Genomic DNA, 110,712 nt, shown 5'->3' with positions numbered 1-110,712 from the left:
GCCGAGTTGGTTCCTGCGAAGTGGCGCTCCACCGCGGCCACCCTCATGATGTCCGGAGTTCCCCTTGGCGGCTCTATCGCAGCCCTGGTGGGCATTCCGATGATTCCGGCCTTCGGCTGGCCATCCATGTTCCTCGTGGCTGTGCTTGCTTTGGTGATCGTCGTTCCGCTGGGTATCAAGTACATTCCCGAAACCCTCGCGCCGACGAACTCCAAGGCCGCCGGCAAAGAAGCGATCGGTTTCTCGTCGCTCCTGCGCGCCCCCTACCTGGGCGTCAGCGTACTGTTTGCCGTCGCCACCATTGCCACACTCTTCGCCTGGTACGGCCTGGGTACCTGGCTGCCGAACCTCATGCAGATCGCCGGCTACAACCTCGGTTCTGCACTCACCTTCGCCCTTGCGTTGAACCTCGGCGCGGTTGCCGGTTCGGTCATTACGGCATGGGCGGGAACACGCTTTGGACCGATTCCGACGGCGGTCGCAGCGGCCGCCGTCGCCGCCGTCGGGCTGTTGGTCCTGTTGGCGGGACCGCCGGTGACGGTGGTCTACCTCGCCCTGGTGCTGGCCGGCGTCGGGACCCATGGGACGCAGTGCCTGATCATCGCCGCCGTGGCAAGCCATTACCCGGACCATCTGCGTGGTACCGCCCTGGGTTGGGCGCTCGGCACCGGCCGGATCGGTGCAGTGGTTGCCCCGCAGGTGGGCGGCCTCCTCCTGGCAGCCGGGCTGGGCGTCGGCTCCAACTTCCTCACGTTCGCCGGCGCCGCAGCCGCAGCCGCAATCCTGCTGGCCGCCGTCGGATTCACCATCAAAGCAAAGCAAGGAGCAACACATGACTGAGCACGCCAATTCCACCGATGTCCTGGTAGTCGGAGGCGGCATGGCAGGGCTTGCGGGGGCACTGGCCCTGCGCGAAAACGGAGCCAACGTGACCCTCGTGGAACGTGCGCCGGAATTCGGGGAAGTGGGCGCGGGCCTCCAGATGGCTCCGAACGCCTCCCGGGTTCTCCAGCGCTGGGGACTCCTTGAGAAGGCCCTGGAAATCGGGGTACAGCCAAAGCACTTGGTGTTCCGGGATGCCGTGACCGGGGAAGAATTGACCCGGCAGAGCCTCAAGGGTGAGTTCGAGGAGCGCTACGGCGCACCGTATGTAGTGATCCACCGCAGCGACCTGCACCGCGTGCTGCTTGAAGGATGCGAAGCTGCCGGCGTGAAACTGGTCAACGACGTCCTGGTGGAACGCGTCGACACCGTGGGCGGCAGGGCAATCGCCCGTACAGCCTCCGGTCAGGACTATGAAGCTGACGTGGTGATCGGTGCCGATGGGCTCAAATCAACGCTTCGCCCGCAGGTGGCACAGGACCAGCCTGTGTCCTCCGCCTACGTCGCCTACCGCGGCACCGTTCCCATCACGGCGGAGACTCCCGCTGCCGACCTTGAGGACGTTGTGGTCTACCTCGGCCCGGACTGCCACCTGGTCCAGTACCCGCTCCGCAAGGGCGAATTGCTCAACACGGTGGCAGTGTTCAAGTCACCGTCCTTCGAGCGCGGCGAAGAGCAATACGGCGGAGTGGACGAACTGCAGGCGGCCTACAAAGACTGTGTTCCGGCGGTACAGGCCGCGCTGGCCAACCTCGGTACCAGCATCCGTTGGCCGATGTATGACCGCGACCCGATCGAAAACTGGGTCGCCGGGCGCATGGTCCTGATGGGCGACGCTGCCCACCCCATGCTTCAGTACCTCGCGCAGGGTGCCTGCCAGGCGCTCGAAGACGCGGCGGTGCTGCAGGACGTCAGCGCCGGCACGGTCTTCAGAGAGGACGGCATCAACCCGACCGGCTGGGACGAGGCCATCCGGACTTTCAATGCCGCCCGGACAGAACGCACGGCCCGCGTCCAGCGCACGGCCCGTGTCTGGGGTGAGTCCTGGCATGTCGCCGGTGTGGCACGGACGCTCCGGAACCTCCTCTTCAAGAGTCGGAAGGACAACGACTTCCAGTACAACGATTGGCTCTACGGCCAGACGGGCGAGGGTCGGCCGGCGGCTGAGGCACCGGGGACCCAGTTGGCCAGCCGGGCTTCTGTTTGAGCTCCGGCAAATTCCTTGGACAAACATACCCACCTTCGCGCCGAGGTGGGCTATCTTGACAGGTATGCGGCCCGAACCGTAATTCCTTGGGGGATCCGGATTCACCGGTTGCGTGGTTAATGTTCTGCAGCACGTTTGCACTTGTTCCGTATCGATGAAAGGAAATGCCTTGGCTGTTTCTGTTGAATTGGGCAAAGCACTCGATAAAGCCTACGAAAATGCCAGCCTGGACGAGGTCCTGGCCGCTCCGCCGTCAGCGTTGGCCGGATTGACGGACAAGCATGATGAATTGCTTGCCGGTCTGGGCATCAAGACGGTGCGCGATCTGGGAAGCAACAAGTATTTTGCCACTGCCGGCGTCTTGGTTGCACTGGCCGGAAAAGCCGATTGATCCACTAAAGCGGGCGGGCGGCGTTGGGTGATTCCCGGCGTCGTCCGCTTTTTAGGCATATAAGGCGGCCAACAAAGCAATAACGGCTTCGCGTTCCGGCGGCGGGTCGCTCCGCAGCCATGCCGCGTACACCGGAACCATGGGAGCATCGCGAACGGGGCGGTACGTGACGCCCCGGCGGCGGTATTGGTGCGCGGTTGATGCAGCCGTGATGCCCCGCGCGGCTCCGCTGCCTATCTCGGTCAGCCAATCGTCAATGTCGTTGATGGGGATCACGCCCTGGGGCCGCCCCTGCTCCGGCCAAAGGTCCAGCGTGGTGCTGCCGGTCCGCAGGTCCATCGCCACCGGCATCGCGGCAATCTGCGCCAACGTCACGGAACGCCGCGAGGCCAAGGGATCGTCCGCGGACATGGCACAGTAGCGCTTCTCCTCACCGATCAGGACATGCTCGACGGCGGCGCCTTGGGGGAGGCGGCGAAGGATCGCGAAGTCTGTGGTTCCGTCCAGCAGGCCTCCGCTGGGTGTGTTGGACCGGACCAGGTGCAGTTCCGTGTGCGGGAAGCGGCTCTTCCATTGCCGTTGGAACTCCGTGGTGTGCTCGCCGAGTGCCGACCAGGCGTAGCCAATGCGGACCTGGCCGGTTCCGGCGCGGGCATCGCGTTCAAGGTCAGCCATCAGTGCGACGATCCGCCGTGCCTTGGCGACGGCCCGCTCGCCCGCAGGTGTGAGCGCAGCGCTGCGCGTGGTCCGTTGCACGAGCTTCACGCCCAAAGCGCCTTCCAGGGCTGCGATGTTCCGCGAGACCGCGGCCTGGGATATCCGCAGCTCGATGGCGGCGTCCGTGAAGGTGCCCTCGTCCACCACCGCGAGCAGGCAGCGCAGTTGCCGCAAGTCCACGTCCATGCGGCCTATTCTATTCATGCGTTCAGCGTATAAATAGCGTCATTCATGCATTTAGTGGATGGACGCCACAAGCGCAGAATCTCCTCATGAACCAGACCCCTGCCGCTTCAGGAAAAGCCGGTGGCGCCGCTACCCTCGTGGCCAGCGCACTCTCCAACCAGCTCGGAGCAGCGAGTGGTTCGCTGGCCTTTCCGGTGCTGGGACCCGTAGGCGTTGTGGCCGTTCGGCAGCTCGTTGCCGCGGCCGTCCTCCTTCCCGTCGTGCGGCCGCGGCTGCGGGACCTGCGGTGGCATCAGTGGTGGCCTGTTCTGTTGCTGGCCGTGTCCTTCGGAACCATGAACCTTGGCCTGTATGCCGCCATCCAGCGGATCGGCCTGGGCCTCGCCGTGACCTTGGAGTTCCTTGGGCCGCTGGCGGTGGCATTGATCAGCTCCGGACGCCAGGCCGGCTCCCATCGGAAGGGCAACGTCCTGTGCGCCGTGGCTGCGGCCGGCGGGGTAGTGGCCATCACCCGGCCCGAAGCCTCTACCGATTTCGCAGGGATTGCCCTGGGCCTCATGGCAGCGTGCAGTTGGGCCGCCTACATTCTCCTGAACCGCGTGGTCGGCCAAAGAATCCAGGGTGTCCAAGGGACTGCGGCGGCCACGGGGGTGTCCGCCACGCTCTTCCTGCCGGTTGCCGTCGTGGTTTTCCTGAGCAGGCCCATGGACGGTCTTGCCGTCCTGTGTGCCGTGGGCGCTGGGATCCTGGCCTCGGTGCTGCCGTACGTGGCGGACCTGATTGCCCTGCGGCGGGTCCCTGCCAGTCTGTTCGGCATCCTGATGAGCATCAACCCGGTGTTCGCCGCCATCATCGGCGCGCTCGTGCTGCACCAGGACCTGGCCGCGCTGCAGTGGGCCGGGATAGGCCTGATCGTTGCCGCCAATGCGGGCGTGCTGCTCCTGGGTCGGCGCTGAGTCAGCCCCGGGCCGGCACGTCCCCCGACGAGCCCCGGACCTGCAACTGCGACGGTACTTGGTGCAACCTTGCCGGGAGGTCCGGGGCGGTGAGCCGTTCCAGGATGAACTTCCCGGCTTCCACGCCCACGGCAAGGTTTCCGTTGTCCACGGAGGTCAGCGAGAGGTGGCGGATCTTGGCCAGGTAGGTGTTGTCGTAACCCACCAAAGACAGGTCCTGGGGTACGGACAGGCCAAGATCGTCGGCGGCGGACAGGGCGCCGATGCAGGCGATGTCGTTGTACGCGAAGATCGCGGTGGGCCTCTTCGCGGAAGAGAGCAGCCGGCCCGCCGCCGCATAGGCGCTCTCCTCGCTCACGCCACCGGCGACCACTACGGGCTCCAGCCCGGAACCGCGCATGGTTCGCTCAAAGGACAGTCGCCGCAGCTTGCCCACTTCGCCCGGGCCCTGCAAGTGTGCGATGCGCTCATGGCCCAGGGAGATGAGGTGTTCGGTGGCCTGCCGTGCGCCGGCGTCGTCGTCGTTGACCACAATGTCGACGCCGGGAAGGTGCGGTTCGCGGGTGCCGGCCAGGACCACCGGGATGCTCTCCGCAGCCCTTTCAATGGCAGCCGATTCCACCGTGGTTCCGACCACCACCAGTCCGTCGATCCGCTGCTCCAAGAGGGTCTCCACCGAGCTGCGCCCCACGCGGTTGTCCGTGTAGGAATCGGCGAGGACCGGCGAAACACCCGCCGAGTGAAGGGACGCAGTGAGCCCTTCAAGCAGTTCGACGAACCACGGGTTCCGGATGTCGTTGAGCATCACGCCGATGGTCCCGCTGCGCGGTCCGGACAAGCGTTGCGCCAGTCTGTTGGGCCGGTAGCCCAGTTGCTCCATGGCGTCCAGGACGGCACGACGGCGGGGCTCACTGACGTTGGCAGAGCCCTGGAGGACCAGGGAGACCAAGGATTTTGAGACTCCGGCGGTACTCGCTACGTCGCGGATGGTGGGCTTGGCGGCCATGCAGTGCCTCCTGTCGTGTGTCGTCCGGGTTCAAGCTTAGGGGCTTGACGGCTGTGACCTCCCACAGTCATTATGGACCGGTCCAAGTAAATTCCAAAGAGTCAATGAGGATCTTTCATGAGTGCACCGAATTCGCGGCAACTGGTCGCTGGGATGGTTGGCGGTGGGCCGGGCGCCGACATCGGCAAGACCCACCGCTACGCCATGCGGTTGGACGGTCACTACGATCTCCAAGCCGGAATCTTCGGTCGGGATCCACGTACGTCCAGCGACATTGCGGCCCACCTCGGCGTGCCCGGGGAACGCAATTACGGCAGCGTCGAACAGATGGCCGCCGCCGAGGCGCAACGCGAAGGTGGGGTGGACCTCGTGGTGGTCGCAACTCCCAATGACAGCCACTTCGAGATCGCCCGGGCCTTCCTGGAAAAGGGCATCTCCGTGGTGTGCGAGAAGCCGCTGACCCAGGATTCCGCCACCGCGGCGGAACTGGTCCGCATCGCCGAAGAGAACGACGCAATCCTCGCTGTCCCGCACTGCTATTCCGCCTACGCGATGGTGCGCCAGGCCGCCCGCATGGTACGCAACGGCGAGCTGGGCGCCATCCGGTTTGTCGACGTCGAACATGCCTCCGGCTGGGCCGCGACGCCTCTGGAGGACACAGGCCACAAGCAGGCGAAGTGGCGCACCAACCCGGACATCGCCGGTTTCCCGAGCGTCGTGGGCGACCTCGGCACCCACGCTTTCCACCTGCTCCGCTACATCACGGGGCTCGAGGCGCAGCGCCTGTCCGGCCGGCTCCAGGCGTTCGTCCCGGGGAGGCGGGTTTTCGACAACGCCACCGTGGAACTGGAGCTGACCGGCAACGTCCCGGCGCGCCTTTGGGCGAGCATGGCCGCCACCGGCCACAACCACGGACTCCGCATCCGCATCTTCGGCGAAAAGGGCAGCCTCGAATGGCAGCATGAGGATCCGCACCACCTCACAGTCCAGGACCTGGCCGGCGCCACCACCATCCTCACGCATGGGCTCGGCACCCTGCACGACGACGCGTCCCGGCTCACGCGCGTCGGCCTGGGCCACCCGGAGGGCTTCCTTGAGGCCTTCGCCAACTTCTACTCGGACCTCGCCGAAGTCCTCCGCGCCCGCCGCGACTCTTCGCCGCTCCCGGAGCGGGACCTGTCCTTCCCTACGGGGATCGACGGCCTGATCGGCGTCCAGTTCGTCGAGGCCGTCGCGGCCTCGCACCACGACGATTCCGCATGGAAAGTCCCCGCATCCGCCCTACAGAAAGCAGCAGTCTGACATGCCCCGTTTCGCCCTCCTGGGAGCCGGCTTCATCGGTTCCGTCCACGCAGCAAACCTCGCCGCGCATCCCGGCATCGACTTCCGCTTGGTCTATGACGTGGACCAGCAGCGCGCGCAGTCCCTCGCCGCCGCCCACGGCGCCACCGCCGCGACCTCGATCGAGGACGTGTTCAACCCCGGGGAAATCGACGCAGTCTTCATCGCGTCCTCCACCGATACGCACGCCGAACACCTTCGGCGGGCTGCCGCCGTCGGAATTGCCGCCCTGTGCGAGAAGCCGATCGACCTGGATCTGGACCGCGCCCGCGAGACTGCTGCCTTCGCGCAGGAAGCCGGCGTCCCGGTGATGGTGGACTTCAACCGACGCTTCGACCGCGACTACGCCGAACTCAAGCGCGTGGTGGACTCGGGTGGGATCGGCACCGTGGAGCTCATCCAGCTCACCTCCCGTGGGCCGTCCATGCCGCCACTGTCCTACGTGGCGGTTTCCGGTGGCCAGATGCGGGACCAGACCGTTCACTTCTTCGACCTCGCACGCTGGCTTTCCGGTCTCGATCCCGTGGAAGTTTTCGCTGCCGGCTCGGCTTTGGCGGAGCCCGGGATTGTGGAGTACGACGACGTCGACACCTCCGCGGTCACGTTGCGGCTCCCCGGTGGGGCGTTGGTCCAGATCGATTCCGTGCGCCGCACAGGATACGGCTACGACGAACGCATCGAGATCATGGGCTCCGAGGGAATGGTGGAAGCCCGCCGCCACCGCAACGGAGCCGTGTCCCGCTACTCCGGCACATCCGTGGTGGACGACGGGCTGCACCCGGGTTGGTTCGAGCGGGTGCAGCCGACGTACGCGGCAGCGCTTGCGGCCTTCGTTGCGTCCCTCGACGGCGGCACGGCCCCAACCCCTTCCTTGGAAGACGGCCTGAAAGCCCAAGCCATCGCCGAGGCCGCCGTCCTCTCCCTTCGCTCCGGTCGCATGGAACCCATCAAGTACTGAACCCAACTAAGTCGCATTAGTGCGCGTTTTGACGGTTCAAAACGCGCACAACTGCGACTCAGTTGGGGGAGAAGGCGGCGCGGAAGGCGGCCAGGGCTGCGTCGCCCGCTTCGATGCCCTGGCCGCCGATGGCGCCCGCTTCCATCCCGATCACACCCGTGTACCCGGCCTCGCGGAGTGCCCTGGCTATGGCCGGGTAGTTGATCTCGCCCGTGCCGGGCTCGAAGCGTCCGGGAACATCTGCCACTTGGATTTCGCCGGTGAACGGCTGGGATGCCCGGACCAGCTCGATCAGGTTCCCCTCGCCGATTTGGGCATGGTACAGATCCAGCATCATCTTCACCTTGGGGTGGTCCACGGCCTGGACCAGCGCCAAGGTGTCCTTGGCCCGGGCGAGCGGGATGCCGGGATGGTCGAGGATGGTGTTGAGGTTCTCCAGGGCGAACGTGATGCCGTGCTGTTCGCCCAGCTCACCGAGCTTCTCCAGCGTGCGCAGTCCTGTCAGCCACATCTCTCCCGTGGAGCGGTGCGTTGGCCGGACAGCGCGGCCGCCCTCACCCAGTTCAGCGGGGTGCACCACCATCCGTTCCACACCCAGTTCCAATGCCGTTGGAATGAGCTTCTCCGCGGAGGCCAAGACCTCGTGGGCGTTGGTGGGGTCGATGACGCTCCCGCCAAAGTAGCCGCTCATCGAAGAGAACCGGGCTCCCGTGCCAGCGAGGGCCGTGATGTCCTGGCCCCGGGTGTCCCACAGTTCCACCTCGAAGCCTTGGTCATGGATCCGGCGGACGCGATCAATGAGCGGCAGCTCACCGTAGACCATCTCGGCGCAGACAGCCAGGCGGAAGCTCATGCCCCGGCTCCCTGCAGGACGCGGGCCGCCTCTGCAGCCTGGAGCTCCGCGATGTCCGAGACCTCAACCGGCAGCCCGGTCTGCGCGGACTTGAACGCAGCCAGGGCAATGGCCAACGCATTGCGCGCATCCACCCCACCCGGCGCTGCGACCGAGGAAGCCGCCACGGCGGCAGGGGAGGCGCCCGCCGTCGTACGTCCTCCCGCGTAACCGCGGCGCGCGGCGACATCGTCCGCGAAGTGCACCAGTTCGTCGGTGTAGGCATCGTGGAACAGGTGGATATTGAGGCGCGAGGTGTCCGAGGCGATGCCGGCGGCGGTGTAGCTGGTGGCATTCGTGGCTTGCGGCGTGCCGGCAGTGACCATGCCCGCGGAGCCGAACACTTCGCCGCGGACGTCGTAGCCGTAAAGCGCGTTGAAGTTCGCTTCCGCCACCGCGATGGCGCCGTTGCTGTACGTGACCGTCACGGCGGCGGTGTCCAGCAGGCCGCCGGCCTTCGCCTCGGGTGCCACCAGGGCATCGGCGACGGCATGGACCCTGACCGGAACGGCGCCCGGGTTCAACCAGTTCAGTGTGTCGAAGTCGTGGATGAGGGTTTCCAGGAAGATGGTGCCGGGCGCGATCCGTTCGGGGTTGCTGAGGCCTGTTTCCGTGCCTGGATCGCGGGTGAGGGAGCGGAGCAGTTGCGGAACGCCCACGGCGCCGTCGTCGATAAGCTTCCGGGCTGCCGCGAAATCGCTTGAGTAGCGCCGGTTGAACCCGAAGCGAAGTACGACGCCGGCACTCGCCGCTGCGTCGATGGCGGCGTCAAGTTCCTCGATGGTCCGTCCGCCGGGCTTTTCGCAGAAGATGTCCTTCCCCGAGCGGGCGGCGGCAGCGATGAGGTCCGAATGGAAGCGCATGGGCGAGGCGATGAGGACGGCGTCCACGTCCGGATCAGCCAGGACATCGGCTGTGTCTGTGCTGATCTTTGTGACGCCCAGCGTCGTGGCAAGTTCCTGGACGGCCGGAAGGACGGGGTCGGCAATGGCCTCCAGCCGGGCATTCGGGATGCGCCGGGCAATGGATTCTCCGTGGAATCTTCCGATCCATCCGGCGCCGATCAGGGCGATGCGAACGGGCCGGTCTTCCGCGACCGGGTGCTGGAGGTACGTCATTGATGGCTCCTCGTCGATGGTGACTAGATCGTTCTAGTTTCCACCATGGTGACACGGCGCCGGAAGGGTTGTCTAGATCGTTCTAGTAGGTTTCTTGGATCGTCGCTCTTCGGGTATCGATGCTTGCCCCAGGGCAACGTGCAGCACGGGGGCAAGGAGCAGGAGGAGCAGCATGCACACTCCAGCCCCCACGCCGGTCAGAACCACCGACCCTGCCATCAAGAGAAATCGGACGTCCAAACCTTCAAAGAACTCCACAACGCACTCCTGAATCCCTGGTTTCCACTGAGGGATGAGTGCGCCGGGAGCGTCGAACGTGTCGGCGATTCAGCTACTGCTTAGAGGTAATCTCCGGCGCGCTCGCGGGCGATTTCAAGGAGGGTGGACTGGAAGGCGACCTCCGCGGGCGCATAAACCTTGTCCTGGCGCTGGGCCAGCAGAATGCGGCGGAGGGGTGCAGCATCGCCGATGCTGATGACTTTCACCTCGGGATGCAGCAGGGCAACCGCTGTTTTAGGCGCAAGTGCCACACCCATGCCCACACTGACCATGGCCTGGGCCTCTTGGTAGTCGTTGGCCAGAAAGCCGATGGAAGGCTCGAACCCCGCATTGTGTGCCGCACGTTGGAGCACCTCAACCACGGGATGCGCTTCGGCCCTGACGATCCAGGATTCCTTCTTCAACTCCTCCATCCGGATCTCTTCGCGGTCGGCCAACGGGTGGCTGCGGGAGACGAGGAGCACGGTGCTCTCCTGGAAGACTTCGGTCAAGCGGATGCTGTCGTCGTGGAACCTGTTCCACGGGTAGTCCCACAGCAGGCATATACCGGTGATGCCGGACTGGAGGTCGCTGACCAATTGGTCGAACCGTGCGCTGCGGACGGAGAGGCCAATCGCCGGGTAGCGCTTTTTGAAAGCCCGGATCACTACAGGAAGAAAGGATCCTGCGAGGGTAGGGAAGGTACCAACAGCCAAGGAGCCCCGGTTGAGGCCAGCAATCTGGTCGAGGTCGGACTGGGCGGCCTTCATTTGGCCGACGATCTTCCGTGCATGGGCTGCCAGCACCTGACCGGCTTCGGTGGGCACCACGCCACGGGAGCGGCGGTTCAGCAGGGGCTGCCCCACCTCCTGTTCGAGCTTGCGCAATTGCTGTGAGACGGCGGACGGCGTATACATCATCAGGTCCGCCGCCGACGTGATGGATCCCTGCTCCACCACCTCGACCAGGAGTGCGAGTCGCCGGATATCGAAAAGACCCTGGTACTCATCGTTAAGCAACGCTTTACCCTTCCCCACAGATGGTTAATTCCATGCATTCTCACGCTGAATATAGGCACTCTTGATCCCTATCCGCCACCTCGCGGAGCATTTCATGGGCCGCATCGTTGACCTACCGCAATGAGTGAAGCATCTCTACATCCCCCCGCACTTATCCAACATTGTCTTCATTTGTGAGCTGGCTCATTCTCGAAGTATCCCCTTCAACTCCGGGGCGTCGAAGAGCAAGGAAATGACCATGAAGATCGAAGCGGAATGGATGCGCGGTGGCACCAGCAAGTGCTGGGTGTTCGAATCAGCGGATCTGGCGGAGACCCAAACCAGCGTGGACGTCCTGCTCCCGCGGCTCTTTGGCAGCCCCGACCACCGGCAGATCGACGGAGTCGGCGGGGCAACGTCTACAACCAGCAAGGCGATGATCCTCCATCGGCCACTGGACGGCGACGTGGATGTCGAGTTCACCTTCGCCCAGGTGGGCATCGAAGAAGCAGCCGTGGATTGGGGCAGCAACTGTGGCAACTGCTCGGCAGTGGTTGGCCTCTACGCGATCGAAAAGGGTTGGGTCAGCGCCCGTGACGATGTCACCCGGATCGTGACGCGCAATACCAACACCGGCCAGATCATCATCCAGCAGGTCGCCACACCGGCCGGAGCCTTGCCCACCATGCCCGAGGCCCGGATGCCCGGTGTGCCGTTCCCGGGTTACCAGGTGGGATTGGGCTTCCAGGACCCTGCGGGCAAAACGACCGGCAGGCTCCTGCCCACCGGCTCCGCCCGTGACGTGGTGCTTGCCGGCGAAACACGCTGGGACGTTTCCATGGTGGACGCGGGTGCTCCGGTGGTGATTCTCCGGGCACAGGATCTTGGCCTCGAACCCGAGCACTACGACACGTGGTTCGGTGGCGTTGAACTCCAACTGCAGACCCTGGAGCGAATCCGCCGCCAGGCAGCCGTTCTTATGGGCCTCGCAGCCACGCCGGGGGAAGCCGCCCGCGCCGTTCCCAAAGTGGCGATAGTTGCTCCTCCATCCATCAACGACCCCGACGCCGATGCCAGCGTCATGATGCTCTCCATGGGCAAGCCCCACCCGGCACTGGCCATTACGGGAAGCATCGCGTTGACACTCGCCGCACGAACCCCCGGCACCGTCATGAACGAATTCATGGGCGCTGCCGTGCACCCCAGGCTCCGGTTGCGCACACCGGCCGGAGTCATCGAAACCTGGAGCGAGGAACGGGACGGATCCCAGCTCGTCGGCGTGGACCGCACAGCCCGCACCATCGCTTCCACCACCATCCACCTCCCTGAGGCCATCGACACCATGGTCGATGCCTCACTCGCCGGCGCTACTCGATGAAGAGAGAGCATCATGACAACTAAGACTCCAGAAAAGACTGCCCCCAGCACCGTCAGTGAACACCAGTCCGCACCACCCAAGCGACGCCGTCGTATCCTTCTGGTGACGGCAGTTGCCATCACCGTGCTGGGCCTTGCGGCCCTCCTGCTTGGCGGTGTCATGGGCAATCCCTCGGCTGCCTCGGGATCGGAGCCGACCATGACCGCCACCCAGATCATTCCCCTGGTCATCCTGGTGGTGATGTTCGTTGTGGCAACCAAGTGGCCGCTGAACATCGGCGTGATGGGCCTGGTGGCCTCGTTCGGCGTGGGTTACTTCGTCCTGGGCATGACGGATAAGCAAATCCTCGAAGAGTTCCCGGCCAGTATTGTCCTGACGATCATCGGCGTCACCTACTTCTTCAGCATGGCCCAGCGAAACGGCTCGATCGACATCATTGTGCAAAGCTGCGTGCGGATGGTCAGGGGCAAGACGATGCTCCTGCCGTGGGTCTTCTTCCTCATGGCTGCCGCCCTGACCGCCCTCGGTACCTTCAGCCCGGCCGCGGTTGCCCTCCTGGCTCCGGCAGCCTTGGGCCTGGCTTACGAATCCAGGATCCACCCGGTCCTCATGGGTGCCTTCGTGATCAACGGAGCCCATGCCGGCGGTTTTTCCCCTCTGTCCGTAGCCGGCGTCCTCGTCCACGACATCGCCCACAAGAACGATTTCCCCATTGACCAAGGCGCCCTGTTCCTGGCCAGCTTCGCCCTGAACTTCATCCTGTCGGCGCTGACCATCGTGTTGTTCGCCCTCCTTGGCAAGCTCCGCGACAAGAACTCCAATGAATACGCCGAGCTCGACACCCCGCCCGCGGGCCGTGCCAGTGGACAGCAAATCCTCACGCTGGTCCTGATCCTGGCGATCCTGGTATGCACCCTTGGCTTCCACATGCCGATTGGCTTCGTTGCACTGTCCGCCGGGCTTCTCCTGGCATTCGTCAACATCAAGGAACACAAGACCTTCATTGGCGGCATCTCCTGGTCCACCGTCCTGCTCGTGGCAGGCATGATCACGTACGTCTCCCTGCTCCAGCACGTGGGCGTGATTGACACCCTCGCGGAGATGGCGCTGGCGCTCGGTGCGCCCCTGCTGATCGCCTTGGTCCTTTGCTACGTCATTGGCGTCGGTTCCGCCTTTGCGTCTTCCACCGCGCTGCTCACAGCGTTCATTCCCATGGCAGGTCCGCTGCTCGCCACCAGCTCGCTCAGTGCTTCCGGAACCGTAGCTGCCTTGGCCATCGCCGCGACCGTGGTGGACGTTTCGCCGTTCTCTACCGATGGCGCCCTGGTGGTTGCCAATGCACGCGACTCAGACAGGCAGCGTGTCTACAAGCAGCTCATGATGTACGCAGGAGGAGTGGTCCTGGTGGCCCCCGCACTGGCCTGGGCGCTGCTGGTACCCACCGGCATCATGTAGCAGGCAGAGACCGCCGGACCCGAGTCCGGCAAGCGCAAAGGGAAACTGCACTCCATCGCAACAGGAGACCCGAAAGACGGGCGCAGGAACAACCCGAACGCTGGCAAGGGCGGGGCAGCTCAGAAGAGGTGCCCCGCCCTTGGCGTGCTGCGGCAAAGGCAAACGCGCGCACCTAGGCGCGCAGCCGCCGTCGGAATTCCCTGGGCGTTTGGCCCGTGTCGCGCAGGAAGTGCCGGTTGAAGTTGGAGAGGTTGGTGAAGCCAACCTCGTAGCAGATATCCGATACTGCTTTGTCAGTCCGCTCCAGGAGCCGGCGGGCGTGGGCGAGCCGCAGCTTCCTGACCAGGTCGCTGAAGTTCTGCCCGGTTGCCCGCTTGAAGTACTTGGAGAAGGCGGGCTCACCCATGCCCACCAAGGCGGCGGCTTCGCCCATGGAGAGGGGGCCGGCATGATGCGCGAAAACGTACTCCAGGACGATTTCCACCACGGCGGCGGCCTTGCCGTCGAGTTGCGGTTGAAACCACTCCGACGCGAGATGGCGCCGTTCACCCGCAGGAGCCGCACTGAGGATGCCGAACAGGTCCACCAGGTGCTGCAGGCGTCGCAGGCCCGTGGATGTTCCCATCGCCTCGATGGCCCGGGCCGCATCAACGGCCGCAGCTCCCAGGAACTCGATCCCGCGGGCGGACTCCTCCAGCAAGGGCTTGATCTGCGCCAATTCAGGCACCACGAGTGACGCCTGGGCAACCCACGCGCCCTCGAACTGGATCACGGCGTCGCGGTTCATCTGGACCTGGCCGGCTTCCAGGTCGCTCACCCAGTCGTGGGGGAGGCCCGGTCCGACCAGCACCACATTGCCGGGCTCGAACGTGCCCACATAGTCGCCCACGATGAACTTGCCGGGACCCGCCCTCGTCAGGTGTATCTCGTACTCGGGGTGGTAATTCCAACGCGCCAATGGGCTCGGGCAATCATGCTGGTGCCAGCGCACGGAGTGGTGCGGGTCTGCGGGCACCACTTCGCGCACCGCTTGCCGTCCCACCAGACTGCCGGCGAGCAGCGCGGGCATCCGAGCGGACATGGCAATCCTTCCGGTCCGTGGCAAATAAGTATCAGTATGGCGTACTTCCGGCGCTAGTTGTCCCCGCCCCGGCTGCCTAGCCTTGAGGAAAATCCAACGCGCCAAAGGAACTCCCGAAATGACAAGTGCACTGACGCCCTTGCTGGAACATCCCCACATGCCTGCCACCATGCGTGCCGCGATCCTGCAGCGCCAGGGAGCGATGAGCCAGGCGACACTCCCCGTACCGCAGCTGCAGCCGGACCAGGTCCTGGTCCAGGTGGCCGCTGTGGGCGTCTGCGGCAGCGACGTCCACTATTTCGAGCACGGCCGGATCGGTGATTTCGTGGTGGAGCATCCGCTGATCCTCGGCCACGAACTGTCTGGGCGGATTGCCGCCGTCGGAACCGCTGTGGATCCCGTCCGCATCGGTGAGAGGGTCGCCGTCGAGCCCCAACGGCCATGCCGGAGCTGCACGCTGTGCAAGGCCGGCAGGTACAACCTGTGCCCCGATATGGAGTTCTACGCCACCCCGCCGGTGGACGGTGCGTTCGCCGAGTACGTCGCCATCCAAAGCGACTTCGCGTACGCCATCCCGGACTCGGTGAGCGACGACGCCGCGGCCTTGATCGAGCCGCTGTCCGTGGGTTTGTGGGCCTGCCAGCGCGCGGAGGTCAGGCCGGGCAGCAGGGTCCTGATCGCGGGTGCCGGGCCTATCGGCATCATCGCAGCGCAGGCGGCGCGGGCGTTCGGGGCCACCGAAATCCACATCACGGACGTCGCGGAGGATCGCCTGGCCTTCGCCTTGGAGCATGGTGCCACCCACGCCCTGAACGCAAAGACGGACAGCGTGGAAGGGCTCGACGTCGATGCCTTCATTGACGCTTCCGGCGCACCTGCCGCTGTCCGTGCCGGGATCAAGGCAGTGGGACCCGCGGGCCGTGTCATCCTGGTGGGTCTTGGCGCCGACGACGTGGAACTTCCCGTGTCGCATATCCAGAACCGGGAGATCTGGCTGTCCGGCGTGTTCCGGTACACCAATACGTGGCCCCTGGCGATCCAGCTCCTTGCTGACGGCAAGGTGGACCTGGACATCCTTGTTACCGGGAAATTCGGGCTCGTTGAAGCCGAGGCGGCACTGCGCGCAGGCAAGGAAGCGGGGCAGCTCAAGGCCATGGTCTACCCGGGCCGCTGACCGTAATCCGCTGCCGAAAACTTTTTTCGAAACCACCCGTCACGTTTCAGGAGGGGTCTGCACATATCCAGTGCCTATGTCGTTGCATCGCAATCTGTGTTGTCGCCCTTTTCGACGCAGTTCCGCGGGCAACGTTGCGTTAGCAGTGATGGATGTGGCGGGTTCTGGGGCCCGCCCGGGGCGCCGTCACTGCGGATAACCGGGCTAAGTGCGGTCGGTCGTCTGAGTCGCGACCGGCCGCACGTTCAAAGTCCGCAAGGGGCTGTCTTGGATCGTTCTATAGACTGGCTCCGGCGGAGGAGGGACATGGCAGGCAAACGCCCCACACTGATGGACGTCGCTGAAGCGGCCGGGGTTTCCCGCGCGCTCGTGTCCATCGTGATGCGCGATGCTCCCGGTGCGTCAGAGGCCACCCGGCTCAAGGTCCAGGAAGCCGCCCGGCACCTCGGATACCGCCCGGACAGCCGTGCCAGGCTCCTTCGCAGCAGCCGGACCAGGCTCCTGGGCATCAGCTTCTCCACGGCGCACGCCTTCCATGCCGAAATCGTGGACGCGGCCTACGCCGGCGCCACCGAACGCGGTTATGACATTGCCCTCAGCGCTGTGGCCAACGGCCGCCCGGAACAACGGGCCGTCGAATCACTCCTTGACCTCGGCTGCGAGGCCCTGATCCTGATTTCGCCGTTGCTCGGAGAGGCCGAACTGGCGGGCTATGCCGCGCGGGTGCCCGTGGTCAGCCTGCTCCGGGACGATGTTGGCGAGGCCTTGGATTCCGTCAGCAGCGACGATTTCGAGGGAATCCGTATCGCGATCGAACACCTCACCTCGCTGGGACACGAACGGATAGTCCACGTCGACGGCGGCAGTACCGTATCCGGTCCGCAGCGCCGCGAGGCTTTCCGCGCAGAAATGCTCAGGCGGGGTCTGGAGCCCCGGACCGTGGCCGGTGGACCCACGGAAGAGGACGGGCTGCGCGCAGGGCATGAGCTCCGTGCGGACCCGCCCACGGCCATCATCGCCTTCAACGACCGCTGCGCACTCGGCGTACTCGAAAGCCTCAGGGCCGCCGGACTCTGCGTTCCGGAGGACGTCTCGGTCCTCGGCTATGACGACAGTCAGTTCGCGCGGCTCAGCTACGTCCAGTTGTCGTCGATCAGCCAGGACGCGCCGCTCTTGGCGCGTGCCGCCGTCGAACGCGCCATTGACCGCCTGGAAAGCCCGACGCCGGCGGCGCACCAGGTGCGGACCCCGCACCTGGTGGTTCGCAGCACCACCGGCCCAGCTCGGGCGTAGGCCAGCCGCGGAGTCCGGGGGCGCACCCGTTCCCGCCGATCGCGCCCGTGGCCCCGCTCGCCAGTGCGGGGCGCACCCGTTTACGCCGATCGCCCCCGTGGTCCTGCCCGCCAGTCCGGGGGCGCGCCCGTTTCCGCCGTTCGCGCCCATTCTTGCGGGTGCGTGGAGCGGCTATGGGTGCGATGGACGTTCCCTGGGGGTGCGCAGGGCGGGTGCGGGTGCGTGGAGCGGCTATGGGTGCGATGGATGTTCCCTGGGGGTGCGGGTGCGTGGGGGGCGCACCCGTTCACGCCGATCGCGCCCGTGGTCCCGCTCGCCAATCCGGGGGCGCACCCGTTCCCGCCGATCGCGCCCGTGGTCCCGCTCGCCAATCCGGGGGCGCACCCGTTCCCGCCGATCGCGCCCATTCTTGCGGGTGCGTGGAGCGGCTATGGGTGCGATGGGTGTTCCGTGTGGGTGCGCAGGGCGGGTGCGGGTGCATGGGGCGGGAACGGTCGCGGAGAGTGTGCCGTGGGGTTGGTAGGGCGGGTGCGGGTGCGTAGGAAGCGCCCCTACACCGCGTCCGGCTGGCTGTCCGGCGATTCGGCCGAGACCGTGTCCGAGGTCAGCGGATGGGCGATCTCGTCGCTGGTCATGCGGGCTGCGAAGAGCGCCAGGAATGCCATGAGCGGGCAAACCAAACCGCCCACGAAGAAGATCAGCCAGATCGGCACCACCTCGGCAACCGGACCGGCCAAGGCCATGGACACGGGCATCAAAGCCAGCGAGACGAAGAAATCCAGGCTGGAAATCCGGCCCAGCAGATGCGGTGGTACGCGTCGCTGCAACAGCGTCCCCCAGATGACCACGCCGATCCCCTCGGTCACGCCGAACACCACCATCGCCGCGCCCAACCACCAGAACTCGGTAATGAAGCCAATCGCAGCAACGGGAAGGCTTCCCAGTCCCCACGTCACTACCATCACCGTCAAATAGCGCCGTGGCAGGGGGAACGAAGCCGTGGTCAGCGAAGCGACAGCGCTGCCAACGCCCATGATGGCCAGCAGGAACCCGAACATCCTCGAGTCGCCACCCAACTGGTCCCGGACCACGAACGGCAACAGCACCTCGATGGGACCGATCAGGAACAGCACGGACAGGCACGCCCAAATGAGTGTCCACAACAGCCACGGGGTTCGCAGGGTGTAGGTGAACCCTTCTTTGAGATCGAAGAAGAAGGATGACTCGGTGGGGCCCTCAGCCGGGGCCACCCCGCGGGCGTCCAAGGTTTGCCGGCTCAGGAAATTAAGGATGCCGAACGCCAGGAAGTGGCACACGGCAACCCCGGCCACGGCAAACGCGGGCGACAAAGATGCCACAATGATGCCGGCCAGGGCTGGGCCAGCTGCCTGCTGGAGGATGGGCCGGACGGTCCCTTCCATCCCGTTCGCCGCCAACAGGTCCTCGGCGGGCAGTATTCGGGGCAGGATGGCCGAATAGGCAGGAAAGAAGAACGCCTGGCCAACGCCCAGCACGAAGGCTCCCAAAGCCAGGTGCCACAACTGCAGGACGTTGAGCATGGCCAACAGGGAGACTGTGGCGATGACGGCGAGGTTGGCACCCTCCACCGCGATGATCAGCAGGCGCTGCGGAAAACGGTCGGCCGCGATCCCGCCCAACAGCACAAAGGCCACCAGGCCGATGCTCGCTGCCGTTGCCACCAAGGACAGTTCCAGCGGACCTCCACCAAGGTGGATCACCTCGTAGACCATGGCGACGGCCCACATGCCGGAGCCGAAAATCGAGATGGACAACGCGGAAATCAGCACACGGAATTCCCGGTGTGCGAAAGGACGCAGCGCCCTCAGAGCCACCATCACTCCAGCCTAGACCTGGGAAAGCCGGCGGGGGAGGGGCGCCCGCGCAGGCGCGGGAGGGGTGTCAGTTATGAAGCGCCCGACGGCGGGGCGTCGCCGTCGTCAATATCCGGACCTTCGGCAGGATCCTGGCTGTGGAGACCGACGTCGTGCGCCACCCACCCGTCCGTCTCGCCTTCGGCCGGGGCGTCTGTATGGTGCCTGATGACGTGCTCTGGCTTGTCGGTTGCGCTCATGACGGATACTCCCTGTCCGTGGGTGGACCTGCTTCCGTGAATGCCCTCAGTCTACGCCGGGGCCCTGTCTTGTGGCATAGGCTGTGAACATGCCGAAGCGACCCAACCCGGCGGTACGAATCGCCCAGGAAACAGCCCACAACGCAGTGTTCGACGCCCAAGGCAACACCAAGCCAGGCGTCCACAACGTGCTGCTGAAAGCCGTGGAAGTACAGCGCCCGCTGGTCCTCGCGAATCTCAAAAGGATGCAGCGAAGGCACCCCCATGCGACGCCCGACCAACTGGCCGCCAAGCTGGAACGCGACTACCTGACCGCAGTGGCAGGTGGGGGAGCCGGGGTAGGTGCCATCGCCGTCGTTCCCGGACTGGGAACCGCGGCGTCGCTGGGTCTTTCCGCCCTGGCCACCGTGGGATTCCTGGAAACCACTGCACTGTACGCGTCGTCTCTGGCCGAACTGCACGGCATCCGGCTGACCGATCCCGAACGCGCGCGCACCATGGTCATGGCCATCATGCTCGGCGAGGAAGGGACGTCGCTGCTGGGCGCGCTAAGCGGGCAATCGCTGGGTCGCGGCAAAGGCGTGACCCACGCGTGGGGACGGACGCTGACCAAGAAGATTCCGGGCAGCGGATTCGGTGTCATCCGGGACGCGATCCAACGGGCATTCCTGAAGAACCTTGTGAAGAAGCAGGGCTCGGCGTTCCTGGGTCGTGCGCTGCCCTTCGGGGTTGGCGCCGTGGTGGGCGGTGCCGGCAACCTCATGATGGGCCGGGCAGTCGTCGCCACGGCCAAGGAAGCGTTCGGCGCCCTGCCTGCAACCGTTCCCGGCGAGTTGCTGCCGACCAATGCGAAAAACCAAATCCTGGAAGGCGGTACCAGTGGACCTCAACGCTGACCTCGGAGAGTCGTTCGGCTCCTGGACCATGGGCGACGACGCGTCGATGTTCCGCATCGTCAGCAGCGCCAACGTAGCCTGCGGATTCCATGCCGGAGACCCGCTGACCATGCTGGACAGTTGCCGGGCCGCGTTCGACCTGGACGTCCGGGTGGGCGCGCATGTCGGCTACCGTGACCTCGCGGGCTTCGGCAGGCGCTCGCTGGATATGAGCTTTGATGAACTCTTCGGCGATGTCCTCTACCAACTTGGTGCGCTGGATGGGGTGGCCCACGCCGTCGGCGCTTCCGTGGATTACGTGAAGCCGCACGGTGCCCTTTACAACCGGATCGTCCACGATCCGGAGCAGGCGGAAGCAGTGGTTGCCGCTGTCCACGCTTATGATCCCGGGCTCCCCGTGCTCGGCCTGCCGGACTCCGTTTGGCTGAATCGCGCCGAAGAGTCGGGGCACCCCGTTTTCCGGGAGGCCTTTGTGGACCGGGCCTACCTTGCTGACGGGACGCTCGTGCCGCGCTCACAGGAGGGTGCCGTGTTGCACAACCCCGCCGACGTAGTGGCCCAAGCCGTGCGGATCGCCACCCGCGGCGAAGTGGTGGCCCAGGACGGAACGGTGGTCTCCGTGAAGGCCGATTCCCTCTGCATCCATGGAGATACGCCTGGCGCCGTCGAGATGGCCGCCGCCGTCCGCAACGGCCTCGAAAAGGCGGGTGTGGAGATCCAGGCGTTCGCCTAGTCTGGTGTTCGGACTGCAGCCAAAGGAGGCCCGATGAGTGCCATAGTGATGGATCCCGGCGCGTTGACCCTGGTTGTGCCTCCTGACAAGGCCTTGGACCGGGCGTCCCTCGCCTTGGCCAACGCCTTGCTGGGGAATCCCGATTCGGCTCCCGGCCTTGAAGCGCTGGTGGGTGGGCTCCGGCTGCGTTTTGTCACCGGCACGGCCATCGTCGTGACGGGCGCAGAGGGCTTGGTCAGGCTCAACGGTTCCGAGCTGGCCATGAACAAAGCCGTGCGGGTGGCTCCAGGTGCCGTGCTGGAGTTCGGACGCGCACTGTTCGGGATCCGCTACTACCTTGCCGTCCAGGGCGGGATCGAACCCCAGCCGGATGCCCTCCATACCGGCCGCACCCTTGCGTTCGGCCGCCCCCACGGACACGGCTTCCCCGCCGTGAACCAGCCCGCCCGGCGTGCCCTGGATGCGGAACGGCCCGTGGTGGCCAGGGTATCGCCCGGACCGGACGCGCAATCGTACGACGCCGGCACCTGGCTTCGGTTGACCACGGAACCGTGGACTCTCTCGCCGGAGTCGGACCGCGTGGGCGCCCGGCTGGGAGGACGGCCACTGTCCTTTGAGGGGTCTCCGGCACCCGGCACCCAACCGCTGGTGGCCGGCTCAGTCCTGCTGCCGCCGTCGGGCCTTCCCGTCATCGCCCTCGCAGACCATCCGGCGACGAGCGACTCGCCGGTGATCGCCGTGGTGCGGGACGAGGACCTGGATTCCCTGGGGCAGGCCCGGCCCGGGCAGATGGTGCATCTGCTGGGGTGAGAATGGCGGTGCGGGATTTTCTCAAAAATGGGCCTTGGTGAGAAAATCCGCTGGTCCTACCCGAAAATCAGATGCGCCACCGTGAAGATCAGCAGTCCGGCCAGGGCACCCACCACGGTGCCGTTGATCCGGATGTATTGGAGGTCCTTGCCCACTTGCAGTTCGATCTTCTGTGAGGTTTCCTCGGCGTCCCAGCGGGCAACCGTGTCCGAGATGACCCCGGCAATGTCTGAGCGGTAGGTGTTCACCAGATAACCGGCAGCATCCCCGATCCACGCGTTGACCTTCCCGGCCAGTTCGGCGTCGTTGACCAGCCGGGCGCCGAAGTCGCGCACGGCGCCCTTGAACCGTTGGCTGAGTTCGCTGTTGGGATCGTCGACGGCGGTCAGCAAGGCGTTCTTGACGGTTCCCCACGTGCGGGACGCCAGTTCGCGGACCTCGGGGTCTCCAAGGATCTGGGCCTTGATGGCCTCGGCCCGCTCGATCATGGCGGGGTCGTGCTGCAGGTCCTGGGCAAGGTCGGTCAGGTACGTGTCAATGGATTGGCGGACCTGGTGGTTGGGGTCGTTCTGCACTGCGCGGACGAACTTCAGAAGCTCCACGTACACCTTGTCGCCCACCAGCCCGTCCACGAACGTGGGCACCCAGACCGGCGAGCGGTCCGAGACGAGCCGGTTGACCGTGTTGTGGTTGGCATCCACCCAGTCCGCGGCCCGGTCCACCAGCAGGTCCACGAGCTTATGGTGGTGCCCGTCGGCGAAGATCCGCTCAGCCATGCGTCCGACGGGCGGACCCCACGGCGGGGTGAGCAGGTGCTTGCGGACCAGTCCCTCAATGACTGCCTGGACATCGTCGTCATTAAGGACGGTGAACGCACCGCGGATGAGGGCGCCGCCTTCCTTGGCCACGCGCTCCGGGCCGCCGGGGCGGGACAACCAGGTGCCGGCCTTTCGTGCGATGTCGATGCTGGCGAGCTTGTCCTGGACCACTTCCTGCGAGAGGAAGTTGCTCTCCACGAAATCGCTGAGGGATTCACCGATCTGGTCCTTGCGGCGGGGAATGATGGCGGTGTGGGGGATCTTGAGTCCCATGGGGTATTTGAACAGCGCCGTGACCGCGAACCAGTCGGCCAACGCACCCACCATGCCGCCCTCGGCCGCGGCCCGGACGTACTCGAGCCACGGATACTGCTTCTGCAGCGCAAACGCGAACAGGAAGATCACGGCCATGACCAGCAGCAGGGACAACGCCAGCCGTTTCATGCGGCGCAGCGCGGCCGCCTTCTCCAAGTCACCATCGGAAAGACCGACGACGGCGGAACGCGCTTTGGGGGTAGCCGTACCTGTGGTGGGGGCTGGTTGGGGCTGGTTGGTGACGTCTTCGGCTGGGATTTGTTCAGAGTTCACCTGCATTAGCCCAGACTAGCGCTGTGCGTGCAGGCGCGTGGGCTACCGTGGCTGCATGACCAGTGAATCCTTCGACTCCCCGCGCCCCAGGGTCTACGCGCACCGCGGTGCCAGTGCTGCCTTCGCCGAGCACACCCGTGCCGCATATTTGAAGGCCATCGCCGACGGCGCCGACGGAGTGGAGTGCGATGTCCACCTCACCCGTGACCAGCACGTGGTGTTGCTGCACGACGCCACTCTGGACCGCACCTCGAACGGCACAGGCACCGTGGCGGACAAGACCTTGGAGGAACTCCGTGCACTGGACTTCTCGTCATGGAAGGGTGCCAGGATTCCCGAGGCCTACGGTGGGATCTCGGACCAGTTCCTGACGTTGCCGGAGCTCCTGGACATCCTTCGCGGAGCCGACCGTGAGATTGGCTTGGCCATCGAGCTCAAGCACCCCAGTCCTTACCAGCTGAAGCTTGAGGAGCGGGTGCTGGATCTGTTGGCGGCTGAGGGCTGGACCCCCATGGATTCACGCGTGGACAACATCCAGGTCTCCTTCATGAGTTTCGACACGGATTCCGTGCAGCGCCTGCTGGAAGACGTACCTGCCGGGCATGTCTGCCAGTTGGTGGACAACTTCACGGTCCAGGAACTGCGCGACGAGCTGGGACTGGGCCCCATCACGGCCGGCGCCGTAGCCAACGTCTTGAAGGCAGCCCAGCAGGAAGCCGAACGCGTTTTGGACGAAGGCGAGGCGGGCATCGCTGGTCCTGGCATCGACTATGTGCGGGAACATGCCCGGAACGTGCAGCGGTGGTTGGATGCCGGGCGTATTTTCCGGGTGTGGACAGTGGACTCCGAGAAAGACGTTGCACTGTGCCAGGGCTTGGGCATCCACGAGATCACCACCAACCGGCCAGCACAGGTCCTGGCACAGTTAAGCGTGCCCAGCAGATAGACGAAACTTTGGCGGGCCTCGCGGCCGTTGTGATTGAGTGGTCTCATGTCACTTCGCTGGTCACCCAAGGCAACTCATACCCTCTCAGCCATAGGTTTGAGCGCGCTCCTGATGGCCAGCGCCATGAAGCACTTCCGGACACCCTCCTTCTACAACCCCGTTGTGCCGGAATACTTGTGCCGGAATGACGAGCCGGGCGGTGCACCGAATGGCCCCTTGGCAGTTATGTCCCGCGAGGAATGGATCGCCTCCTCCGGGTTGCTGGAGGCGGCTGCCGCCGTCGGCCTGTTGATTCCGGCTACCCGCAAGGCTGCCGCGGACGGCACCACTGCGATGTTCGCAGCATTCCTGGCCGGGCATATTGACGCGTTGCGACGTGCCTATGGTCCGTACGGCTCACAGAAGGAGCGACGGATCCACACCCTGCGCCTGCCGTTGCAGATTCCGCTGATCCTGTGGTCGTGGAGCCTGCGGAAGTGAAGCTCAGGGATTCACCGGCCTTCAAGATCGCTCTATCACTGAGCATTGCGACGGGCCTGTACGGAGTTTCTTTCGGAGCCTTGTCCGTGGCTTCGGGCTTCGATTTCTGGCAGACCATGGTGCTGAGCCTGCTGCTGTTCAGCGGCGGTTCGCAGTTCGCGTTCATCGGTTTGGTGGCCGGCGGCGGTTCCGGCGTGGCAGCGATGACGGCCAGCGCCCTGCTCGGTCTCAGGAACGGCATCTACGGCATGCAGATCAACGCGATGCTGCGTCCTGGCGGATGGAAGCGCTACGTCTCAGCGCACATCACCATCGACGAGTCCACGGCCACGGCGTCCGGCCAATCGGACGTGGACGAGCAGCGCAGGGGGTTTTGGACCGCTGGCATTGGAATATTCGTCTTGTGGAATATCTTCACCGCGATCGGAGCGCTTGCAGGCGATGCCATGGGCGATCCAAAGCAGTGGGGCCTCGATGGAGCGGCGGTTGCCGCTTTCCTCGCCCTCCTTTGGCCCCGGCTGAAGGGCCGTGAACCATGGGCGATTGCGGCTGCCTGCGCACTGGCCACCATCCTGGCCGTCCCGTTCGTCCCCTCCGGCGTTCCTATCCTGGTGGCCGCGCTGGTGGCCGGGGTCATCGGCTGGTTCAGCCACGCCCGCATGGATGAGGGCCTGGAACCGGACATCGATCCGTACCCGGAAAACAGGCAGAACCACAAAAGAGCAGATGGCCGGGCACAGCGGGAAGGCGGCATGGAATGAATCTTTGGCTGTGGATCGCCATCGCCTGTGCGCTGGCCTACCTGACCAAGCTGGTGGGCTACTTTGTCCCCGCAAAGCTGTTGAAGAGCCCGCGGATCATGCACATCGCGGGAACCATGACCATTGGCCTGCTGGCGTCGCTGACGGTGGTTAATGCCGTCGCTTCCGGTCAGGGTTTGGTGCTCGACGCCCGCATGGGCGCCTTGGTGGCTGCCGCCGTCGCGCTTTTGCTCCGGGCGCCGTTCCTGGTGGTGGTGATCTCCGGCGCGGCCGCGGCGGCCTTGCTGAGGCTGATCGGCTGGGGCTAGGCGCTCCGGGTCCTAAACAGCTTCGAAGGAAACGCCCGGAATGTCCGACTGCTCCGGCAGAGGGCGTGAAGGGCGCTCGGTGCGGATGGCGTCTTCCATCAGCGCCAGCGGACGCTTCCACGCTTCGGAGCCAGGTTCCATGGTGTCCACCGAACCGATGAGCATGGCCACGAGCCGCACCATGTCTTCGATGGTGATGTCACGGCGCAGGGAACCCTGTCCCTGTCCGCGTTCCAGCAGCGTGGCCATGGTGTCGATGAGCCCTCGGGTGATGCCCACCAGGAGCCCGCGGCGGCCGGCGACGGCGCTGAGCAGGTTGGCTTCATCGCTTGCCACGCGCATCACGGCGTCGATGAGTTTCATGAGCCCCTCGGCGGCGTCCATGCCGTCCAGGGCCTCCTGGGCCACCGGATCCGCGTGCTGGCGAAGCTCGCGGGACAGGGCGGAAAGCACCAGTTGTTCTTTGTCGGAGAAGTTACGGAAAAGGGTTGCGGGACCTACCCCGGCCGTCGCGGCAATGGTCTGCAAGGGCACTTCGGGGCCGTGTTCACGGAAACACTGACGTGCCGCGGTGATGATTTTGTCCACATTGCGTGCAGCGTCGGCCCTGAGGGGCTTGCGTTCGGAGGGCAGTTCCATGCTGCCCAGACTAGCAATGGAGCGCTGATCACCAGTGGTTACGCGGGAGTAGGCTGTTATATGACAAACCGGTACGTGAAACACTGGTTTTCATGTTGCTTGCATTCTCAGTAGCCCCTTCGGGCCAGCCCGCTTCCGCTCCCAACGATTCACCCAACGCAGACGCCTCCGTCCACGACGCCGTGGCTGCCGCGGTGAAGATCGTCAGGGAGTCCGGACTTCCCAATCAGACCGACTCCATGTTCACCACCATCGAGGGTGAATGGGACGAAGTTTTCGACGTCGTGAAACGCGCCACGGAGGCGGTGGGGCGCTATGGCAGCCGTGTTTCCCTGGTCATCAAGGCAGATATCCGCCCCGGCTACTCGGGTGAACTGACCGGCAAGGTGGAACGGCTCGAGGGCGCGCTCAAGAACCAGGAGTAGTTCCTTCCGCACGGCTGCGCCGGGTGCAAGACTGGGGCGCATGATTGAACACGTGACCGAGCCCGGCTGGGTTGAGGTGGAGCGTTACTTGACTGACGTCGTGGTGCGTCCCGATCCTGCCCACGAACGGGCTTTGACGTCCGCCGTCGAGGCGGGCATGCCGGCCATCGAAGTTGCTCCCAATGCGGGGAAGCTGCTGAAGATGCTGGTCCAGGTGTCCGGCGCCCGCCGGGTCCTTGAGATCGGTACGCTGGCGGGCTTCAGCAGTATGTGGATGGCCCAGGGGCTGCCCGACGGCGGCCGCCTGGTCACGTGCGAATACCTCCAGAAGCACGCCGACGTGGCACGCGCCAACCTCGACGCAGCCGGGGTTGGGGACAAGGTGGAAATCAAGGTGGGGGCTGCCCTGGATACGCTGCCCACGTTGGAAGCCGAAGAACCGTTCGACTTCGTCTTCATCGACGCGGACAAGGAAAACGATTCGAACTACCTCGATTGGGCCATCCGGCTGGGACATCCCGGCACGGTGATCGTGATCGACAACGTCATTTGGGACGGGTCCATCCTGGAGCCGGAACGCGACGAAGCGAACGCACCGGGCATCATCCGTGTGCTGGACATGCTGGGCCAGGATCCACGGCTGGACTCCACCGCCATCCAGACGGTGGGCAGCAAGGGTTGGGACGGCTTCGCGATCGCGCGGGTGCGCTGATGGATTTCAGCCTCCGCGCTGCAGTGGTTGATGACGCCGAAGACATGGCGGTCATGCACGTCCAGGCCTGGCGGGAGAGTTACGGCCACTTGCTGCCGCCGGAGTTTTTCGCCAAGCAGGAAGCTGCCCTGCCGGACAGGATCATGCGGTACCGGGAATATATTGCCGCGGGGCACCGGAGGATGCTGGCCCACGGGCCGGACGGGGAGCTCGTAGGCATCGCGGCGTCGGGGCCAGGCAGGGACGAGGACAGTCCCTGCGAGGTGGAACTCTTCATGCTGTACACCCTGCAATACGTCCACGGCCGGGGTGTGGGCCAGGCGCTGGTGGATGCCCTGCTCGGCAACGGGCCCGCGTACCTGTGGGTCCTTGACGACAATCCGCGGGCCCAGGCCTTCTACCGGCGCAACGGCTTCGTCCCCGACGGTATGCGGCAAGTGTGCGATCCGTCCTGGTACTCCTTGCCTGAACACAGGATGGTTCGCGGCTAGCCGCCTGCCGCCATGCGCTCCACTAGGCTGGGACCATGACTGACGCAGGACGGATCCAGTGACCAAATCCAGGAAAGGCAAGTCCGGCAGGTCCGGCAGTTTCGGCGCTCAAAGGTCGACGGCGGCAGTCATCGAGGTGCCCGAGGGTACCCGCCCCGATGGTCCGGTCGCTGGCGTGTATTACATCGACACCGGCGACTGCGAGCTCCTGCCGGATCCGGACAACGGCAATGGCTGGCTCCTGAAGATCAATGGCGTGCTGAGCTCGCATATCGACCTCGCTGATCCGTTGTTCCTCGACTTCGAGTACATGCGCTGGATCGCTGCCCTCGTGGAGTCCCGGTGGCCACGGGAAACCAAGCCCAAGCTCCGGGCCCTGCACTTGGGCGGGGGAGCGTGCTCCATGGCCAGGTATTTCAACGCCGCGTACCCCGATGCCCGCCAAGTAGTTGTGGAACTCGACGGAAAGCTGGCCGAGTATGTCCGCGGCTGGTTCGACCTTCCCAAGGCCCCACTGTTGCGGATCCGGGTGGGGGAGGCCCGCCAGGTGACAGAGCGGCTCACTCCGGACACCCGCGACCTCATCATCCGTGACGTCTTCGCCGGAGCGTTCACGCCGCGCGCCCTGACAACCCGCGAGTTCAATGCCCACGCCGACGCCGTCCTGGCGCCGGACGGGCTGTACGTGGTGAACTCCGGCGACGCCCCGGACCTGAAGAATGCCCGGGCCGACGCCGCCACCATCGCTGACACGTTCGAACACGCGCTGATCATTGCCGATCCGCCCATGCTCAAGGGCAGGCGCTACGGCAACATGATCATGGCGGGCAGCCACGTTCCTTTCGGTGACGATCCCAGCCTGGCCCGCAGGCTCCTTGGCGGCGCGGTTCCCGCGCATATTTGGAACGATGCCCAGGTCCGCGCGTTCGCGGCGGGAACCCCCGTGCGGCACGATCCCGCCGCGACGCCGGATCCCGCCGCGACGCCGGATCCCGCCGCGACGCCCGAAACGTAAACGCAGCGCTGGGCTTCCCAGCGCTGCGCTGACCTGTACTGCCCCCGAGCCCTAGGCCCGGCTCAAGGACGTGTTCCAGGCTTCCCAAAGCCGGGCGTACCTGCCGCCGTTGGCCAGCAATTCCTGGTGCGAGCCCGATTCGACGATCCGCCCCTGGTCCATGACCACCACCGTGTGGGCCGTTGCCGCTTGGGAGAGCCTGTGTGCGATCACCACCGACGTGCGCCCGGCCAGTGCGGCGTCGGCTGCCTGGTCCAACATGGTTGCCGAGCCAGTGCCCGCTTCCGCCGTGGCTTCATCGAGGACCGCGATGGGCGGATCCTTGAGCATCAGCCGCGCCAGGGCCAGTTGCTGGGCCTGTTCCGGCGTGAGTTGGTGGCCGCCGGCACCTACGAAAGTCTCCAACCCGTCGTCGAGCATTTCATGCCAGGCGGCGCCGACGTCCCGCAGGACGCGCCGCAGCTCGTCAGAAGTGGCGCCGGGCTTGGCAAGCCGAAGGTCCTCCGCGAGCGTTCCGGAGAACACATGGACTTCCTGGCTGACCATGGCGATCCGCTGGTGCAGTTCCGCCGCGGAAGCAGCGGCCGCATCCAGTCCGCCCACCAGCACCCGCCCGTCGTCGGGCTTTTCGAGTCCCATGACGACCTTGGCGAGCGTGGTTTTGCCGGCACCGGATGTCCCTACGATCGCCACCCTTTCACCTGCGGCGACCCGCAGGGACACGGCGTTCAGCGCCGGCCGCTGTCCGGGGTAGCTGAAAGTCAGGTTGTCCAGGACCACGGCGTCCGACGCCGGTCCGCCCGCCGGAGGTTCGACGGCGGTCCGCTCGGCTTCCCCGGAGGCGGTGCCCCGCGTCAGCCCGAACATCCGCCCGAGTCCGGCAGCGGCCTTTTGCAGTTCATCGAACTGTCCCAGCACCAGTCCGATCGGATCGAACAGGCGGTAGAAGTAGAGGGCTGCCGCCGTGGCCGCTCCGATGGTCACCACACCTTCGGCATGGAGCCAGAAGCCGACCACCAGCACGGCGGACAGGCCAAGGAGTTCGGCGAGGTTGAGGCGGTTGTAGAACCGGGTAAGGTACCCGATACCGCGCAGGGAGTGGCCGATGGTTTCCCGCGAAGCCGACGCCACCAAGTCCGCATGTTTGCCACCCAGGCCGAGTGCCAGGACAGACTGCGAGCCGTGGACAGTCTCAATGATCTGTTCGGTCCGGTTGGCTTCAGTGATCCGGACGGTCCGGTAAATGGGCGCAGTCCGCTTCAGGAACCAACGGAGCGTGAAGATCTGCAGCGGGGCGGCGATCAGGACGGCCACGGCGAAGCGCCAATCGATCACGCCCAGGCCCAGCAGCGTGACCACGATGGTGAACGCGGCGCTGGTGAAAGCCGGAAGCACGCCGGAAATTGCTTCACTGACGGCCTCAACGTCACCGGATACACGGGCCACGACATCCCCGATTCCTGCCTTCTCCAATTGCGCGAGCGGCTTGCGGACGGCTGCGGCGAACACCTCCTCCCGTAGTCCGGCCAAGGCTTCCTCGCAGATCCTGGCCAACAGGTTCTGCCCCAGGATGCCGAGCAGCGCACCCGCGCCACCGGCCGCCAGGAGTCCGATGGCGAGCCACAACAGGGACACCACCTCGCCGCCGCTGGCGGCGATGTTGACCATGATGCCCAGGATCGCCGGTGCGGCCAGCCCGCAGCAGGAAGCGGCCAACAATACCAGCACGGTCAGCGCCAGCCGGCCGGGCCGCTGGGCCAGCAACTTCCACATGGCCCGGCGGGTTTCACGCGGTGTCGCGATGGGCAGGATGCCTGCATTCATGGATGCGTCGGTGCTCATGAACCCACCACCGCACGGTAGCTTGCCGACGTCGCCAGCAGTTCCCGGTGGGACCCCGTCTCGGGCGGCCCGTCCGCGGTGCCCAGCACCACCCGGTGGCATGCGGCAAGCAGCGTAGGACTCGTGGTTACGAGGACCAGCGCCTTATCCGGAAAGTTCCGCAGGCCATCCGCAATGACGGCTTCGGTAGCGGTATCGACGGCGGTGGTGGGGTCATGGAGCACCAGCACCGGTTGCGGCTGATGCAGCGAACGGCCCAGCACCAAGCGCTGCCGTTGCCCGCCGGAGAGGCTTTGCCCGTGTCCGGTCAGCATGGTTTCGGTTCCTTCCGGCAGTTGCGAGACAAAATCGACGACGGCGGCAGCCGCGAAGGCGCGATCGTCCAGTTCAGCGTCGGCTACCGCGACGTTCTGCCGCACCGTGCCGCGGAACAGGACACCCTCATGGCTGTCGGCAAATACCCGCGACCGCGCGTGCGACGGATCCACGTCCGCGGCGTCAGAACCGTCTATCGTCATGAGGCCCGCGGGCGCAGGAACCCGGAAGCCGAGGATATCCACCAGCAGCCTGGCCTGCACGCCATCCGGAAGGACAACACCCACAACATCCCCCGCGGACGCGGAGAACGGGGGAAAGTGTGACCCGGGCGAAGGACGAACCTCGAGCAGGGGAGTAGCTCCACGCCGGGTTGCGCCAGCAGCCGGCGCAGCCGCAACACCCGGTGACCCAACCCCGCGCTCGGTTGCGCCAGCAACCGGCGATGCCGCAGCAACCGGCGCAGCCGCAACACCCGGCGATGCCGCAGCAACCGGCGCAGCAGCGACATCCGGTGCCACCGGCACACCCAACGCAACGCCCACTTCCGGCACCGCCTCAGCCTCACCAAGCAGCACAGCAATCCGCGCCGCCGACGCCCGCTTCCGAGCCAGTTCCACGCTCAGGAATCCTAGGGCCGCCATGGGACCCTGGACGAACTGGGCCACGCCCACCACGGCCACCAGTTGCCCCACCGTAATGCTGCCCTGCACGGCGAACCATGCGGCAAAGAACGCGATGCCCGCCAGGAAAGCCGCGGACATGGCCGTGCTCGCCCCCGTGAACGCACTCTTCGCGCGGATGGCCTTCAACGCCGATACCAACGAGCTCTGGCTCGCCGCCCGGTACCTGGCAATGGCAGCATCTTCGGCCCCCAGTCCCTTCAGCGGACGCGACCCCGTGATGAAGTCTGTGGCCAAGGCTCCGGCGCGGGCCGCCGTCGACTGTTCCGCGTCGCTGCGGTCTTCCAGCGGCTTGGTGAGCCGGTGCATGACCAACAGCATCAGGGGTGTGGCCAGCAGTACAGCCAATCCCAGGGGCACGGAAATGAGCAAGAGGGTCACTGCCGAGGTGACCACGCCCGCGGTGGACGCGAGGCCGCCGCCGATGAGCCAGGCCAATCCAGCAACCCTGTCCGCATCCGAAGAGGCAATGGCCACGATTTCACCCGGCGCACGACGAGCCGCCATTCCCCGCGGATGCAGCGTCCGTTCCACCACGAGTTGGCGGAGGTCGTGCGAGCCGTAGGAGAAGGAGCGCATGGTGGCGAGCGTTCCGATGCGCCAGGACAGGGCCAGCACGATGAACACCGCGGCCAGTGCACCGAGCCACCACAGGAGGGCGCCGCCGTCGTGCGGTGTAATCGCGTTGTCCACTACGGCGCCGATGGTGGTTGGCACCAGAGCCTCGCTGATTTGGTGCAGCGTCAGGCCTGCGCAACCAACCACCACATACTTCCAGCGGCGGTTTCCGAAGAGGGAGTAACTGAAGAGGCGGGAGGCCTTCCATGGAGTTTGCTTGTTACGCCCGGGCGGGCAGGACGGCATGGCGGTACTGGAAGGCATGCTTACCATGGTAAGGCTCACCTAACTTCAAGAAGGCCCCATGACCCGCCAAGCTCTATCGCATTCCGGACAGCCGACGGTCCGTGGTGTGTACACCGCGTACTTTGAATGCGCCACACCGGCCACGTGGACGGAACACGTGCACCCCACCCATGAACTGTTGTGGGGTGCCCGTGGCGTGCTCACGGTCGAAGCTGACGCGGCGTTCTTTGCGGTCCCTGCCACGCTGGGCCTGTGGATTCCGGCGGGAGTCCCGCACGCGGTGAAATCGACCGAAGGTACGGGCTTCTTCTGTTCGCATATAGACGCGGACGTCGCGGCGCCGCTGGACAGCCGGACTGTGGCAGTGACGGTCCCGACGGCGGCCCAGGAACTTTTGCGCCACATGCGGACTTTCGATATGGAGCCGGAGTTGCGCGAACGTTCGGAGCAGTTGGCCATAGCGCTGTTGGATGTGGTGGACGCCCGGCCCATGCTGCTGCCCATGCCCTCGGACCCCCGGTTGGAACGGATTGCGCGGGCCCTCCTGGATGATCCCGCGCTGGACCGTTCCCTTGAGGAGTGGGGTGCGGAAGTGGCCATCAGTGTCCGCAACTTGTCCCGGCTGTTCCATAAGGAGACCGGCATGACGTTTGCCCAGTGGCGGATCCACGCGCGCGTCCGCGTGGCTTTGGGTCTGTTGGCTGCCGGGTACCCCGTTTCCTCGGTCAGCCGGCGCGTGGGCTACAACAATCCGAGCGCCTTCGTGCAGGTGTTCCGGAAAGTGATGGGGCACACTCCAGGGTGGTACGTGGCCTCGCTTAAGGCCGGAAACCATCAGTCCTTGGCCGGTTCCGAATAGAAATCGCGGGTCCAATGCGGAAAGCCGTTGTTAGGGTAGGTATACCTAACTTCGACAGTCCGATGACAGCACCCTCATTGCGTCTCGACTGCCAACGGGAGACCTCCAACCTCCCCTGAGCATCAAGAGGACCACAGTGATTTCACGCCCTAGAACCATGTCCGCTGCCCTCGCGGCGCTTGCCTCGGCGGCCCTTCTGCTGAGCAGCTGCGCGAGCCCGGTGGCGAACGCCAATGACTCAGCTGCTGCGCAAACCCGCACGGTTACCAGCGAGGTCAAGGAGCTGACCATTCCGGCGGAGCCGAAGAAGGCCCTGGGCATGTACACCACGGACCTGGACATGCTTATTACGCTCGGCATTCCCTTGGCCAGCCAGCAGCCCATCCGCGACAGCGGCTACAAGGGTTTTCCGTACTTCTTCGACCAGAAGGCGCTTGAAGGGATCACCCCCTTCACCAACTACCCGGAGTTCAACTTCGAGGCCATCCTCAAGGCCCAGCCGGACGTCATCCTGAACGGCCTCGGCTACGAGAAGGACCTGGACGGCAAGCTCTCCGATATCGCCCCCACCTATACCTTCAACGGCTTTGACGGCAGCGACTGGCGCACCAAGTTCAAGACCGTCGCCGAGGCCTTCGGCAAGACCGGGCAGTACCAGGCTTGGATGGACAAGTACCAGGCCAAGGTGGATGACGTGAAGAAGCGCCTGGCCGAGGCCGGCAAGAGCGATCTGGTGATCGGCCCGGTTGACTACTACGAGGACCAAGTCTCCGTCAGTTGCTACGGAACCCCCTGCCTGGTGATCAAGGACCTGGGCTTGAAGATCTCCCCGCTGGCAGACGGCGAAGGCGCCAAACTCAGTGTCGAACAGCTTGAGCAGTTGAAGGGCATTGACGCCGTCATCACCACCGAAGTCCCCGAAAAGGACGGTGCCAACCCGGACGCGTTCGCTCCGCTGGCCAACAACAAGCTCTGGACCTCGCTGCCGTTCGTTGCCAACAAGCAGATCTTCACCTACGACCTTGAGATGATCTACGGCTCCCCAAGCGGCCAGTTTGCACTGCTGGAGAAGATCGAGAAGGCGCTCCTGCCATGATGAGCATCTACCGCGCGGAGGTGCTGGCTACCCGGGCTTTGACGCCCGGAATGGTCCGCATCACCTTCGGCGGACCCGGCCTGGCCGGGTTCGAGACCACCGGTGTGGGCGACGAGTACCTCCGCGTTTTCCTGCCGGATGCAGGTGAACACGAGGCCCGGTTGCCCATTTCCACGGGTGAATCCTGGGACTGGGAATCCGGGGTCAAGCCCTCAGCCATGCGGACCTACACGGTCAGGACCGTGGACCCGGCCGCGGGCACCGTGGACATCGACTTCGTCGTTCACGACGGCGGCGTGGCAGCAGCCTGGGCGCAGCGCGCCGAGGTGGGTGACGTCGTCGGGCTCAACTCGCCTACGGGACTGTACGAACCACCGGCAGAACTGCAGTGGCAGATCCTGCTGGCAGACGCGACGGGACTTCCCGCCGTCGCCCGCTTGCTGGAAAAGACTCCGCCGGGTGTCCGGACCCGCGTCCTGATCGAGGTGGAAGACCCCTCGCACCAACAGGACCTGGTCATCGGCGCGGGCACTGAAGTCGCTTGGATCCACGGCGGCAACGGGCACAGCCAATCGCGCTTGGACGAGGCTTTGAAAAGCATGGAACTCCCTGGCGGAACGGGCTACATCTGGGTGGCCGGGGAAGCAAAGGTACTGCGCGGGATCCGCAAGTACCTGCGCCACGAGAAGAAGCTCACCCCTGAGTCCTACAAGCTGATCGGCTACTGGACGGACAAGAGCGAGGCGTGGACGGAGCGTTGGGAGAACCTCGACGCCGAAACCCGCCGCTGGTTCGACGAACTGTGGTCCGACGAGAAGCGCGACCGCGAAGAACTCGAGGACCTGCAGGATGCCAAGTTCGAACTGCTGGGACTGTAATGACCAGCGGAACCATGGCGGGGACGGAGGCCGGGGCTGGGCGGGCGGATGCGCCGGCCTCCGCACCTGCCCCGGCCCCCGCATCCGCAGCGCCCTCCGCAACCGCACGCCAGGGCAGCGCCGGCCTTGCCACCGTCAACCGCTACCGCCTGCTCGGACTGATCGCGTCCATCGCGGCCTTGGCTTTGGCCCTTCTGCTCAGCATGGTCATCGGCTCCAAGGACGTGGACCCGGCCTCACTTTGGCCCGCGATCACGGCCTACGACGGCTCGCCGGAACATGTGATCATCCATGACCTGCGCTTTCCGCGGACCGTCGTCGGCGTGCTCGTGGGCGTTGCACTGGGACTCTCCGGAGCCCTCATCCAAGCCATGACCCGCAACCCCTTGGCGGACCCAGGCATCCTGGGCGTCAACGCGGGTGCTGGCTTCTTCGTGGTCCTCGGCGTCGCGCTGTTCGGGGTAACCAGCATCCAGGAATACATCTGGTTCTCCTTTGCCGGGGCCGTGATCGCCACCGTGATCGTCTACCTGATTGGATCCATGGGCAGGGGAGGGGCAACCCCGCTGCGTCTGACCTTGGCAGGGGTTGCCCTGGGGGCGGTCCTTGGCGGGGTCTCTTCCGGGATCACGCTCCTCCGGCCCGCCGTGTTCGACAGCATGCGCAACTGGACCGCCGGTACGCTCAGCAACCGTTCGTGGGACATCGTGGCCACCGTCGCGCCGTTCATCGTGGTGGGCACCATCATCGCCCTGGCCTTGGCGCGGCCACTCAACGCCGTGGCCATGGGTGACGACACCGCCACGTCACTCGGCGCCAACATCTTCCGCACCCGCACGTGGACCATCATCGCCGTCACCCTGCTGTGTGGCGCCGCAACTGCAGCGGCAGGTCCCATCGGCTTTGTGGGACTCATGGTCCCGCACGTGGCCCGCTGGATCGTCGGGCCGGACCAGCGCTGGATCCTGGCCTACACGCTGGTGCTGTCACCGGTCTTGCTGCTGGTGTCAGATGTCCTCGGCAGGCTGGTGCTCAGGCCCGGCGAAATGCAGGTAGGCATCATCACCGCGTTCGTCGGGGCACCAGTACTGATCTGGCTGATCCGCCGCCGGAAAGTGAGCACCCTGTGAGCACCCTTGATTTTGGCCGGCGAACACTCGCGGTCCGTCCGCTGGGTGGCCGGGTTTCGGCCCGCCTCGACGTCCGCTCGATGATTGTCACCGCCGTCCTCGTCGGCGCCGCCCTGGCGCTCGCCGTCGTCGCCCTTGGCCTGGGCGAGTTCAGTATTCCGGTGCCGGACGTGGTCTCGGCGCTGTTCGGTCGCTCCACCGGCGCCATCCACATGGTGGTAGTGGAGTGGAGGTTGCCCCGCGTCCTCCTGGCCCTGTTGTTGGGGGCGGCCATGGGGGTCAGCGGGGCCATCTTCCAATCGCTGACCCGCAACGCGCTGGGCAGCCCCGACGTCATCGGTTTCAACACCGGCGCCTACTCGGGTGCCTTGGTGGTGATCCTGTTGATGGGTGGCGGATACTACGCCGTGTCCGCGGGGGCGCTGGTGGGTGGTTTGGTGACCGCGGTCCTGGTGTACCTGTTTGCCTACAAGAAGGGCATCCAAGGCTTCCGGCTCATTATCGCGGGCATCGCGGTGAGCGCCATGCTGGCGTCAGTGAACACCTACATGATCCTCAAGGCGTCCCTCGAGCAGGCCATGTCCGCCGCTGTATGGGGTGCAGGATCGCTGAACAAGGTGTCTTGGGAGCAGGTGCTGCCGGTGGTGCTGATCTTCGCCGGGCTGCTGGCGGTGCTGGCCTTTTTTGGTCGCCGGCTGGGGCTTTTGGAGATGGGCGACGACGCCGCCCGCGCCTTGGGCGTTCGGCTGGAAGGTTCGCGGGTGGTTCTCGCGGCTGTTGGCGTGGCGTTGACGGCGATGGTCACTGCGGCTGCGGGACCCATCGCGTTTGTTTCGCTCGCTGCTCCGCAACTCGCCCGCCGGCTGACCCGCTCGGCGTCAGTGGGCTTGGTCCCCTCCGCTGCCATGGGTGCTCTTTTGCTCGTGGCCAGCGACATCGTGGCGCAGAACCTCTTCGCGCCGATTCAATTGCCGGTGGGAGTGGTGACCGTGAGCATCGGTGGCTGCTACCTCGTCTGGCTGCTGGCGCGCGAGGTGCGGCGGCAATGACTGTGAAGGAGACTGCTTTGACTGACGTGCTGGCTGCCCCGGCGGTGCCGCTCGTGTCCACGGATGCCCGGTTGCGAGCTGACGGCGTGAGCCTGGGCTATGCGGGCCGGACGGTGTCTTCCGCCTTGGATGTCCGGATTCCCGATGGCGAATTCACGGTGATCGTGGGTCCGAATGCCTGCGGAAAGTCCACATTGCTACGGGCCTTGTCGCGGCTGCTGCAGCCGACGTCCGGCACGGTCTTCCTGGACGGGAAGGACATCTCCTCCTACGGCGCCAAGGACGTGGCCCGGAGGCTGGGCCTGTTGCCGCAGACCTCCCTTGCCCCCGACGGCATCACTGTTGCGGACCTCGTGGCCCGTGGCCGCTACCCGCACCAGAAGTTGCTGCGCCAATGGTCTGAAGAGGACGAGGCCGCCGTCGTCAGCGCCTTGGAGGCGACCAACGTGACCGGGCTGTCCGGACGGCTGGTGGACGAACTCTCCGGAGGCCAGCGGCAGCGCGTCTGGGTGGCCATGGTCCTCGCGCAGCAAACGCCGTTGTTGCTGCTGGACGAGCCCACGACGTTCCTGGACATCGCCCACCAGATCGAATTGCTGGAGCTGTTCAAGCGCCTGAACGGCGAGGGCAACACTTTGGTGGCCGTGCTTCACGACCTCAACCATGCTTGCCGCTACGCCTCGCACCTGATCGCCATGAAGGATGGTGCGGTGGTGGCCGAGGGTCGGCCTGCGGACGTCATCACCGCGGAGTTGGTGGAGCACGTGTTCGGTCTGCCCTGCATGGTGATCGACGATCCCGTGAGCCACACGCCTTTGGTCATTCCGCTCTAGGCTCCCGGGAACTCCCCGGCGACCGCCTCAGCCCAGCAGCTCAGCCCGGCGGTTCTCCGTCTCCTCCCGCAAAGCATGCACGACGGCGGCTACCGCGGGGCGGCGCATCGAGTCGGGGCGGAGGACCAGCCAGTAGGGGAGCAGTTCGGCGAAGTCTTCGGGCAGCAGCCGAACCAGGTCCGGGTGGCGATCCGCCATAAAGCACGGCAGGAATCCCACCCCCGCGCCGGCCCGCGTCGCTTCCACATGGACGAACACGTTGGTTGACGTGAGCCCGTCCCGCATGCTCGGAACCAGCCTGCGGGGCGCGTCCAGGTCGTCCACCTGCAGCATGGAATCCACGAAGTACACCAACTGGTGCTGGGTCAGTTCTTCTGCGTTGGCCGGAGTTCCGTTGTCCTCGAGGTAACTGCGTGAGGCATACATCCCCAGCCGGTACTCGCCCAGTTTGATGGCTTCGGCCCGGTGTACCTGTGGCGTCCCCACCACCACTTCGATGTCCAGGCCCGAGCGTTGCTGCAATGCCCGGCGGGTTACGGTAACGATCTCCAGGCTGAGGCCCGGGTGGTCCCTCCTGATGCGCGCGGCGGCCGGTGCCGCGATATAGGCACTGAAGCCGTCGGTAGCCGTCATGCGTACGACGCCGGTAATGGGGTCGGGTGCACGGTCGCTGGGTCCCAGCGAACCCACCGCCGCTTCCACCCGCTCGGCCACCTGGACGGCGGCCGCCCCCAGCTCGGTCAGTTCCCAGCCGCCTGCCGCACGCGCAAGGGCGCGGCCACCAAGCGCCTTTTCCAGCGCGGCGATCCTGCGCGAAACGGTGGTGTGGTTCAGTCCCAAGGCTTGTGCCGCCGTCGTGAATTTACCCGACCGTGAGACGGCGAGGAGGATGAGGAGGTCGTCAGGGTTCGGGTTCATATCTGCAATTCTGCACATACGGGGTGCCTCTTTGGTTATTGAGGCACGCCGAATCTGCAGCAATACTCAGTGAAGCTATTCGTGTTGTGGATCACAACGCGCATGAAAAAGGGCATTGTCAAAGAAGACACTGAGGAGATGGATATGAGCGTAGAGCAACGCTCCACACCCGCTGCCGGAAACACCGGCAAGGGATCAGGCCTGAAGAAGATCGTCGCCGCGTCCATGGTGGGAACCGTGGTGGAGTGGTACGAGTTCTTCCTGTACGCCACGGCCGCCACATTGGTATTCGGCAAGTACTTCTTCCCGAGCACCGGTAACGAACTCGACGGAATCATCCAGGCCTTCATTACCTATGCCGTCGGCTTCATCGCCCGGCCCCTGGGCGGCATAGTGTTCGGCCAGATCGGCGACAAGCTCGGCCGCAAGCCTACGCTGCAGCTGACCATCGTGATCGTCGGCGTCTCCACGTTCCTTATGGGCTGCCTCCCCGGCTTCATGGACATTGGCTACTGGGCGCCCGCCATGTTGGTTGCCCTCCGCTTCATCCAGGGCTTCGCGCTCGGTGGTGAATGGGGTGGCGCAGTGCTGCTGGTCGCCGAGCACAGCCCCAATAAGTCGCGTGCGTTCTGGTCATCCTGGCCGCAGGCTGCCGTTCCCGTGGGTAACCTCCTGGCCACCCTGGTCCTGTTCGTCATGTCCACCACCCTGAGCAGCGAAGCCTTCCTCGGCTGGGGTTGGCGGGTCGCATTCTGGCTGTCCGCCGTGATCGTCTTCGTCGGCTACTACATCCGCACCCACGTCAGCGAAGCCCCGATCTTCCTCGAAGCCAAAGCCCAGGTGGAGGAGTCCAAGGCCATCAGCTACGGCGTGGGCGAGGTCATCCGCAAGTACCCCAAGGGCATCCTGCAGGCCATGGGCCTCCGCTTCGCCGAGAACATCATGTACTACCTGGTGGTCAGCTTTGCGATCGTCTACCTCAAGAGCGTCCACAAGTACGACACGTCCTCGCTCCTCCTGGCACTCCTGATCGCCCACGTGATCCACTTCCTGGTCATTCCGCAGGTGGGCCGCTTGGTGGATTCCTGGGGACGAAAGCCCGTGTACCTGGTGGGCGCTGTCACCGGCGCGGTATGGCCGTTCTTCGCCTTCCCCATGTTCGACACCAAGAACGCCGTGATCATTGTGCTCGCCGTGACCATCGGCCTCTGCCTGCACGCGTTCATGTACGCAGGACAGCCGGCCATCATGTCCGAACTCTTCCCCACCCGCATGCGGTATTCCGGTGTTTCGCTCGGCTCGCAGGTCACCTCGATTTTCGCCGGCTCCCTGGCACCCCTGCTGGCCACCCAGTGGCTGAAGGACACCGGTTCGTGGGTGCCGACCGCGATCTACCTCGTCGTTGCGTGCGCCATTACCGCCGTCGCCGTCGTCTCCCTGAAGGAGACCAAGGGCATCGCGCTGCAAGACGTCGACGCCGCCGACGCCGAGCGGCACGGACTGGCTACCGCTTCCGTTACTTCGAAGGGCTGATGATGGACAACTCCTTGAATGGGCGCAAAGCCCTGGTGACCGGAGGTGCCAGCGGAATCGGGGCGGCCTGTGCGCGGGCGCTCGCGGCACGTGGCGCGAAAGTAGTAGTGGCCGACGTCGACGCCTCCGGAGCCGCGGCCCTCGCCGACGAGCTGGGTGGTACCGCCTGGACCGTGGACCTGCTGGATGTGGATTCCCTCGCTGCCTTGAGCCTGGATTGCGACATCCTGATCAACAACGCCGGCATCCAGAAGGTTGCGCCCATTGAGGAGTTCGACCCCGCTGAGTTCCGGCGGATCCTGGCGTTGATGCTTGAGGCGCCGTTCCTGCTGGTTCGCGCTGCACTCCCGCACATGTACGCCAACGGCTTTGGCCGGATCATCAACGTCTCGTCGGTGCATGGGCTGCGGGCCTCGGCGTACAAGAGTGCTTATGTGTCCGCGAAGCACGGCCTTGAAGGACTCAGTAAAGTCACGGCTTTGGAGGGTGGCGAGCATGGCGTCACTTCCAACTGCATCAACCCCGGCTATGTCCGTACCCCCTTGGTGGAGCGCCAGATCGCCGACCAAGCCCGGCTCCACGGTATCCCCGAGGCCGAGGTGCTCGCCAAGGTGATGCTGACTGAGTCTGCGGTGAAGCGGTTGGTGGAGCCGTCCGAGGTGGCGTCCCTGGCGGCCTGGCTGGCCTCGGACGACGCCGGCATGGTCACCGGCGCGAGCTACACCATGGACGGCGGCTGGTCGGCGAGGTAGGACTTGCCTGCGAGGCACCCGGCGCGCCCGTTTCCGCCCGGCGCCCCCAGTAGCACGGGTGCGTCAGGCGGAAAAGGGTGCGCGAGTGCGGCCGAAGGGGTGCGGCAACCGTTGCCTGGAGGCCCTACGGTACCTTCACCACGGGAATCGACGCAGTCTCGTCCACCAACTCGGCCCGGCGAAGACCACCGCCACGCACCCACAGCTTGTAGGCCACGAACAGCAGCACCAACCAGGTTGCACCAACATAGAGGGCCACGCGGATGTCCTCGAAGACGCCCAGGATCACGATCACCAACGCCATGAACGCCATGGTCAGGATGGACGCGAGAGGCCACAAGGGCGATCCGAACTCAGACGCAGGCAGCCCCTTGGCCTTGATCTCGCGCTTCATGGCTACGTGCGAGGCGAGGATCATCACCCAGACCCACACGGTGGCGAACGTGGCGATGGAGGCGATGACCACGAACACGTCCTCGGGAATGACGGCGTTCAGCACCACACCGACCAGGAGGATGCCACCCATCATCACCACGGTCATCCACGGAACGCCATGGCGGGAGACCTTGCCGAAGCTCTTGGGCGCATGGCCTTGCTGGGCCAGGCCAAAGAGGATGCGGCCGGCCCCAAAGATGTCGCTGTTGATGGCGGACAACGCGGCCGTGATCACCACGGCGTTCAGGATGTGCGGCGCTGCGGGAATGCCCAGGCCAGCGAAAATCTGCACGAACGGGCTGCCGTTACTGCCGATGTCGTTCCAGGGGAAGATGCTCATCAGCACGCCAAGGGTCAGCACATAGAACAGCAGGACACGGACCGGGACGGTGTTCACGGCCTGCGGGATGACCTTCTTGGGATCGGCGGCCTCGCCTGCCGTGATGCCAATCGTTTCGATCCCGCCGAACGCAAACATCACGACGGCGAACGCGGCCAAGAGGCCCTCGAAGCCGTTCGGGAACAATCCACCGTGGTTGACGAGGTTCCCCAGTCCCGGTGCCACGCCACCGCCGTCGTTCCCTGTTTGGAAGCCGAATACGACGATCGCCGCGCCGCCAATGATCATGGCGATGATAGCCACAACCTTGATGAGGGAGAACCAGAACTCAAGTTCCCCGAAGACTTTGACGCTCAGCAGGTTCATCGCGCCGAGGAAGAGGATGATCGCCAGGACCCAGATCCAGCGATCCACCTGGGGGAACCAGAAGCCCATGTAGATGCTGAAGGCCGTGACGTCGGCGATGGCCACGATGGCCATTTCGAACACGTACGTCCAACCGGTAACGAAGCCTGCGAACGGTCCCAGGTAGCGGCTGGCGTATTGTCCGAACGAGCCGGAGACCGGGTGGCGCACCGCCATTTCGCCGAGTGCCCGCATCACCATGAAGACGGCGGCGCCGCCGATGATGTAGGCCAGGAGGACGGCGGGGCCCGCCTTTTGGATGGCCGAGGCCGAACCGTAGAAGAGCCCCGTGCCGATGGCGGATCCAAGTGCCATGAAGCGGATGTGGCGGACGTTGAGGCCACGGCTGAGCGCCGATCCGGCGGACTGGAGGACTGTGTCCTTTTCGGCCAGCGTGGTGTGTTGCATGGTAAAACCTTCTCGTCTTTGGGAGGGGATCGCTAACCAGCAGACCATTTTTGGAGACCTTGTGATCGGTCTCACGGGGCATTGCTGTCTTTGATCGCAGACAATCGGGTTTTGCGGTGGCTTGGGGCGGCGACCCCCAGGGCCTTCCTATTCTCCGTGCAGCAGGCCGGCGAGGAAGGCGTCGAGTTCCTGGCCCAAGGAGGCTTCCGGCTCAAGATACAGGCCTTCCCAGGGGGCGCAGCTGACACTTCCCTGGTTGGCGTCCTGTTCCGGAGCGTGCACGGGAGCAGGCTGGCGGTAGGTGGTGGTCCGGCGGCCGAAGGCATTGGCGAGGACTCGGTGGGTGATGGAGATGGACATGGTCCCGTCCCTTCTTTCCGGTGGCGGATACGGCGATGTATCGGCCCGACGGGAGTAATTTTTGAACGTGACGTTCATTTTATGAACGTTAGTCCATTGTGTCACGCCTCACCTTTTGCGCGCAATGGTTTTAGTCGTGCAGCCAAGGGGCTTTCTGGGTTGCGGCACTCTTGACCACCTGTGGCCGGTCGCCGCGGCAGACCATGAGGCGCCCTTGGCCGTCATCCTGGATGAGCCAGAATACGCTGCGGTCTACCGCGATCATCTCGATCAGCCCGGAGGTCACGCGGCCGTCGCGGTGAAACACCTGGACGCGGTCGTTGCGGGAGAGCTTCGACCAGTTCGGGACGGGCCGGGCTGGGAAGGCGTTGCGGGTTGGGGTATGGAGGCTCATGGAGGCACCTTGGAAGAGATTGGAAAGTGTTCGTTGAATGAACGTTTCGTTCAAGGTATGCGCACATGGGTGAGTGCGTCAAGAGATTCGGACCTTGTTCAGGCGCGCGGATAGTACGACGACGGCGCGGAGCCACCGCCGGTGGGACGGCCGCCGCAGGTGCGGAACCGGCGTCGTGCCCCGGCAGGTTGCCGCTAGGACAGGGCTTTGGTGATTTCCTCAGCTGCCTTGCGCAGTTGGTCGATGGTGCCCGGCAATTGCTCAGACTTCAGCCGCTGGACCGGGCCGTTCACTGACACGATGCCCATGAGGGTTCCGTCCACCTCGCGAACCGGGTAGGCCGCCACGAAGAGGCCCTCCTCCAGTTCGTTGTCCATGATGGAGTAGCCCTGCTCGCGGATCCGTCGAAGATCCTTGACCAATCCCTCCCGGCTGGTGATGGTGTGGGAGGTATAAGACGCAAGCTTCTTGGGCAGCGCTGCGGACACTGCTTCGTCGCTTAGTTCGGAGAGCATCAATTTGCCCGTCGCGCTGGCGTGCAGCGGATAGGTCTCGCCAACGTAGAAGGATACGTTCAGGTACCTGGAAGCGGACGCTTCGGCGATGACATCGTAGGCCAGTTCGCCGCGCACCATGGCAAAGCTTACGGTCTCCTTGAGCTTGCCGGCATAGTCATCCAGGATTGGTTGGATTCGGGCCACGGCTCCGGCGTAAGGATCCGCGAGCCGGCCCAAGCGGGACATTTCCCACCCGAGCCGGTAGCGGTTGTCCACGCGGTCAACAAAGCCGGTTTGCTCCAGGCTCAAGAGGAGGCGGAACGCAGTGGGGCGCGTCATGCCAACGGCCTGGGCCAGTTCGGTCACCGTGATGCCCTGGCGGTGCCGGCCGAGTTCGGAAAGGAGGATGGTGGCCTTGATGACGGACTTGTTGGTCAGGTCCGCGGCCTCGTCCGGCGCTGATGTTCCGCCGTCGACGTCTGCCTGTTCTGCTTCCGATGCCATGCCGCTCCCGGTCTTCGTGGCCAAGGCTGGGTGCCCTCGTGCTCAATGTCCCACCCATCCTATGCCGGGGCTACGCGCGTTCGAGGGTTGTGCCTGACGGAACCGGGGTCAGCAGCATGGTGCCGGTATCCAGCCGCTCGTTGCTGTCCTGTCCAGCGGCCAGTTCCACGGCTTCCTGCCGGCTGCTGACCACGGGCACCGAGCCAAGGAGGGGATGGGCTGCCGATTCCCGCATCTTGAAGACGGCGAAGAGCGCCACTGCGGAGAAGAACATGATGTAGAAAGCCGGTGCAAACGGGTTTCCTGTGACTTCAACAAGGATCTGGCTGACCAAGGGCGTGGTGCCGCCGAAGATGGAGATGGACAGGTTGTGCGTGACGCCCACGCAGCCGTAGCGGGAAGCGGTGGGGAACAGCTCGGACATCACGGCGCCCGTGAGTGCCAGGAAGAACGCGCTGGGCACCATCACCAGGAACATTGCCAGGTAGAGGGACCACAGGGTGCCGACGTGCATGAGGGCGAACGCGGGTATCAAAAGCACCAGGTTGCCGATGGTGGCCATGGTGTAGATGGGCTTGCGGCCAATGCGGTCCGACCAGCGCGCGACGAGCGGGATGAGGACGGCCTGGAGCACCAGGACCACGACGGCGGCTACCGCGGTGTGGACGGCGGGGGAGCCCACCTCCGTCTCGATGTACGTGGGCATGTAGCTGGTGAGCATGTAGGACGAGGTTCCGTCGGCTGCGATGAGGGCTATGCCGATGAGGATTTGCGGCCAGTAGAACCGAAGGATGTTGGGCAGGTTGTGCCGCACGAAGAGCGGGTTGACGTCCTGGTTGGTGGTCTTTTCGTGGGCAACTTCGAAGGCCGGCGATTCGGGTATGCGGCTTCGGAGCGAGATTGCAAGGATGCCCAGCGGAAGGGCGAGCAGGAACGGAAGCCGCCAGCCGCCGTCGTGCATTGCCTGGGCACCCCACGCGGAGGTGGTCAGCGCCGTGGTTGCGGCCACCACGCCCGCGCCGACGGCGAAGCCCAGCATGGAGCCGGAGTTCAGGAGGGCCGTCATGAAGCCGCGGTTGCGGTCCGGGGAGAATTCGGCGATGTAGGTGGCGGCCCCGGAGTACTCGCCACCGGTGGAGAAGCCCTGCAGCATCTTGAGCAGGTAAAGGGGGATGATCACCCAGAGGCCCACCTGTCCCGCCGAAGGCAGCAGCCCGATGGTGGTGGTGGCCGCGGCCATGAGTGCCATGGTGAAGAAGAGGACCTTGCGGCGGCCGATCTTGTCCCCCAGGGGTCCCAGGATCATGCCGCCGAGAGGGCGGACCACAAAGGAGACCGCGAAGCCCAACAGGGTGACCAGCAGTCCCATGCGCTCGTCCATGCCTTCGGTGAAGACGGACGTCATGGTCACGGCCAGGTAGCCGTAGATGCCAATGTCGTACCACTCGATGAAGTTGCCCACGCCGGCGCCCACTTGCGCCTTACGCAGCTCGCGGTTGTCCACAATGATGCAGTCTTCTGCCCGTAACCGCCGGGTGGCGCCTTGAGGCGCGCCACGTTGTGCTCTGGACTGATCGAACATCGTTGTCCTTCTTTCCTTTGGAGGTACGCCACACGTCTCGCATCCACGCTTGAGCCGTGCTGGGGATCGCTGGGAACTGTGGCCGGAATCTTGCGCCCGTGCGCCGTTGGGGTGGCGGAGCGAAATCTCAAACGTTCATTCTTTGAACGACGTGATCAAAAATATGGCATGCGCCACATTTGCTGTCAAGAGTTTTCCTTTGTTGCGGGCCCCGCGGGAACCCCTTGACAGTGAGCCAAGCCACGCTCTAAATTGAACGAAGCGTTCAGCAAGTGAACGTCGCAAGTGAAGTTGCCTGCATAGCCCGGCACGAGTCCAAGGAAGCACCGCTGCCATGAATAATGCGCCTTTGAGCCTGTTCGCTTTTGATGTTTTCGCCCCTTCCCACCTGACCTCCGGGTCGTGGAGGAACGACGGCGACCAAGGGCACCGCTACACCGACCTGAAGTACTGGACGGGAATCGCCCAGATGCTTGAACGCGCCGGCTTTGACGGGATCTTCTTCGCGGACAACGTGGGCTACCACGATGTGTACCGCGGCAACGGGGACGCGGCCCTCCGGGATGCTGCCCAGATTCCCATCAATGATCCGACAGTCCTCATCAGTGGCATGGCCGCGGTCACCAAACACCTGAACTTCGGCGTCACTGTTTCGGCAACGTACGAGCCGCCCTACCTGCTGGCCCGCAAGTTCAGCAGCCTGGACCACCTCACCGGTGGTCGGGTGGGCTGGAACATCGTGACGTCCTACTCCGAGGCCGCTGCACGGAACCTGGGCAAGGAGCAGCAGCTCACCCCGGCTGAGCGCTATGACATGGCTGATGAGTACATGGAAGTGGTCTACAAGCTGTGGGAGTCTTCCTTTGAGGATGGCGCCGTGGTCAACGACGCCGAAACCGCCACGTACATCGACCCTGCCAAGGTCCACCCCATCAACCATGAGGGCAAGCATTTCCGGGTCCCGGGTTTCCACCTGTGTGAGCCTTCCCCACAGCGCACCCCCGTCCTGTTCCAGGCAGGCGCCTCATCGCGGGGCATGGAGTTCGGCGGCAAGCACGCCGAGGTGGTCTTCCTGCAGGGAACCTCGGTGGAAGGAACCCGCCGGTCCGTGGACAAACTCCGCCAGGCCGTGGCCGACGCCGGCCGCGACCCGCGCGACGTGAAGATCGTCATCCTGCTCACCGTGGTGGTTGCCCCCACCGACGAGGAAGCCCAGGCAAAGTACCGGAAGGCCGTGGACACGGCTCCGATCGATGGGATCCTGGCCCGCTTCAGCGGTTGGACCGGCATCGACATGTCCGAGTACGAGCTCGACACCCCGCTCCGCTCCGTCGGAACCAAGGCCGGGCAGTCCATGGTGGACATGTTCTCCAAGGCAGACCCGGACCGTGACTGGACGCCGCGCCAAATCGCCGAGTTCCTGGCCGTTGGCGGCACCGGTTCCACCGTCATCGGTTCGCCGGAAACCGTGGCCAAGGAACTCCGCCGCTGGCGGGACGAGGCCGACGTCGACGGCATCAACCTCAGCTACACCACCAAACCGGGCAGCTGGGAAGAATTCATCGAACTCGCCCTCCCCGAACTCCGCGCCCAAGGACTCATTGCGCCGCTCCGCGACCACGAGCGGGACGCGGTGACCTTGCGCGAGACGCTTTTCGGCCAGAAGTACACCCTCGACGGCCACCCGGCCACGGGACACCGCACCCAGCACCTCGCCCCGGCGAACTAAGCACCCACCGATATCAACGGAGATACCCATGACTGAACCCTTTGACACCGAACAGGCTGACGTCGTCGTCATCGGCGCCGGCCTGGCCGGGCTGATCACCGCCCGCGAACTGACCAACCGAGGCCACCACGTGGTGGTCCTCGAAGCCCGCGACCGGCTCGGTGGCCGGCTGTGGACCGAGCGCCGGCTCGGCCAGAACCTGGAACTCGGCGGCAACTGGCTGCACTGGACCCAGCCCCACGTCTGGGCCGAAGTCACCCGCTACGGACTCGAAGTCTCCCGCGGCCCCCGCTCGGAAGAGACGTACTGGCTGGCCGGCAACGAGGTCCGCCGCGGGAACCTGGACGACTTCATGAAGCTCATCGACCCCGGCATGACGCGCCTGCTCGAAGACACCGTGAAGTGGCTGCCCCGCCCGGATGCCCCGCTCACCGTCGAGAACCTTGCCGAAGCGGACCAGTACAACCTGCAGGAAATGCTGGACAAACTGGACCTCTCCGAGGACGAGCGCAACGCCAACGAGGCCGCCTGGGTGGGCCACTTCAACGCACCCCTTAACCAGTGCGCCTACGTCAACGCCCTCCGCTGGACCGCCGGTTCCTCCGGGCACTGGCACCTCATGCACGAGGCCTCGGCCATCTACCGCCTTAAGGACGGCAACGACGGCCTGGTCAACGCCATCGCCGAAGACACCACCGCGGACATCCGCCTGAACGCACCGGTCACCACAGTGGAACACCACCACGACGGCGGCACGGTCACCTACGGCGACGGGCAGCGCATCGAAGCGAAGAAGATCGTGGTCACCCTGCCGGTCAACGTCCTGCACAAACTCGACGTCACCCCCGCCCTGCCCGAGGGCAAGACCGCCCCGAGCCGGGAACGCACCGCCTCCCAGGGCGTGAAGGCCTGGATCCGGGTCAAGGGACCCATCAAGCCCTTCTTCGCGTACTCGGCCCAGGACAAGCCACTTTCTGTGATCCGCACCGAATTCCTCGGCGAAGACGACGCCGTGCTGGTGGGCTTCGGTGCCGACGCCAACCGGATCGACGTCACGGACATCGAGCAGGTCCAGGAAGCCATCAAAGTGTGGCGCGATGACCTGGAAGTCATCGAAGTCACCGGCCACAAATGGGGTGAAGACCCCTACGCCGAGGAAACCTGGCTGGTCCAGCGCCCCGGCCAACTCACCAAGTACCACGCAGCCCAACAGGCCTCCGAAGGCGCCCTGCACTTCGCCAGCGGCGACATCGCCAACATCTGGGCAGGCTTCTTCGACGGAGCCATCGAATCCGGCCTCCGCGTCGGACGCCAAGTACATCAAGAACTGCAAGAGGAACAGGCCTAGCCATGAGCGACATCACGCCGGCGTTCTACCGCCAAATCCTGGGCAAGCTGCCCACCGGCGTCACCGCCATCACCGGAATCAATGACGACGACGAGAAGCTCGGCCTCGTGGTGGGTACGTTCCAGTCGCTGTCCCTTGAGCCGCCGCTGGTGATGTTCTGCGTGGACAAGTCCTCGTCGAGCTGGCCCAAGCTGCGGAAGCTCCAGAAGTTCACCGCGAACATCCTCGCCGATGACCAGATCCCCATCTGCAAGTCCTTGTCCCGCAAGGGCCCTGAGAAGTTCTCGGGCCTCCCTTCCACGCCCGGTCCCCTCGGAACCCCGCACTTGGAAGGTGCCACGGCCTACATCGACTGCGTCGTCACGGCGGAGGTCTTGGTAGGAGACCACTACATGGTGGTGGGCGCCGTCACCAGCATGGAAGACGGAACAGGCGATGCCTTGCTGTTCCGTGGCGGCAAGTTTGGCCAGTACGTGCCCATCGACATCCCGGCGCCGGCCGCTGCGGCACCCGTCGCGCCGGCACCCGTCGCTCCAGCACAGGCACCCGAACTCGCAAGGAGCGCATCATGAGCCGTCGCGACACCATTTTGAAGGCCTGGAACGGCGCCTGGGGCAACGGCGACCTCGCCGCGTTCGAGCAGCTGCTCAGCCCTGGCTACGTCCGCCGCTCCAAATCCGGCAGCGAGGACTTCGCCAGCCTCCGCAAAACCATCGAAGCCATGCATGCGGCGTTCCCGGACTCGTCCACGGACATCCTGCAGATCATCGAGGACGGCACCCAGGTTGCCATCCACTGGCAGACCACGGGCACGCACACGGGCGAGTTCATGGATGTCCCCGCCACGGGCAGGAACGTCACCGTGACCGGTGCCTCTTTCCTGACGTTCGACGGCGATAAACTCGCCGAGGAATGGGTGGTGTGGGATCCCCGCGAGCTCCTCTCGGCCCTTGGCATCTGGCACCTCGGACACGGAAACTAACCCAGAAAGCTCCCCATGACTCTTCACGGACACTCCCTCATCGCCGGCGAGGCCACTCCCGGCACCAGCGGTTCGGCCTTCGGCATCAACCCTGCCACGAATGAACAGCTGGAACCGGCCTACAGCCTGATCAGCGAAAAGCAGTTGCAGGAAGCCACTGCGGCCGCCGAGGACGCCTTCGGTTCCTTCAGCGCCCTGGACCCGGAGCAGCACGCCCGGTTCCTGGACGCCATCGCGGAAAACATCGAAGCAGTCGGCGACGAACTCGTCGAACGCGCGTCCTTGGAAACCGGGCTTGGACTGGACCGTCTTCGCGGTGAACGTGCCCGTACCACCGGGCAGCTGCGGCTCTTCGCGAACGTTGTCCGCCAGGGCGACTTCCGCGGAGTCCGCATCGATCCCGCCCTTCCAGAGCGTACGCCCTTGCCCCGCGCGGACATCCGCCAGCGCCAGATCCCCCTGGGCCCGGTGGCTGTGTTCGGTGCGAGCAACTTCCCCCTCGCGTTCTCCGTGGCCGGCGGCGACACCGCCTCGGCCTTCGCCGCCGGTTGCCCGGTGATCGTGAAGGCCCACAACGCCCACCCGGGCACGGCCGAGCTCGTCGGCCAGGCCATCACCAAGGCCGTGAAGGACCTGGGCCTGCATCCGGGCGTGTTCTCCCTGGTCTACGGCTCAGGTTCGAGCATCGGGCAAGCCCTTGTTGCGGATCCTGCGATCAAGGCCGTGGGCTTCACCGGATCCCGCGCCGGCGGCACCGCCCTCATGCGCACCGCCGCGGCACGACCGGAGCCAATCCCGGTCTACGCCGAAATGTCCTCCATCAACCCGGTCTACGTCTTCCCGGGAGCCCTCGACGGCTCCGAAGAGGACATCAAAACCCTTGCCAAGCAGTACATCGGCTCTGTCACTGGCAGCTCCGGCCAGCTCTGCACCTCGCCCGGCCTGGTCTTCGTCCCGGCAGGTCAGGCAGGGGAACGCTTCGCCGCAGCCGTCACCGGAGAAATCACCCCTCTCCACGGCCAGACCATGCTGACCGGCGGAATCGCCACGGCATGGCAGCACGGCCACGACGCCCTCGAAGCAGCCCCCGACGTCGAAATCCTGGGCCGCGGCACCGACGGCCCGGGCCAGAACGCGCCCGCACCCGCCGTGTTCGGCGCGGACTTGGACGTGTTCATCAACAACCCGATCCTCCATGAGGAAGTGTTCGGTGCCGCGTCCCTCGTGGTCCTCTACAAAGGCATCGAAGACCTCATCGAAGCCACCGCCAAGCTCGAGGGCCAGCTCACCGCTTCACTCCACCTCACGGAAGCCGACTACGCCACCGCGGCACCACTGATCCCCACCCTGGAACGCAAGGTAGGCCGCATCATCATCAACGCCTGGCCCACCGGCGTCGAAGTCGGTCACGCGATGGTCCACGGCGGCCCGTTCCCGGCCACCTCGGATGCCAAGACCACGTCCGTCGGCACGCTCGCGATCGACCGCTTCCTGCGTCCCGTTGCCTACCAGAACTTCCCCGAGGAACTGCGCCCCGCGGCCCTCAAAGACGCCAACCCCTGGAACGTGAACCGCCTCGTGGATGGACAGCCCGAGCTCGCCCGCTAGCCACGGTCCAGCCAACCCCAAGCAAGCCGCCCGGCGATCGCAACCGCCGGGCGGCTTTTCCATGCTTCCAGGTTCCCCTGCGCGCGGGACCGTTCTGTGCCGTGAGAGTCTGGTATTCCGGACGCTCGCGATCAGGGAGGGCTAGGAAGTCAGGGGCAGTTCTGTGCATTCTTGAGTACGGGATACCGGACAGGCGGCGGGAAAGTTGCCTGGAAAGTCACCCTTGAGTACCCAAGCAGTGAGGCACCATGACAACCACGCCACTGGCATCCGGCAAGTCCACTTCCAAGGTTCCGGCCGCCGAAAACACCCTGCGCATCCTCAAGCTGCTGGCGTCGCGCCGCGGTCCCATGGCGGCGTCGAACATCGCCACGGCGCTCGGCCTGCCGCGCTCCAGCGTCTACCACCTGCTGGGGGTCATGGAGGCCAACGGCTTTGTGCTGCACCTGCATGAAGAACAGCGCTACGGCTTGGGAATCAGCGCCTTCGAGCTCAGCTCGGCCTACTCGCGGCAGGAGCCCCTTTCCCGTCTGGGGCGGCCCATGCTCGCCTCGTTGGTGGATGTCATCGGTGAGAGCGCGCACCTGGCCGTCCTGCACGGTCGCGACGTCCTCTACATCGTTGAGGAGCGGGCCAAGAACCGCCCCAGCCTGGTGACCGACGTCGGAGTTCGCCTGCCCAGCCACCTCACCGCGAGCGGCCGCGCCATCCTGGCAGCGCTGCCCAAATCGCAAGTCCGCGCGCTGTACCCCAATGCTGCAGCCTTCACGTCGCGGCATGAGGTGGAGTTCCCCATCATGAAGTACTCGGCGTTGTCCTCCCACCTGGACCAGGTGCGGCAGCGAGGCTACGCCACGGAAAACGGTGAAATCACGCCGGGTTTCGGCTCCATCGCCGCCGCCGTGACGGACCACGTGGGGTGGCCGACGGCGGCAGTCGCCGTGACGTTCCTGGAGGACAAAGTGCCGGCCGAGCAATGGCCGGTCCTTGCTGCCCGCATCCGCAAGGCGGCGGATGAATTGTCGGTCCGGATCCACGGGCGCCCGGCAGTCTGAGTTGCCTGCCCCCGCCCCAACTGGGTCGCATTAGTGCGCGTTTTGAGCCGTCAAAACGCGCACTAATGCGACCTACTTGGGTGACGAGGCCTGCAGCTTAGGAAGTTCCAGGAGGCTCCGGGGTCTCGCGCTCGACGAGCCTTCTGAACACTTCCAGCTCACCTTTGAAGCTGCCCTTGTAGGAGCCCGTTGCGAAGAGGCGCCCAAAGATTCCCGCAATGAATCCCCGCGTGACGAACTCCTGGTTGAGGCGCGTTCCAGCATCCTCGGGCAGGAACGTGACATCCGATTCGCCCTTGAGGATCGCGTTGCCGAAGCGCGTGCGGATATGCCGTGGCCGCTCGACAGCCAAGACTTCGGTGGGGCTGGCCATCCGCCCGAACCACACCGTGTAGCGGCTGCCGGGCTCGTCAATCGGGCCCACGCGATCCGTCACGCCGGTGACGCCGCCGATCCATTCCTTGAACCGGTCCTGGTCCGTCCAGGTGGCGAAAACACGCTCCGGTGGAGCAGCAATGAAGGTGGACACGTGGAATGTTCCCATGGCTTCAGCATGCGCCTGATTTGCCGTGAATGCGAGGGTGCGGCAGCGGTCTGTAATCCCGGACAGCACCCATCGAAAAGCCGTTCCGGGCGCCCGGGGAACAGGCTCTACTGGATACAGAAGATCTTTCACCCAGACATTTACCGAGAGATGAAGGAGCCATCATGGCACCCGCCGATTTCACTACAGGAGCCCGCCCGGTCAAGGCTGCCCGTGGCACGGAGCTCACCGCTAAGTCGTGGCAGACTGAGGCGCCGTTGCGCATGTTGATGAACAACCTGGACCCCGAGGTTGCTGAGCGTCCGGATGACCTGGTGGTGTATGGGGGTACGGGTCGTGCGGTGCGTTCGTGGGCTGCGTTTGATGCGATCACCCGGACGCTGGAGACGATGGAGAAGGACGAGACCCTGCTGGTGCAGTCGGGTAAGCCGGTGGGTGTGTTCCGCACGAATGAGTGGGCGCCGCGGGTGTTGCTGGCGAACTCGAATCTGGTGGGGGACTGGGCGACGTGGCCTGAGTTCCGCCGCTTGGAGGCTGAGGGTTTGACGATGTACGGGCAGATGACGGCCGGGTCGTGGATTTACATCGGCACGCAGGGCATCCTGCAGGGCACGTATGAGACGTTCGCCGCGGTCGGTGAGAAACTCAAGGCCGACGGACGCCACCCCGCCCCCTCGGCTGAGGGCTCCACGGAGGGCCCGTTGGCGGGGACGCTGACGTTGACCGGTGGGTGTGGTGGCATGGGCGGCGCCCAGCCCCTGGCGGTGACCCTGAACGACGGCGCGTGCCTGATCATCGATGTTGATGAGACCCGTCTGCGCCGCCGTGCGGGGAAGCGTTACCTGGATGAGGTCGAAACGGACCTGGACACCGCGATCGCCAAGGTCACCAAGGCCAAGGCCGAGCGCCGTGGCTGGTCGGTCGGGTATGTGGGTAACGCCGCCGAGGTCTTCCCCGAACTGCTTCGTCGCCACAAGGCAGGCGAGCTGACCATTGATGTGGTCACGGACCAGACCAGTGCCCATGATCCGTTGTCGTACCTGCCCGAGGGCATCACCGTGGCCGAATGGCACACCGAAGCCGCAGCGGACCCGGAAGGGTTCACGAAGAAAGCCCAGGCCTCCATGGCCCGCCACGTGCAGGCGATGGTGGAGTTCCAGGACGCCGGGGCCGAGGTCTTCGATTACGGCAACTCCATCCGCGATGAGGCCCGCAAGGGCGGGTATGACCGGGCGTTCGAGTTCCCCGGCTTCGTCCCGGCCTATATCCGTCCGCTGTTCTGCGAGGGCCTGGGCCCGTTCCGGTGGGTGGCGCTCTCCGGTGACCCGGAAGACATCCGCGTCACGGATGAGGCGATCAAGGAACTCTTCCCGGAGAACAAGCACCTGCACAAGTGGATCGATGCCGCGGCCGAGCGGGTGGAGTTCGAGGGCCTGCCGGCACGGATTTGCTGGCTCGGGTACGGCGAACGGCACCAAGCCGGGCTGTTGTTCAACAAACTCGTTGCCGAGGGCAAGGTCAAGGCCCCGATCGTGATCGGCCGTGACCACCTGGATTCGGGCTCGGTCGCGTCCCCGTACCGTGAAACCGAAGCGATGAAGGACGGCTCGGACGCGATCGCTGACTGGCCGCTCCTGAACGCCCTCACCGCCGCGTCCTCGGGTGCTACCTGGGTGTCCATCCACCACGGCGGCGGCGTCGGAATCGGCCGGTCCATCCACACCGGACAGGTCTCCGTGGCCGACGGCACCGAACTGGCCGCAGCGAAACTGACAGCGCTGCTGACCAACGACCCCGGAATGGGCGTCATCCGCCACGCCGACGCCGGCTACGACCGCGCCATCGACGTCGCCCACGAACGCGGCGTCCGCATCCCCATGAACGAAGGCAAGTAACCCCATGACCATCACCTCAAACGAACAGCTGACCGTCACCCTCGGCTCCAGCGGCGTGACCCCGGAAGACGTTGTCGCCGTCGCACGCCACGACGCCAAGGTGACCATCTCCCAGGACGCCCTGGACACGGTTGCCAAGGTTCGCGCCCACATTGACGACCTGGCCACGAGCGAGGTGCCTGCGTACGGCATCTCCACGGGCTTCGGTGCGCTGGCCAACCGCCACATTCCCAACGAACTCCGCACCCAGCTGCAGAAGTCGCTGATCCGCAGCCACGCTGCAGGCATGGGCCCGGCCGTTGAACGCGAAGTCATCCGTGGCATCATGTTCCTCCGCGCCAAGACCCTGGCATCGGGCCGCACGGGTGTCCGTCCCGTCGTCCTGCAGACCATGGTGGACGTCCTCAACGCGGGCATCACCCCGGTGGTCCGGGAGTTCGGTTCGCTGGGTTGCTCCGGCGACCTCGCTCCGCTGTCCCACTGTGCGCTGGTCCTCATGGGCGAAGGCGAAGCAACAGGGCCCGACGGCGAACTGTACGGCGTGGCGGGCAAGGCGCCTGTTGCTGAGCTGCTCGCGCAGCACGGCATCGAGCCTGTCACGCTCGCCGAGAAAGAGGGCCTGGCCCTCGTCAACGGCACCGAAGGCATGCTCGGCATGCTGCTGATGGCCATCGCCGACATCCGTCTGCTGCTCGCGACGGCGGATGTCACCGCGGCGCTCAGCGTCGAGGCCCTCCTCGGCACGGACCAGGTGTTCCTGCCCGAGCTCCACGCTGCACTGCGCCCGCACCCGGGCCAGGCTGCCAGCGCGGACAACATGCTCCGCGTGCTGTCCAACTCGCCGATCGTCGCTTCCCACCGGATCAACGACACCAAGGTCCAGGACGCCTATTCGCTGCGTTGCGCACCCCAGGTTGCCGGAGCTGTCCGCGATACCGTGGACCACGCCGCGCTGGTGGCATCCCGCGAGCTGGCCGCAGCGATCGACAACCCGGTGGTCCTCCCGGACGGCCGCGTGACCTCCAACGGCAACTTCCATGGCGCACCTGTGGCCTACGTGCTGGACTTCCTGGCCATCGCCGTTGCCGACCTGAGCTCCATCGCCGAGCGACGTACGGACCGCATGCTGGATCCTGCCCGTTCGCACGGACTCCCGGCCTTCCTCGCGGCGGATCCGGGCGTGGATTCGGGCCTCATGATCGCCCAGTACACCCAGGCCGGCCTGGTCTCGGACAACAAGCGGCTGGCCGTGCCGGCATCGGTGGACTCCATCCCGAGCTCCGCCATGCAGGAAGACCACGTGTCCATGGGCTGGCACGCTGCCCGGAAGCTGCGCAAGGCCGTCGAGAACCTGCGGCGGGTGCTCGCCGTCGAGCTTGTCACCAGCGCCCGCGCCATCGATATGCGCACGCAGCTGTCCGACGGCGAACTCACCCCGGGTCCTGCCGGCACGGCAGTGCTTGAGGTGCTTCGCGAAGTGGTCCAGGGTCCGGGCACCGACCGGTTCCTGTCGCCTGAGCTCGAAGCGGCTGACCGTTTGGTCGGCTCGGGTGCCGTTCGTGCGGCAGCCGAATCCGCCGTCGGGATTTTGGCCTGACGTCGAATAAAAGCCTCATATGAGGCGCATGTTTGTCACGTTCCGGAAATTGTTCGCAACGCAGTCTCCGGAACGTGGCAAATGTAGTAATACTTATGGTGTACGTCACGTCCACGCCAACGATGTCGTGGGCTTGACGGTCAACTGTCTTACACAAGTCAATACACAACGAACATCCACAAAGGGGTAGAAGTTCAATGAAGGCACGCGGAGCAGTCCTGTCCAGACGAAACGCTCACACGGCTACGGTGTCCGACTGGAGGCAACTCCGGGTGGGCGAATTGGTGGAAGTGGTCAAGTACGCCCACGTCATCGCAACCGGCCAGATCGAGGAAGTTTCCAGCAGCGGGAATGTGGTGTGGCTTGAACATTCGGGGCCCGGGGTCACCGAAGAGGGCAAGGAGCTTTTCATGAAGTCCGACCGCGTGACCCTCCGCCGGGCATAACAACCCAACTGAGTCGCAGTAGTGCGCGTTTAGAGCACTCAAAACGCGCACAATTGCGACCTACTTGGGGAGCTTAAACAGAAACCGGGGCCTGTCCCTTTCCGCGGGTAGTAGAGCGGAAAGGGACAGGCCCCGGTTTTTGGCTTCGCTGCCAAGAACCTGCCTTCGTGGGTGTGGTCAGGCGGCGAGGGCTTCGTGGGTCTGGCCGAAGGGAACGGATTCGTCCAGGGCCACGGTGTAGGTGCCGGGCTCGTGGCGCGTCACCAGTATGCCGCAGTTAGCTTCTGCTGCTGCGCTTTCGATCAGGGTATCCACGGCGCGATCGAGTCCGTCGTGGATCTCGCCTGCCTCGGAAAAGGACAGGCGGATTTCGCGTTCTGCCGTCATTGCAGTCATTGGGGGACCTCCTATTACGTGCCGCATGCGAGGGCGACCCATCGATTATAGAACCTCTCACCCAAAAATTTGTAAGATGACTGGCAGCTAAGTGACTTGTGTCTCACCGGCGGATCATGGCCCGGAGCAGCTTCACAGCCACGGACAGCGCGGCAATGTCCATGGGACCTGGCTTGATGGCTTCCTGGATGGTCTCCTGGATGCGCGCCAGTTGTTCGATGTTTCCCCGTTCCCAGTCCATGATCCGCTCCACGGGATCGCTGACGGTCGATGAGCGGGGAGTGTGCCGGACCACGGCCTTGGTCATGTCCGCCAGCACCAGGTACATGTCATCCCTCAAAGCCGCCCGGGCCAGGGATTCCCAATGGGTGTCCCTGGAGAGCATGGTGATGTGTTCCAGGAGGGGGATGGCGGAAATACGCTCGAACACAGCGAAATACACCTCGGCCACAGCTTCCACCGGCTCCTGGAGTTCCTCGGCGATCGCGGAGATATCCAGCAGCCCGTAGCTCACCAGGAGCTCGGAGGCCCGGATGCCAAGGCTGTGCGGCAATCCCACGGAGTCGGTGTGGGCCAGGCGCTTCAAGGAGTGGGCCAGGTTGATGCCGTGCAGGAATCCCGTGAAGTTGGCCCGCATCAACGCCATGGGACGTTCCAGCCGGGCGAAGGCATCCGCCACCGGCTTGTCCCGGAAATCATGGGTGACGTACCAGCGGACGGAGCGATCCAGCAGGCGTCGCATGTCCAGGGCCACGGCCGCTCCGTGCTCGCTCGGCGTGCTGGACGGAAGCTGGGCGATGGTCTCCATGACGGAATCGAAGTCCCAGATCTCCCGCATCACCACGAACGCCCTGGCCACGGCAGTGGCGGACACCGTGGTCTCCTCCATGGCCCGGAAGGCGAAGGAGATGCCGCCCATGTTGATCATGTCGTTGGCCACCACCGTGGCAACGATTTCGCGGCGCAACGGGTGGGTGGCAAGGTGCTCGCCGAACCGTTCTGAGACCTGCTTGGGGAAGTACGAGTGCAAGGTTTGCGAGAACCAGGGATCGTCCGCCAGGCCACCGTCCGTGAGTTCCTTGGCGAGCTCGATCTTGGCATAGGCCGCCAGGACCGCCAGCTCAGGGGTGGTCAGGCCCTTGCCCGTCAGGATCCGCGCCCTCAGTTCCTGGTTGCCCGGCAAACATTCCAACTGGCGGTCAAGGTCCGTTGCCGCTTCCAGCCAGTCCATGGTCCGTTCAAAACTGGGACTCCACTCCACTGCCAACTGCTTGTCGTTGAGGAGGAGCGTGTTCTGGTGGTCGTTGGTTTTCAAGACCAGCCGGCCCACTTCGCCCTGGAGCGAGTGCAGGAATCCGGTCCGCTCCGCCGCGGACATTCGTCCAGCGGAGATCATCCGGTCCAGGAACACCTTGATGTTGACCTCGTGGTCGGAACAGTCCACGCCGGCCGAATTGTCGATTGCGTCCGTGTTCACCAGGATTCCAGCAAGGGCTGCCTCGATCCTGCCCCGCTGGGTCACCCCGAGGTTTCCGCCCTCGGCGATGATGTGAGCCCGAAGATCCCGGGCGTCCACGCGGATGGAATCGTTGGACTTGTCCCCGACGTCCGCATGGGATTCCGTGGAGGCCTTGACGTAGGTGCCGATGCCACCGTTGTACAGGAGGTCCACCGGGGCAGCGAGGACCGCGCGCAGAAGCTCGGGCGGGCTGGCCGCCGTCGTGCTTTCCTCCATGCCCAAGGCGAGGCGGACCTGTTCGGTGACCGGAATCGATTTTTCCGATCTGGAAAACACTCCGCCGCCGGGGCTCAGTTTGGTGGGGTCGTAGTCGGCCCAGGACGACCGGGGGAGTTTGAAGAGACGTTCGCGTTCCTGGTAGGAGGCCGCCGGGTCCGGGGTGGGGTCAAGGAAGATGTGCCGATGGTCGAAGGCGGCAACCAGCTTGATGTGGTTGGACAGGAGCATGCCGTTGCCGAACACGTCGCCGCTCATATCCCCGATGCCCACCACCGTGAAGTCCTCGGCGCGGGAATCGATGGTGAGTTCGCTGAAGTGATGCCGCACGGACTCCCAGGCCCCGCGTGCGGTGATGCCCATCTGCTTGTGGTCGTAGCCCACGGAGCCGCCGGAAGCGAAGGCGTCTCCCAGCCAGAAGCCGTACTCGGCCGCCACCGAGTTGGCGAGGTCGGAGAACGCAGCCGTTCCTTTGTCCGCGGCCACCACCAGGTAGTAGTCGTCGCCGTCGTGCCGGACCACGCGAGGTGGCGCCACTACCGTGCCGTTGGGGCCGCCGTCGGGATCGGCCACCAGGTTGTCCGTGATGTCCAGGAGGCCACGGATGAAAGTCCGGTAGCTTTCCTGTCCCTCGGCGAGCCACGCCGCCCGGTCCTCAGCGGGGTCCGGGAGGAGCTTGGGGAAGAAGCCGCCCTTCGCGCCCGTGGGCACGATGACCGCGTTCTTGACGGTCTGTGCCTTCACCAGTCCCAGGATCTCCGTGCGGAAATCCTCCCGCCGGTCGGACCAGCGCAGCCCGCCGCGGGCAATCGGCCCGAAGCGGAGGTGCACGCCCTCAACACGCGGCGAGTAGACCCAGATCTCGAACTTGGGCCGGGGCGCAGGTGCGGCGGGAATGCTGGACGGGTTGAGCTTGACGCTGATGTGCGGCTTGTCCAGGTAGAAGTTGGTGCGCTGGGTGGCCTCCACCAGGCTCGCGAGTTGCCGCAGGAGCCGGTCCGCATCGAGGACCGGCACGGCGTCGATTGCTGCGGCCAACGCTGTCCGGGCTTGATGGATGGCTTGGGTCCGGTGGCTGAGCTCGCTGGTGCCTTCTTCGAAGACATCACCGTCGCCTGCAGGCGCGCCGGGGCCGGGTTCGAACAGGTCCGGCGCAAAGAGGTCCGGATTGAACTTGGCTTCGAACAACTCCAGCAGCGCATGCGTGGCCGTGACATTGGCCCGCAGAGTATCCGCAATGAAGCCATACGAGTTGGTGCTGCCCAGTTGCCGCAGGTACTTGGCATACGCGCGCAGGATCGCTACCCGGTGCCAGTCGATGCCCTCCCTGATCACCAGGGCGTCGAAGGCATCCGACTCCGCATCGCCGCGCATCGAGGCGCAAAACGAGTCAGCCAGCAGTTTAGCCGTCGGCAGCGGGTCCACACCGCGGGGATACTTCAGCCCGAGGTCGTACAGGAAAAACTGCCGGCCATCCGCGCGCTGCACATCGAAAGGCCGCTGGTCCAGGACCTTCAGCCCCAGGTTGTGGAAGAACGGCAGGATCTGCGTGAGGCTCTGCGGACGGGTCAAGTACAGGCGCACGCGGGCGTCCTCGGCCAGGATGGCGGTGCCGGGGCGCTTGTAGACGGAGACGATGGGATCCGGTTCCCGGTTTTCGATCTGGTCTCCCGCCGGAAATCCTTCGAACCTGGCGATGTCCGCAACGGCATCCTCCACCTCATAGTCGGCTTTGTAGCTCGCCGGGAACGCCCCGGCCCACTGCGCCGAGAGCCGGGTGGCTTCCTCCCGGGGATACCTTGCCTGCAGTGCCTCGTCCAGGCCCTGGGCCCAGGACCTCGTGGCGGCGAGGATGCGCTGTTCCAGGACCGTTGAATCGATGAGGACCGCTGAATCGACGACGGCGGCAGTCACCCCGTGCGGACTGGTTCCGCTTTCGCTGTGGTTGCCGCCGGGCAGCAGGATCCGGAAGAACACCCGTGCCATGGCTGACTCTCCCAGCCGCAGCTCGAACTCGATCTCTTCGGCGCCGAAGGCTTCGCGCAGCTCGCGCTCGATGTTGAGCCGGACGGCCGTGCTGTAGCGGTGGCGGGGCAGGAAGACGAGTGCCGTCATGAACCGGCCGTAGGAGTCCGGGCGAAGGAAGAGCCGGGTGCTGTGACGCTCCTGCAGGCGCAGGATTTCGCGGGCGTGCACCGCCAGTTGTTCGGCATCGATGTGGAACAGTTCATCCCGCGGATAGGCGTCCATGACGGCCACCAGTTCCTTGCCGGGATGTGATTCCGCGGGGTAGCCGAACATCCGCAGCACCTCCGACACCGTGTCCCGGATCACGGGAATCTGCCGCGCCGAGTGGGCCGAGGAGTTGGGGGAGAACAGGCCAACGAAGGTGTGCCCGCCCGGGACGCCGGGGGTTCGGACACTCATCTCGTCCAGATACGCATGGCGCAGCACTGTCGAGCGGCGGTTGGACTTGGTGAGCGTGAGGATCGGCGTCCCGGAACGTGGGTTGTCCATGGCGGTCTCCGCGGCCGGAAGGTCCTGCAGGATCCCGAGCCCCGTTCCATCCGGCCCGCGGTACCCCAGGAACACGAAGTTTCCGTCATCCAGCCAGCGCAGCAGCTCTTGGGCTTCGTCCGTTCCGGCGGCGGACTGCCTGTCCAGTTCCCGCAGCACGCTCTCCAGCTGTGCGTGCATGGCCACGGTGTCCTCGGCTGCGGTACGAACGTTGTGCACCACGGCCTCCACGCGGGAGATGAGCCGCGCGGTGGTTTCCTCATCCGCCAACCGTGGGATGTCCAGCGCCAGCCAGGCCTCGGTGAGCTGGCCGCCGTCGTGCGTTTCCGGTGGGTGTTCGACGCCGGTGGGCAGCCCCGTACGGTGCGGTCCCCGATGGAGGTCGATCAGGCGGTGGGTGGCGGGGTCGCGGTCCACCCGGAACGTGGGGTGGACCAGGAGGCGGATCGATGACGTGTCCCTGGCGATCTCGGCGGTCACCGAGGGCAGGAGATACGGGAGGTCATCCGTGACGATCGCAATGACGCTCGCATCGGCCTCGTGCAGGATGCCGATCACGGACTGCCCGGGCTCGCGGCGTTCAGCCAAGGTCCGGTGGTAGCGGGCCCGTTCCAGCAGGGTTTCGGGGGTGTAGTTGCGGACGTCGTCGTCGGCCACGTGCTCGTAGTAGTCGGTGAGAAACCCGTCCGCCGGCTCCATTGTGGGTGCCATGTCGCGCCTCCGCTGCCCTGGGGCTGCGCAAGTAGCGGCCGTACTGGTGCGGTCGGCGAAGTCCCTGCGCCTCATCCCATGATCGCTTCCAAGGGGCCGGCGGTAAAGGGATCAGGGAGGTCTTCCGGAGTGCGGCCGGTGGCCGCGGATCCTGCCCGCGGCCACCGCAAACCCGCTAGGGTTTGGTGTGCCAGAACCCCCTGACAATCTCGTACGCAAGGCGAACGAGGTTGACCATGAAGTTCAGGCGGCCCCAGTGCTCGGAGCGTTTCCGCTGACGAGGCATGGTGCACCCCCTCTCGAGGACAGGGTGCGATTGCGGCCGATGTGTTTGCACACGGCACGCAACGGGGCATACCCTTGAGGTGTGGCTTCAGGGGTATGTCCTGAATATCGCACCAAAGAGCGCTCCGCGCTGAACAAGGACCCGATTGCCGTCGGGTCTTTCGTTTTTAACGAAGCAGCCGGCTGTTGCCCGCCGTGAAGTAGTTTATCGAGAGTTGGCTACTTATTAGTTCATGCAGACGCTTATCCCCAGACGCTCGCAGCCCCTTGCCGGAAGTCCGGCAAGGGGCTGATCTGTTTGTCCCGCGGGCGCTTAGCGCTTGACGGCGTCGAGCTTGAGCATCTTGGCGATGACGTTGTCCAGTTCGGAGTCGTCGAAGATCTTCTTCCAGTCGTCCTTGATGATGGTGTCCTTGCCATACTGGATGGCGATTTCGCAGGCCTCGGAGAACGGGTTGGATCCACGGAGGGCGTTGGTGAGGGCGATCTGGACGTGGCCGAACAGCATGGCCTTGGCGGCTGCTTCGGGAACGCCGACGGTGTGGACGGTCTCGTGCAGTGCTTCGTTCAGCAGGGTGCCGATCATGCACGCCACGGTCTCCACCAGGGTGGGTTCCAGCACGGCGAGCTGGTAGACGGTGACCCAGTGGACGTCGATCACGGGGGCGTAGATGGTGCGGATGACGGCTTCGGCGTTGTCGCGGGTTGCCGCCGGGGCGTCGTCGTCGATCGCGGCGACGACGTTCTGGGGTGCGCCTTCGCCGCCGAAGGTGTCGGCCCATTCTTCCTTGGTGGTGCGCTCCAGGAACACGGACGGGTGGCACGGGTGGGCGACGGCCTGGACCACGTCGTCGCGCTTGGCCAGCAGGCCGGCGTAGGCGGCGGCCGGGTCCAGGGTCAGGAGGATGGCGCCTGCCTTCATCTGCGGGACCACGCCTTCGGAGACGATGCCCAGGACGGTGTCCGGGACAGCGAGGATCACGACGTCGGCGCCCTTCACGGCGTCGTCGGTGGCGGTGATATCGCGGCCCTCAGCCTGGATGCGTTCCTGGCCGGCGGGGGAGTTCTCGCTGTAGAAGACGGTGTGGCCCGACTTCTGGAGGTTCCGGGAAACGCGCATCCCCATCTTGCCTCCGGCTCCGATCACGGCGACGGTCAAAGTTTCTGCAGTCATTTCACTTGCTCCTTAGGAAGTCGAGGCTTTGTTGGGTCCACTGGTTTTCGAGGCGGATGGTTTCTGCTTCGGTGTCCTGCCAGGGCAGCCAGTGTTCGACGATTTGGTTGATGTTTCTGGTTTTGGGCTGGATCTTGTCGACCATGTAGTCGTAGTCGAGGAGTCCTTCGCCGAGGGGTGCGCCGGAGTACGTGAATCCGACCCATCCCTGTTTGCGGCTGAACGCAAAGTCTTTGATGTGCATGTTCAGGACATAAGGCTCGACGGCGTCAATCACCTGCCGCGGCATCTCCAGGGCCGCGACGGTGTTGGCGGGGTCGCTGCAGATGCCCAGGTACGGGTTGTTGACGGTCTTGATGACGTCCAGGATCCGTTCGGTGGGGACTTGTTCGTAGGTTTCGATCGCGATCTTCACCCCGGCTGCCTCGAACTCCGGAAGGACCTCGGTGAAGATGTCCACGGCTTCGTCGTTGCTGGGGGTGTGGCCGGGGACGTTGAACATGGTCCGGAGCAGGTCCGAGCCCAGGATTCCGGCGGTGTGCAGGAATTTCCGGAGATGTTCTTTCTGGATGCCCTTGGTGCCGAGTTCCACGGTGATCCCGAGCCCGTCGGCTGTGGCACGGACGGCGGCGAGGTCGGCGTCGTCCATGGTCTCCAGCGGGGCGTAATCGCAGATCTGGAAGAGGTCCACGCCCAACTCGGCGGCCTTCCGGAGGGCGTCGTGGATGCTCAGCGGGTTACTGACCTGGTCCGAGAGCTGCCAGAAAAACGCGTAGCTGGAGAGCCCAATCCTGCTCATGCTGCGACCTCCTGTGTTGCCAGCCGTGCCGCGGTCTCATCCAGGATGGTCTTCAGCGCGGCGGGGTCGTGCGCGAAGCGGCCCAGGAACAAACCCGCGACGGCGGTGTCCAGTTCCGTGATCAGGCCCGGTCCGGCGCTCCCGCCGTAGATGACCCGGCTGGTTTCCTGGCCCGGCAACGTGCGCAGGTGGGCGTCGAGGCCGCGGGCCACCGCGCTGATGTACTCCGGTGTGGCCGGTTCGGGTGCGCCGATGGCCCACTGCGGCTCATAGGCCACGATGGTCCTGCCCGCCGGCCCGAGGGTGGCTGCCCGGTTGAGGGCGGCGTCGATCTCGGCGGTGCACTGGGCGATCGCCTCTTCGGGGGAGCCTGCGGTGAGTTCGCCGACGCAGAGCACGGGGGTGAGGCCGTTGCGGTACGCGGCAGCGGTTTTCAGGCCAATGACGCGGTCGTCCTCACCGAAGATCCGGCGGCGTTCGGCGTGGCCTACCTCGACGTACCGTCCACCGAGTTCGGCCACGGTCTTGCCGCCGACTTCGCCCGTGTAAGCGCCTTCGTCTTCCCAGAAGATGTCCTGCGCGCCGGTGCCCACGTGCGCGGGTCCGAGGATCCGTGCGGCTTCCGGGAGGGCGGGCAGGACCGGGAGGATGAACAGTTCGATCCCGCCGTTCTGCACCGCGGGGTGCTTCAGGGCGATGGTGGCGACGTCGCGGCAGTAGTCCACGGAGCGGGCGTGCCCGAAGTACATCTTCAGGCTCACCCCGATCACGGCTTTGGCGGCAACGGGATCAGCAGCTGGTGACACCTTCGTAGTCCTTAATCAGGGTGACCTTCTCTGCCGAGGCGGAGCTTTCGTCGAAGGTGTAGGTGAGCCATTCCTTGGCCAGCCGGCGGGCCAGTTCCAGGCCGATGACGCGCTGTCCCATGGTGAGAATCTGGGCGTTGTTGGACAGGATGGAGCGTTCCACGGAGAAGGAATCGTGCGCGGTGACGGCGCGGACACCAGGGACCTTGTTCGCGGCGATCGCCACCCCCAGTCCCGTTCCGCAGACCAGCAGGGCGCGGTCTGCTTTGCCGGCGGCGACGAGTTCGGCCGCGGCGATCGCCACCGACGGGTAGGGAGTGTGGGAGGTCGCGTCCACCCCGACGTCCGTCACGGACTCCACCAAAGGGTTCGCTTCCAGGTCAGCCTTGAGGGCCTCCTTGTACTCGAATCCGGCGTCGTCCGATCCGATGACCAGGCGCAGTGTGGCGCTCATGCGTTCTCCTTAACAGTGTTCTTAGCGGCGGTTTCACCAATGAGGGTGTTGTGGATGGCCCGGACGATCAGCGCCATGGAGATGGCTCCGGCGTCCGGGGTTCCGAGGCTCTTTTCGGCGTGCGGGCGGGCACGGCCCATGAGGGGCAGCAGGTTCGCGGTCGCTTCGGCGGACTGCTCCGCGACCGTGGCGGCAGTACCCCACGCGTCCCGGAGCGAACCGCCGTCGTTCACCGCGGCGGTGAGGGCGTCGCTGAAGGGGGACAGGACATCCACCAGGGTTTTGTCGCCCACCTTGGCTTTGCCGAAGTCCATGATGGAACGCTTCGCCTCAGCCACGCCGGCGGCCACGGCCGCGGCGTTGGGGGCCTCGGTGTCACCCACGGCGGCACCGACCGCGCGCAGGGCCATGCCCCACAACGCACCCGAGGTGCCACCGGCCTTGTCGGCCCAGGCGTCAGCGGCCAGGTTGAGCACGGTCCCGGCACCGGCACCGCGGACGACGGCGTCTGCCGCGGCAGCTGCTGCGGCGTGGATACCGCGTTCCATGCCGATGCCGTGGTCACCGTCGCCGGCGATGGCGTCGATCCTGCCCAGTTCGGCCACGTTTGCGTCGATCACGGCCTTCGCCGCGTCCAGGGCGGCGAGGATGGCCGGGGCTGCTTGACGGGACTCCTCGGTGGCGTCCGGGATCACGGCCAACTGCTCCGCGTCAAAGGCGAGTTCCTCGGCGTCGAGCGCTTGGGCGGTGACGGCTCCGCGGCGGAACGCGGGAGCATCGGCGGGGGCGAGCCAGAGTTCCTCAAGCTGGTCGTCGAGCCAGAACAGGGTCAGGGAGGTGCCGGCCATGTCGAAGCTGGTCACGAGCTCACCGACCTGCGGGTCCACGGCCACCACACCGGCATCGGCCAGGAGTTGGGCGACGCGGCGGTAGACCACAAAGAGTTCCTCGTACTTCACGGACCCGAGGCCGTTAAGAAGAGGGACCACCCGGGCACCCTCCACCGTGACACCGTCCGGTACCTCGGCCAGCAGATCCTTCACGAGCAGCTCAGCGAGCTCATCTGCGGTCGGGATGTCCGTTTCGCCGATGCCGGGTTCGCCGTGGATACCCATGCCTACCGCCATGCGCCCCTCGGGAACGGAGAAGAGCGGCTCGGGAGCGCCGGGCAGGGTGCAGCCGGTGAACGCGACACCAAAAGAGCGGGTCCGGTCATTGGCGCGTTCGGCGATCTCCACCACCGAGTCCATGGAGTGGCCTGCCTCTGCGGCGGCTGCGGCGACCTTGAACACGGTCAGGTCACCGGCGATACCGCGGCGCTTGTGCTTCTCCGCCACCGGGGCCGAGGAAATATCGTCCGTGACGGCGATGCTGCGGCAATCGATGCCCTCGGCGCGGAGCCTGTCCTGGGCCTGGGTGAAGTGCAGGACGTCCCCGGCGTAGTTGCCATACCCCAGCAGCACACCCGCGCCGTTATCCGAGGCTTTGGCCACGTTATAGACCTGCTGCGCGGAGGGGGAAGCAAACAGGTTCCCCATCGCCGCACCATGCGCCAGGCCCTGGCCCACCAATCCGGCGAACGCCGGGTAGTGACCCGAGCCGCCACCGATCACCAAGGCGACCGTGTCCGGCGTCGAACGCGTGCTCCGGGCTACACCGCCGGAAACCCGGCGGACCCACCGGCCGTGCGATGCCACGAAACCATCGATCATCTCGTCAGCGAAGGCTGAAGGTTCATTGAACAAGCGGGTCATGCGGGGGCTCCTGGAGCAGTTGGCGTGAAAGTGTGCGTGGTTGGGAGGGGTGCCCGCCCGTCGGGAGGGCACCCCGGATCGGGAAGGGTTACGGCTCTGAGCGGTGTCCGGCGCCCTGGGGGTCAAGGGCTTCGGCGGAGGTGCCTTCTGCGGCCTTGCCCTGGCGGCTGAGGACCACCATGAGGATCGAGGAGAGCAACATGAAGCCACCCACCACGAACATGGGAACCGTGTAGTTGCCGGTCCAGTCCTTGAGCCAGCCCGTGATGTAGCCGGCACTGAAGCCTGCCAGGTTGCCTACGGTGTTGATGAGGGCGATGCCCGCTGCGGCGGCTGCACCGGTCAGGAACTGCGTGGGGACGGTCCAGAAGTTGGGCAGTGCCGCGAAGATGGCCATGGCGGTGATGGTGATGACGGCGATGGTCGCAGCGGGGGAGCCGGCAAAGAGAGCCAGCGGGATGCTGAGGCCGCCGATCAGTGCCGGGAGGGCGATGTGCCAGGTCTTGACGCCGCGCTTGGTGGCGTCCTTGGACCAGAAGTACAGGGCGAATGCTGCCGGGAGGTACGGGATGGCCGTGATGAGGCCCTTCTGGAAGACGTCGAACTTGGCGCCGTAGAGGCCTTCGAAGCCCGCGATGATGGTCGGCAGGAAGAAGCCCAGGGCGTAGAGGCCGTAGATGAAACCGAAGTAGATCAGGGAGAGCATCCAGACACGGCCGTTGCCGAACACGGTGCGGACGCTGACGTGCTTGTTGCTGGCGGCAGTCTGGGCCTTTTCCTTCTCCAGGGCGCCGGTCAGCCAGGTCTTTTCCTCGGCGGTGAGCCACTTGGCCTTGGCGGGGTTGTCGGCCAGGTAGAACCAGGCGATGACACCGATCACGATGGCCGGGACAGCGACGCCGAAGAACATGAAGCGCCAGCCTTCAAGGCCGAAGAACACGCCGTGCTGCTGGATGAGCGCACCGGCCAGGGGAGCACCGATCACGGTGGTCAGCGGCTGGGCCAAGTAGAACAGGGCAAGGATCTTGCTGCGGTGCTTGGACGGGACCCAGAGGCTCAGGAACAGGATGGCGCCGGGGAAGAAGCCGGCTTCTGCAACACCGAGGATGAACCGCAGGATGTAGAGCTGCTCAACGTTGCCCACCCAGGTGAAGAGCAGGGACACGATGCCCCAGCTGACCATGATGCGGGCAAGCCAGCGGCGGGCGCCGAACTTGTGGAGGGCAAGGTTACTGGGGACTTCCAGCAGGATGTAGCCGATGAAGAAGACGCCTGAGGCGAAACCGAACTGGGCTGCGGACAACGCCAGGTCATTGTTCATGCCATTGGGGCCGGCGAAGGAGATGGCCGTGCGGTCCAGGTAATTGATGAAGAACATCAGGGCGACGAACGGCACCAGCCGGATCGCCACCTTCTTGATTGCGGATTTCTCTACCACCGATTGTGTGGTGTCCACATTGACTCCTAGATGTTGGTGTCCCCGCAGATCCTGCATTGGATGCGCCGGGCTGACTCGTGGATTGCCGGTCTGGGTCCGGCCAAAACGAAGCTTGTGACTTAAACCATAGGACTGGAATCAGAATTGGTCAACCGGTTGATGTGTTCCTTTCTGAAGCGTCCTCCGACGCTGCCCCTGATTGGTCATCCGGTTGCTACGCTTTGAGGATGCCTGTGAATCCCGCCGCCGCAGCGGCCCAAATGACGGCGGCTCTTGCGCCCATGGAGCAGGGCTCCGTCGTGTCCGAAGTGGCCGAGCGCCTGCTCGCCTACTTCACCAGCGGTGATATCGCGCCGGGCACACGGCTGCCGGCCGAACGCACGCTGGCAGCGTCGTTGGGTGTTGGACGCTCGGCCATTCGCGAGGCCTTGGCCGCCTTGGAGATTCTCGGCATCGTCATCGTCCGGCCGGGTTCCGGGACGTACCTGCGCGACGGCGTCTCCGAACTCTTGCCGCGGACGCTCAGTTGGGGCTTGATGCTGGGGGAGCCGCGCACGCGGGAACTCGTTGAGCTCCGCAGCGGCCTGGAAGTGCAAGCCGTGGAGTTGGCCGCCGGGCGGGTCACCGACGAGGCCTTGGAACGCATGCGCGCCAACCTCGATGCCATGGAGAGGAACCTCGATGACCTGGCAGCTTATGTCGAAGCAGACGCCGCTTTCCACCGCGAGATCGCTGCCGCCTCCGGAAACATGGTCCTGGAGGAGCTGCTGCAGAGCATCCGCTCCTTGCTGAGGATCTGGGTGGACCGCGCCCTGACGGACGAAGGCCACGCAGAAGCTGCCCTCAAGGAACACACGGCGATCTATGAAGCTTTGAAGGCCCGGGACGTCGACGCTGTCACCCAGCAGATGCGCTCCCATATGGTTACCGCATCCCGCCGGCTCCTCGCAGGCTTCGACGCCGCGCAGTAAGACTTCCGCCGAGTTGCCAACCCGGCGAGGGCCACGGACCCATTAGACGTGGTGGCGGGATTCGAACCCGCGTGCGCTGCTTTGCAGGCAGCTCCCTGGCCTCTTGGGTACACCACGTGCCAACGACACTAGGTTCGGCCGGGGTAGCCAAGCAAAGTTCTTTGCTCCGGTTTTCGCAGGGCTACGCAGCCTGACGCCCGGGCTACGTCGCTGGTCGCCGCACTACGTCACTGTTTCCTACGGTTGCGTGGCATGAAGCATGCGCCCCCGCCATGACCTTCCCGCCAGTTTGGCCACGCCGGCGCCGATCAGGAGCGTGAGGATCGCCGCCGCGGCGTGCGTGTAAAGCATGAGGTCCCCTGCGTGGATGGGGGTGCCGCCGGGCGCGGGAACGGGCAGGTCTTCCGGAATCCGGCCGGTGCCGTGGAGGTGGTCCAGGGAGCCGAGCCCGGGGATGGAACCTCCCAGCGCGTCAAAGCCAAAGAACAGCAGCTGCTGCGTTGCTCCGGAAACCAACAGCAACAGCAGCGGCCCGTGGATCCAGCGGGAAATGAGCTGCGCGCCCAACGCCGCAAGGGCCACGAAACCAAGCAGTACCGGGATGGCCGGCGCGCTTCCGCCGGAGACAACGTGGGCAGCGAGGCCAAGGGCAACCGCCACGGGTCCGGAGACCCAGGTCCATTTGTTCTGGACAGTCCACTTGTCCTGCACAGGAGTTGTGCCCATCCACACAGGCTATGCGCAGGATGGCCGCAAGGAAACAGCTAGGCCAGGAGCGTGTTCACCAGCCGGGCCGCAACCTTGGCGGTACGGGAGTCGATGTCGAACTCAGGGTTCAATTCAGCCACGTCCAGGTGCAGCAACGCGCCACTCGCGGCAACCTGCTTGCAGACCGCGCTGATCACCGGCAGCGGCACGCCATACGCGGCCGGGGCACTCACGCCCGGCGCCACCGCGGCGGGCAACACATCGAGGTCGATCGTCAGGTACAGCACGTCGATCCCGGCCAGGAAGTCGGCCACGAAGGTCTCCACCGCTTCCGGTGAGCAGTCTTCGTCCAGCAGGTATTTCACGCCGAGCCGGTCCGCGGTATCGAACAGGGTCCGCGTGTTGTTGGGTTCGGAAATACCCACGACGGCGTACTGCAGTTCGCGCCCCGCGGCGGCTTCCTCCCGGGCCATCTGGAGGAACGGGGTCCCGGAGCTCGGTGTCGGCTCGTCCCGCAGGTCGAAGTGGGCATCGAGGTTCAGCACGCCCAAACGTTTTCCGCTGCGCACGGCCTCCGATCCGGCAACGCCCAGGTAGCTGGCAAACGCGGTCTCGTGCCCGCCGCCCAGCACCACGGTGAGGTTGCCGCCGTCGAGCAGTCCCGCAATGGCGCGTCCTGCCCGCTCCTGGCCTGCTTCCAGGGCGTCGCCCTCGACCACAACGTCGCCGGCGTCGAAAACGTCGCGGTCCAGGTGGAAGGCCAAAGGACCCAGCGCGGCACGGATCGCGGCCGGAGCTGCGGCGGCACCCACGCGCCCTTTGTTGCGCTTCACGCCGGCGTCGCTGCAGAAACCAAGCACGACGGCGGGACGCGAGGCGGCTGCGGCGGCCTCCGGAGCATGGGGAGCCACGGCCTGCCACCACCGGCGGTGTTCGTCGCCGTCGCCGTCGAAGCGTCCGGTCCACGGCTTGGGAGTGGTGTCTACGGTGAAGGCGCTGGTTTCCATGCTTAAAGCACACCGGACCCGGACTGCCAAAGCCAGCAGTTCCGCGTCCGGAGTGTCTGAAATACCGGAATGCCTACTTCACGCCCAGCAGTTCCTCCACTGTTCCGATGCCGAAGAACAGCAGGAACGCCGCTGCAACGGCCCACATGAGCGGGTGCACTTCGCGGGCGCGGCCCTGGAAGGTGCGGATGAGGACGTAGGAGATGAAGCCCGCCCCGAGGCCGTTGGCGATCGAGTACGTGAACGGCATGAGGGCGATGGTCAAGAACGCCGGGATGCCCACGCCCCAGTCCTGCCAGTCGATCTTGCCCACCTGGGACACCATCATGAAGCCCACCACCACCAGCGCGGGGGCGACGGCTTCGAACGGAACCAGGTTGATGAGCGGCGTGAAGAACATGGCCACCAGGAACAGCACACCGGTCACGATGGACGCCAGGCCGGTCCGCGCACCTTCGCCGATGCCGGCTCCGGACTCCACGAAGATCTGGTTGGACGAGACGGACGCGCCGCCCCCAACAATCGCGCCGAGGGCGTCCACTTGGAGCACGCGGTCCACGTTGGGGATGTTGCCATGCTTGTCCACGGTTCCCGCCTCGTTGGCCAGGCCCACCATGGTGCCCATGGCGTCGAAGAAGATACTGAGCAGGATCACGAAGGCCAGCAGGGCTGCGGCGATGAAGCCTAGATGTTCAAAAGCGCCGAAGGGGTTGGCTTTGCCGATCAGCGAAAGGTCCGGAGCGCCCCATTCCGAGAGCGTCGGTGCCACGAGGGACCAGCCGCGCGGGTTGACGTTCTTGCCGTCGAAGCTCGGGCCGATGTGCAGGGTGAATTCCAGGATCGCCGCCAACGCGGTGGATACGACGATGCCGATCAGGATCGCGCCGCGGACCTTGCGGACCACCAAGGCGATGGTCAGGATCAGGCCGACGGCGAACACCAGTGTTGGCCAGCCCATGAGCTTGCCGTCCACGCCGAGTCCCAGGGGAACCGTGGTTCCGGCAGCGTCGGGGATGCGCCGGACGAAACCGGCGTTGACCAGGCCGATCAGGGCAATGAACAGGCCGATGCCCACCACGATCGCGGTCTTGAGGGCTTCCGGGACAGCTTTGAATACAGCGGTGCGGAAGCCCGTGAGGACCAGGATCAACATGGTGAGGCCGGACAAGACCACGAGGCCCATCATGTCCGGCCACGTCAGCCCCGGGTGTGAAGCGACGGTGACGGCAACGAAGGCGTTCACTCCCAGGCCCGTGGCCACGGCGAACGGGTGCTTGGCCCAGGCTCCCATGAGGATGGTCAGGATGCCCGCAACGAACGCGGTGGTGGCTGCAACTGCCGTGAAGCCCAGGGACGCTCCGCTGGAGTCGGCTCCGGAGAGGATCAGGGGGTTCAGGACCACGATGTAGCTCATGGCAAAGAAGGTCGCGAACCCGCCACGGATTTCCCGTGAGTACGTGGAACCACGTTCGGAAATCTTGAAGTAGCGGTCTATGGCAGAACCTTGTTTAAGCATGAAGGTCTCCGGGGATCGGGTGAGTGTGCTCTCAAATCCTATGCCCGCGGCTACGGGGCGCCCGGACGATTCGCCTAGTCTGTAAGGAAGCCAACATTAGGAGAAACCGCCCCATGCGTACCATCCGCCCGCTTCTGGCCGCCGTCGTTGCCGCCCTTGCCTTCGCCTCGGCGGTACTTTTTGGTGCCGCCCCCGCGTCCGCGCACGACGTCGCCGAGTCCACCACTCCGGCCAACGGAGCCACCGTGGCGGCAGTCCCGGCGTCGGTCTCCATCACCTTCAACAACCGTCCGCTGGCCATCGGTTCCGGGGTGACGGTCACCGCGGGCGGCGAAAACTGGGCTGACGGCGCCGTCGAAATCATCGACAACCAGGCAGTCCAAAAGTTGCGCCCGGGAGCGCCGGCCGGCGAGTACACGGTGGTGTGGCGCGTGGTCAGCTCCGATTCGCACCCCATTGAGGGCACCTTCAAGTTCACGGCCACCACGGGAAGCACGACGGCGGCAGACGGCTCCGCGGGCGCCTCGCCGTCCGCTTCGGCATCGGGAGCGGTGGTTCCGAGCGCAGGAACGGCAGCTCCGGGGACCGGCTCCGGCGAGTCGGCTCCGGCCGCCTCCCAGCCCTTCCCGTGGAGCATTGTGGGCCTCGCCGTGGTGGCAGTCGGCCTGGTGGTTTTCCTGGCTGTTACAGCCCGCAGGAAGTTGGCCGCTTCCAACGAGGCCGAGGGCGATAATTCCGCGGAATGACGCGGTTTTCTACATACCTGCGAAAATCTCGAAAGGGTTACCGCGACACGCGCAAAGCCAACTCCTCGTTACTCAAATGTGACTTTGGCGTGATCATCCGTTACGGTAGTACCTGTGCCCGATCCCTATTTGGGGCACTTCCGGCCTGATTGCCTAGCTCTGCCGCAGTCCGGAATCCGTTCGCAGACAAACCTACGGCAGAGACGGGGAACCCATTTTAGGCCGCCATTGAGCGCGCCTTGGGGTGAAGTCACGAAGCTTCCGCTTAACAGCGGGGGATAGTGACCGGGTGACTCCCATCCGAATCCGACAGCTAACCTCGCAGGCATCGGGAGAGGCCTTTTCATGTCTTCACGCATTCTTCGCGGCCGTCGTAAGGCGGACATCGCACGTCCCAATCCGTTCATCTCCATCTCCAAGGCCGTTGCCAGCAACGCTTCGGGCGCTGGCCGCCAGGCAGCCGTTATTGCTGCGGCTTCCGGCCTTGTCCTGACCGGCTCCATTGCCGCCCACGCTGCCGAGACCCCCGCACAGGCCCCGGTCCAGCGTGACTCCAGCCCGGCGACGGTTGCCGAAACCGTTGCGGAGACCCCCAACAAGGTGGTCACCGCAGCTGCAACTGCCACCATCAACTTCGAGCGCCCCGCGGTTTCCTCCGTGGCAGCTCCCGTGATCGAGAAGCCGGCCCCCGTGGCTGCGGCTCCGGCCAAGAAGGCAACCACTGCGGCTGCCACCACGGCCAAGGCTACCGTTGCAGCTACCGCGGCTGCTCCCGCCGCCGCGGCTCCTGCAGCAGCAGCACCTGCCGGGAGTGTCAACGCAGCCATGGTTGCTTCGGCTTACGCCCAGATCGGCATCATGCAGGACTGCACCGCCATGGTGGAGCGCGCACTCGGCTCGGCAGGCATCCCCGTGGGTGACCTCGCTCCGATGCAGTTCCTGAACTACGGCAAGGTAGTCAGCGATCCCCAGCCCGGCGACATGATTGTCCAGTCCGGCCACGTTGCTATCTACATCGGCAACGGCCAGGCCATCAGTGGCGGCATCAACGGCAACCAGACCGGCATCCACCCGATCAGCTGGCTGACCGCAACCGGCCCCATCACGTACGTACGCGCTGGCGCCTAAGCTTCACGCTTAAACACCACCAAGGCCGGCACCTGGGAGAGATTGCTCTCCGGGTGCCGGCCTTTTGTTGTTAAGGGCTAGCTGGGGACTCAAGGTCCCGGCACGTCGCTGCTCGTAGCGGGCATGCCGGTTTGGTCTGGCAGCCGCGGCGCTGGCCGTGCCGGTTTCAGGCGATTGCGATGCCGGGTCCGGCCGGGAGCGCCACCCTGGACGAGATCGCCTGGCCCACGGCCTTCGCTTGCCGCAGCACCTCTTTGGGCGTGGGGGTGATGAGTTCGCCGACTCCCACCAGGTGCATCCCCACTGCCCGCATGGCTGCCACGAGGTTCTGCCCGATCGCGATGCCCAGTTCGGCCAACATCCGGCGCAACTGGCTTTGGGCGCAACGCGTCACAACGATGTGGTCCGCCAGGAGGATGCCGCTGGCCGTGTGTACGGCCCACTGTCGAGGTGCCGGCTCGAACGGGGCGAGGCCCGCCGTTGCCAGGCCGGGGACGCCAATGCCGGGAGTCGAAAGGTCCGCCACGCTCCGCTCGCCGAGTTGCAGGCCCTGGCTGGCTCCCAGGAAGTCCAGGCGCACCGCCTTGGTGGTGCTCCGCACGTCGAGCTGATGGCTGGCTGCGTAGTTCCGCAAGTGCCGGAGGATCTGGTTGCGTTCCAGCATGGCCGCGGGGTCGGCAGCATCGCAGCGCTGCAGCATTCCCGTGTGGACGGAGGGACCGGATGTGGACAGGGATCCAAACCCGTCCACCACAATTGAGCCAACGCCGTAGCGGCTGAGCTCGCTGGCCACGGCCAGGCCGGAAAGCCCGGCTCCAATCACCACGGTGGTGGTGCGCTCTGTGCCGGAATCAGGCGTGAGTGACACTGCTTGGTTCCTCCTTGACGTGTGTGCCCGAAGGCATCGCGTTGTTTCGCGTCCAAGCTCCCCCAGCGTCCGCAAACAAATGGCCGGGTGTGTCCTGGAACACGCTTGCCGGCCATTCGGTGACTCGAACACTACAGAACTTTTGGGGCCGTGGATAGCCTCAATGGCAGCGTGTTTTTACTTGTTCATCCAGAGTCCGGCAACCACACCTGAAACCGAGCCCGGACCGTTATGCGGCGGGCGAAAAGTCGCCTTGATTCGGCCTTGGCAACCGAGAATAGTGGGCAGTGGAAGGGGATGCCCTGAACTTCTCCTTCCCCGGATATTCGCACCAGGCCGGGCGTGTCACCTTGCGGGTGAAACCTCTGGCAGAATGACCGGAACAAAAGCAGCAGGTGGAGAGGCGGGCCCCATGGACCAGCACGGCAGTCACGTTGAAGAACCCCGGAGCGGCGACGGAGAAGCCGTTGCACCCGGTGGAATCGTCGTCGGAGTAGACGGCTCGGAACACGGTCAATGCGCTTTGGTGTGGGCGGCCCGCGAGGCTGAACGCCGCCAACTTCCCCTGCATATCGTCACGGCCTATTCAGTGCCGATTTTCGCGGCCTCCGGCCTGGACGGCGGTTACGCCACCGTGGACGATTCCGTCATCCGCGAGGGTGCGGAAGCAATCGTCAAACAGGCCATGGACAAGGTGGCCGGCTATGACCTGGACGTGGATGCCTCCGTGGAGAATGGAGATGCCGCCGGGGTGTTGCTGGACCTTTCAACCGAGGCCGCATTGCTGGTCTTCGGAAGCCGGGGCCGGGGAGGTTTCGTTGGGCGGCTGCTGGGTTCGGTGAGCAGCGCGCTCCCGGCCCACGCAAAATGCCCCACGGTTACGGTGCCGTTGTACTGCGCCGATCGCCTCGGGGAGAACACCGAGGACCGCCACATCAAGGCCGAGCACGCCAAGGCCGGTCCGCGCACGGTGGAGAACGTCGTAGTGGTAGGAGTCGATGGTTCCGAGCAGGCCCGCATCGCAGTTTTGGAAGCTGCCGAGCAGGCAGAACGGATGGGAGCCAAGCTCCGGGTCATTTGTGCCGTCCCGCAATACAGCGGCTCCCTCGCCTGGGTTCCCGCGCCGCTGGACAGGGATGCCCTGTTCGCGGACATCAAGGTGCAACTGGACGCAGGCGTCGCCTGGCTGCGCAGCCACTTCCCCAAACTGACCGTGGAAACCGAACTGACCGACGGCTCACCCGTGGATGTCCTGGTGGAAGCAAGCAGGGGCGTTGAGCTTGTGGTGCTGGGTACCCGGGGCCGCGGCGGTTTTGCCGGGATGCTCCTTGGATCTACGTCCGACGGCGTCCTTCACCACGCCAAGGGTCCTGTGCTGGTGGTCCCGGACCGGGAGGACCCGCGGCTTGCCGACCGGGCCAACTTCGGTCCCATGCTCGGGGCTGCATAAGGTAACGGCGCCGGTCGATGGACGGCCAGGATCCCGGCGCACGGGAAAAGAAACCGCGGGCAAAGGCACAAGAGCCGCCGCAGGATGCTGGCGGCTCCGCGTTCATCCTGCCGCTGGAGGAGATCCGGGCAGGCATGCTGGCGGATGTTGGCGGTAAGGCCGCCAACCTCGGTGAACTGTCGGCGGCCGGGCTGCCGGTGCCTCCGGGCTTCTGCCTGACGACGGCGGCCTACCGCCGTTCGCTGGCGTCCGCCGGAATGGAGGGGGTCTTCGATGCCATGGAGGCCGCCGCTTCCGGCCCGGACCCGACGGGCGCCCACGCCACGGGTGGCCCGGAACCTGCCGCTTCGGGCGGTGCCCCGACGGGCGCGACGCCGGTGCGCGACGGCTCCCCGACCGGCCCGGACCCTGCCGCTTCGGGCGGTGCCCCGACGGGGGCGAGGCCGGTGCGCGACGGCTCCCCGACTGGCCCGGAACCTGCCGCTTCGGGCGGTGCCCCGACGGGCGCGACGCCGGTGCGCGACGGCTCCCCAACCGGCCCGGACCCTGCCCGCCTCAACTCCCTTGCGGCCCGTGCCCGGTCCTTGGTCCTCGAGGCAGGGATCCCGCCGGAAGTCGCCAAGGAGGTACAGGCCGCGTATGTGGCCTTGGGAACCGACGTTCCGGTCGCTGTCCGGTCCTCGGCAACTGCGGAGGATCTCGCCTTCGCAAGCTTCGCTGGCCAGCAGGACACGTTCCTGAACGTCGTGGGCGTGGATTCCGTCCTGGACGCCGTCAGTAAATGCTGGGCTTCCCTCTGGACGGACAGGGCCGTCAGTTACCGGTCCACCCACGGCATCGACCATTCCACGGTGTCCTTGGCCGTGGTGGTCCAGGAAATGGTCCAGTCAGTCACCGCCGGGGTGATGTTTACCGCGAATCCGGTGACCGGCCGCCGTCGGGAAGCCGTGATTGATGCCAGTCCCGGACTCGGTGAGGCTGTGGTGTCCGGGGCTGTGAACCCGGACCAATACGTGGTGGACATGCAGGGCGGCCGCATCCTGAAACGCGCCCTCGGTGACAGGCACGTGGAAATCCGCTCCGTGGCCGGCGGCGGCACGGAACGGGTGGAACAGGGCGTCTCCGAGGTACCTCCGGAGCCCTGCCTCAGCGATGTACAGGTCAAGGAGTTGGCGGCGCTCGGCCAGCGGGTCGAAGAGCACTACGACGCTCCGCAGGACACCGAGTGGGCCATCGACCAGGAGGGAAAGCTCTGGCTCACCCAGGCACGGCCCATCACCACCCTGTATCCGCAAACCACGCGGAAGCCGGACATTCCCGGAGAACACGCCTTCCTCAATTTCAGCCTGGCCCAGGGACTCACCCGTCCGTTGACACCCATGGGATTGGCCGGGATCCGCCTCATCGCCTCCTGCGTGGCGGGCAAAGCACGCTTCGCCGTGACTCATCCGCGTTCCGGGCCGTCGCCGTATTACGAAGCAGGGCAGCGGATCTTCTTTGATGTCACGTCCGTGCTCCGCAGCAGGGTAGGGCGGCTGATCGTGCCCAGGGTCTTCGACATCATGGAAGCCCGCTCGGCTGCCCTGATCCGTGGACTCGGCGATGATCCCCGTTTCGCTGTCACCAACAAGACGCCGTTCAAGCTCATCCGGCACGTGGGACCCGTTGCCGCCGCGTACCGGGTGCCCGAGACCATTTTCCGGGCGCTGTTCCGGCCGGCGGCGGCAATGCGGCGCGTGGACAGGCTTGACCAGGATCTCCAGGAATCGTTGGCAGCACCGGAAGCGGCAACTAGCCGCCAACGGCTGCAGCGCGTCGAGGAGATCCTGGGGCAAAGAATCTTCGCCACCGTGCCACAGGTCTTGCCGCTTCCCGCCGTGGGCTTTGCCATGCTGGCTCTGGTCCGCAAACTCCTGGGACCGGACGTGTCCTATGACGAACTTCAAGCCGTGATCCGTGGACTGCCCAACAATGTCACCACTGAGATGGATCTGGAACTGTGGAATCTGGCGTCGAAGATCCGCCAGGACCCCGAAGCCAAGGAGTTCTTCGCCTCCCGGACGGCGGCCGAGCTAACCAATGCTTACAAGAACGGCATGCTTCCCCCGCGCTCCCAGTCCGGCCTGGACCGTTTCCTGGCCGCCTACGGACACCGCGCCGTCGCGGAAATCGACCTCGGCATGCCGCGTTGGTCCGAGGACCCCACCCACATCCTTGGCGTGGTGGCCAACTACCTCCGCCTGGAGCCAGGGGCCGGAGACCCTGCCCGGCAATTCGAGGACGCCGCCCGGGCGGCTGAAGGACAAGTGTCCCGGCTGGTGGCGCGGGCCCGTGCCAAGAGCCCGGTCCACGCCGGAATCGTGCGGGCGGCCCTGGACCGGACCCGACGTTTTGCGGGAATGCGGGAACTCCCCAAGTACAACCTCGTCCTCGGCCTGGCCGCGGCCCGGGAGCAGTTGGTGCTGGTGGGTGAGGACCTGGCGGAGGCGGGGCTGCTCGACGACGCCCTGGACATCTTCTTCCTGGACTTCAACGACGTGGAGATCGCCCTTGCCGGGACCGGCCTGCAGCACGTGGTTGCCGAGCGCCGGGAGGCCTACCGGCTTGAGCTGCGGCGCAGGCACATTCCCCGTGTCCTGCTGTCGGACGGAACGGAGCCGGAGGCTGCCGGTGCTCTCGTCACCGCTCCGGGCGCGCCAGGATCGCTCACCGGAAGCCCCGCTTCCGCAGGTATCGTCACAGCCCCGGTGAGGGTGATCATGGATCCCGTCGGAGCGCATCTGGAACCCGGGGAAATCCTGGTGGCGCCGTCCACGGACCCCGGATGGACGCCCCTGTTCCTCACCGCCGGTGGGCTGGTCATGGAAATGGGTGGCCCCAATTCGCACGGCGCCGTGGTGGCCCGCGAGTACGGCATCCCGGCCGTCGTGGGTGTGCCCGACGCCACGGCAAAGCTCACTACGGGACAAACCATCACGGTGGACGGTGCCGCGGGGACGATCATCCCGGCCGGGGGCTAGGCGTGTTGGTGCGACTCGTGTTCTGAATGGCTCACGGGTTCCAGTTGGAACGTGCAGTGCTCGGTATCGAAGTGCCGTCCCAGGCAGGAGCCCAATTGGTCCAGGATGCTGTCCGCCCCACTGGCATTCAGGACCTCGTCCTCCACCACCACATGCGCCGAGAACACGGGCACTCCGGAGGTGATGGTCCAGATGTGGATGTCGTGTGCTTCCACCACGCCATCCACGGCAAGGATGTGCTCACGGATCATGTTGACGTCCACGCCCTTGGGAGTTGCCTCCAAAAGGACGTCCACCACGTCGCGGAGCAGATGCCAGGCACGGGGGATGATCATGAGCGAGATCAGCATGGACGCGATCGGGTCGGCGGCGCTGAAGCCCGTGGTCATGATGACGATAGCGGCCACAATGACGGCGATGGAGCCCAGCAGGTCGCCGAGGACCTCCAGGTAGGCACCCCTGACGTTGAGGCTTTCCTTCTGTGCCCCTTGCAGGACCAGAAGCGAGACGAGGTTGGCCACGGCACCCAGGACCGCGGCCCCCAGCATGATGTCCGTATGGATCTCCGGAGTCTCGCCAAAGCGGCGGATGGCCTCGATCATGATCACCACGGCGATGACTATGAGGATCAGTGCGTTGGCCAGGGCCGCAAGGACTTCGGCGCGTTGGTAGCCGTAGGTGCGCTGGTCGCTCGCCGGTCGGGTGGCGATCCAGGCTGCCATCAAGGCGATGAAGACGCCGGCGGCGTCGGAGAGCATGTGGCCGGCGTCAGCGAGCAGGGCCAACGAACCGGAAACGACGGCGCCCACCACCTGGATACCCACCACCCCCAAGGTGATGGCCAGGACGGCGATAAGCCTCTTGCGGTGTTTGCCGGTTGCTGTGACTCCGTGGGAGTGGTTGTGGTCGTGCCCCATGCCTACAAGGCTAGCCCCACCCGAGTTCATGGAGGCGGTCGTCGTCGATCCCGAAGTGGTGGGCGATCTCGTGGACCACGGTAATGGCCACTTCATCGATGACTTCCTCGCGGGTGGTGCAGATGTCCAGGATCGGCTGGCGGAAGATGGTGATCCGATCCGGCAGGGAACCGGCTTCCCACCACGAGTCGCGTTCGGTCAGGGGAACGCCCTCGTACAAGCCAAGGAGCACGGTGTCCGGATCTTCGCCGGGTTGCGGGGTGTAGTCGTCCTCGATGAAGATCGCCACGTTGTCCATGGCGCTCGCGGCCTTGGGTGGAATCAACTGCAAGGCGTCGCTGACGGCGGCCTCGAATTCCTCCGGTGACATCTCGAGCGGTGCACCCTGGGGCAGCCCGGAATCTTCGGCCGGGCTGTGCACGGCTTCGCGGGCCGGAAGCGAGGGCAGCGGCGACGAGGGGCGGTCGCCGTCGGGAACGATAGGAAGGCCGGGAGGAAGATTCGCGGGCATGGTTCGACTCTAGTCCGCGCCGTGAGCATTGACGCTGGATGTGTTGGCAGATACTGTTTTGGAGGCTTGGTTATGCGTATAACCAAACCTCCACTCCCACCACAGTCAGGTCCCCCATGTCCCGCAATGGAACCAGGCCTGGAACCCCAGGTTCCGGCCCCACGATGCACCACGTGGCGGCCGCCGCCGGGGTTTCGCAGGCCACGGTGTCCATGGTCCTCAACGATGCCGGGGGAGCCAGGGTCTCGGACGAAACCCGGCTGCGGGTCCATCAGGCGGCGCGGGAACTGGGTTACCGGACCAACGCCCACGCCAAGGTCCTCCGTGACGGGGTGGCAGGGATGATCGGCTTCGTGGGCGATCACGTGGCCACCGCGCCCTTCGCCGGAAAGATCATCGAGGGAGCACAAGCCCGCGCGTGGGAAGCCGGGATGCTGCTGCTCACGGTCAACACCGGCGGCGACAAGCACCTCGAAGCGGCGTCCCTTGAGGCCATGTTGTCCCACAAGGTTGCCGGTGTGGTGTACGCGTCCATGTACCACCAGGTAGTGGATGTCCCGGACGCGCTGGGCGAGGTTCCCGCCGTCGTGCTTAATGCCCGGGACCGCAGCGGCACGTTCGCGAGCATCGCGCCGTCGGAAGTCCTGGGCGGCCATGCCGCCACCAGGAAGCTTCTCGACGCGGGCCACCGCCGCATCGGCTTCATCAACATTGGCGCCGTTGAAGACGGGCTCCCTGCCGTCGTCGGGCGTCTTGAAGGGTACCGGCAGGCGCTGGCCGGGGCGGGCATCGCGTACGACGGCGACCTCCACCGTGCGGGCGACGGCCAGGATCCCGGTGGCCACCGGGAGACGCTCCAACTCATGGCGCTGGACCAGCCGCCAACTGCGATTTTCTGCGGCAACGACCGCACGGCGTGGGGTGCCTACCAGGCGCTCGCGTCCTTGGGGCTCACCGTGCCGGACGACGTGTCCGTAGTGGGCTTCGACAACCAGGAGTCCCTCGCACCGCACTTGCGGCCGGGCCTGACCACCCTGGAACTGCCCTTCATTGACATGGGAAGGCGGGCCGTGGAGCTGATCCTTGCCGGTACGCCGTCCCCGGGCCACACTGAATTGTTCGAATGTCCCCTCGTTGACCGGCATTCCGTGGCCGCGCCTCCGCACCTCCCCAACCAACGAACAGGAACCGCATGACCGCCAGCCCTTCCCTCGCGCCTGAACCCCTCGACGTCGTCGTGGTGGGTGAAGCGCTCATCGACATTGTGGAATCGCCTGATGGGAGCACGGAGTACCCCGGCGGCTCTCCCGCCAACGTCGCGTACGGGCTTGGCCGCCTGGACGTGAAGACGGGCCTCCTGACCGCCATTGGCAAGGACCAGCGCGGGGACGCCATCGCGACGCACCTGCAAAGCGCGGGCGTGGTGCTCCTGCCGGGTTCCAAGTCGCTGAGCACGACGGCGACGGCGACGGCCCAGATCGCTGCCGACGGCTCCGCAGAATACACGTTCGACATCGACTGGGCGCTGTCTCCCTTGGTGCTTCCGTACGCGCCGAAGATCCTGCACACCGGTTCCATTGCCACGTTCCTGCAGCCGGGCGCCAGTGTGGTCCGGAGCCTTCTGGAACAGGCGCAGGGTGGTTGCATGGTCACGTACGATCCCAACATCCGCAAGGACCTGGTAGGCAGCCACCATGAGGCGTTGACCCTGTTCGAGGAGCTGGTGCCGCTCACCGACGTGGTGAAGATGAGCGACGACGACGCGCAGTGGCTCTACCCGGGCAAGGCGCTGGAGGACACGGCCAGCCACCTGCTCTCCCTCGGGACGGGACTCGCCGTGGTGACGCAGGGCTCCAACGGTTCGCTCATGGCTACCCGGCAGATGCAGCTCAACGTCCCGGCCATCCCCTCGGACGTCGCGGACACCATCGGCGCCGGCGACTCGTACATGTCCGCGCTCATCATGGGCCTGCTCCTGCGCGGCAGCGATGGGATGGCGCCCACCGTGCTCGAGCGGATCGGAACCACGGCGTCCATGGCCGCGTCCATCACCGTTGGCCGACCGGGCGCCAACCCGCCCACGCACCGCGAACTGTTGGCAGGCATGGCCCGCTAGGCTCCTGCTTCCTTGGTGTGTTTGCCTATCCGTGCCCTGCGCGCGTCCTGGCCTTGGACGTGCGCAGGGTAGTTTTCGCTCGGGGGTTCCGTCGGGTCAGGGCGACGCCCACCAGGCACACAACGCCGCCTGCGAGTCCCCAGACGGTGGGCACTTCCTGGAGCAGGGCCCACGAAATCAGGATGGTGGTGCCTGGAACCAGGTAGGTGGTCGCAGCCAGCTTCCCCGCCGGGATGAGGGACAGTGCGTAGGCCCACGTGGTGAAGGCAATGGCCGTGGGGAAGATCCCCAGGTACACCAGGCCCAGTGTTGCGGGCACCGGGGCCGTCTGGATTTCGCCGATCAGTTGGCCGGTCCAGGGCAGGCAGCATACCGCCCCGATCATGATGCCGAACCACGTTGCCTGCCCTGCCGTGAATTTCCGCAGGACGGGTTTCTGCAGGATCGCGCTGACTGAGGCGAGCACCGCGGCAAGCAAGCACAAGAGCACGCCGGTGACGTCCGCCGTCGAGCGTTGCCCGGAACCGAGGGCAATCATCGCCACCCCGCCAAAAGCCACGGCGCTGCCGATCAGCAGCCACCGCGGGAAGCCTTCCTTGAGGATGACGCCGGCGAGGACCGCGATCAGGATGGGTGACACGTTGATCAGCATGGCGCTGGTTCCGGCGTCCAGCATGTGCTCCGCGGCGTTGAGCGCCACGTTGTAGCCGCCGAACCACATCACCCCGTAGGCCGCGATCGGCAGCCATTCGCGGCCTTGCGGCCACACCTTGAGGCCGGGCAGCACCACGAGTCCAAGCACGACGGCGGCAACCGCCAGCCGTCCGAGCGTCAAGGAGCCGGGGGAGAAGCTGGGGCCGACGGCCCGGATGCCGACGAACGCCGACGCCCACAGGACGACAGTGACGATGACGGCGGCGATGCCGGACTTGCTGATGGAGGCTGCTGGCGCGGGGATGGTGCGCTTGAGGCCCTGGGCGGGCTGGCCTGGTCCGGCCGGGGTGGATGTCATAGGGCCAATCTAGTCCTGCGGAAGGCGGCAGGGCTGGCGGTTTTCGGACGCTTCACGGCAAGAAACTGCCAATGTTTGAAAGGCCCCATTTAGTAGGTGTTCGAGGTCACACCGTTCTCGATTTTGGAATATGGCCGTCCATGCTCTAAAGTTTTAGAGTCCAGTTCGGACGAGCGAGAGCAGAAAGAACGCGTAAAGCGTTGTTTCCTGTTGCAAAATTCGAATTGAGTTCAGGCCCCCATCGTCTAGCGGCCTAGGACACCGCCCTTTCACGGCGGCGGCACGGGTTCGAATCCCGTTGGGGGTACGCAAGGCAAGTGGTAAATCGGACAGAAAAAGTCTGGTAAGCTAGAAGCCTTGGAAAAAACGCGGTAGAGATACTGCAAAGCAAGGCCCTGTAGCGCAGTTGGTTAGCGCGCCGCCCTGTCACGGCGGAGGTCGCGGGTTCAAGTCCCGTCAGGGTCGCTCTGAGCGCCGGAAGAAATTCCGGTTCTCAAGGTGACTTGTCACCTAGGCTCTGTAGCTCAGTTGGTAGAGCGTTCGACTGAAAATCGAAAGGTCACCGGATCGACGCCGGTCGGAGCCACCACTGGGAAGCATCAGTTCTTCGGAACTGGTGCTTTTCTTCTTTTAACTTTCTGATTGTCTCCGGTCAGGGATTAAAGGGCGACGTCGGCACCCGCTCTGGATGCCGACGTCGTGCTTTATCCCTATGACTTGAGCTTCGGCTTCACGTCTTTGGTGTAGATGGACTCCAGCGCTCCCTTGAGATCGGTCAGCGTTGCCTTGACGTCCGCCTTCTCGTTCATGATCTTGGTAGCGGCCTTCGCCAGTTCCTGGTCCCCACCCGGGAGGAAGGTGCGCGCGTAGTCCTGGGTCCTGGTGGCCTTCAGCTGGTCCACCACGGTTTGGAACTCGGGTGTTTGGCTCAGGATGGGCGAAATATCGGCGCCCTCGGCCACGGGCGCGTAGCCTGTGGCCGCCGCCAAGGTGGCTGTGCTCTGCGCATTGGTGACGAAGGTCATGAACAGTGCCGCGGCCAGTTGCCGTTCCGGAGAGGTCTTGCTGGCAATCACCAGGCCTGAGCCACCGGTGGGGCACACGGGGGACTGGCTCACCGAACCGCCCGGAAGGAAGCCGACGCCGATCCGCATGTTGGCCTCCTTTGCCGCCTTGAGGGTCGCGGCGAGGTCCGCCGAAGAGCTGATGGTGGCACTGACCGCGCCTGCCTGCAGGTCCGTGATGGCGTTCTTGGATGAGACGCCCGCCCAGGAGTCCTTCACGATCGAGTCCTGCACCCATTGGAGGGCCTTGATTGAGGCTTCGGAGTCCGTAGTGATGTCCCACTCCTTGGACCACCCGCCGCCGAAGCCCCACAGGACGTTCTGCAGGGTCCACCCGGCGTAGCCTGCAATCGCGGGGTACTGGTACGCATTCTGGTAGCCGGCCACGCCCGCGTTGGCGGACTTGATCTTGGTAGCCCACCCCGCGAACTCTTCCCAGGAGGTAGGTGCCTTTTCGGGAACACCGGCCGCTTTGAAGTGGTCTTTGTTGAAGTAGAACAGCGGGGTAGAGCGCGCATACGGCACGGCCCACTGCTTGTTGTCGTACTTGTAGTCGGAGATCAGCCCGGCGACGTAGTCGGACGTGCTGGCTTTTGCGGCTTGCAGGAGGCCGTCGATGGGGAGGATGGCGCCGGACATTGCGTACCGGAACCACCAGACGTCCGAGGCCACTACAACATCGGGGACATCGTTGCCGGCCTGCGCTGTCTGGAACTTCTGCGCTACTTCCTCATAGTTCGCTCCGCCCGTGATGAGGTTTACCGTGATGTCCGGGTGCGCCTTCTGGAAGGCCTCAATGAGCTTCAACTCGGTATCCCGGGACTTGCCCGGGTGGCTGGACATGAAGCTGATGGAACTCGCAGGTTTGACCTTGGACCAATCGGTGGACGCCGCGGTGCTGGCTGAACCGCCGGTGGTTGATGGGCCCGCGCATGCGGCGAGGGCCAGCGTTCCGAAGCTTGCTCCCGCGACACTGAGGAATTGCTTGCGTGAAAGTGGGGTGGACATGCTGAGGCTGCCTTTCTGTTGGGTAATGGCTCTGTTGCGTGATGCTGTGGTCCTGCTGCCTTAGCCGGTGACTGACCCCTGGGTCAGACCGGAGACGATGTACCTTTGGAGCGCGGCGAAGATGATCAGGATTGGTACCAGGACAATCACGGCGCCGGCCATGAGCATGCCCCAGTTCTGGGTGCTGCCCTCGCTGTTCACCAGCTGGGTGAGGCCGACGGGGAGCGTCATCATGTCAGGGTGGTCGGTGACGATCAGCGGCCAGATGTACTCGTTCCACTCCGAGACGATGGTCACCAATGCCACGGTGGCAATGCTGGGCACCGAGACCGGGACAACGATCTGCCACAACTTCCGCCAGTGTCCGGCGCCATCGATTTCCGCGGATTCCAGGATGGCCGGTGGCAAGGTCAGGAAATGCTGGCGCAACAGGAACGTCCCGAATGCCGTTCCCAAGCCGGGGAGGATGATGCCCCAATACGTGTTCAGTCCGCCCATGCTGGCGATCAACACATAGTTGGGCAGGACGGAAACCTGCGGCGGAACCATGAGGGCCACGAGGATCAGCAGGAAGATGACCCGCTTGAAGGGAAACCTGAGGAACACCAACGCGTAGGCCGTGAACACGGCCAAGACGCACTTGAGCGTTGAGCCGACGGCGGTCACGATCACGCTGTTGAGGAAGAACCGCGGGAACGGAACGGTGGATGTTGCTTCCACGTAGTTCTGCAGGTTCGGATTCCTGGGCAGAATCGCCAAGTCCGTGGTGACAATCTCGCCGGGTTCCTTGAGCGAGGACAACATCATCCACAGCAGGGGGACGAAGACCACCAGCGTGGCGAGGATGAGGGGAATGTAGCCGGCAGCAATGGTCTTTCCGAGGTTTTGCCAGGACAGGGGCCTGGTCCGTTCCTGGAAGACGTCCGCGGATGGGGCGCTCATGAGTAATGGACCTTTCGCTCGACGAACCGCAATTGGACCGCCGTCATGACCAGCAGGCCGAGGAACAGGACCACGGAGATGGCGGCTGAATACCCCGCCCTGTTGTAAGAACCGAAGGCTTGCAGGTACGACTCGAAAATCAACGTGCTGGTCCCGTTTCCGGACGGCGTCATGATCCTGATGATGTCGAAGGCCTGCAGGGAGCTGAGCAACGAGGTGATCAGCAGGAAGAACGTTGTGGGGGACAGGAGCGGGACAACGATTGAACGGAAACGCCGGAAACTCGAGGCTCCGTCCAGTGCGGCGGCCTCCATCAGCTGGGGCTGGATTGACTGGAGTCCTGCAAGGTACACCACGGCGCAGTAGCCAAGGTTCTTCCAGACGTACACCACGATCACCATGACGAGGGCCAGTTTGGGGTCGTTGACCCACTGTGGACTGGCTTGGCCCAAGGAGCGGAGGAACCAGGACAGCGCTCCGTAGGTGGGATCGAAAATGAAGAGCCACACCAGGCCGACGCCAACGCCGGAGAGCACATACGGGGCAAACACCACGGCCCGGGCAAATGTGCGCCCCTTGAGTTTCTGGTTGAGGGCCAGCGCGATCAGGAGTCCCAGAGCCATGGCCCCGCCCACTGTGATCGCGGTGAAGATGGCTGTGGTGCCCAGGACTGTTGGAGCGTCCGAGGACGAAAAGAATTCCACATAGTTCCCCAGGCCCACACTGGTGGCGTTTGCGGCGCCCAAGGTCCAGTCCAAGGTGGAGAAATAGAAGTTGGTTAGCAGCGGGCGGTAGGTAAACAGCACGATGAGGATCACGTTGGGGGCTGCGAACAGGACGAAGGTCCAGGCATCGCGGCGCGTCCGTCCATTCCAACGGCGGTTCTTGGGGGGACTCGACGGATGGCCCCCGGCTATCCCGGGATCTGCCCTGCCACTTCTGCCGGACGATGGGGGCCCACTCTTGCCCCCATGATTTGCGTCAACAACGCTCACCACAGACCTCTGACTTCATTGTCCTTGCCGTCTGGGGGCAGCGATTAACGAGGCTGGAAAGGATCAAAGGGGCATTTGACCGGACAATCTAACCTTTTGTCTTGTGCCAAGCTACAGACTGCGCGCTCGATGCGCAAGATGCCAGTGAAGGCCTTACTGCCAGAGCGCTGGCTCCAATGTGCTAATGTCCTTACAAATCTACCAAGCGTGGATTTTTCAAGAACTGTGCGCGACGTCCTGGAATTCCTCCAGCCCCTGGGTTCCGGCTTGGACGGTCACGCCACAGAAAAGGGCTCTTGGTCGAAATTCCGAACAGGAGCAGAGATTGATTTTCAGTGCGGAAACCCAATGGTGGCAGATGTGCGTGGCCCTCGCGGTAGCGCTGCTGCTGTCCACTGCGATTGGTTTCGAACGCCAGAGCAAGAATAAGTCCGCAGGCATGCGAACCCACGCCATGGTGGGCCTCGGTGCTGCCTTGTTCATGGTGGTGAGCAAGTACGGGTTCAGTGACGTGCTGATGGTGGACCTTGTGCGGCTGGACCCCTCAAGGCTCGCTGCACAAGTGGTTTCGGGCATCGGCTTCATTGGGGCCGGCCTGGTGTTTGTGCGGCGCAACCAAGTGCGCGGACTCACCACGGCGGCATCCATCTGGGTTACGGCGGCCGTGGGAACGTCGGCCGGGGCAGGGCTGGTGTGGCCCGCAGTCTTCGTGACCGCGGCGCACTTTGTCATTGTGTACGCCTACCCCGTGATGTCCCGGAAATTGCGCTTCGGTTTACCGGGCCGTTGGGTACTGCGCGTCACCTACCTTGATGGAGTGGGGGCGCTTCGCGATGTGCTCAGCACCTGCACGGAAGAGGGCTTCCAGGTACAGGGATTTACAACCACCCGCGGTTCCGGCGAAACGAAACGTGTTGTTGAGCGACTTATACAGCGGGATGAAGCAACGATTACCGCCGAATTCATCGAGATTGAACTCGAAATCGAAGGCTCCGCGGCTCCGTCCACCATCGTCAGCAGGCTTTCGCAGCTCGGCTCCGTCACCGAGGTCTCCTTGGTTGACGAGGCCGAATAGCGGAATCCCTTCGCTCTAAGGAGAGACCCATGATTGAAATTCAAGGGCATCGCGGGGTCCTCGCGACGCGGCACGGAAACACCTTGGCCGGATTCGTCGAAGCGCTGCGGCTGGGGGTGGGTGCCATCGAGGTGGACATCTGGCTCACGGCCGACGGGCAATTGGCGCTCCGTCATGATGCCGTGGTCGGTTCCCTCGACATCCGGGAGGCTTTGCTGCGGGAGGCTGCGGTGGAGATTCACGCTGCCACGACAACCTCGGTTGACATGGAGTCCAGGACGCCCACCCTCGAGGAACTGCTGGCCCTCCTGCGTTTTGCCGGGGCTGGGGAAGTGGTCCTGGACATCGAGGTGAAGACTGACAGTGCCCCCTGGAACGACTACGGCCAGACGATGGTGGCTGCCCTGGCCAAGGTGTTGAAGGCCCACGAGCACGAACAGGCACTTCGTGTCCGCAGCTTCGATCCGCAGATCATCCGTGCCATGGCCGCGATGCTCCCGGGTATCCCCATGGTGGCTCTGTGTCGGGAGGTCGCCATTGCCTCTCTGGGGTTGTATCCGTTTGAGCCATTCGCCCTGATCGAGGCCGCGCTTGCGACAGGCGCCTCTGCGGTAGCGCCGGAAATCGGGCTTCTCAGTTCCGAACTCGTGGCACGGGCGCACACCGCCGGCCTTGCCGTGTATCCGTGGACGTTGGTCACGGCCCAGCAGATCGTCGAGGCCGTGGGTCTGGGTGTGGAGGGCGTGTGCGTTAACGACGTCGCAATGGCCCGCGAATCCTTGGCCGGGTTGGGGCTGGAATTGCCGGTTTCCCGGCCCATCGCCCTGCCCATGCTTGATTCCGTGCGCGCTTGGAAGGGGCTCGTTTAGCAGGGATAGGCCTCGCTGGAAGGATCGCTGGAAAGTGGGCGGCCGGTGGAGGGAACCAGCATCGACTGGAGTTGGCTGGCGGGAATCAACGGCGGCCGGAAGCCTGCCTCCGGCCGATGGATCCGCGATCCGCCTAACCCTCGCATTCCGTGCAGTAGAGCAACCCGCCCTTTTCCCGCGCGATCTGTGACCGGTGGTGGACCAGGAAGCATGAAGAGCAGGTGAATTCGTCCTCTTGCGCCGGGACGACGTTGACGATCAGCTCCTCGGCGATGAACTCGCCGGCAGGGCCGCTGGAGTCGGCCTCGTCGCTTTCCTCTACTTCCAGTACTGCGGTCATCGCCGTGGGCGCTTTCGCCGTCTGAAGTGCCTCGAGGGATTGTTCCTGGGCTTCTTTGACCTCTGGACGCAGGTCGTCGTAATCCGTTGCCATGACTGCGCTCCTTTTCAACGTTCGGGCGAGCCGATGTGTCGGCTCGGTGTTCATTGTAAGCATGCTGATGATTTAGGCAAGTCCTGCAGTAGTTTGCGATGCGGCCCTGCGGGTGTCTCTGTCTCATATCAGACCGGGCGGAGGTCCCGCGCCGGTGTTCCTTCGCGACCTACTTTGGGCCCGGTTGGTGGGTCTTTCCCGCGTTCTGGGCGCGTTTGGGGGCCAATGTTGGTCGTGGCGGTACGGGGTGACTGTGGGGGGCGTGCTTCTTCGGTGGTGTTGGTTTCCAGTGGTGCCGGCTTCGTCAGTGCTTGGTTGGGGTGTTTGTGCCGGGGCAGCCCCAGGAGTGGGGGTTTTGTTCGCAGGTGTCGGCGACGAGGGCTGTTTCTGTTTTCCATACGTGAATGGTTTTGGGTGTGGTGGTGAGGGTGAGGGTTCCGTTGATGGGCAGGGGTGGGCCGTTGTTGACGGAGTAGGTTCCGGTGTAGGTGGTGGTGAGGGTTGTGGGGTAGTTGCCGGTGGCCGTGTAGGTGTGGCTGGTGCGGGTTTCTGTGGTGAGCCAGGTGTTGGCGGGGGTGGGGTAGCCGGTGGCTGGGGTGGGTCCGAGGGTTTGGCCGTCGCCGAAGGTGTAGGTGTGGGTGGTGGGGGTGGCGGTGAGGTGAACCGCTTGGCCGAGGATGGTGGTGTCGAAGGTTTGGGCGGTGGTGGTGGTGTAGAAGTTGGTGGGTCCGCCTTTGAGGGTGTTGGGGAAGGGTTGGGCTTCGAGGGTTCCGGGGTTGACGGGGAGTTGGTGGAAGTCGGTGAGGATGCGGGCGGCGATGTCGGTGAGGACGTTCTGGGGTTCTGAACCGTAGAGACACGTTGGACCACTGACGGGTGGGTAGTCCGACCATTGGGGGTTGGTGATGGCTTTGGGTGCTTGCCGCCAGATGACGGGTGTGCCTTCTTGGCCACCAGCGGTCTTGGGTGGGCATTGAAGGGTCAGGCACCCGCGGTCCGGGGTGTCGGTTCCGCCTGCACGGCAGTGAACATCTGCCATGTACTGGTTCGGATCCTCGGCGGCGTCAGTGGACCCGGTTCGGCGAGTTGACTTTCCGGTCGACGGATCGAACTCCCATGTGGCTCCAACGAAGGCCGAACCCGCTTGGAATCCGGCATCGGGAGAGGGTGGGGTCGGGGCAGTCATCGCGAATACATAGGCATCTGCCGCACTGGCGAACTGGAATTGGGTCGCAGCAAAAGTCATCACCAGCGCAGAGATTATGCCCGTTACCCTCATCGGATGATGCCAGTGTCCGTGGCCACCCAAGCGCCATCCTGGAAGTCTGCGAAGAAGGCCACAGCATCATTAGTCGCTGGTGTTGGATCACGGTGCTCTGATCCTTGCGCGTCGAAGTAGTGAATCTCCGTTTGAATAAGTTGGACCTTGCCCTGCTGTGATGACGATGAAAGGCTCCACGAGGCTTCCACCACTGGCGTCTGCAGACTTCCCCCGGAAACCCAGCGGCCACCTTCGTAATTGGTCTGGATCGAGGATGCGAGGTAGGCACACAGAGTGCAACCTTCTGATGTCACAGCCGCTACACGGGCCGTGTCGCCGGTTTCGTAGGAGTAGCTCAGCAACTGGAACCAATACCGGATAAACGCCTCCAGCCCTTCCTTCGTGTTCTCCTTCGCTAAGGCGGGCATCACCGGCACCGGCACGTTCCGGGCCTTGCCCGTCGCATCCGCTGGCTTGTACACGCCGGACGGCGAGAGCGTACCTGCAGTTGAGGCCCCCGCAGTGCCGGGCGCGGGCGTTCCCGGCGACGAAGAGCCCGGCGCCGACGAGCCTGGGGTGGGCGGCGCCGTCGTCGTGCTTGTTTCGGAAGGGGTGCCGCCTTGGCAGCCACCCAAGAGCAGCACTGCGGACACTGCCAAGACGGTAGTTCGGATCCAGAGAGATCCCTGGGCAGGCAGGAATTGGGCAAAGGAATGGTGTGGCATGACAGGCTCCCCAGCGGCTGTTGTGGCGTAGTGCTGGCCAGTCTAGGCAGGCCGCGCTCAGGGACTCATCCCGGAAAAGCGGGTATGTGGATAACCCGGCTCTGGTCAGTGCACGTGGGCTGGCGTAGTCTTGCCTCGCCTGTTCGTCATCGCACACATCCAAACGGGGGACACCATGGTCACGATCAGTAGGTCACGTACGTCGAAATTGCTTGGAATTCTTGTGGGGACTGCGCTGGCCCTCAGTGCCTGCGCGTTCCCGCTGCCCATCCCTACACCCACACCAACCACCAGCGCGTCGGCCCAACCGAGTGCTGCCCCCTCGGTGGGGGTTCCTTCCACCAGCCCAACCACGGGTACCGGCGCCGGCACGGGTTCAGCCAACGGCCCCTACGGTGAATTCACGTCATTGTCCGAAGCCTGTATTTCCGTCAGCGCTGCCATGTTGAGCGTGACGCTCCTTCCGCTGGCGGCCTTGGTTGGCGGCAAGCCGGAGGACATTGAAAAGGCCAAGCAGGAACTATCCCAAATGCAGGACAAAGTGCCCGATGAACTGAAACCGAGTTTCGAAAAGCTGCGGGCTTTTACGGAGTCGGCAGGCACGGATTTCAGCAAGTACGGGGAACCCGAGTTCGAGGAACTGATGAAGCCGATCGAGGACTGGATGGATAAGAACTGCAAGTAGCTGCGCCGCGCACTCCCTTCTCTCACAAAGCGTCGGAGGCAGGCGCTAGGGTGGTATTCAAGAGAAGGGGAGTGCTCCGTGTCAGATCATTTGTCAGATCAGAGCGTGCCAGGTCAGGAGTTGCGGCTGGATCCTGTGCCCGAGGCAGAGGTCCTGGGAACCGGACGCACCATCATCTCCGAGGCCGCCGTCGCCAAAGTGGCGGGCATAGCCGCCCGGGCCGTTCCCGGCGTCTATTCCCTGGGCTCGGGTCCATCGCGTGCCCTCGGCGCCATCCGGGACGCTGTTGGCAGTTCGGACCACGCTGCCGGCGTCCGCGCCGAAGTTGGCGAGACCCAGGTTGCCGTGGACATCAACCTGGTGGCGGTCTACGGACACCCGCTCCACGGCGTCGCCAACCAGGTGCGGGCCGCGGTCTACCGCGCCGTCGAAGAACTGGTGGGCCTGCAGGTCATCGAAGTGAACATCGAGGTCACCGACGTCTACATTGCTCCGCCGCCAAAGCCTGCGGGAGCCAGGACAGGATCGGTGGAGAGGGAGGCACTCCAATGAGCATGACCGTGGTGGGCATCGCCATCGGCGCTTTCGTGGCGTTCATGTCCTTCCAGTTTGGGTTCTGGGGTTTCGTCATTTCCTTGCTCTTCATGGGCATCGGCGCCCTTCTGGGACGCGCGGCGGACGGCAAGCTCGATCTCCGCAGCGTCCTCGACGCCATTACGGGCCGGCGCTCGTCGTCATGAGCGTGGCTGAGGCTGTGGAACCCACCACCAGCCTGGCCGGCCACAACCGGATCAGTACCCAGGCTCTGACATCGTTGGCCCAAGCTGCGGCCGCTGAAGCGCTTGGTGTCGCCCCCGGCGACATCCGCGCAGACTGGTCGGACGACGACGGCCTGCTGGCTTTGTCCATCGTGGCACCTATCAGCGTGCCTTCTTTGAGTGAAGTACTGCGCCAGCCCCAACGGGTCCAAGGATTTGGTGGTTCGATCTGGGACCGTGCTGTCTCTGCCAAAGCGAAGGTGCTGGACAGTGTCACACAGCTCAGCGGCTCCCAGTTGAGCCGTGTGGATATAAGGATCAGCGGCGCGCAGGTCACGGAAGGAGGCCGGGTCCAGTGACCCAGGACCAGGAAACAGGGCTCCTACCACAGGACGTAAACCCGACTGATCCGCGTCAGACCGTCGCCGGTGAGGACCCGTCCATGGGCAGGATCCTGCGCCGGGAAACGCACTCGTCCCGTGCCGGAGCGGCAGGGATTGCGGCGGTACTGGTGATCCTGCTGTGCGTCTATGCGCTTTTGGAATCCGGCGTGCGTGCGGTGGGACAGCCCCCGTGGCTGATCGATCCCGGGACGGCCGCCGAACGCATCATCGCCCTTCCCGCCGGGATGCAGCCGCTCCTCCTTGGTGCCGCCGGTGCCGTGATCGCCATGGTTGGTTTGTTCTTCTTCCTTCATGCCCTGCTGCCTGGCAGGCGGGCGAGGCATTTGCTCCGGGACCCGCGGATCGCCGTCGTGGTTGACGACGAAGTCCTGGCCTCGGCGTTGGCCCGCCGCGCGCGGGCGGCCGCCAACGTGACTCCTGAACAGGTGATGGTGGTGGTGTCGCAGCGGCTGGTTGTGGTGAATGTCAGGCCGACGTCGGGCAGCCGGGTCAGCGAGGAGGCGGTCCTTTCGGCGGTACGGGCCGAACTCGAAGAAATGTCGCCGGTGCCCATGCCGGATGTCCGGGTGAACCTGGGGACCTCGGGGGTGATCGGCGCATGAACGGAACACCGCGGGCGCTGAACCGGGTGCTGCTTTTCATCATTGGGGCCAAGCTTCTGGCCATTGGGTTGCTGCTGGTTCTCTTGGCCACCGTTCCCGCGGTGGCGTTCTGGTGGCACGGCTGGGCGGCCTCCGCCTGGGCCGGAGCTGAAGAGGCCTTCCGCCAAACGCGGTTCCCAGGTCGCGAGGAAAGCTGGCTGTGGATTGTCGCGGGCCTGGTCCTGGTTGCGGTGATTGCGGTCATGGTCGCCTGGCTCTCGCAACAGGGCAAAGGGCGCGCGAACCTTTTGGTGACGGGCGACGACGACAGCCACGTTCCGGGGTCGGTCCGGATTGGCGGGGGCGTAGCGGAGCAGGCGTTGCGTGCGGCTTTGGCGGAACGCACGGACCTTGCCGGCTCGTCCGTGGCTACGTATGAGGTGAAGGGCAAGCCGGGATTACGGATCCGGATTCAGCCCCGGCAAGGTGTGGCTCCCCATATCCTGGCCGCGGAAATCTCCCAAATGGTTGAGGCCTTGGATCTGGTCATCGGAAAAAAGACGCCTGTGTTGGTACATATGGTTTCCGGGGCACGGGCGCGGTTTACCAAGGCAGAGCGGGTCCGCTGAGCCTGGCCCGGCGGACGATTGTTGCGTTGATGGGGTCCGGCGTTGCCAAGCCGCTGTTTTTGCCCATAGTTTGAAAGGGCAGGGGGAAAGGCTCCCTTGGCACGTTGAGGCCGGCCCGGAGTGAACGTCAGCCGTGCGTGGTCCTCGTTCCAACCGTCACAGAGGAGAACACCATGAGTGAAGAAACCACGGGAGCAGCGGCAGCAGGAGACGCTGCCGAAAACGCCAAGGAATTCGCGGGCGAGGCCTTGGAGAATGCCAAGGAATTTGCGGGCGATGCAGTGGAGAATGTCAAGGAATTCGCTGGAGATGCCGCTGAAAATGTGAAGGAATTCGCCACGGATGCTGCCGAAAACGTGAAGGAATTCTTCTCGGGCGATGTCGGGGAAAACGCGAAGGAACTCGCAGGCGATGTGGCTGAAAAGTCAAAGGAAATCGCTGGCGACGTAGCCGAAAACGTCAAGGGACTTGGTTCCAAGATTGCCGGATTGTTCAAGGGCGAAAAGTAAGCCGCACCGTCCGGAATGATGGCGGTCCATGGTCAACGGGAATCCCGGGGGCGATGGGCCGCCGTCGTGCGTTTGCGGGTGGGCTGACCCGTCCCGGTGAGGCAAGTACGGTATCCCGGTGAGGCACGTACGCTAACGGTGTGTCAGTGCGCTGACGTGCCAGTGCGTTGACGCAGCCCTCGCTGCCTCGATGCCTGAGCACCTCCGCAGCTTCAGCGAGTCCGCTGCCTCCATGCCACCGCCGCCTACCGACGCTCCCAGTAGGCTGGGACCCACAGACTTCATGAACAGGAGGCCAGGGATGGCCGGAACAACAGTGGCCGGAGCGACTTCGCCCGCATCCCCGGCGCATGCCGCCGTCGTGGCCGAGGTAATGGCGGAACTTGCGGCGCTTGAGGATCCGCGATCACGCGAGGTCAATGAGAAGCACGGCGACGATCACGGCGTCAATCTCAGCAAGCTGCGCGCGGTAGCCAAGCGGTTGAAGACCCAGCAGGAACTTGCGCGGGATCTCTGGGCCACGGACGATACGGCTGCGAAGTTGCTGGCGCTGCTGATTTGCCGGCCCAAGGCCTTCGAGCGCGAAGAGCTGGACGCAATGCTGCGTGCCGCGCGGACGCCGAAGGTGCATGACTGGCTGGTCAACTACGTGGTGAAGAAGAGTCCCCACGCCGAGGAGTTGCGCCTGGTCTGGTTCGACGATCCGGACCCTGTGGTCGCCAGCGCAGGGTGGGCGCTGACTTCCGAATGTGTGGTCAAGTCACCCGGGGGCCTAAACCTTGAGCGTCTCCTGGGCATCATTGAGCAGGATATGAAAGATGCTTCTCCACGCCTGCAGTGGGCCATGAACACCTGCCTGGCCCAGATCGGGATCGAGCATGCGGAACACCGGCCCAGGGCGCTGGATATCGGAGAGCGGCTGGAGGTCTTCAAGGATTATCCGACGCCGCCGAACTGCACCTCCCCCTTCGCGCCCAGCTGGATCAACGAGATGGTGCGCCGGAAGGCACTTTAGTCCCTGGTGCGCTGCATCATGCGGTAGGTCAGTTCGGCAAGGAGCTCCTCATCGCTGAGGTGGGCTGCCTTGGCGATGGGTGCGGCCGGTATGCCGATGTAGGGATTGGCCAAGGGACGGGCGCCATCGCTGCTCCGCATATCGTCCGGAGTAATCTGGTCCGGCGCGAACGTGGATTTGCCCTTGAGGACCTCGGACACTGAGCCCGCACGCCAACCCAGGGCGTGTTCAAGCTTGCGCTGGTTGATCTCCTGGGTGCGTCGCGTGCCCGATTCGAGGGTGCGCACGGTCTTGATGGCGGTTCCGGCCTGCTTGGCCAACTGCACTTGACTCAGCCCTTGGGCCAGCCGTTCTTCCTTGATGAGGCGGCCGATGGTCTGGAGTGCTTCGAATTCATCCACGCTTCCCACTGTTCCATAGGCAACCTTGGGCAATCAAATCGAACTTTGTCGTCACGGAATCGTCTGTACGCCTCCGACGGTGCTATCGCGCGGGCGTGCGCCTACCAAAATCCCCAACAATCAGGCTGCTTGGTATCGTTGTGATTAACTTCGGTGTAAGCGCTTGCATTGCGTCGGGGTACCTCGCTAGTGTGAGCCTCACCACATCAACCGCATCGCGGAAATTACCTGGTCCACTCACCGAGGAGTTCCCAGCATGAAATCGAAGAAGTACCTTCTTCCGGCAGCGATCGCCGGAGTCCTTGCCATGTCCCTCAGCGCGTGTGGCGGCGGGGGCGGAGGCGGCGGCTCGAGCACCGGCGGTGCGAGCGGCGACGCAGCCAACAACCTCGACGGCCGCGGGCCGATCACGTATGTGCAGGGCAAGGACAACAGCAACGTTGTCCGCCCCCTCATCGATAAGTGGAACGCCGCACACCCGAACGAGAAGGTGACGTTCAAGGAGCAGTCGGACCAGGCTGACCAGCAGCACGACGACCTCGTCCAGAACTTCCAGGCGAAGAACGCCAACTACGACGTCATGAGCGTCGACCTCATCTGGGTTGCTGAATTCGCGGCAAAGGGCTGGCTGCAGCCCCTCAAGGACAAGACTGCCATCTCAACTGACGGCATGCTCGAATCCACCGTCAAGAGCGCCACCTACAACGGAACCCTGTACGCAGCTCCGCAGAGCTCGGACGGCGGCATCCTGTACTACCGCGGCGACCTCGTCACCACCCCGCCCAAGACCTGGGACGAGATGATGAAGATGTGCGATATCGCCAAGCAGAACAACATTGGCTGCTACGCGGGCCAGTTCGCCAAGTACGAGGGCCTGACGGTTAACGCGGCAGAAGCCATCAACTCCGCCGGCGGCAAGATCGTGGACGATTCCGGAAAGGCGGCCGTCAACTCCGCCGAAGCCAAGGCGGGCCTCAACAACCTGGTCCAGGCTTACAAGGACGGAAACATCCCCACCGAGGCCGTGACCTTCCAGGAAGAGCAAGGACGCCAGGCGTTTGAAGCCGGCAAGCTCCTCTTCCTCCGCAACTGGCCGTACGTCTACAACCTGGCCAAGACCGACGGTTCCTCCACGGTGAAGGACACCTTCAAGATGGCTCCCCTTCCGGGCAAGGACGGCCCCGGTGCCTCCTCGCTGGGTGGCCACAACATCGCCATGAGTGTCTACTCCAAGAACAAGGCGACCGTTGCGGACTTCATCAAGTACATCACCAGCGAAGAGACCCAGCGCTTCTACGCCACCCAGGGCTCCCTTGCCCCGGTCCTGACCAAGCTGTACGACGATCAGGAACTGGTCACCAAGCTGCCATACCTGCCGGTCCTTAAGACGTCCATCGAGAACGCTGTTCCGCGTCCTGTGACGCCGTTCTACCCGGCCGTCACCAAGGCCGTCCAGGACAACGCCTATGCAGCGCTCAAGGGTGAGAAGACCGTGGACTCGGCCATCTCCGACATGCAGTCGGCAATTGAGTCTGCCGGAGCCAAGTAACCACCCCAGCCCTCGTCCGGCCGTCTGCCCTCACGGGCGGACGGCCGGACTCCGGCAACGGCCTTCTCCCTGACAGGAGTCTTGTCATGTCAACAGAACTACAAAAACCGCAGACGACGTCGGCTGCCGAACACAAGATGCCCGGGCGTGAAAGCGCGGACCGCAAGCAAGTAACACAGGGACGCTGGGCCTCCACGCTCCTGGCTCCATCACTGATCCTCCTGGCGATCGTGATCATCTATCCGGTGGTCAACGCCATCATCATGTCGTTCCAAAAGGATTCCGGCCTGGACCCCGCCACCGGATTCTTCTCCGAGGGTGGTCCCGCCGGCTTCGACAACTACGTTCACTGGCTGGCGCAGCAATGTACCGCGCCAGGAGGCGGAGCGGTCGCGTGTCCTCCGGGCACCCTGGGCGCCCAATTCTGGGACTCCATGGGGACCACGTTCTTCTTCACCGTGGTCACCGTTGCCTTCGAAACGGTACTCGGCTTCTGGATGGCCATCATCATGGCCCGCGCTTTCCGTGGCCGCAGCTTGATCCGTGCGGCCGTGCTGGTTCCGTGGGCCATCCCGACGGCCGTCACGGCCAAGCTCTGGTTCTTCATCTTCGCTTTCGAAGGCATCGCCAACAAACTGTTCGGCACCCAGATCCTTTGGACCGGTTCTGAATGGCCCGCCAAATGGGCCATCATCATTTCGGATGTTTGGAAGACGACCCCCTTCATGGCACTGCTGATCCTGGCAGGCCTGCAACTGATCCCGGACGAGGTCTACGAGGCCGCCAAGGTGGACGGTGCGTCCACGTGGCAGCGCTTCCGCCTGATCACCCTTCCGTTGGTGAGGCCGGCGCTCATGGTCGCCATCCTGTTCCGTGTGCTGGACGCCCTCCGTATGTACGACCTTCCTGCCATCATGACCGGTGGCGCCAACGGCACCACCACCCTGTCCATCCTGGTGGTCCAACAAATCAGGCAAGGATTCAATTCGGCGGCGGCGCTATCCACCATCACCTTCATAGTCATCTTCCTTGTGGCCTTTATCTTTGTGAGATTCCTAGGGGCCAACGCGGTCGATGCCGCGTCATCGTCCGGAAAGGCGAAGTGACATGGCAACAGCCACAGCAACAAGGTCTTCCACAGCTCCCTCTGAACGGCCGAAGCGTCCATTCAACTGGGGTTCGTTCCGTACCTACGTCAGCGCAATCGTCATCCTGATCTGGTGCCTCGCGCCGTTCTACTGGATGATCGTCACGGCCTTCCGTGATGTTGGATTTACCTTCGACACCACGCCGTTCTTCACGCACTTCACCTGGGACAACTTTGCAACCGTCTTCGACGAGAGCCTGGGCAACCACTTCGGCAAGAACCTGCTGAACAGCCTGTTCGTGGGTGCCGTCACCACGATCATCGCCTTGATCGTGGGCGTGTTTGCCGCCTATGCCTTGGCCCGGTTGAACTTCCGGTTCAAGTTCCTGGTGCTCGGCTTCATCCTGGGGGCCTCGATGTTCCCGGGCGTCGCCTTGGTGACCCCGCTCTTCCAGCTGTTCACCAACATCGGCTGGATGGGTACCTACCAGGCGCTGATCATCCCAAACATCTCGTTCGTGCTCCCGTTGACGGTGTACACGTTGACCTCGTTCTTCCGGGAGATGCCGTGGGAGCTTGAAGAAGCTGCCCGCATCGACGGCTGCACGCAAGGCCAGGCCTTCCGCAAGGTGATCCTGCCGCTCGCGGCTCCGGCCACCTTCACCACGGCCATCCTGGCGTTCATCTCCGCATGGAACGAGTTCCTGATCGCGAGCCAGTTGTCCAACGACGACACCAGGACGGTCACAGTGGCCATCGCCTACTTCGCCGGCTCGCAGCCGCAGCAGGAGCCTTACACCGCCATCATGGCAGCGGGCACTGTGGTCACAGTGCCGCTGGTGATCCTGGTGCTGGTCTTCCAGCGTAAGATCGTCGCCGGCCTCACGGCAGGTGCAGTGAAGTGAGCAGCCCTGCAAGCCGGCGCCAGCAAGCTGCGGCGGCCCGGAAAGTCGATCCGCATACCAAGCGCGTGCGCTCCGGCGAGGATTTCGACATCATCATCGGGCTCCTGGGTTTCTGGGCGTTGGTCCTGTTGGCCGTCACGGTGTACATGGAACTTACGGCCCAGCCCGCCTTGGGCTGGGCCCTGGGCCTCCTGGCCACTGTCCTTGCGTTGTGGGGCATGATCCGGCTCCGCCGCAAACTCCCGGAAAGGACGTCCCGGCGACTCAATTGACCCGGCGCCCCACCTGACGCGGCGCCACAATCGAACAGCACCTCAACTTAACAGTGGGTCGACATCAAGCCGTGCAAAATCGGTGAAGGGCACACAGGCGGATAGGCTTAACGACGCCGTCTGGGAGGAGCCCTCGGCCTTCGGCATGCACCTAATGAGGGGGCTTTAGTGGCTAAAACGAACGAACGGTCCCAGCGCGGTGGCCATACGGGCGTCAGCATCGAAGACGTCGCAGCCGCCGCCGGGGTATCCACAGCGACAGTTTCCAGGGCTGTGCGCGGACTGCCACGGGTCTCACCCGCAACCCGCGAAAAGATCCTTGAGGTAGCGGCCTCGCTGGGCTACGTTGCCAGTTCTTCCGCTTCAGGCCTGGCTACCGGGCGGACGCGAACCATAGGCGTGTTGGCTCCCTTCGTGAGCCGCTGGTTCTTCTCCAAGGCCATCGAGGGGGCTGACCGGGAATTGCACTCCCGCAAGTACAACCTTTCCCTGTTCAACCTCGGCGGCCACGGGAGCAATCGTGAGCGGCTGTTCAGTTCCACCATGGTCTACAAGCAGATCGACGCCCTCCTGGTGCTCTGCATGGCGCTGAGCGAGGAAGAACTGGAACACCTCCACAAGATCGACATTCCGCTGGTAGTGGTTGGTGGTCACGTCGAGGACTGCGCCTACATAGGGATTAACGACTACGATGCGGCTTCCACCGCCGTGCGGCACCTGCTGGACCTGGGGCATAAGGACATCGCGCTGCTGCACGGCGACGACGAAACGGACTTGAACTTCGATGTTCCCCGGGTCCGTATCCGCGCCTTCCAGGAAGTGATGTCCGACGCCGGACTGGACGTCCGTCCCGAATGGGACGAGTGGGGGGACTTCACCGTGGCCAGCGGACAGCAGGCCTTCAACCGCTTGTGGAGCCAGCCCGGCCGGAAGCCGACGGCGATTTTCTGTTCGTCGGATGAAATGGCCATGGGCGTCATTTTCGAGGCGGCTCGCCACGGGGTGCGGGTACCCGAGGACTTGTCCGTGATCGGCATCGACGACCACGATTTCTCGGCATCCCTGGGCCTGACCACGGTAGGCCAGCGGCCCGACAACCAAGCCGAGTTGGGCACCAGGATGCTGCTTGACGAACTCGACGGCCATGCCGGGGCCGTCCGCTCGCAGACGGCTCCGCACGAGTTGATCGTCCGCGAGACAACTGCCCCGCCCTGCCGGTAGGAAAAGCTAGGAAGCCCGGGCCAGTTGCCGGATGGGGATCCAGCGCGAGGCCAGGCGCCTGTATGCCGCAGCCGCCCCCGTCATGTCGCCTTCGGCCAGGCACTCGATGCCCAGGCGCACATCCATGGGGGATTCGTCTGGATACACCTTGTCCGCCACGGCCCCGTAGTCCAGCTCCACCATGGACTGGACGTGGAAGAGTTCCAGCCATTCGGTGAGCTGGGTGAGATCGTCCAGCATGTCCAGGTCCGGTGCGGCAAGGGCAAGGTGGGCCACGGCGAAGCGTGCCCGGTCCAGTGCTTCGGTGAGCGGGGTCCACACCCGGACGGTGACAATGTGTCCGTCCGACTCCACGACGTCCTTGCGGTCCGACTCAGCGAAGAGCGAGAACCAGCTGAAGGGGATGCCCCACGTCGAGGCACGGGTGTGGACGCGCTTGGCGTCGTCCCCGGCGTTGATGCGGTCAATCCGGACCTGGTGCCTGTCGCGCTGCGAGACCGGAATCAGCAGGTCCGCGAGCGGGCTGTGCACCCCGTCCATGAGGGCGTTTGCCGCCAAGCCGGCCCGGATCACCAGTTGGCTGGGGCAGTAAAGCAGGCGACCGGCGTCGTCCGCTGGCGTCTCTTCACCGGAGTCATCCGGTGCGGCGTGCCGCCCGTTGGGGACGCGGGTCATGCGCACAAGGTCGGTTCGTCCGGTCGGAAAAGGGTCACCGCCGGTGCGCGTGATGCGTCCGAGCGAGGCCTGCAGTTCCGCGTTTTCGACGGCGGCCCGGGAACCGATCCTGCCCCCGTCCGCCACGAGCTGGCGCTGCTGTTCTGCAGGAAAGGCCTCGAGCGGCTCGTAGATGCGCAGCGAAGACGAAAAGGGCAGGCCGGCCTGGCCCCTGTACAGGTTTCCACTCATGTCCAGCCAGCCCCTTTCACTCCGAGTCGTTGGGTGGTTAGTCCGCGAGTTCCACAATCACGGGAGCGTGGTCAGAGGCGCCCTTGCCCTTGCGCTCCTCGCGGTCGATCGACGCGCCCGTAACCCGGGCGGCCAGCGGCGCCGAAGCGAGGCAGAAGTCGATGCGCATGCCTTCCTTCTTGGGGAAGCGCAGCTGCGTGTAGTCCCAGTACGTGTAGACGCCGGGACCCGGGGTGTAGGGGCGGACGACGTCGGTAAAGCCGGCGGTTTCGAAGGCGTGGAACGCAGCGCGCTCCGGTTCGCTGACGTGGGTGAAGTTGTTGTCGCGGAAGAGTTGGATATCCCACACATCGTCGTCGAACGGTGCGATGTTCCAGTCGCCCATGAGGGCGATCTGGGCGTTGGGATCTGCCTGGACCCATTCGGCAGCCTGGCCCTGGAGTACTTCCAGCCACTTGATCTTGTACGGCATGTGCTCGTCGTCGAGCGAGCGGCCGTTGGGCACGTAGAGGCTCCAGACACGGATGCCGCCGCACGTTGCCGCGATGGCGCGGGCTTCCTGGGCAGGGTTCTTGCCCGCTTTGCCGAAGGCCGGCTGGTCGATGAAGGTCCGCTCCACGTCTTCCAAGCCCACCCGGGAGGCGATGGCTACGCCGTTCCACTGGTTGACGCCGAAATGGGCTACCTCGTAGCCCATGCGCTCGAAGAGCTCCCACGGGAAGTTGTCGTCCTTGCATTTGGTCTCCTGGATGGCCAGGACATCGCAGTCGCTGCGCTCAAGCCAGGCTTCCACGCGGTCGGCGCGGGCACGGAGGGAGTTCACGTTCCAGGTAGCTATCTTCACAGCCACTAACTTACCGAACTTGGGGCCTCGCGCATCCCCTTCGAAAGGATTGCTACCGGTCTGGACGCTCTGCGACCCGCGTCAGTTGGCGTAGACCAAGGGGCTTCGTGCGCCCCGGCGGAGCCTGATGCCGCACACGATCAGGAGCAGTCCGGCGATCACGGCAAACGCGGCCAGGAACCCCGCCATGGCAAGGAACCCGAGGCCCGGGTTGACGATCACCAGCAGCCCGAAGAGGGCCGTCACCACACCGGTGAGCAGCCAGACAGGCCAGCCGCTCATGGTGCTTCGGGCCGCGAAGGCCAAGATGATTTCGGAGACGCCCAGGATCAGCGCCCACAATCCGATCAACACTGCCAAGGCAGCCGCCGTCATACCGGGCCAGGCGACGGCCACAAGGCCCGCGGCGATGGAAATGAAGCCGCCGATCAGGGACCACCGGGAATGGCGGGAGGGATCGTAGAAGTAGTGGGCAACATTGGTGAGGCCGTCGACGATCGCGAAGACGCCGAACACGAACACCAAGGCGAAAACGGTGGACACGGGAAGGGCTGCGATGGCGAAGCCGAACAGCACAGCCAGGATCCCGCGGAACAGGAGTGCCGTTCCGGAGTGCTTGAACATCTTGCGTCCTGAGGCGTCGGACATAGCGCCAGTTTAAGCCAAAGTCCCTGCCGGAGATATAGCTGAAGTCCGGGAAACTCAGCGCATTCCTTCACGCCGGATCGCCGTGGCGATGGCGGCGGCGCGGGTTTCCACGCCGAGCTTGGCGTAGATGTGGGCAAGATGCGTTTTGACGGTGGCTTCGGAGATGAACAGCCGTTTGCCCAGGTCGCGGTTGCTGAGGCCCTGGGTGAGGAGGCTGAGCAATTCCGCTTCGCGCGGCGTGAGGACCTCGTCCGGATTGCGGAGTTGCTGGAACAGCCTGGAGGCCACGGGTGCACTCATGACGCTCTTGCCCTGCACGGCCCCGCGGACGGCGGCGAAGATCTCCTCCGGTGCCGCGTCCTTGAGCAGGTAGCCCATGGCGCCCGCATCCACGGCCCGGACAATGTCCGCGTCGGAATCATAGGTGGTGAACACAATGATCGCTTGCCGCGGATTGCGCTGCCGCACCTGCTTGATGGCTTCGATCCCGTCCATGCCGGGCCCCATGGCCAGGTCCATCAGGATCACGGCCGGGGAAAGCGCTTCGGCGGCCTGCAATGCTTCCTCGCCGGAGGCGGCTTCGGCGACGACGGCGATGTCCGCTTGGGTGCCAAGCAGCGCCTTCAGCCCGCTCCGGACCACGGTGTGGTCATCCACAAGGAGCACGGAGATGGTGGTCACGGGGTCTCCTCCGGAGAGCGTAGGGGCAACTGGGCCGCGATGATGGTGCCTTCGCCGGGTGTGCTTTCCACGGACAATTGTCCGCCCAACTGTTCCACCCGCTGCCGCATGGCCCGCAGCCCGTACCCTCCGGCTTCCGACGGGGCAGGCACCGCTCCGGGATCAAAGCCGCGGCCGTCGTCGTACATGTCCAGGGTGACCGCCCCCGGAAGGTAACCGAGGGTCAAGCTGGCGTGCCGGGCCTCGGCATGCAAACCGATGTTGGCCGCGGCGCTCTGGGTGACGCGGAGCAGGGTGTGCCGAAGTTCCGGCGGGACGGCCCGGGGGTCACCGGTGACGTGAACGCTGATGGCGGGCACGTACTGCCTGGCCGCGTGCTCCAGGGCCTCTTCCAGTGGACCGGATTCGAGGCCCGGAGCCGAAAGTTCGTGGACCAGGCTGCGGGTATCTGCCAGGTTCCGGCGGAGGAGTCCGGTGGCCTTGAGCAGGTCATCCTGGGCTGACGGTTCCGGCCAGGAGCGCTGGGTGGCCTCCAGCAGGAGCAGGCTGCTGGCCAGGCCCTGCGTCACGGTGTCGTGGATCTCGCGGGAAACGCGCTCGCGCTCGGCCGCAATTCCGGCAGCGCGCCCACTCGCGGCGAGTTGGTCCTGGGCCGTGGAAACGTCCGCCAGCAACTTCCGTTGCACAGCGGCGTCGCGCTCGATCTTGTCGTAGATCAAGGTCAGCAGAACGCACGCGGCCAGCGGACCCAGCACCATGGCGACATCGGTCCAGTCGCTCAGGCGGAACAGCCCGACGGCGGTGGCGGCCGCCGTTGCGCCGCCGGCAACATACGCGGGCCAGCCGCGGAAAACGCTGCGGCAGAGGAAGAAGATGGCGAACGAGCACCACGCGAAGCTGGGCGCCACGATGACCAGCGCTGCCCAAGCTGCGAGCAGGGCGACCATCCACGGAAGCCACGGGCCGCGGTTCCGCCGGGCCAGGACGGCTGTTGCAGCGTAGAGGGCGCACACGGCCGCGGCCAGCGCGACGGCCCAGAGGTTGTCCGCGGGTGCGTGGCGCATGACGTACCGGACGCCCGAGGCGACCATGAGCACCGCAAAGCCGAGGTGGACCACCACGTCGATGCGGCCATCCAGGTGGCCGTCGAGCAGCGGCTTGGGGGCAGGTGTCATGGGTGGTTCCCGTTCGGTTGAGGGCGCTCTTTCCATGCTAGGTCCCGCACGGTTGCAGGTCTCTCCACCTTTTGGCTGATACCGCCGACGGAAAGGCTGAGCCCGGGACCGGCGGCTGGCCGATGTGGGCGCGGGGTGTCGGCCGGAAGCATGGAGATGTACCCAAGAACGTGCCAAGGAGAACCCATGAAGAAGTCCAACAAGATGATTGCCGCCGCCGCTGCCGGAGCACTGCTGCTCACCGGTGGGATCACGGCTGTGGCCAACGCTGTTGCCCCCGAAGCCGCCCCGGTCGTCGCTGCCGCCAAGGCTCCCGCAGAGGTCACACCCGCTGCAGAGAACGTGGTCGCCCAGAACCGCATTACCGTTGGTGCCTCCAGCAAGGCCGTCAATGCTGCGCTCGCCAAGTGCCAGGCGGACAAGCTTCCGTTCGTGACCGTTGCCTTGGTGGACCGCTTCGGCACCGTCCAGGCACTCCTCCGCGGTGACAACGCCGCCGAACACACCATCGAGGCCGCCAAGCAGAAGGCCTACACTGCGGCCGCCTTCGGTGCTCCCACCAGCGAGCTGGCCAAGCGCGTCAACGGCAACGGCCCGTCCATCGCCGACCTCCCCGGGACCCTCTTCCTGGCCGGCGGCGTGCCCGTCAAGGTCAACGGCGTCTCCGTGGCAGGCATCGGCGTCGGCGGTGCTCCCGACGGCGCCCTCGACGAAGCCTGCGCAACCGCGGGTGCCGAGGCGCTTGCCGCAGCGGCGAAGTAGCCTTTGGAGATGAAGTCCCCCTCCGGAGTTTTTGAACGGATGCTGCGCTCCTGGACGTGCTCTAAGAGTGTTTCGTGTACAAAAACGCCGGTGGTGGGGGCGGGGCTGCTGCTGATCGCCGGACTCGTGGCCGGCTGCGCCCCGGCTTCGCCTGCGGGCCAGGCTGGTTCACCGACAGCCGGTTCGTCAGGCTCGACGGCGGTTCCCTCGCCTTCCGGCCCGGCCACCACTCAAGCAGCCCCCAGCCCAGCCGCAGCGTCGAGCGCCGGTCCCGGGCCGGCGTCGTCGGCTGTTGTGCCGCCCAAACTGTCACCGGAGGCCCAAATGGAAACAGATCGGCTCCTGATCCTGGCCGCCAAAGCCAACGATCCTGCGCGGGTCCGTGAGTTGATCGATGCCGGTGGGAACGTGAACGCGAAGGACGACATCCAGGACTCCGCGTTCCTCTATGCCGGCGCCGAGGGGTTCAACGAGGTCCTGCAGTTGACTTTGCAGGCCGGGGCCGATGTCCGCAGCATCAACCGTTACGGCGGCACAGCCCTAATCCCCGCGAGCGAGCACGGGCACACGGACACTGTGCGGATCCTGATCGCTGCCGGAGTGCCGGTGGACCACGTCAACAACCTGGGCTGGACTGCCATGCAGGAGGCGATCCTGCTCAACAACGGCGGACCCAAGCAGCAAGACGTGGTCCGTCAGTTGTTGGCCGCCGGAGCCGATCCGGATATCCGCGATCCCCAAGGCCGGACCGCCCTGCAGAACGCAGAGCGGCTCGGCTTTGCGGAGATCGCCGCGCTGATCCGGAACCGCTGACCCCGCCTGCCCTGTCGAACCCAACTGAGTCGCAGTAGAGCGCGTTTTGAGGGTTCAAAACGCGCACAAATGCGACTCAGTTGGGTGCTGTCCCCTAGTTGGGCACGTTAGAGGGATTCGAGGATGCTTACGTAGTTCGCGATGCCCACGCCGCCCATGTTCTGGACCGCGCCGCGGCGGGCGTGGGGGAGCTGCATGTCCCCGGCCGTGCCGGTGAGCTGCATGGCAGCGATCACGTGCTGCGATACGCCGGTGGCGCCGACGGGGTGGCCTTTGGCCTTCAGCCCGCCAGAGACGTTGACCGGCAGTTTCCCGTCCTTATAGACCCAGCCTTCCTTGATGGCACGGGAGCCCCCACCGCGCGGGGTGAGGCCCATGGCCTCGTACATGATGAGTTCGGCGATGGTGAAGCAGTCGTGCACCTCGGCGAAGTCCAGGGCATCGACGCCCACGCCGGCCATGCCGAACGCCCGCTCCCATGAGGCGCGCGTGGCGGCGAACTCGGTGGGGTCGCGTTTCTCCGCGGGGAAGAAGTCGTTCGCGTGACCGAATCCGGCCAGGCGCACAGCT

General features: G+C 64.9%; 109 protein-coding genes, 4 tRNA genes and 1 riboswitch (2 of these 114 running past the window's edge). Of the genes, 65 read left to right on the top strand and 48 right to left on the bottom strand.

What is annotated here, in order from left to right; all coding sequences use genetic code 11:
- The 3 genes from ACIQTZ_RS06070 to ACIQTZ_RS06060 all read left to right on the top strand — a co-directional run.
- Positions 1-840, top strand: partial view of an MFS transporter gene (locus ACIQTZ_RS06070; protein ID WP_402978641.1) — the 3' portion only. 297 nt of this gene lie to the left of the window's left edge; 840 of the gene's 1,137 nt are visible here — the last part of the coding sequence; its start codon lies beyond the left edge, outside the window; the stop codon is at positions 838-840.
- Positions 833-2,089 (top strand): FAD-dependent oxidoreductase, encoded by a 1,257-nt coding sequence (locus ACIQTZ_RS06065; protein WP_402978499.1) that lies wholly within the window; start codon positions 833-835, stop codon positions 2,087-2,089. The genes ACIQTZ_RS06070 and ACIQTZ_RS06065 overlap by 8 nt, the downstream gene beginning before the upstream one ends.
- A 169-nt stretch (positions 2,090-2,258) precedes the next feature.
- Positions 2,259-2,480 (top strand): hypothetical protein, encoded by a 222-nt coding sequence (locus ACIQTZ_RS06060; protein ID WP_400335653.1) that lies wholly within the window; start codon positions 2,259-2,261, stop codon positions 2,478-2,480.
- 51 nt (positions 2,481-2,531) lie between these two features.
- Here ACIQTZ_RS06060 and ACIQTZ_RS06055 read toward each other — a convergent pair whose 3' ends face one another.
- A complete protein-coding gene (locus tag ACIQTZ_RS06055; protein ID WP_402978496.1) occupies positions 2,532-3,383 on the bottom strand; it encodes a LysR family transcriptional regulator in 852 nt (283 codons plus the stop codon).
- 86 nt (positions 3,384-3,469) lie between these two features.
- On the opposite strand from ACIQTZ_RS06055, the gene ACIQTZ_RS06050 reads away from it, so the two are divergent.
- Positions 3,470-4,339: an EamA family transporter gene (locus ACIQTZ_RS06050; protein ID WP_402978493.1), complete on the top strand. Its 870-nt coding sequence runs from the start codon at positions 3,470-3,472 to the stop codon at positions 4,337-4,339.
- A gap of 1 nt (position 4,340) precedes the next feature.
- Here ACIQTZ_RS06050 and ACIQTZ_RS06045 read toward each other — a convergent pair whose 3' ends face one another.
- Positions 4,341-5,345: a LacI family DNA-binding transcriptional regulator gene (locus tag ACIQTZ_RS06045; RefSeq protein ID WP_402978490.1), complete on the bottom strand. Its 1,005-nt coding sequence runs from the start codon at positions 5,343-5,345 to the stop codon at positions 4,341-4,343.
- Positions 5,346-5,462: 117 nt separating this feature from the next.
- Between ACIQTZ_RS06045 and ACIQTZ_RS06040 the strand changes: the two genes are divergently transcribed.
- Together ACIQTZ_RS06040 and ACIQTZ_RS06035 are read left to right on the top strand one after the other, a co-directional pair.
- Positions 5,463-6,647, top strand: a complete 1,185-nt coding sequence (locus ACIQTZ_RS06040; RefSeq protein ID WP_402978487.1) for a Gfo/Idh/MocA family protein — start codon at positions 5,463-5,465, stop codon at positions 6,645-6,647.
- A gap of 1 nt (position 6,648) precedes the next feature.
- Complete coding sequence (locus ACIQTZ_RS06035; protein ID WP_402978484.1) at positions 6,649-7,644, top strand: Gfo/Idh/MocA family oxidoreductase; 996 nt, start codon at positions 6,649-6,651, stop codon at positions 7,642-7,644.
- Positions 7,645-7,702: 58 nt separating this feature from the next.
- On the opposite strand, the gene ACIQTZ_RS06030 is transcribed toward ACIQTZ_RS06035, so the two are convergent.
- The 3 genes from ACIQTZ_RS06030 to ACIQTZ_RS06020 form a co-directional block, all read right to left on the bottom strand.
- A complete protein-coding gene (locus ACIQTZ_RS06030) occupies positions 7,703-8,497 on the bottom strand; it encodes a TIM barrel protein (protein ID WP_402978481.1) in 795 nt (264 codons plus the stop codon).
- A complete protein-coding gene (locus ACIQTZ_RS06025) occupies positions 8,494-9,654 on the bottom strand; it encodes a Gfo/Idh/MocA family oxidoreductase (protein WP_402978478.1) in 1,161 nt (386 codons plus the stop codon). The genes ACIQTZ_RS06030 and ACIQTZ_RS06025 overlap by 4 nt, the downstream gene beginning before the upstream one ends.
- A gap of 338 nt (positions 9,655-9,992) precedes the next feature.
- Positions 9,993-10,931, bottom strand: a complete 939-nt coding sequence (locus ACIQTZ_RS06020; RefSeq protein WP_402978475.1) for a LysR substrate-binding domain-containing protein — start codon at positions 10,929-10,931, stop codon at positions 9,993-9,995.
- Positions 10,932-11,169: 238 nt separating this feature from the next.
- Here ACIQTZ_RS06020 and ACIQTZ_RS06015 point away from each other — a divergent pair, with 238 nt between their 5' ends.
- Both ACIQTZ_RS06015 and ACIQTZ_RS06010 read left to right on the top strand, forming a co-directional pair.
- A complete protein-coding gene (locus ACIQTZ_RS06015) occupies positions 11,170-12,288 on the top strand; it encodes a PrpF domain-containing protein (protein ID WP_402978472.1) in 1,119 nt (372 codons plus the stop codon).
- A gap of 12 nt (positions 12,289-12,300) precedes the next feature.
- Positions 12,301-13,743, top strand: coding sequence for an SLC13 family permease (locus ACIQTZ_RS06010; protein ID WP_402978470.1), 1,443 nt, complete (start codon positions 12,301-12,303; stop codon positions 13,741-13,743).
- A gap of 172 nt (positions 13,744-13,915) precedes the next feature.
- On the opposite strand, the gene ACIQTZ_RS06005 is transcribed toward ACIQTZ_RS06010, so the two are convergent.
- Positions 13,916-14,824: an AraC family transcriptional regulator gene (locus ACIQTZ_RS06005; RefSeq protein ID WP_402978467.1), complete on the bottom strand. Its 909-nt coding sequence runs from the start codon at positions 14,822-14,824 to the stop codon at positions 13,916-13,918.
- A gap of 118 nt (positions 14,825-14,942) precedes the next feature.
- Here ACIQTZ_RS06005 and ACIQTZ_RS06000 point away from each other — a divergent pair, with 118 nt between their 5' ends.
- Both ACIQTZ_RS06000 and ACIQTZ_RS05995 read left to right on the top strand, forming a co-directional pair.
- A complete protein-coding gene (locus tag ACIQTZ_RS06000; RefSeq protein ID WP_402978465.1) occupies positions 14,943-15,998 on the top strand; it encodes an NAD(P)-dependent alcohol dehydrogenase in 1,056 nt (351 codons plus the stop codon).
- 306 nt (positions 15,999-16,304) lie between these two features.
- The gene (locus ACIQTZ_RS05995; RefSeq protein WP_402978462.1) at positions 16,305-17,291 is read left to right on the top strand and encodes a LacI family DNA-binding transcriptional regulator; all 987 of its coding nucleotides are present in this window, start codon (positions 16,305-16,307) and stop codon (positions 17,289-17,291) included.
- A gap of 551 nt (positions 17,292-17,842) precedes the next feature.
- Here the strand turns inward: ACIQTZ_RS05995 and ACIQTZ_RS05990 are convergent.
- A complete protein-coding gene (locus ACIQTZ_RS05990) occupies positions 17,843-19,147 on the bottom strand; it encodes an MFS transporter (RefSeq protein ID WP_402978459.1) in 1,305 nt (434 codons plus the stop codon).
- A 68-nt stretch (positions 19,148-19,215) separates the two neighbouring features.
- Positions 19,216-19,383, bottom strand: coding sequence for a hypothetical protein (locus ACIQTZ_RS05985; protein WP_397324939.1), 168 nt, complete (start codon positions 19,381-19,383; stop codon positions 19,216-19,218).
- A gap of 89 nt (positions 19,384-19,472) precedes the next feature.
- Between ACIQTZ_RS05985 and ACIQTZ_RS05980 the strand changes: the two genes are divergently transcribed.
- Genes ACIQTZ_RS05980 through ACIQTZ_RS05970 form a run of 3 tightly spaced genes read left to right on the top strand, consistent with a single transcriptional unit; the run spans position 19,473 to position 21,822 of the window.
- Positions 19,473-20,279, top strand: coding sequence for a hypothetical protein (locus ACIQTZ_RS05980; protein ID WP_400335636.1), 807 nt, complete (start codon positions 19,473-19,475; stop codon positions 20,277-20,279).
- Entirely contained in the window at positions 20,263-21,012 is a 750-nt protein-coding gene (locus ACIQTZ_RS05975; RefSeq protein ID WP_402978455.1) for a LamB/YcsF family protein, read from the top strand. Before ACIQTZ_RS05980 ends, ACIQTZ_RS05975 begins: the two co-directional genes overlap by 17 nt.
- A 33-nt stretch (positions 21,013-21,045) precedes the next feature.
- Complete coding sequence (locus tag ACIQTZ_RS05970; RefSeq protein WP_402978452.1) at positions 21,046-21,822, top strand: allophanate hydrolase; 777 nt, start codon at positions 21,046-21,048, stop codon at positions 21,820-21,822.
- A gap of 56 nt (positions 21,823-21,878) precedes the next feature.
- Here the strand turns inward: ACIQTZ_RS05970 and ACIQTZ_RS05965 are convergent, their stop codons facing one another.
- A complete protein-coding gene (locus ACIQTZ_RS05965) occupies positions 21,879-23,234 on the bottom strand; it encodes a DUF445 domain-containing protein (protein ID WP_402978449.1) in 1,356 nt (451 codons plus the stop codon).
- Between the two features lie 49 nt (positions 23,235-23,283).
- Between ACIQTZ_RS05965 and ACIQTZ_RS05960 the strand changes: the two genes are divergently transcribed.
- The 4 genes from ACIQTZ_RS05960 to ACIQTZ_RS05945 are packed head-to-tail and all read left to right on the top strand — an operon-like array spanning position 23,284 to position 25,723.
- Positions 23,284-24,174 carry a glycerophosphodiester phosphodiesterase gene (locus tag ACIQTZ_RS05960; protein ID WP_402978446.1) on the top strand — a complete coding sequence of 297 codons (891 nt, stop codon included), beginning with the start codon at positions 23,284-23,286 and terminating at the stop codon, positions 24,172-24,174.
- A gap of 45 nt (positions 24,175-24,219) precedes the next feature.
- Complete coding sequence (locus tag ACIQTZ_RS05955) at positions 24,220-24,654, top strand: hypothetical protein (protein ID WP_400335625.1); 435 nt, start codon at positions 24,220-24,222, stop codon at positions 24,652-24,654.
- On the top strand, positions 24,636-25,415 hold the full coding sequence (locus ACIQTZ_RS05950) for an AzlC family ABC transporter permease (protein ID WP_402978443.1): 780 nt from the start codon (positions 24,636-24,638) through the stop codon (positions 25,413-25,415). The genes ACIQTZ_RS05955 and ACIQTZ_RS05950 overlap by 19 nt, the downstream gene beginning before the upstream one ends.
- On the top strand, positions 25,412-25,723 hold the full coding sequence (locus tag ACIQTZ_RS05945; RefSeq protein WP_397324958.1) for an AzlD domain-containing protein: 312 nt from the start codon (positions 25,412-25,414) through the stop codon (positions 25,721-25,723). Before ACIQTZ_RS05950 ends, ACIQTZ_RS05945 begins: the two co-directional genes overlap by 4 nt.
- Before the next feature lie 12 nt (positions 25,724-25,735).
- On the opposite strand, the gene ACIQTZ_RS05940 is transcribed toward ACIQTZ_RS05945, so the two are convergent.
- Positions 25,736-26,362, bottom strand: a complete 627-nt coding sequence (locus tag ACIQTZ_RS05940; protein WP_402978440.1) for a TetR/AcrR family transcriptional regulator — start codon at positions 26,360-26,362, stop codon at positions 25,736-25,738.
- 92 nt (positions 26,363-26,454) lie between these two features.
- On the opposite strand from ACIQTZ_RS05940, the gene ACIQTZ_RS05935 reads away from it, so the two are divergent.
- The 4 genes from ACIQTZ_RS05935 to ACIQTZ_RS05920 all read left to right on the top strand — a co-directional run bounded on the left by ACIQTZ_RS05935 (position 26,455) and on the right by ACIQTZ_RS05920 (position 29,005).
- Positions 26,455-26,787: an MTH1187 family thiamine-binding protein gene (locus ACIQTZ_RS05935; RefSeq protein WP_397324961.1), complete on the top strand. Its 333-nt coding sequence runs from the start codon at positions 26,455-26,457 to the stop codon at positions 26,785-26,787.
- A 40-nt stretch (positions 26,788-26,827) separates the two neighbouring features.
- Positions 26,828-27,499, top strand: coding sequence for an O-methyltransferase (locus ACIQTZ_RS05930; protein WP_402978437.1), 672 nt, complete (start codon positions 26,828-26,830; stop codon positions 27,497-27,499).
- Positions 27,499-27,990 carry a GNAT family N-acetyltransferase gene (locus tag ACIQTZ_RS05925; protein WP_402978434.1) on the top strand — a complete coding sequence of 164 codons (492 nt, stop codon included), beginning with the start codon at positions 27,499-27,501 and terminating at the stop codon, positions 27,988-27,990. Before ACIQTZ_RS05930 ends, ACIQTZ_RS05925 begins: the two co-directional genes overlap by 1 nt.
- Positions 27,991-28,126: 136 nt before the next feature.
- Positions 28,127-29,005 carry a spermidine synthase gene (locus ACIQTZ_RS05920; RefSeq protein ID WP_402978639.1) on the top strand — a complete coding sequence of 293 codons (879 nt, stop codon included), beginning with the start codon at positions 28,127-28,129 and terminating at the stop codon, positions 29,003-29,005.
- Between the two features lie 51 nt (positions 29,006-29,056).
- On the opposite strand, the gene ACIQTZ_RS05915 is transcribed toward ACIQTZ_RS05920, so the two are convergent.
- Entirely contained in the window at positions 29,057-30,829 is a 1,773-nt protein-coding gene (locus ACIQTZ_RS05915; protein WP_402978638.1) for an ABC transporter ATP-binding protein, read from the bottom strand.
- 14 nt (positions 30,830-30,843) lie between these two features.
- Entirely contained in the window at positions 30,844-32,727 is a 1,884-nt protein-coding gene (locus ACIQTZ_RS05910; RefSeq protein WP_402978431.1) for an ABC transporter transmembrane domain-containing protein, read from the bottom strand.
- A gap of 40 nt (positions 32,728-32,767) precedes the next feature.
- On the opposite strand from ACIQTZ_RS05910, the gene ACIQTZ_RS05905 reads away from it, so the two are divergent.
- The 6 genes from ACIQTZ_RS05905 (at position 32,768) to ACIQTZ_RS05880 (ending at position 38,554) form a co-directional block, all read left to right on the top strand.
- Entirely contained in the window at positions 32,768-33,568 is an 801-nt protein-coding gene (locus ACIQTZ_RS05905) for an AraC family transcriptional regulator (protein WP_402949674.1), read from the top strand.
- Between the two features lie 157 nt (positions 33,569-33,725).
- The gene (locus tag ACIQTZ_RS05900; protein WP_402978429.1) at positions 33,726-34,664 is read left to right on the top strand and encodes an ABC transporter substrate-binding protein; all 939 of its coding nucleotides are present in this window, start codon (positions 33,726-33,728) and stop codon (positions 34,662-34,664) included.
- The gene (locus tag ACIQTZ_RS05895; protein WP_402978426.1) at positions 34,661-35,542 is read left to right on the top strand and encodes a siderophore-interacting protein; all 882 of its coding nucleotides are present in this window, start codon (positions 34,661-34,663) and stop codon (positions 35,540-35,542) included. Before ACIQTZ_RS05900 ends, ACIQTZ_RS05895 begins: the two co-directional genes overlap by 4 nt.
- Complete coding sequence (locus ACIQTZ_RS05890) at positions 35,542-36,672, top strand: iron chelate uptake ABC transporter family permease subunit (protein ID WP_402978423.1); 1,131 nt, start codon at positions 35,542-35,544, stop codon at positions 36,670-36,672. Before ACIQTZ_RS05895 ends, ACIQTZ_RS05890 begins: the two co-directional genes overlap by 1 nt.
- Positions 36,669-37,721 (top strand): FecCD family ABC transporter permease, encoded by a 1,053-nt coding sequence (locus ACIQTZ_RS05885; RefSeq protein ID WP_402949663.1) that lies wholly within the window; start codon positions 36,669-36,671, stop codon positions 37,719-37,721. Before ACIQTZ_RS05890 ends, ACIQTZ_RS05885 begins: the two co-directional genes overlap by 4 nt.
- On the top strand, positions 37,718-38,554 hold the full coding sequence (locus ACIQTZ_RS05880) for an ABC transporter ATP-binding protein (protein WP_400335608.1): 837 nt from the start codon (positions 37,718-37,720) through the stop codon (positions 38,552-38,554). The genes ACIQTZ_RS05885 and ACIQTZ_RS05880 overlap by 4 nt, the downstream gene beginning before the upstream one ends.
- Before the next feature lie 27 nt (positions 38,555-38,581).
- Here the strand turns inward: ACIQTZ_RS05880 and ACIQTZ_RS05875 are convergent, their stop codons facing one another.
- On the bottom strand, positions 38,582-39,472 hold the full coding sequence (locus ACIQTZ_RS05875) for a LysR family transcriptional regulator (RefSeq protein ID WP_400335606.1): 891 nt from the start codon (positions 39,470-39,472) through the stop codon (positions 38,582-38,584).
- A gap of 144 nt (positions 39,473-39,616) precedes the next feature.
- On the opposite strand from ACIQTZ_RS05875, the gene ACIQTZ_RS05870 reads away from it, so the two are divergent.
- Both ACIQTZ_RS05870 and ACIQTZ_RS05865 read left to right on the top strand, forming a co-directional pair.
- The gene (locus ACIQTZ_RS05870; protein ID WP_402978420.1) at positions 39,617-41,005 is read left to right on the top strand and encodes an MFS transporter; all 1,389 of its coding nucleotides are present in this window, start codon (positions 39,617-39,619) and stop codon (positions 41,003-41,005) included.
- A 2-nt stretch (positions 41,006-41,007) separates the two neighbouring features.
- Positions 41,008-41,757, top strand: coding sequence for a 3-hydroxybutyrate dehydrogenase (locus tag ACIQTZ_RS05865; RefSeq protein ID WP_402978635.1), 750 nt, complete (start codon positions 41,008-41,010; stop codon positions 41,755-41,757).
- Positions 41,758-41,881: 124 nt separating this feature from the next.
- On the opposite strand, the gene ACIQTZ_RS05860 is transcribed toward ACIQTZ_RS05865, so the two are convergent.
- The 5 genes from ACIQTZ_RS05860 to ACIQTZ_RS05840 form a co-directional block, all read right to left on the bottom strand.
- Complete coding sequence (locus ACIQTZ_RS05860) at positions 41,882-43,345, bottom strand: amino acid permease (RefSeq protein WP_402978417.1); 1,464 nt, start codon at positions 43,343-43,345, stop codon at positions 41,882-41,884.
- 147 nt (positions 43,346-43,492) lie between these two features.
- Positions 43,493-43,705: a hypothetical protein gene (locus tag ACIQTZ_RS05855; RefSeq protein ID WP_400335599.1), complete on the bottom strand. Its 213-nt coding sequence runs from the start codon at positions 43,703-43,705 to the stop codon at positions 43,493-43,495.
- A 130-nt stretch (positions 43,706-43,835) separates the two neighbouring features.
- On the bottom strand, positions 43,836-44,099 hold the full coding sequence (locus ACIQTZ_RS05850; RefSeq protein WP_402949650.1) for a hypothetical protein: 264 nt from the start codon (positions 44,097-44,099) through the stop codon (positions 43,836-43,838).
- Between the two features lie 194 nt (positions 44,100-44,293).
- The gene (locus tag ACIQTZ_RS05845) at positions 44,294-45,100 is read right to left on the bottom strand and encodes an IclR family transcriptional regulator (protein ID WP_402978414.1); all 807 of its coding nucleotides are present in this window, start codon (positions 45,098-45,100) and stop codon (positions 44,294-44,296) included.
- 70 nt (positions 45,101-45,170) lie between these two features.
- The gene (locus tag ACIQTZ_RS05840; protein ID WP_402978411.1) at positions 45,171-46,682 is read right to left on the bottom strand and encodes an MFS transporter; all 1,512 of its coding nucleotides are present in this window, start codon (positions 46,680-46,682) and stop codon (positions 45,171-45,173) included.
- Positions 46,683-47,016: 334 nt separating this feature from the next.
- Between ACIQTZ_RS05840 and ACIQTZ_RS05835 the strand changes: the two genes are divergently transcribed.
- From ACIQTZ_RS05835 to ACIQTZ_RS05810, 6 genes are all read left to right on the top strand, one after another.
- Positions 47,017-48,411 (top strand): LLM class flavin-dependent oxidoreductase, encoded by a 1,395-nt coding sequence (locus ACIQTZ_RS05835; RefSeq protein WP_402978408.1) that lies wholly within the window; start codon positions 47,017-47,019, stop codon positions 48,409-48,411.
- A gap of 28 nt (positions 48,412-48,439) precedes the next feature.
- Positions 48,440-49,759, top strand: coding sequence for a flavin monoamine oxidase family protein (locus tag ACIQTZ_RS05830; RefSeq protein WP_402978406.1), 1,320 nt, complete (start codon positions 48,440-48,442; stop codon positions 49,757-49,759).
- 2 nt (positions 49,760-49,761) lie between these two features.
- Positions 49,762-50,331, top strand: coding sequence for a flavin reductase family protein (locus ACIQTZ_RS05825; protein ID WP_400335588.1), 570 nt, complete (start codon positions 49,762-49,764; stop codon positions 50,329-50,331).
- Positions 50,328-50,741: an ester cyclase gene (locus ACIQTZ_RS05820; protein WP_402978403.1), complete on the top strand. Its 414-nt coding sequence runs from the start codon at positions 50,328-50,330 to the stop codon at positions 50,739-50,741. Before ACIQTZ_RS05825 ends, ACIQTZ_RS05820 begins: the two co-directional genes overlap by 4 nt.
- A 15-nt stretch (positions 50,742-50,756) precedes the next feature.
- A complete protein-coding gene (locus ACIQTZ_RS05815; protein ID WP_402978400.1) occupies positions 50,757-52,349 on the top strand; it encodes an aldehyde dehydrogenase (NADP(+)) in 1,593 nt (530 codons plus the stop codon).
- Between the two features lie 248 nt (positions 52,350-52,597).
- On the top strand, positions 52,598-53,404 hold the full coding sequence (locus ACIQTZ_RS05810) for an IclR family transcriptional regulator (RefSeq protein WP_402978397.1): 807 nt from the start codon (positions 52,598-52,600) through the stop codon (positions 53,402-53,404).
- Positions 53,405-53,501: 97 nt separating this feature from the next.
- Here ACIQTZ_RS05810 and ACIQTZ_RS05805 read toward each other — a convergent pair whose 3' ends face one another.
- Positions 53,502-53,948, bottom strand: coding sequence for an SRPBCC domain-containing protein (locus ACIQTZ_RS05805; RefSeq protein WP_400335582.1), 447 nt, complete (start codon positions 53,946-53,948; stop codon positions 53,502-53,504).
- 164 nt (positions 53,949-54,112) lie between these two features.
- Here ACIQTZ_RS05805 and ACIQTZ_RS05800 point away from each other — a divergent pair, with 164 nt between their 5' ends.
- The 3 genes from ACIQTZ_RS05800 to ACIQTZ_RS05790 all read left to right on the top strand — a co-directional run bounded on the left by ACIQTZ_RS05800 (position 54,113) and on the right by ACIQTZ_RS05790 (position 57,886).
- Positions 54,113-55,843 carry a urocanate hydratase gene (locus ACIQTZ_RS05800; protein ID WP_402978394.1) on the top strand — a complete coding sequence of 577 codons (1,731 nt, stop codon included), beginning with the start codon at positions 54,113-54,115 and terminating at the stop codon, positions 55,841-55,843.
- A gap of 4 nt (positions 55,844-55,847) precedes the next feature.
- On the top strand, positions 55,848-57,440 hold the full coding sequence (hutH, locus tag ACIQTZ_RS05795) for a histidine ammonia-lyase (protein ID WP_402978391.1): 1,593 nt from the start codon (positions 55,848-55,850) through the stop codon (positions 57,438-57,440).
- 197 nt (positions 57,441-57,637) lie between these two features.
- Positions 57,638-57,886 carry a hypothetical protein gene (locus ACIQTZ_RS05790; RefSeq protein WP_402978388.1) on the top strand — a complete coding sequence of 83 codons (249 nt, stop codon included), beginning with the start codon at positions 57,638-57,640 and terminating at the stop codon, positions 57,884-57,886.
- 177 nt (positions 57,887-58,063) lie between these two features.
- Here the strand turns inward: ACIQTZ_RS05790 and ACIQTZ_RS05785 are convergent, their stop codons facing one another.
- The 8 genes from ACIQTZ_RS05785 to ACIQTZ_RS05750 form a co-directional block, all read right to left on the bottom strand.
- The gene (locus ACIQTZ_RS05785) at positions 58,064-58,273 is read right to left on the bottom strand and encodes a hypothetical protein (RefSeq protein ID WP_397325062.1); all 210 of its coding nucleotides are present in this window, start codon (positions 58,271-58,273) and stop codon (positions 58,064-58,066) included.
- A 112-nt stretch (positions 58,274-58,385) separates the two neighbouring features.
- The gene (locus tag ACIQTZ_RS05780; RefSeq protein WP_402978385.1) at positions 58,386-63,245 is read right to left on the bottom strand and encodes an NAD-glutamate dehydrogenase; all 4,860 of its coding nucleotides are present in this window, start codon (positions 63,243-63,245) and stop codon (positions 58,386-58,388) included.
- Between the two features lie 598 nt (positions 63,246-63,843).
- Positions 63,844-64,704 carry a phosphogluconate dehydrogenase C-terminal domain-containing protein gene (locus tag ACIQTZ_RS05775; RefSeq protein WP_402978382.1) on the bottom strand — a complete coding sequence of 287 codons (861 nt, stop codon included), beginning with the start codon at positions 64,702-64,704 and terminating at the stop codon, positions 63,844-63,846.
- 1 nt (position 64,705) lies between these two features.
- Positions 64,706-65,503 carry a sugar phosphate isomerase/epimerase family protein gene (locus ACIQTZ_RS05770; protein ID WP_402978379.1) on the bottom strand — a complete coding sequence of 266 codons (798 nt, stop codon included), beginning with the start codon at positions 65,501-65,503 and terminating at the stop codon, positions 64,706-64,708.
- Entirely contained in the window at positions 65,500-66,309 is an 810-nt protein-coding gene (locus ACIQTZ_RS05765) for a triose-phosphate isomerase family protein (RefSeq protein WP_402978376.1), read from the bottom strand. Before ACIQTZ_RS05765 ends, ACIQTZ_RS05770 begins: the two co-directional genes overlap by 4 nt.
- A complete protein-coding gene (locus ACIQTZ_RS05760) occupies positions 66,293-66,763 on the bottom strand; it encodes a ribose-5-phosphate isomerase (protein ID WP_402950649.1) in 471 nt (156 codons plus the stop codon). Before ACIQTZ_RS05760 ends, ACIQTZ_RS05765 begins: the two co-directional genes overlap by 17 nt.
- Complete coding sequence (locus ACIQTZ_RS05755; RefSeq protein WP_402978373.1) at positions 66,760-68,517, bottom strand: dihydroxyacetone kinase family protein; 1,758 nt, start codon at positions 68,515-68,517, stop codon at positions 66,760-66,762. The genes ACIQTZ_RS05760 and ACIQTZ_RS05755 overlap by 4 nt, the downstream gene beginning before the upstream one ends.
- Positions 68,518-68,605: 88 nt before the next feature.
- Positions 68,606-69,973, bottom strand: coding sequence for an MFS transporter (locus tag ACIQTZ_RS05750; RefSeq protein ID WP_402978370.1), 1,368 nt, complete (start codon positions 69,971-69,973; stop codon positions 68,606-68,608).
- Between the two features lie 209 nt (positions 69,974-70,182).
- Here ACIQTZ_RS05750 and ACIQTZ_RS05745 point away from each other — a divergent pair, with 209 nt between their 5' ends.
- Positions 70,183-70,926, top strand: coding sequence for a FadR/GntR family transcriptional regulator (locus ACIQTZ_RS05745; RefSeq protein WP_400335558.1), 744 nt, complete (start codon positions 70,183-70,185; stop codon positions 70,924-70,926).
- Positions 70,927-70,972: 46 nt separating this feature from the next.
- On the opposite strand, the gene ACIQTZ_RS05740 is transcribed toward ACIQTZ_RS05745, so the two are convergent.
- The 4 genes from ACIQTZ_RS05740 to ACIQTZ_RS05725 all read right to left on the bottom strand — a co-directional run bounded on the left by ACIQTZ_RS05740 (position 70,973) and on the right by ACIQTZ_RS05725 (position 74,157).
- Positions 70,973-71,043 (bottom strand) — tRNA-Cys (locus tag ACIQTZ_RS05740).
- A 120-nt stretch (positions 71,044-71,163) separates the two neighbouring features.
- Positions 71,164-71,652, bottom strand: a complete 489-nt coding sequence (locus ACIQTZ_RS05735) for a hypothetical protein (protein ID WP_402978367.1) — start codon at positions 71,650-71,652, stop codon at positions 71,164-71,166.
- 38 nt (positions 71,653-71,690) lie between these two features.
- Positions 71,691-72,641 carry a formimidoylglutamase gene (gene hutG / locus ACIQTZ_RS05730; RefSeq protein ID WP_402978364.1) on the bottom strand — a complete coding sequence of 317 codons (951 nt, stop codon included), beginning with the start codon at positions 72,639-72,641 and terminating at the stop codon, positions 71,691-71,693.
- 73 nt (positions 72,642-72,714) lie between these two features.
- Positions 72,715-74,157 (bottom strand): NCS2 family permease, encoded by a 1,443-nt coding sequence (locus ACIQTZ_RS05725; RefSeq protein ID WP_397325038.1) that lies wholly within the window; start codon positions 74,155-74,157, stop codon positions 72,715-72,717.
- 113 nt (positions 74,158-74,270) lie between these two features.
- On the opposite strand from ACIQTZ_RS05725, the gene ACIQTZ_RS05720 reads away from it, so the two are divergent.
- Together ACIQTZ_RS05720 and ACIQTZ_RS05715 are read left to right on the top strand one after the other, a co-directional pair.
- Positions 74,271-74,903 carry a copper resistance protein CopC gene (locus ACIQTZ_RS05720; protein WP_400335550.1) on the top strand — a complete coding sequence of 211 codons (633 nt, stop codon included), beginning with the start codon at positions 74,271-74,273 and terminating at the stop codon, positions 74,901-74,903.
- A gap of 150 nt (positions 74,904-75,053) precedes the next feature.
- A riboswitch (cyclic di-AMP (ydaO/yuaA leader) is annotated at positions 75,054-75,245 on the top strand.
- A gap of 3 nt (positions 75,246-75,248) precedes the next feature.
- Positions 75,249-76,031, top strand: a complete 783-nt coding sequence (locus ACIQTZ_RS05715) for an NlpC/P60 family protein (protein WP_400335548.1) — start codon at positions 75,249-75,251, stop codon at positions 76,029-76,031.
- A gap of 166 nt (positions 76,032-76,197) precedes the next feature.
- On the opposite strand, the gene ACIQTZ_RS05710 is transcribed toward ACIQTZ_RS05715, so the two are convergent.
- Entirely contained in the window at positions 76,198-76,899 is a 702-nt protein-coding gene (locus ACIQTZ_RS05710; protein WP_402978361.1) for an FAD-binding protein, read from the bottom strand.
- Positions 76,900-77,311: 412 nt separating this feature from the next.
- Between ACIQTZ_RS05710 and ACIQTZ_RS05705 the strand changes: the two genes are divergently transcribed.
- The gene (locus ACIQTZ_RS05705; RefSeq protein ID WP_400335747.1) at positions 77,312-78,349 is read left to right on the top strand and encodes a universal stress protein; all 1,038 of its coding nucleotides are present in this window, start codon (positions 77,312-77,314) and stop codon (positions 78,347-78,349) included.
- A 134-nt stretch (positions 78,350-78,483) separates the two neighbouring features.
- The gene (locus ACIQTZ_RS05700) at positions 78,484-81,369 is read left to right on the top strand and encodes a PEP/pyruvate-binding domain-containing protein (RefSeq protein ID WP_402978632.1); all 2,886 of its coding nucleotides are present in this window, start codon (positions 78,484-78,486) and stop codon (positions 81,367-81,369) included.
- On the opposite strand, the gene ACIQTZ_RS05695 is transcribed toward ACIQTZ_RS05700, so the two are convergent.
- A complete protein-coding gene (locus ACIQTZ_RS05695) occupies positions 81,366-82,286 on the bottom strand; it encodes a cation diffusion facilitator family transporter (RefSeq protein WP_397325050.1) in 921 nt (306 codons plus the stop codon). The two genes, ACIQTZ_RS05700 and ACIQTZ_RS05695, sit on opposite strands and share 4 nt — an antisense overlap.
- A 10-nt stretch (positions 82,287-82,296) precedes the next feature.
- Positions 82,297-82,797, bottom strand: coding sequence for a metallopeptidase family protein (locus tag ACIQTZ_RS05690; RefSeq protein ID WP_400335539.1), 501 nt, complete (start codon positions 82,795-82,797; stop codon positions 82,297-82,299).
- Positions 82,798-82,913: 116 nt separating this feature from the next.
- On the opposite strand from ACIQTZ_RS05690, the gene ACIQTZ_RS05685 reads away from it, so the two are divergent.
- Entirely contained in the window at positions 82,914-83,993 is a 1,080-nt protein-coding gene (locus ACIQTZ_RS05685) for a LacI family DNA-binding transcriptional regulator (protein ID WP_402978358.1), read from the top strand.
- A complete protein-coding gene (locus ACIQTZ_RS05680) occupies positions 83,990-84,913 on the top strand; it encodes a carbohydrate kinase (RefSeq protein ID WP_402950628.1) in 924 nt (307 codons plus the stop codon). Before ACIQTZ_RS05685 ends, ACIQTZ_RS05680 begins: the two co-directional genes overlap by 4 nt.
- Before the next feature lie 25 nt (positions 84,914-84,938).
- Here the strand turns inward: ACIQTZ_RS05680 and ACIQTZ_RS05675 are convergent, their stop codons facing one another.
- Positions 84,939-85,925, bottom strand: coding sequence for a DMT family transporter (locus tag ACIQTZ_RS05675; RefSeq protein WP_402978355.1), 987 nt, complete (start codon positions 85,923-85,925; stop codon positions 84,939-84,941).
- A gap of 234 nt (positions 85,926-86,159) precedes the next feature.
- On the opposite strand from ACIQTZ_RS05675, the gene ACIQTZ_RS05670 reads away from it, so the two are divergent.
- From ACIQTZ_RS05670 to ACIQTZ_RS05660, 3 genes are all read left to right on the top strand, one after another.
- Positions 86,160-86,232: transfer RNA gene (locus ACIQTZ_RS05670), tRNA-Glu, on the top strand.
- 84 nt (positions 86,233-86,316) lie between these two features.
- A tRNA-Asp gene (locus ACIQTZ_RS05665) sits at positions 86,317-86,390 on the top strand.
- 48 nt (positions 86,391-86,438) lie between these two features.
- Positions 86,439-86,514: transfer RNA gene (locus tag ACIQTZ_RS05660), tRNA-Phe, on the top strand.
- Positions 86,515-86,635: 121 nt separating this feature from the next.
- On the opposite strand, the gene ACIQTZ_RS05655 is transcribed toward ACIQTZ_RS05660, so the two are convergent.
- Genes ACIQTZ_RS05655 through ACIQTZ_RS05645 form a run of 3 tightly spaced genes read right to left on the bottom strand, consistent with a single transcriptional unit; the run spans position 86,636 to position 89,856 of the window.
- Positions 86,636-87,997, bottom strand: coding sequence for an ABC transporter substrate-binding protein (locus tag ACIQTZ_RS05655; RefSeq protein WP_402978352.1), 1,362 nt, complete (start codon positions 87,995-87,997; stop codon positions 86,636-86,638).
- Between the two features lie 60 nt (positions 87,998-88,057).
- Positions 88,058-88,939, bottom strand: a complete 882-nt coding sequence (locus ACIQTZ_RS05650) for a carbohydrate ABC transporter permease (RefSeq protein WP_402978349.1) — start codon at positions 88,937-88,939, stop codon at positions 88,058-88,060.
- Positions 88,936-89,856 (bottom strand): carbohydrate ABC transporter permease, encoded by a 921-nt coding sequence (locus tag ACIQTZ_RS05645; protein WP_402978629.1) that lies wholly within the window; start codon positions 89,854-89,856, stop codon positions 88,936-88,938. The genes ACIQTZ_RS05650 and ACIQTZ_RS05645 overlap by 4 nt, the downstream gene beginning before the upstream one ends.
- 403 nt (positions 89,857-90,259) lie before the next feature.
- Between ACIQTZ_RS05645 and ACIQTZ_RS05640 the strand changes: the two genes are divergently transcribed.
- Both ACIQTZ_RS05640 and ACIQTZ_RS05635 read left to right on the top strand, forming a co-directional pair.
- Positions 90,260-91,009 carry an MgtC/SapB family protein gene (locus ACIQTZ_RS05640; protein WP_400335523.1) on the top strand — a complete coding sequence of 250 codons (750 nt, stop codon included), beginning with the start codon at positions 90,260-90,262 and terminating at the stop codon, positions 91,007-91,009.
- A 29-nt stretch (positions 91,010-91,038) separates the two neighbouring features.
- On the top strand, positions 91,039-91,878 hold the full coding sequence (locus ACIQTZ_RS05635; protein ID WP_402978346.1) for a glycerophosphodiester phosphodiesterase: 840 nt from the start codon (positions 91,039-91,041) through the stop codon (positions 91,876-91,878).
- A gap of 133 nt (positions 91,879-92,011) precedes the next feature.
- Here ACIQTZ_RS05635 and ACIQTZ_RS05630 read toward each other — a convergent pair whose 3' ends face one another.
- The 3 genes from ACIQTZ_RS05630 to ACIQTZ_RS05620 form a co-directional block, all read right to left on the bottom strand.
- Positions 92,012-92,311 carry a DUF4193 domain-containing protein gene (locus ACIQTZ_RS05630; protein WP_402950607.1) on the bottom strand — a complete coding sequence of 100 codons (300 nt, stop codon included), beginning with the start codon at positions 92,309-92,311 and terminating at the stop codon, positions 92,012-92,014.
- A 304-nt stretch (positions 92,312-92,615) separates the two neighbouring features.
- Entirely contained in the window at positions 92,616-93,497 is an 882-nt protein-coding gene (locus ACIQTZ_RS05625) for a hypothetical protein (RefSeq protein WP_402978343.1), read from the bottom strand.
- 89 nt (positions 93,498-93,586) lie between these two features.
- Positions 93,587-94,225 carry a DUF6318 family protein gene (locus ACIQTZ_RS05620; RefSeq protein WP_402978340.1) on the bottom strand — a complete coding sequence of 213 codons (639 nt, stop codon included), beginning with the start codon at positions 94,223-94,225 and terminating at the stop codon, positions 93,587-93,589.
- A gap of 295 nt (positions 94,226-94,520) precedes the next feature.
- Here ACIQTZ_RS05620 and ACIQTZ_RS05615 point away from each other — a divergent pair, with 295 nt between their 5' ends.
- The 8 genes from ACIQTZ_RS05615 to ACIQTZ_RS05580 all read left to right on the top strand — a co-directional run bounded on the left by ACIQTZ_RS05615 (position 94,521) and on the right by ACIQTZ_RS05580 (position 98,878).
- Positions 94,521-94,982, top strand: a complete 462-nt coding sequence (locus tag ACIQTZ_RS05615) for a hypothetical protein (protein ID WP_400335510.1) — start codon at positions 94,521-94,523, stop codon at positions 94,980-94,982.
- A 105-nt stretch (positions 94,983-95,087) separates the two neighbouring features.
- Positions 95,088-95,534 (top strand): Asp23/Gls24 family envelope stress response protein, encoded by a 447-nt coding sequence (locus tag ACIQTZ_RS05610; protein ID WP_400335507.1) that lies wholly within the window; start codon positions 95,088-95,090, stop codon positions 95,532-95,534.
- Complete coding sequence (locus ACIQTZ_RS05605; RefSeq protein WP_021471114.1) at positions 95,531-95,722, top strand: DUF2273 domain-containing protein; 192 nt, start codon at positions 95,531-95,533, stop codon at positions 95,720-95,722. The genes ACIQTZ_RS05610 and ACIQTZ_RS05605 overlap by 4 nt, the downstream gene beginning before the upstream one ends.
- Positions 95,719-96,099, top strand: coding sequence for a hypothetical protein (locus ACIQTZ_RS05600; protein ID WP_400335504.1), 381 nt, complete (start codon positions 95,719-95,721; stop codon positions 96,097-96,099). Before ACIQTZ_RS05605 ends, ACIQTZ_RS05600 begins: the two co-directional genes overlap by 4 nt.
- Positions 96,096-96,746 (top strand): DUF6286 domain-containing protein, encoded by a 651-nt coding sequence (locus tag ACIQTZ_RS05595; RefSeq protein ID WP_402978337.1) that lies wholly within the window; start codon positions 96,096-96,098, stop codon positions 96,744-96,746. Before ACIQTZ_RS05600 ends, ACIQTZ_RS05595 begins: the two co-directional genes overlap by 4 nt.
- Positions 96,743-97,354 carry a hypothetical protein gene (locus tag ACIQTZ_RS05590; protein WP_402978334.1) on the top strand — a complete coding sequence of 204 codons (612 nt, stop codon included), beginning with the start codon at positions 96,743-96,745 and terminating at the stop codon, positions 97,352-97,354. The genes ACIQTZ_RS05595 and ACIQTZ_RS05590 overlap by 4 nt, the downstream gene beginning before the upstream one ends.
- Before the next feature lie 173 nt (positions 97,355-97,527).
- On the top strand, positions 97,528-97,863 hold the full coding sequence (locus ACIQTZ_RS05585; protein WP_402950593.1) for a hypothetical protein: 336 nt from the start codon (positions 97,528-97,530) through the stop codon (positions 97,861-97,863).
- Between the two features lie 301 nt (positions 97,864-98,164).
- The gene (locus tag ACIQTZ_RS05580) at positions 98,165-98,878 is read left to right on the top strand and encodes a DNA alkylation repair protein (protein ID WP_402978331.1); all 714 of its coding nucleotides are present in this window, start codon (positions 98,165-98,167) and stop codon (positions 98,876-98,878) included.
- Here the strand turns inward: ACIQTZ_RS05580 and ACIQTZ_RS05575 are convergent.
- Positions 98,875-99,279 carry a multiprotein-bridging factor 1 family protein gene (locus ACIQTZ_RS05575; RefSeq protein WP_400335494.1) on the bottom strand — a complete coding sequence of 135 codons (405 nt, stop codon included), beginning with the start codon at positions 99,277-99,279 and terminating at the stop codon, positions 98,875-98,877. The genes ACIQTZ_RS05580 and ACIQTZ_RS05575 overlap by 4 nt on opposite strands.
- Positions 99,280-99,535: 256 nt before the next feature.
- Here ACIQTZ_RS05575 and ACIQTZ_RS05570 point away from each other — a divergent pair, with 256 nt between their 5' ends.
- From ACIQTZ_RS05570 to ACIQTZ_RS05550, 5 genes are all read left to right on the top strand, one after another.
- Positions 99,536-100,828 (top strand): ABC transporter substrate-binding protein, encoded by a 1,293-nt coding sequence (locus ACIQTZ_RS05570; RefSeq protein ID WP_397326220.1) that lies wholly within the window; start codon positions 99,536-99,538, stop codon positions 100,826-100,828.
- Between the two features lie 86 nt (positions 100,829-100,914).
- The gene (locus tag ACIQTZ_RS05565; protein WP_397326219.1) at positions 100,915-101,934 is read left to right on the top strand and encodes a carbohydrate ABC transporter permease; all 1,020 of its coding nucleotides are present in this window, start codon (positions 100,915-100,917) and stop codon (positions 101,932-101,934) included.
- A 1-nt stretch (position 101,935) separates the two neighbouring features.
- Positions 101,936-102,820, top strand: a complete 885-nt coding sequence (locus tag ACIQTZ_RS05560) for a carbohydrate ABC transporter permease (RefSeq protein ID WP_400335492.1) — start codon at positions 101,936-101,938, stop codon at positions 102,818-102,820.
- A complete protein-coding gene (locus ACIQTZ_RS05555; protein WP_400335490.1) occupies positions 102,817-103,092 on the top strand; it encodes a hypothetical protein in 276 nt (91 codons plus the stop codon). Before ACIQTZ_RS05560 ends, ACIQTZ_RS05555 begins: the two co-directional genes overlap by 4 nt.
- 168 nt (positions 103,093-103,260) lie before the next feature.
- Positions 103,261-104,313 carry a LacI family DNA-binding transcriptional regulator gene (locus ACIQTZ_RS05550; RefSeq protein WP_400335488.1) on the top strand — a complete coding sequence of 351 codons (1,053 nt, stop codon included), beginning with the start codon at positions 103,261-103,263 and terminating at the stop codon, positions 104,311-104,313.
- Positions 104,314-104,319: 6 nt separating this feature from the next.
- On the opposite strand, the gene ACIQTZ_RS05545 is transcribed toward ACIQTZ_RS05550, so the two are convergent.
- From ACIQTZ_RS05545 to ACIQTZ_RS05525, 5 genes are all read right to left on the bottom strand, one after another.
- Positions 104,320-105,219, bottom strand: a complete 900-nt coding sequence (locus ACIQTZ_RS05545; RefSeq protein WP_400335486.1) for a hypothetical protein — start codon at positions 105,217-105,219, stop codon at positions 104,320-104,322.
- 37 nt (positions 105,220-105,256) lie between these two features.
- Positions 105,257-106,063 (bottom strand): exodeoxyribonuclease III, encoded by an 807-nt coding sequence (locus ACIQTZ_RS05540; RefSeq protein ID WP_400335484.1) that lies wholly within the window; start codon positions 106,061-106,063, stop codon positions 105,257-105,259.
- An 81-nt stretch (positions 106,064-106,144) separates the two neighbouring features.
- A complete protein-coding gene (locus ACIQTZ_RS05535) occupies positions 106,145-106,711 on the bottom strand; it encodes an HdeD family acid-resistance protein (RefSeq protein ID WP_402950577.1) in 567 nt (188 codons plus the stop codon).
- 54 nt (positions 106,712-106,765) lie between these two features.
- Positions 106,766-107,392 carry a response regulator gene (locus ACIQTZ_RS05530; protein WP_402978326.1) on the bottom strand — a complete coding sequence of 209 codons (627 nt, stop codon included), beginning with the start codon at positions 107,390-107,392 and terminating at the stop codon, positions 106,766-106,768.
- On the bottom strand, positions 107,389-108,567 hold the full coding sequence (locus ACIQTZ_RS05525) for a sensor histidine kinase (protein ID WP_402978323.1): 1,179 nt from the start codon (positions 108,565-108,567) through the stop codon (positions 107,389-107,391). Before ACIQTZ_RS05525 ends, ACIQTZ_RS05530 begins: the two co-directional genes overlap by 4 nt.
- A 186-nt stretch (positions 108,568-108,753) precedes the next feature.
- Between ACIQTZ_RS05525 and ACIQTZ_RS05520 the strand changes: the two genes are divergently transcribed.
- On the top strand, positions 108,754-109,329 hold the full coding sequence (locus tag ACIQTZ_RS05520) for a heme-binding protein (protein WP_402978320.1): 576 nt from the start codon (positions 108,754-108,756) through the stop codon (positions 109,327-109,329).
- 39 nt (positions 109,330-109,368) lie between these two features.
- Positions 109,369-110,142 carry an ankyrin repeat domain-containing protein gene (locus ACIQTZ_RS05515; RefSeq protein ID WP_402978626.1) on the top strand — a complete coding sequence of 258 codons (774 nt, stop codon included), beginning with the start codon at positions 109,369-109,371 and terminating at the stop codon, positions 110,140-110,142.
- A gap of 107 nt (positions 110,143-110,249) precedes the next feature.
- Here ACIQTZ_RS05515 and ACIQTZ_RS05510 read toward each other — a convergent pair whose 3' ends face one another.
- Positions 110,250-110,712: the end of an acetyl-CoA acetyltransferase gene (locus tag ACIQTZ_RS05510; protein ID WP_402978317.1), read on the bottom strand. 752 nt of this gene lie beyond the right edge of the window; 463 of the gene's 1,215 nt are visible here — the last part of the coding sequence; its start codon lies off the right edge, out of view; its stop codon occupies positions 110,250-110,252.

The sequence above is a fragment of the Paenarthrobacter sp. NPDC090520 genome (genome assembly GCF_044769205.1).
Classification (GTDB): domain Bacteria; phylum Actinomycetota; class Actinomycetes; order Actinomycetales; family Micrococcaceae; genus Arthrobacter.
This window is presented reverse-complemented; position numbering and strand designations above follow the sequence as displayed.

Coding starts and splice junctions, on each gene's coding strand:
- ACIQTZ_RS05985 (WP_397324939.1), bottom strand. CDS start 19,383: ATGAGCGCAACCGACAAGCCAGAGCACGTCATCAGGCACCATACAGAC.
- ACIQTZ_RS05930 (WP_402978437.1), top strand. CDS start 26,828: ATGATTGAACACGTGACCGAGCCCGGCTGGGTTGAGGTGGAGCGTTAC.
- ACIQTZ_RS06050 (WP_402978493.1), top strand. CDS start 3,470: ATGAACCAGACCCCTGCCGCTTCAGGAAAAGCCGGTGGCGCCGCTACC.
- ACIQTZ_RS05545 (WP_400335486.1), bottom strand. CDS start 105,219: ATGAGTGGAAACCTGTACAGGGGCCAGGCCGGCCTGCCCTTTTCGTCT.
- ACIQTZ_RS05960 (WP_402978446.1), top strand. CDS start 23,284: ATGACCAGTGAATCCTTCGACTCCCCGCGCCCCAGGGTCTACGCGCAC.
- ACIQTZ_RS05855 (WP_400335599.1), bottom strand. CDS start 43,705: ATGTCCATCTCCATCACCCACCGAGTCCTCGCCAATGCCTTCGGCCGC.
- ACIQTZ_RS05800 (WP_402978394.1), top strand. CDS start 54,113: ATGGCACCCGCCGATTTCACTACAGGAGCCCGCCCGGTCAAGGCTGCC.
- ACIQTZ_RS05865 (WP_402978635.1), top strand. CDS start 41,008: ATGGACAACTCCTTGAATGGGCGCAAAGCCCTGGTGACCGGAGGTGCC.
- ACIQTZ_RS05705 (WP_400335747.1), top strand. CDS start 77,312: ATGGACCAGCACGGCAGTCACGTTGAAGAACCCCGGAGCGGCGACGGA.
- ACIQTZ_RS05700 (WP_402978632.1), top strand. CDS start 78,484: ATGCTGGCGGATGTTGGCGGTAAGGCCGCCAACCTCGGTGAACTGTCG.
- hutG (WP_402978364.1), bottom strand. CDS start 72,641: ATGGAAACCAGCGCCTTCACCGTAGACACCACTCCCAAGCCGTGGACC.
- ACIQTZ_RS05535 (WP_402950577.1), bottom strand. CDS start 106,711: ATGTCCGACGCCTCAGGACGCAAGATGTTCAAGCACTCCGGAACGGCA.
- ACIQTZ_RS05695 (WP_397325050.1), bottom strand. CDS start 82,286: ATGGGGCACGACCACAACCACTCCCACGGAGTCACAGCAACCGGCAAA.
- ACIQTZ_RS06045 (WP_402978490.1), bottom strand. CDS start 5,345: ATGGCCGCCAAGCCCACCATCCGCGACGTAGCGAGTACCGCCGGAGTC.
- ACIQTZ_RS05520 (WP_402978320.1), top strand. CDS start 108,754: ATGAAGAAGTCCAACAAGATGATTGCCGCCGCCGCTGCCGGAGCACTG.
- ACIQTZ_RS05775 (WP_402978382.1), bottom strand. CDS start 64,704: ATGACTGCAGAAACTTTGACCGTCGCCGTGATCGGAGCCGGAGGCAAG.
- ACIQTZ_RS05970 (WP_402978452.1), top strand. CDS start 21,046: ATGAGTGCCATAGTGATGGATCCCGGCGCGTTGACCCTGGTTGTGCCT.
- ACIQTZ_RS05825 (WP_400335588.1), top strand. CDS start 49,762: ATGAGCGACATCACGCCGGCGTTCTACCGCCAAATCCTGGGCAAGCTG.
- ACIQTZ_RS05780 (WP_402978385.1), bottom strand. CDS start 63,245: ATGGCACCCACAATGGAGCCGGCGGACGGGTTTCTCACCGACTACTAC.
- ACIQTZ_RS05890 (WP_402978423.1), top strand. CDS start 35,542: ATGACCAGCGGAACCATGGCGGGGACGGAGGCCGGGGCTGGGCGGGCG.
- ACIQTZ_RS05945 (WP_397324958.1), top strand. CDS start 25,412: ATGAATCTTTGGCTGTGGATCGCCATCGCCTGTGCGCTGGCCTACCTG.
- ACIQTZ_RS05815 (WP_402978400.1), top strand. CDS start 50,757: ATGACTCTTCACGGACACTCCCTCATCGCCGGCGAGGCCACTCCCGGC.
- ACIQTZ_RS05570 (WP_397326220.1), top strand. CDS start 99,536: ATGAAATCGAAGAAGTACCTTCTTCCGGCAGCGATCGCCGGAGTCCTT.
- ACIQTZ_RS05585 (WP_402950593.1), top strand. CDS start 97,528: ATGAGTGAAGAAACCACGGGAGCAGCGGCAGCAGGAGACGCTGCCGAA.
- ACIQTZ_RS05980 (WP_400335636.1), top strand. CDS start 19,473: ATGCCGAAGCGACCCAACCCGGCGGTACGAATCGCCCAGGAAACAGCC.
- ACIQTZ_RS05915 (WP_402978638.1), bottom strand. CDS start 30,829: ATGAATGCAGGCATCCTGCCCATCGCGACACCGCGTGAAACCCGCCGG.
- ACIQTZ_RS05630 (WP_402950607.1), bottom strand. CDS start 92,311: ATGGCAACGGATTACGACGACCTGCGTCCAGAGGTCAAAGAAGCCCAG.
- ACIQTZ_RS06055 (WP_402978496.1), bottom strand. CDS start 3,383: ATGGACGTGGACTTGCGGCAACTGCGCTGCCTGCTCGCGGTGGTGGAC.
- ACIQTZ_RS06010 (WP_402978470.1), top strand. CDS start 12,301: ATGACAACTAAGACTCCAGAAAAGACTGCCCCCAGCACCGTCAGTGAA.
- ACIQTZ_RS05745 (WP_400335558.1), top strand. CDS start 70,183: ATGCCTGTGAATCCCGCCGCCGCAGCGGCCCAAATGACGGCGGCTCTT.
- ACIQTZ_RS05560 (WP_400335492.1), top strand. CDS start 101,936: ATGGCAACAGCCACAGCAACAAGGTCTTCCACAGCTCCCTCTGAACGG.
- ACIQTZ_RS05690 (WP_400335539.1), bottom strand. CDS start 82,797: ATGCCCGCGAATCTTCCTCCCGGCCTTCCTATCGTTCCCGACGGCGAC.
- ACIQTZ_RS05955 (WP_400335625.1), top strand. CDS start 24,220: ATGTCACTTCGCTGGTCACCCAAGGCAACTCATACCCTCTCAGCCATA.
- ACIQTZ_RS05940 (WP_402978440.1), bottom strand. CDS start 26,362: ATGGAACTGCCCTCCGAACGCAAGCCCCTCAGGGCCGACGCTGCACGC.
- ACIQTZ_RS05895 (WP_402978426.1), top strand. CDS start 34,661: ATGATGAGCATCTACCGCGCGGAGGTGCTGGCTACCCGGGCTTTGACG.
- ACIQTZ_RS06065 (WP_402978499.1), top strand. CDS start 833: ATGACTGAGCACGCCAATTCCACCGATGTCCTGGTAGTCGGAGGCGGC.
- ACIQTZ_RS05720 (WP_400335550.1), top strand. CDS start 74,271: ATGCGTACCATCCGCCCGCTTCTGGCCGCCGTCGTTGCCGCCCTTGCC.
- ACIQTZ_RS06015 (WP_402978472.1), top strand. CDS start 11,170: ATGAAGATCGAAGCGGAATGGATGCGCGGTGGCACCAGCAAGTGCTGG.
- ACIQTZ_RS05810 (WP_402978397.1), top strand. CDS start 52,598: ATGACAACCACGCCACTGGCATCCGGCAAGTCCACTTCCAAGGTTCCG.
- hutH (WP_402978391.1), top strand. CDS start 55,848: ATGACCATCACCTCAAACGAACAGCTGACCGTCACCCTCGGCTCCAGC.
- ACIQTZ_RS05995 (WP_402978462.1), top strand. CDS start 16,305: ATGGCAGGCAAACGCCCCACACTGATGGACGTCGCTGAAGCGGCCGGG.
- ACIQTZ_RS05835 (WP_402978408.1), top strand. CDS start 47,017: ATGAATAATGCGCCTTTGAGCCTGTTCGCTTTTGATGTTTTCGCCCCT.
- ACIQTZ_RS05900 (WP_402978429.1), top strand. CDS start 33,726: ATGTCCGCTGCCCTCGCGGCGCTTGCCTCGGCGGCCCTTCTGCTGAGC.
- ACIQTZ_RS05805 (WP_400335582.1), bottom strand. CDS start 53,948: ATGGGAACATTCCACGTGTCCACCTTCATTGCTGCTCCACCGGAGCGT.
- ACIQTZ_RS05820 (WP_402978403.1), top strand. CDS start 50,328: ATGAGCCGTCGCGACACCATTTTGAAGGCCTGGAACGGCGCCTGGGGC.
- ACIQTZ_RS05845 (WP_402978414.1), bottom strand. CDS start 45,100: ATGGCATCGGAAGCAGAACAGGCAGACGTCGACGGCGGAACATCAGCG.
- ACIQTZ_RS05725 (WP_397325038.1), bottom strand. CDS start 74,157: ATGCTTAAACAAGGTTCTGCCATAGACCGCTACTTCAAGATTTCCGAA.
- ACIQTZ_RS05840 (WP_402978411.1), bottom strand. CDS start 46,682: ATGTTCGATCAGTCCAGAGCACAACGTGGCGCGCCTCAAGGCGCCACC.
- ACIQTZ_RS06025 (WP_402978478.1), bottom strand. CDS start 9,654: ATGACGTACCTCCAGCACCCGGTCGCGGAAGACCGGCCCGTTCGCATC.
- ACIQTZ_RS05785 (WP_397325062.1), bottom strand. CDS start 58,273: ATGACGGCAGAACGCGAAATCCGCCTGTCCTTTTCCGAGGCAGGCGAG.
- ACIQTZ_RS05635 (WP_402978346.1), top strand. CDS start 91,039: ATGATTGAAATTCAAGGGCATCGCGGGGTCCTCGCGACGCGGCACGGA.
- ACIQTZ_RS05870 (WP_402978420.1), top strand. CDS start 39,617: ATGAGCGTAGAGCAACGCTCCACACCCGCTGCCGGAAACACCGGCAAG.
- ACIQTZ_RS05675 (WP_402978355.1), bottom strand. CDS start 85,925: ATGACATCCACCCCGGCCGGACCAGGCCAGCCCGCCCAGGGCCTCAAG.
- ACIQTZ_RS05925 (WP_402978434.1), top strand. CDS start 27,499: ATGGATTTCAGCCTCCGCGCTGCAGTGGTTGATGACGCCGAAGACATG.
- ACIQTZ_RS05830 (WP_402978406.1), top strand. CDS start 48,440: ATGACTGAACCCTTTGACACCGAACAGGCTGACGTCGTCGTCATCGGC.
- ACIQTZ_RS05685 (WP_402978358.1), top strand. CDS start 82,914: ATGTCCCGCAATGGAACCAGGCCTGGAACCCCAGGTTCCGGCCCCACG.
- ACIQTZ_RS05990 (WP_402978459.1), bottom strand. CDS start 19,147: ATGGTGGCTCTGAGGGCGCTGCGTCCTTTCGCACACCGGGAATTCCGT.
- ACIQTZ_RS05770 (WP_402978379.1), bottom strand. CDS start 65,503: ATGAGCAGGATTGGGCTCTCCAGCTACGCGTTTTTCTGGCAGCTCTCG.
- ACIQTZ_RS05875 (WP_400335606.1), bottom strand. CDS start 39,472: ATGAACCCGAACCCTGACGACCTCCTCATCCTCCTCGCCGTCTCACGG.
- ACIQTZ_RS06040 (WP_402978487.1), top strand. CDS start 5,463: ATGAGTGCACCGAATTCGCGGCAACTGGTCGCTGGGATGGTTGGCGGT.
- ACIQTZ_RS06005 (WP_402978467.1), bottom strand. CDS start 14,824: ATGTCCGCTCGGATGCCCGCGCTGCTCGCCGGCAGTCTGGTGGGACGG.
- ACIQTZ_RS05760 (WP_402950649.1), bottom strand. CDS start 66,763: ATGAGCGCCACACTGCGCCTGGTCATCGGATCGGACGACGCCGGATTC.
- ACIQTZ_RS05880 (WP_400335608.1), top strand. CDS start 37,718: ATGACTGTGAAGGAGACTGCTTTGACTGACGTGCTGGCTGCCCCGGCG.
- ACIQTZ_RS05625 (WP_402978343.1), bottom strand. CDS start 93,497: ATGACTGCCCCGACCCCACCCTCTCCCGATGCCGGATTCCAAGCGGGT.
- ACIQTZ_RS05910 (WP_402978431.1), bottom strand. CDS start 32,727: ATGCCTTCCAGTACCGCCATGCCGTCCTGCCCGCCCGGGCGTAACAAG.
- ACIQTZ_RS05935 (WP_397324961.1), top strand. CDS start 26,455: ATGTTGCTTGCATTCTCAGTAGCCCCTTCGGGCCAGCCCGCTTCCGCT.
- ACIQTZ_RS05600 (WP_400335504.1), top strand. CDS start 95,719: ATGAGCGTGGCTGAGGCTGTGGAACCCACCACCAGCCTGGCCGGCCAC.
- ACIQTZ_RS06035 (WP_402978484.1), top strand. CDS start 6,649: ATGCCCCGTTTCGCCCTCCTGGGAGCCGGCTTCATCGGTTCCGTCCAC.
- ACIQTZ_RS05850 (WP_402949650.1), bottom strand. CDS start 44,099: ATGAGCCTCCATACCCCAACCCGCAACGCCTTCCCAGCCCGGCCCGTC.
- ACIQTZ_RS05580 (WP_402978331.1), top strand. CDS start 98,165: ATGGCCGGAACAACAGTGGCCGGAGCGACTTCGCCCGCATCCCCGGCG.
- ACIQTZ_RS05565 (WP_397326219.1), top strand. CDS start 100,915: ATGTCAACAGAACTACAAAAACCGCAGACGACGTCGGCTGCCGAACAC.
- ACIQTZ_RS05755 (WP_402978373.1), bottom strand. CDS start 68,517: ATGACCCGCTTGTTCAATGAACCTTCAGCCTTCGCTGACGAGATGATC.
- ACIQTZ_RS05515 (WP_402978626.1), top strand. CDS start 109,369: ATGCTGCGCTCCTGGACGTGCTCTAAGAGTGTTTCGTGTACAAAAACG.
- ACIQTZ_RS05525 (WP_402978323.1), bottom strand. CDS start 108,567: ATGACACCTGCCCCCAAGCCGCTGCTCGACGGCCACCTGGATGGCCGC.
- ACIQTZ_RS06030 (WP_402978481.1), bottom strand. CDS start 8,497: ATGAGCTTCCGCCTGGCTGTCTGCGCCGAGATGGTCTACGGTGAGCTG.
- ACIQTZ_RS05650 (WP_402978349.1), bottom strand. CDS start 88,939: ATGAGCGCCCCATCCGCGGACGTCTTCCAGGAACGGACCAGGCCCCTG.
- ACIQTZ_RS05735 (WP_402978367.1), bottom strand. CDS start 71,652: ATGGGCACAACTCCTGTGCAGGACAAGTGGACTGTCCAGAACAAATGG.
- ACIQTZ_RS05590 (WP_402978334.1), top strand. CDS start 96,743: ATGAACGGAACACCGCGGGCGCTGAACCGGGTGCTGCTTTTCATCATT.
- ACIQTZ_RS05965 (WP_402978449.1), bottom strand. CDS start 23,234: ATGCAGGTGAACTCTGAACAAATCCCAGCCGAAGACGTCACCAACCAG.
- ACIQTZ_RS05715 (WP_400335548.1), top strand. CDS start 75,249: ATGTCTTCACGCATTCTTCGCGGCCGTCGTAAGGCGGACATCGCACGT.
- ACIQTZ_RS05605 (WP_021471114.1), top strand. CDS start 95,531: ATGAGCATGACCGTGGTGGGCATCGCCATCGGCGCTTTCGTGGCGTTC.
- ACIQTZ_RS05905 (WP_402949674.1), top strand. CDS start 32,768: ATGACCCGCCAAGCTCTATCGCATTCCGGACAGCCGACGGTCCGTGGT.
- ACIQTZ_RS05680 (WP_402950628.1), top strand. CDS start 83,990: ATGACCGCCAGCCCTTCCCTCGCGCCTGAACCCCTCGACGTCGTCGTG.
- ACIQTZ_RS05655 (WP_402978352.1), bottom strand. CDS start 87,997: ATGTCCACCCCACTTTCACGCAAGCAATTCCTCAGTGTCGCGGGAGCA.
- ACIQTZ_RS06000 (WP_402978465.1), top strand. CDS start 14,943: ATGACAAGTGCACTGACGCCCTTGCTGGAACATCCCCACATGCCTGCC.
- ACIQTZ_RS05790 (WP_402978388.1), top strand. CDS start 57,638: ATGAAGGCACGCGGAGCAGTCCTGTCCAGACGAAACGCTCACACGGCT.
- ACIQTZ_RS05860 (WP_402978417.1), bottom strand. CDS start 43,345: ATGCAACACACCACGCTGGCCGAAAAGGACACAGTCCTCCAGTCCGCC.